Below are 115,343 nucleotides of genomic sequence, written 5' to 3' on the forward strand. Positions count from 1 at the left end.
ATCCACACGCCCGTTACCCACAGGGGCCACATAGCCTGCGACCACGTTTCGATTGTAGTAATCATGGATAAATTTCGACGAATAGGGGGAGTAGACCCGCTCTTTGCTTTGGACCACCAACATCACCTTGTAATGGGGTTTGTACTGAACCAGAAAGGCATCGTCCCCGGTCATTTCGTACCCCAGGGCCATCAGAAACGCCAGAGGATACTCCCCACTATCATCGGACTCATTGGCGAGATCCAGGGACAATACGTAAACCTGATGCTCCAGAGGTATGATCTCTCTCAAGCAATGGTAAGCGTCCCCCAAAAGGTAGTCCCGAAAGTCTTCATACATCAAAGGATCGTCGAAATTTTCAGGTTGATACGTCCAGAACGAATTCGGAAAGATATCGTATGCCATGAACACCTTGTTGCATCTGCGGCCCTCTGGACAGTTCCCGGCTTTGCTCATGTAAAAAAAACCACGATCCAAGTCCCATCCGTTCTGGTGGACGTCTAAAGGCGTTGCCCTCATGCCCATAAAATTCCGAACAATACGATAAATCTTCTCCCGCCACACATCCGTACTTGCATAGAGACCAAAGGCCCCGGCACGCCTGAGCGCCCTCGAAAACACGCGGGGATACCCCACGTAAGTGGTCCCATCGTAATAACTCCCTACAGCCCCTTTGCCGGAGCCCTGATCGTAGAGCGTATACTCCCCGTAATCTTTCCAAGCTTCCATGAACGACTCATCCCCTGTAAGGAAATAGCCAATGGGCACGGAGATGTCATGGGAATGCTCTCTTTCAATGGACTTATAGTTAAATGCCAGCTTCTCTTGATCGGGTGGTATGACTTTATTTACATTGGTAAAAAGTTCAGGACCGTCAGCATAGAAATCAAAATCATCCGAATGCCGTGTTGATCCGAACATTTTATGGTGGTCCATGTTCTGGGCAGCCAGAAACGCCCCACCGTTACCGGTCTGCAGGTAGTGAAGGTACTGACACAAATTCACATCATACTGATTGGAGCCTCCGGACTGCCCCCAGACATAATACCTGCGCATGCTGTCCACATTGGAGATCTCATAGTTTTCAAGCCCTATCTCGGCCAGGAATCTCCGCGTCTCTTCATGGGTCGCGAGTCTCTGTTCGTAATAGACGGCCCCGGTGTCCTTATACTGTTGAAACGCCGCCCGCCCGGTGAGGGGGTATTGTATGGCGTAAAAGGTCTCTCTCGGTAACGGTGTATCCTCCTTTTTCGAAAACTCCAGCACCACCTGCCGTTTGTCATGGGCAAAAAAGGCGAACCCGATATCGTCTTTTGAGTTCCACGGACTGAAGATATCAATGAACAGATCACCGTCATCCTCCATGGTGAACCCCGCCGGCCACATACCGTAAAGATTCCGGATCCCGCAGTTGATCTGTTTTTCACCCGAATACATGGCCGCGAACCCTTCACTGTGGTGGGTCTCATCCCCGAGGGGGTGGATCACCGCCCCTCCATTGGCGACCTTCAGGCCCGTATCGGGAACCAGGCGTTGCCGGAGCTTGGAGGCGCCGCCCAGGTACTGGATATATTTGTGGCTGCTGTAGCCCTGGTACAGGTATGCGGTTTCGTTGATGGGGCCGTGGGATTCCGTCCCCGGGCCGGTGGAAAAAAGATAGCTGGGGGCAGAGACCGTGGTGGGAAGCTCAATGCGAAGGGACTCGAAGAGCTTCACCGAATAGGAGGCCATCTCGGCATTTTTGATGATCAGGTCAAGCCGGACTCGGCCGGTGTTCTTGTAAAAATACATGCGCATGGTGTAGCCGAAAAGCCACGGTCCGCTTTCGGGCTTGAGATGCCCGTCACAGCGGATCACCGCCTTGACGGGGCCGTTTTCTTCGATCACCGCAGTGGATTCGTCATCCAGGGCCGACGAGTAGCGGGTTGCCCCGCTGACGGCCGTAATCCCACCCGTATCCTGCAAAAACGGGGCCCCATCCACAACCACAGAGTCAAACACATTGTAGTTCGTCTTCCTGATCACAAACCGGGCAGTACCCGTATTCACGGTAATACGATCAGAACCGTCCACGGCAAGGGGAGGCCCTGCACTGTTACCGAAACCATTGGTAAGCCAGATGGCCCTGCTCCCGCCTGCCTCAACAGACGCCAGGGTATCCACAAGCAACCACTGAATGGTGTCGTCTGGGTACCTGTGAAGCACTCGGAATTGATAATCAGACACCCCGATAAGCCCCAGTTCGCCGATGGATCGAACACCATCTGACCTGTCCAGAGGGACGCCGAAGGATGCAACGGCCTGGGCTCTTTTTATGCCATCCACGCCTTCCGGAAGGAGCTCATGAACAAGAATTTTAACAGCCGGGTTGATACCGCACACCCCTTGAAAAGGGGCCACTCCGGCGATACAAAGCACCATGAAAAAACAGCACAAGACACGCTTCACCAGGTCACACCGTAACAACGCCATCACCATGCACTCCTAACAAGTTTGATACGAATAAGAAACGTAGGGATGGGGGGGCGCACCAAGTATCACGTTAAATAAAGGAAACCACTCAGCACAATAAAGCCTCCGGCGGCCCTGCTGAACACGCAAAGGCAGAAGTTTTTATTCTAAAAAGCGACCCGCTGGAGGCGACGTCATCATGCCGTCAAAACATGGCTATCCGTTTCAATGGCCACACCGGCAATAGGTGTTCAGATTGAGTATCCTGGCTGCCGCCGAAACGGTAACCCCGTAAAACACAACGGGCTTGCCCCGGTTCAGGAATGTCGGCAGGGAACCGTTGACCAGGGTCGAACCTGTGGCAAAAATCGTATCGCACCAGTCAATGGCCTCTTCCGTCATCTCCGGCGGCTCAATGACGACCCCGGAAAACGCGGTGCCTATATTGCCCTCATCCATGTCCACGGCCCTGACGGCGCCATGAGCGGAAAGCTTTTCAAGGAACCGGGGCTGATGCCCCACAAGGAGCACCTTTTGGCCAGGGACAACGGCTTCTGCCACATGGCTCGCACACTCCAGGGGCTCGGCGTCCCTGCAGTGTACCGTCTTGTCGCAGAGGTTCAGGTACCGGTACACCGCGTTGAGACCCGCGATAAAGCTGGCCCGTCTCCTGTTGGAGTCCAGGGCCATGGTCATCAGGTCGTCCACGGAATAGTCTGCTTCTTCGTAAGCGTCGGCAAAGGCCTGGCCTTTGGCACCGCCGAACTCCGCCTCCACCATCACCTCCCTGCCCTTGATGATGGGGTAGTCTTCGTGCTCGGGGGTTCCGATGGCCTCTTTGGCCGAGAGGGCCTTGCACCTCACCTGGATGCGTTGCCCTGAAAGATGGTTTGCGCTGATTTCCTGTCCCAGGGCATCGCGCAGTTCGTCAAATGGGTTCATGGGTATCTCGTCGTCCTTTTCGATATGTTGTCGGCAATCACCCCGGCCAAAAGCACGGGCAGGCGGAAGGTCTCATCGGTCCCTTGCCCTCACCATCTGCAGGTCTGAGACCTTGGGTATGCGAGCACTCGCACGCGTGAAGCATCCGGGCCAATCGCGAATCAAATATCTACACTACACGACAAGAGATATTCATGTAAACACAAAGGTAACCAATGGGCCTCCCCTGCAAAAAACGATTGCCAGATGCCACACATCACACGAATGCCCCGAAAATGTGTATAAAACGGCTACCCGCATGCATTCGCCACAGAATTTCAAGGTGCCCACATTCCCGCCGAAGGCATTTTGAGGCGAATAGCTACACATAAAAAACAAACAAAGGCACGTCTTTCCCAAATCCACACGTATTGCCTCCGCAAACGCCTTGTGATAACTATCCGTATATAGGAAAACATCCCCATGCATCCACGCCAGCAGAAAGGCATGTCGCGGGGAAGAAAAACACATCGCACCGGACATCATGGTTCTACAGCCCACCCCAACAAAACAAACGGAGGCGTCACCATGGCTGAAAAGGCTCCTGTATTTGATCAGATCAAAAAGGATTATCTCCGTCAGGTGGAGGCCCTTGAAGGGGCCTCGAACGTTGCCGAAACACTGGGCATCACCGCTGGCGATAAAGGGTGGCATATCCCGTTTTTCGACCGGACATACACCGTCACACCCCATGAAATATCCGATGAATCGGGCCTGGAGGCCAATCACATCACATGGGTCCTTCTCAGCAAATACATGCTTCTGTGCCCTGAAAACCCATCCGAGGATGCCTCCTTAGTGACATACAAGGACTTTAAGGATGCCGCCCCCTATGTGGGCGGGTTCAGGAACACGGCGTCGCACCCCATCTCCACCCATTTCGAAGGAGCCGTGGAAACCTTAGAGAAGCAATGCCATGCCCTCGGTGGCCAGCCCTTTGCCACGGATGTCTCATGCGAGCTCGCCTTTCGTTTCCAGGCCCTGCCCCGGGTCCCTGTGGTCCTCCTCTTCAACGATGCCGACGAAGACTTCCCGGCCCAGGCCACCCTGCTGTTTCAACAAAACGCGTCGGCCTACCTGGACATGGAATGCCTTGCCATGGTGGGTTCGACACTGGCGGCCCGGCTCAAGGGCTTTTCCCTGGATTACCTGTAACGTCCTCCCGTTGCCCATTGAGGATGTGCCGTCCCCCTGGACCCCGGTCAGGGGGACGGCGGTCCATACCCAGTAGCCTCCGCAAGGGGCGTCCTGCCCTTGACAAACACCCCGTTTCCCCTGCCCACTTCCCGCCCCTTTTCATCATAAAGGACAGATTCTGCGATAAACTGAGTCTTGCCGATATTGACCACACGGCCTTCGGAGCGTAAAGTACCCTGCACAACGGGCCGCAGCAGATAGGTGGTAAAAGAGCTGGTCAGAACAAAGGTCTCGTTCTCAAGGGAGTTGGCCGCGAAAAATGCGGCGTCGTCCAGCATCTTGAAGTAAACGGAGCCATGGGCGGCACCGGCTGAGTGATGGTGGTGCTCGACAAGCGCCATCTCAATGGTGGCTTTACCTTCTCCGACGGTCATGGTCGGATGGTAAAACGCCTTGTTCAACGGGGCGGATGCATACATACGCTCCAGGGAACGATAGTGGTCGATGGGACTCACGGTACCTCCTTGTCTCATTATTAACCGCAAGGGTCTCTCTGGATGAAAGACGCCGGGACAAATCAAATGATTCTCCATCGGCCATAAGTACTATAAAACGTAAGGATGACTCAATCCTAATTCCACAACACCCTGAATGACAAAGGTTTGCTATAAACCATCCCATACTTGAGGAAGGAAAACCATGAACCCGCTTGACTTTCAGACAACCTACTGGGACAGCGTTGCCTCCGAAAAAACCTTTTCCCACCCCGTCCATGCCGAGACGTTTCGAAAATGGGTGCGCCCGGAGGAAAAAATCCTCGACTACGGCTGCGGCTACGGACGAACCTGCGCTGAGCTGACGAATAACGGGTACCGACATGTCACCGGAGTCGACATCTCACGCCAGATGATCACGCGGGGCCTTGCCGCAAACCCGGCCCTTGACCTGCGCCATAACGACGCCGAGGCCCTGCCCTTTCCCCATCACTCTTTTTCCGCATGCACCCTCCTGGCCGTCTTGACCTGCATTCCCACAGACGCAGGCCAGAGGCAGGTGATAGGGGAAATAGCCCGGGTCCTTCGCCCGGGCGGCGTCCTCTACCTCAGCGATTACCCCCTGCAAAGCGACGAAAGAAACACCGCCAGATACCGGCAACACGAAGCCGAATACGAGAAGTACGGCGTCTTCGGACTTCCCGAAGGAGCCGTGGTCCGGCACCATGAGATGCCCTGGATCCATGAACTGCTCTCCTCCTTTGAGCTCCTTCAGGAACAAACCATTGAGGTTGCCACCATGAACGGGAACAAGGCCACCATCTTCCAGATCATCGCAAAAAAACCGGAACGCCAGGAGACCACCTCAGCAAAGGAACACGCTACGTTATGAGAAACATCCTTGTGTCGGATATTTTCGGAAAAACACCGGCCTTGACAGAGCTCGGCAATGAACTCCCCGGCACCTTCGAAATCGTTGATCCCTACTGCGGCCTTTCCATGGAGTTCAAAGAGGAATCCGCCGCCTACCAGTATTTCACCGAGAATGTCGGCCTGGATCGCTATTGTGAGATCCTCTCAAAAAAAATCGATGAGACACCCGGCCCCGTCACCCTCATCGGATTCAGCGCGGGGGCCTCGGCCGCCTGGCGCCTCTCCGAAACCGTTTCCCCTGAAAAGGTCCGTCGGGTGGTCTGCTTCTACGGATCGCAAATCAGGAATTGGTGTACCACCAGCCCGGTGGTGCCCACGGACCTCGTCTTCGCCAGAAAAGAACTCCGTTTTTCGGTGACGGAGCTTGCCGATGATCTCTCCGGCAAAAAAAACGTCAGGGTTCACCGCTCCACGTATCTCCACGGGTTCATGAACCCTGCCTCCCTCAACTTCAATGAAGCCGCCTACGCCGGCTACATCCACTGGCTCACCGGAGGGCTCGCTGAGACGGCCTATTGCGGGATCTATTGCCCGGACTGCATCCGGTACAACAACCGGTTCGAATCCCATGCGCAGCACCTCAAAGAGGAACTCGAAAAGGCGGCCTTCCACGAGTACGCGGCCGTGGACTCGCCCTTCGGGGCCAACTTTTCTCACTACAACGAGTTCTCCGAGGTCCTTGGCGCCCTGGCGGAATCCGGGTGCAAAAAGCCCTGCCGGGTGGGGGGCGGGTGCTCGGGGATACCCTGTAAAATCATGGAGTGTTGTCTTTCAAGGAAATACGAAGGCTGCTGGGAGTGTGACGAGGTGGACGCCTGCGACAAATTCGACCTGCTGGAACCCCGGTGCGGGGAGATGCCCAAAAACAATATCCGGGCCATCAAACAACACGGCATCCACGACTGGATTGCCTTCAGGGAGCCGTTTTATATCTGGCAACAGACATAAACTCACAAGGAGCTTATCATGCCCACATTGTATGCACTGCTCGCCGCAAGCGCCTCTGCCTACACGGTCACCGGGCTGTTCGGAGACCACACAGGCGTTGTCTCCGTCTTTCTCTCCTTTCTGGTATGGGTTCTGGTCTTTTGCTTGGTCAAACGGTGGTTGAAAGAATTGCGCCCTTAATCAGAGGAGTCGGTCCATGAATAACCAGAGGCAACCACTCAACAGGGAAGAATTGCTTGAGAGATGAAAAGCCCTCAAGGCACGGCTGGAGCGGGAACGACGCCTGGCCCTCATCGCGGATCTCACAGCCAGCCTGAAAAACCTGGAGATACTCTTTACCGTCCACCTCCGCCGCGAATCCGTCGAATGGATCTTCGACCGTTTTCCCGTGGTGTTTTCCGGCATCGACTGGGACAAAGTGCCGGGGAGCACCACCCGCCCCTATGACGAAGACGACGAAAAGAACCGATTGATCGCAGGTATCATCTCAGAACACCTCGCCCCGGAGGATGCGGTCACCGTGATCTTCGGAAACGCCGATACCCCCTGCCTGGGCCTTGAGGCCCGGGCGGTGGCCCGCCACACCGACCTGTTCACCGATGAATGCGAGGACCTGTGGGTTGTCTGTCCGGAAAAGGCGTTCTGTCTGGAGTGCTACCACGAAGGGTATGTGGGGTATAAGGCAGGGGAATAGGAAAGAAAGGTCATAGGTTATAGGGAATGGAGCATAGTTTGGAAGGCCATGGGGGGAAGCGCCTCTTTATGCTTTATGCCGCAGTGATTTGACCCGAGGAACGAGGGTTTAAACGCTGCGGCAATGAGCTTTCAAAGTGGCGCACCTTGCCGCTGGAGGCTTCTCGTGTGGAGCGCCGCACTCCTGCGCGGCTTTTTTGCATGGGCGGAGCGTCTGCCGCACGGGCGTGCGGCGCGCCACCTTTTATTACTATTCAGCTTGCCTCCGGCGAATCGCTTTTTTGAAAAAAAGCTCCGCAAAAAACGTTCCTAATAGGAAAATGTCGAAATTGTTTCGGCCGTTCCTGAAAAAGCTTTTTTAAGACCTGTTTGTCAAACTTTTTAAAAGTTTGACCCCCGGCAGGGCCGCTGGAGGCTTTTTGGCGCTGAATAGTTACCCACCTTTTATCTTTTTAGCCCCATGTGCCGGGAAGCTATTCCCCGGCCAGTCCAAAGGGCCTGATCACACGGTCTAAAAGCCCCTGGACCTTGGAGATGGCCACCCCATAGTTGGTGATGGGCACGCCCCGCCTCCGGCACTCGCGAACGCGCCGGAGCATGGCCGTGCGATTGAGCATGCAGCCCCCGCAGTGGACGGCCAGGGCGTATTTTTCCAGATCTTCGGGGAAATCGTTGCCGGAGTAAAACTCAAAATTGAGGTCCAAACCGGTGTACTGGGTGATCCAGCGGGGGATTTTCACGCGGCCGATGTCATCGGCCACCTCGTGGTGGGAGCAGGCCTCGCCCATGAGGATGGTGTCCCCGTCCGTAAGCTTGTCCAGCATGTCGGCCCCCTCCACCAGGGCCTCAAGGTCGCCCTTGTACCGCGCCATCAGCGTGGAAAACGTGGTAAAGGGGACATCCTCGGGCACGTCCGCGGCCACTTTCAGGACCGCCTGGGAATCGGTGATGACCAAGGCCGGTTTCTTGCCCATGTTGGAAAGAGTCTCTTCCACCTCCCGTTCCTTGACCACAAGCCCCACGGCGTCGGCATCCAGGATATCGCGCAACACCATCACCTGGGGCAGAATCAGGCGGCCCTTAGGGGCCGCCAGGTCGATGGGCACCACACAGACCACCCAGTCCCCTTCGTTGACAAGGTCCCGCACAAGCAGGGGCTCCTCACGAAACTCCCCGGGGGCCATGGCAATGAGGGCCTCCTTGAGCTCCCGCACCCCGTCCCCACCGTTGGCAGAGACGGCCAGCACCCTGATACCCTCCTCGGCGCACCACCGGATATCGGCCCCGGTGTCGTCCCGCAGGTCCCTTTTGTTCAAGGCCACCAGAAAGGTGATTTCCATGCGGCGAAGCTCGGCGATGATCTCTTTTTCATAGTCCGTGATCCCCTCTTCACCGGCCACCACCACGGCCACGTCCGTTCGGAACAGTACTTTCCTGGCCGCCTGGATCCTCAGCTCCCCCAAGGCCCCCTCGTCGTCCAGGCCCGCGGTGTCGTAAAAGGTCACCGGCCCCAGGGGCAACAGCTCATGGTGCCGGGCCACCGGGTCCGTGGTGGTGCCGGGCATCTCCGAAACAATGGCGATCTCCTCCCCGCAGATGGCGTTGATGAGCGATGATTTCCCTGCATTGCGGCGCCCGGTGAGCGTGATCACCAACCGAACCCCCTTGGGTGCTTTCACAGACATCTCTTACTCCTTCATATTAAGACAGAAACGTTTTTCCTGAGCTTTTTTAAGAAAAATCAGCCTCCGGCGGCAAGGTGTGCCACCTTGAAAGCAGGTTGCGGATGCGCTTTGCCCCTCGTTACTCGGGTCAAATCACATCCGCCTTTCAAACAAAATTCGGCATTGATCTTCGTTTGGGCCATGGTCGTATTTACATCATACCCCGCCCCACCTGCCCCTGGAGCGCCGCACTCCTGTGCGGCACGGGTAACGACGGACTAAAAAGCCGCACCGGAGTGCGGCGCTCCGTTTCGGTCGATCTTTTTCAGTTTTTTTGAAAGTCGCAGCCCAAACGATAACCAAGGCCCGAACTTCGTGCAAAAAAACCATTAACACCTGTTTGTTAAATTTTTTAATAGATTAAGCTGAATAATTACCGTTTCAAAGAAATAACATGGGCATCTCCTGCAAAGGCGCCGGCAAAACGTCACACGTCACGCAAATGCCCCGACAGCACCCGCACAACAGCGGTCTCCATGCATTTGCCATAGGGTTTCAAGGTGCCCCCACCTTGCCGCCGGAGGCGTTTTCCCTTGCAAGTCCCCACAGAAAAAACGCTCTATCCCGCCCTTTTTTCAAGAACCTTGGATCCTCCAAGACTTGAGGACGGGGAAAGCCCCATGCTCCGGATGAGTTCCCGGGCGTTTTGCACGGTGTGGGCGGCGGTGCGGGTCTCCTGGTTTTTGCCGGGGTAGATGGCGTAGTTTTTCCGCACGGTGGCCGGGGTGACGGAGAACATCAGCACGTTGGCGCCGGCGTCGATGCCCTGCTTGCGGCCCTCTTCCCGGACGGTTTCCAGGGCGCTGGTGGCCGGGATGTTGGCATGGGGGTTGAGGAGCCGCAGGATGGCCATGGTACGCAGGGCGATCTGGGGATCGCCCGGGTTCTCGGTGCCGAAGGGGGTCTGGGGATGGGGCACAAAGGGACCGGCGGAGATCATGTCCAAAGAGAGGTCGGTGACGGCCAGGATATCGTCCGCCAGGGTCTCCAGGGTCATGCCGGGCAAGCCGGTGATGATGCCGGAGCCTGCTTCGTAGCCCAGGCGTTGAAGGCTGCGGACCCCTGCCAGGCGCTGATGGAAATCACACCCGGGGCGATAGGTGCCGTAGAGGTCTTCATTAAGGGTTTCCATCTTCAGGAGGTAGCGGTCGGCCCCGCACTCCCGCCAGTGGGAAAAGGTCTCGGCACCCCGCTCCCCCAGGGAGAGAGTCACGGCGATGGCATGGCGCGCCTTGATGCTTCGAACGATACGCCCGATAAAGGCCCCATCGTAGTGGGGATCTTCCCCGCCCTGGAGCACCACCGTGGGAAGACCAAGGGCCGCCAGCTCGTCCACGGCGTCCAGGATCTCTGCTTCGGTGAGCCGGTAGCGAAACACCTCGTCGTTGGGCGCCCGAAGCCCGCAGTAGTTGCAGCGGCACCGGCAGAAGCTGGTAAACTCCACGATGCCCCGTAAATAAATCTCGTCCCCGAAGATTTCGTGCCTAACGGCCCTTGCCCCGGCAAAGAGCCCGGCATCGTCCTTTCCTTGCAAGTAGTCAAGAATCTCGTCTCTGGTCATGGTTTCTCTCCTTTGAAGAGGGCTTCATCTGCTGCGTCAAAGCCCAACTTCTGCATGCGCTTGGGGGAGAGCACCGCCGCCACTTGCTCGGTACTCAGCACCCCCTCTTCCACCACGAGATCGGCCACGGAGCGCCCCGTGGCCCGGGCCTTTTCAACCAGCCCGGCCACCCGGTCGTACCCGATAAAGGGGACCAGGGCCGTGAGCAGGGTGTCGCTTGCCTCCACGTGGGCCTTGCAGGCCTCAGCGTTGGGGGTGATCCCGTCCACACAGTAAACCCGAAAGCTTTTTACCGCTCCGTTTAACAGAGTCAGGGACTCCAGGAGCCCGTGGGCCACCAGGGGCATGAGGTGGTTTAAGTCCAGCTGGCCCATGGAGGCTGCGGCCCCGATCATCTGATCGTTGGCCATGGTGCGCAGACCCACCTGGATCACCGCCTCCGGGATCACCGGGTTCACCTTTCCGGCCATGATGGACGAGCCCGCCTGGCGAGGCGGCAGGTTGATTTCCCCCAGGCCGCCGTGGGGCCCGCTGCTCAAAAGCCGCAGGTCCGAAGCGATCTTCACCAGGTTGGTCGCATAGGCCTTCAGGATACCGGAAACCTCCACAAAGGAGTCCAGGTTCTGGGTGGCGTCCACAAGATTCTCCGACCGGGCAATGACCACGCCGGTCTGGGCCTTGAGACGCTCCACAACCTTAAAAATATAGGCCCTCGGAGCGCCCAGCCCCGTGCCCACGGCCGTGCCCCCCAAATTCACCTGCTTGAGCCGCTCCCGGCACTTGAACACACGCCAGCGATCCCGGGCGATGGCCTCGCCAAAGGCGCCGAACTCCATGCCCAGGGTCATGGGGACGGCGTCCATCATCTGGGTGCGGCCCAGCTTGACCACCGAGGCAAAGGCGGTCTCCTTAATCTGAAAGGCCTGCTGCAGATGCCCGGTTTCGGTCTCCAGCTCCTTGAGGAGAAAAAGCGCCGCCACCTTCAGGGCCGTGGGATACACATCGTTGGTGGACTGATGAAGGTTCACGTGGTCCAGGGGCGAGACAAGCCCGCGGTCCCCCCGGTGCGACCCGAGCAGCTCGGCAGCCCGCCCGGCGATCACCTCATTGACGTTCATGTTGGTGGACGTGCCTGCCCCGCCCTGAAAAGGGTCCACCACGATCTGAAGCCCCAAGTCCCCTTGGGCCAACTCATCGCAGGCAGCGCAAATGGCCTCCCCCACGGAGGCGTCCAGGTACTTCAGCGAAACATTGGTTTCGGCACAGGCCCGCTTCACCAGGGCCAGGGCCCGGACAAAGGGCGCAGGAATCCTCTGGCCCGACGAAGGAAAATGGTCCAGGGCACGCCGGGTGTGCGCACCCCAGTAGGCGGAGGCAGGCACCGCCACCTCCCCCAGGCTGTCCGTTTCTATGCGTGTGTCAGGACATGTTGCGTCCATGGCATCTGTCATAAGGTATCCACCGTTGTGTCGTTTTTTCGTCTGCCTTCTGTGCCCTATACAGAGCCACAAGACCCAGATCAAAAAGCCAAAAACATGCCTCCGGCGGCGAGGTGTGCCACCTCGAAAGCATATTGCCATTGCGATTTACCCTTCGTTCCTCAGGGCAAATCGCAATGGCGTTCGCCACCAAAGCGGGTGACTATTCGGGCATTGTCGCAAGATCTGTAAGACGTGGCATGTCCGTTATGTTTAAGGCCGTCGGCCCGTCGATAACTTTCGGCCGCGCCAAACCACTCGGAAGACCTGTTTGTTAAACTTTTTAAAAGTTTAGCCCCCGGCAGGGCCACCGGAGGCACTCGCCGGTTTAAAAGTACAGGTCCCTCTCGCCGTCGGTGACGCGCTTAAGGAGTTTGGAGAACTCTTTGCCGCACTTGCGCTGGGCCATAGTCTCTTCGCTCTTGGCAAGAAGCGCTTCGCCTGCGGCCCGGGTTTCGGGGCTGGCGTAGTCGCTCAAGTACTCACGCAGGGTCAACAGGGCGTTGGGGATGCAGAACTCCTGGATAAAACCCTGCTTGGCAAGGCCCATGAAATGATCGCCGGTGCGCCCTTTGCGGTAGCAGGCCGTGCACCAGGAGGGGGTGAAGCCGTTTTCCGCCATTTCGCGGATCACTTCGTCCAGAGAGCGATTGTCGCCGAGGCAGAACTGCTGGACTTCGGGCCGATCGTATTCGGGGTCGGAGTAGGCACCGGGATAGGTGCGGGATCCGGCGCTCATCTGGGAGACCCCAAGCTCCATGAGCTCGCGCCGCAGCTCCCCGTTTTCACGGGTGCTCATGATGAGACCGGTGTAGGGAACAGCCAGGCGCGTGATGGCCACGATCTTTTTAAAGCGGTGATCGGTGATCACATCGGGAGGGTTGGTGGACATCTCGGAGCCCAGGGCGGGCTCGATGCGGGGAAAGGAGATGGTGTGGGGTCCCACCCCGGTATCGGCCTCAAGCTGCTGGGCGTGGGCGAGAAGGGCCAGGAGCTCGAATCGGTGATCAAAGAGACCGAAGAGCGCCCCCATGCCCACGTCGTCGATGCCGCCTGCCATGGCCCGGTGCATGGCGTGGAGTCGCCAGAGGAAATCGGCCTTTTTGCCTTTGAGGTGAACCTTGGCGTAGGTTTCCCGATGATAAGTCTCCTGGAAACACTGGTAGGTGCCGATGCCGGCGGAGGCCAGGGTTTTAAAGCCGTCCACGGAAAGGGGGGCGCAGTTGATGTTGACGCGACGGATCTCCCCGCTCTTTTCGGACTGGGTGGCGTAGACCGCTTCCACGGTCTCTTTCATCCACTCGGCGCCGAAGCGGGGGTGTTCGCCGTAGACCAGCAGCAGGCGCTTGTGGCCCTGGTCTTCAAGGACCCTCACCTCGTCTTTGATCTCATCCATGGTAAGGGTACGGCGGGTGAGTTCTTTGTTCGTGGCATTGAATCCGCAGTAGCTGCAGCAGTTGCTGCACTCATTTGTGATATACAGAGGCGCAAAGAGCACCATACGGTTCCCGTAGATGCTCTCCTTCACTCTCTTTGCTGTGGCGAAAATTTCGTCGTCGAGGCGGGGGTCTTCGCAGGCGAGGAGGACGGCTGCCTCCTCAAGGCTCAGCCCCTTCATCTCGGCGGCTTTGGCCAGGACCTCCCGGACCCTGTCCGGTGCCGGGTTGTTTGCCGCGTCTATGTGGTTCCAAATCTTTTCCGCATCAATAAAATCCTGGGGGTTCTCGGGGTCGTACGTCATCTCATCCATCCAATGGCATGGCGCATGGCACCACACCGAAAGTCCCGGGCGCCGGCAGAAAGGGTCAGGCGTCAAGGCTTCCCGCAATCTAATATGTTATTACAAAGGCTCCAACAAACCGCATGGCCCATGGGCAAACCGACCAGGTGGCCCCCATGGGGAAAAGCATATTTCATGCCAGGAATCCCGTACAGTTCGGGCATCCCGGATAAAACGTCCCACGCGAAAAAACAAGGTGATATCAAACAGTCCCTCCCCGTAAAAACCCGTCAGCGTCTAAAAAAGCCATTCCACTGAAGGGGTGTGTCGGGGATGTGCGACACCTTACAGATGATCGGGTTCGCATGGGCCTTATACACCGAATCCTGTCCGAACCCAACACCATCCGGAATCTTTGCTGCGCTTTTTTGCCATGCGAACCCGAAACGCCTATCTGGGGCGCTCATCAGAGGGACAACTCGATTCCCTTTTTTTTAAGCGCCCGGATTAAAAGGCCCTTGTCTTTGTACTGGGTATGGAGCAAATGGTGAGAGCGATGGCCGCACGGCCCTTCGCCCAGGAACCCGCCTTTGGCGTAGAGTGTCTTCACCATGGGGTTTTCCTGGGACTTGCGGAGGGCATATTTGCGGGGGTCGGCATCGGCGTCGTACACGGACTGCTGGCGAAGCCCAACCAGGTCCAGGACCGCCGCCACACTTTTTTTCGCCATGCCCGCGCCGACCACGGCGTACCCGCAGGCCAGGCCCGCCGCTTTGATAAAACTGCGCCTGGAGAGATCCCATCTTCCTTTTTTCATTGCCTTGCCTCCTTTACCCCACCTGTCTCATGTTGAACCGCTTGTTGACCCTGGCCATCATCTTCTTGAAAAGGGAGGCCTCCATGATGGAATCGTCCACGGGCTGACCGCCGCCGTTGACGCAGCCCCCGGGGCAGGTCATCACCTCGATGAAGTGCAGGTCGCAGGTTCCGGCCCGCACCTCCTCGCACAGCCTGGCCGCCTCCTGCAGTCCGCTCACCACCCCGACCCGGACGGGACCGAAACCGGGCACGTCCACCGACACCTTGTTGATGCCCTTGCCGGTTCGCACCGCCTTGATGGCCGGGTCCGCAAGGGTCTTGCCGGAGATGGCCTCGTAGGCAAAACGCAGGGCTGCTTCCATGACGCCGCCGCTGGTGCCGAAAAGGGTGGCGGCCCCGGTGGCCATGCCCAGGATGGGGTCGGCCTCTTCGTCGGGAAGGGAGGTAAAGGGGATCCCTGCTTTTTTGATCATGTAGGCCAGCTCCCGGGTGTTGATGGTGGCATCGATGTCCCGATGGCCGCTGGCATTCATCTCCGGACGCATCCCTTCGTATTTTTTTGCGATGCAGGGCATGATGGAGACGGTATAGATCTTTTTGGGGTCTTTGCCGGTCTGCTCTGCCCCATAGGTCTTGGCCAGGGGGCCCAGCATGGCCACGGGGGATTTGCAGGTGGAAAGGTGGGGAATGAGGTCGGGATAAAAGGATTCGCAGAACTTGATCCAGCCCGGGCAGCAGGAGGTGAACTGGGGCAGGGGTTTGTCGCCTTTCCCGCCGTTTTTCACACGTTCCAGAAGTTCGGTGCCCTCCTCCATGATGGTCACGTCGGCGGTCCACTCGTTGTCCCAGATGTAATCGAAGCCCAGGCGCCGCAGCACCGAATGCACCTTCCCCCCCACCCAGGTACCCGTGGGCATGCCGAAGCACTCCCCCAGGGCATACCGCACGGCAGGGGCCGTCATGGAGACCACCACGGTATCGGGGTCTTTCAGCTTTTCAAACACCTCGCTGACATACGAGACGCGCTCGGTCACCGCGCCGTAGGGACAGTGGGTCAGGCACTGGCCGCAGTTCATGCAGGCGGCGGGGTCCACAATGCTGCGGGAGCCGTCCTCGGTTTCCTGGATCGCCCCTGTGGGGCAATGATGGGAGCACTCCCCGCATCCCTGGCACACCGCGGGGTCCACCTCGACAAAATAGAGCGTGTTCGGGTCCTTCGCCCCCGGGGAATAGATGGTGTTGCTGACCCCTTCCATCTTCCGGACCGCCCCCGGCGGATCCACCTGAACGCCGGACAGGTCCATGGCGTGAGTCGCGTTTCTCTTCTTGGCTTCTACAGACATAGTGTGTGCTTCTCCTCCCGTTTCGGTAAAGGACAACCCCCCGTCGAACGACGTGTACCTGATAGGTATGTTGCCTACCCACGACGGACAGAAAATGCAACGGGGATAATCCCACAGAAAAATGCCCCACATCGCGTACTCTGTTAAGTCACCGAAACACCATACGCATTCAGCCCAACACCGTTTTATTCAATTTTTTCTATCATTTCCTTCAATTCCATCAAAAACCCATTTTTTTTTCGCGGAAAAGGCGATTCGCAACATAGCTCATGGCAGCCAACCGCGATTCGAATCGCCCACGAACTCATGTCTCTGAAAACCGTCCTCAGACCCAAAAAAAGGACTTTCAGTGCGAAAAAGAGGCCGCCGTTTCGGGATTTTTCACATGTCAGGTTTCTGTTCCACCTCAGCCCGACCATTTTCATTTCGATTTTTCGTCACACCACGCAACAAGCAAATGAAAGCGAAACAGTGTTTGCCGTCTTGATGACAGAGACAAAAAGCCCTGCCCCGCGTTGGTACCGTTCCTTCGTCGGTAACGTTTGGCAGAATGAGCACTTTTCAAGAAGGCTTTTTAAAGAAACCGTAATACAGCCCCTTGTTTTTTACATAAAAACCACACTTTGCCCGTAGAGAACCCACAGTGCCCCGCCAAACTGGTCTACCACTGCGTCTTACCACGCGCCCTCCTGAGATCCTTGGATATTCGTTCTAAACTTTTCCCGTGATACCGCCGATAATCGGTGTATGGATCGCAAGAAGTCCATAACCGCAGGTTCAGGGCCGCCGTAATTCAACCAGGACACACCGTTCTCAAATGACGAGAAGGCTATTCCGGTGTATTTTCAGAGGAGCCGAGAGATGACCGAAACAGGACAGGCGGTGATTCCCCTCACAGAAATTCCCATCTCGGATCGGGAACAGGCCAAAGCGGATATCCTCGAGAGCTACCTGTTCAGCTCCCAGGTCCACACGCTCCAGACCCTCTCCGTAACCTTCACAGCCGCCATGAAACTGGGCGAAGAGAAAATCAATGCCCTGGCGTTTCTGCAGATCCTGCAGCGATTTCACCTGGAAACCGTCAAGATCAGCGCCCTGATCATCCACGGGGTACTGTCCGAGGAGCCCTTTGACGAATCGGTTTACGTTCCATGGGACGATGAAGGCTTAGGGCGAACGGTGCGGCTGGTCTCCCAGAACAACGACGTCACCCTCACCGTCTCCGGCACCCTGCCCCGGGGCGGCAAAAGCGGCCAGATCACCCGCACCTTTTTCGACAAGGGCTCCAACGCGGGAAAAATTCTCTCGGACGGCAGCATTGACTTTCGCGAAATGCTTCGTTACCCGTCGGCCAAGGCCGGGGACCTCCTGCTGCAGGTCTCCCTGCCCGACACCGCAAAAGACGGCCTCTCCCACGATGGCACTCCCATCCAGGCCCCCCCGGCCAAGGAGTATCCCCTGAAGCTGGGAAAAAACGTGGAACAGGTCTACATCACCACCGAGGAGGGGCTGCCGGGCTACGATGTCAAGGCGACCCGGTCCGGTGTCGTGATCACCCACCTCGGCCCGGACGGCATCTCGGCCATTGACATCACCGACCGCATTGTGGTGGGAAACATCGATTTTTCCGTGGGGAACATCGGCAGCGACGTGGTCTGCCCGGTGAGCATGCAGGCGGAATCGGTCAACGAGGGCTTCCAGGTCAAGGTGGCGGGTTCCGTCACCATCCGCACCATCAACGGCGGTCATGTGGAGTCGGGCAAAAAGGCAACGGTGGATCAAATGATGCCCGACAGCCTCCTCACCTGCGGGGGAGACGTCATCTGCCGAAGCGTCTCCTCGTCGACCATCCACTGCGAACACGGCACCGCGTCCATTCAGCGCGAGGCCATCGACTCCAACATCCATGCCCACCGGGTGGCCATCAACACCTCTGCGGCCCTTTTGCTCAACTCCGGCCTCCACGCCTGCGTCATGGACCTCGAAAATGTGCGCGTCAGCGGCACCAACCACCTGATCCTGGGGCCGGGCCTCTTTGCCAGGCGCGATGAACTGACCCTTGAAAAACGGCGTGTGGGCACGTCCCTTCACGAAATGGAGGAGACCCTCAACAAGACCAAGGCCTCCCTTGTGGGCGAGCTCAAGAGCCTCTCGGCAGAGTTCGGTGAGGACGCCTCTGTCCGACCGGTGTTCAAAAAAATCGTCGCCCTGCTCAAGGCCTATGATTTTACCGATGTCCCCCGCCTCATGGCCTCCTTGAAACGGGGAAACACCTGCCTTGCGGTGAGCGGTGCCCTGCGGACCATCGACCTCATCCAGAGCCTGCTTCAACGGTTCTGGGAACTTGAGGCGCGCGCCCGGGAGCTTGACAAGGACATCACGGAGGTGGAAGGAGCCCTTGAGGCCATCTCCTTCACCATCAACGCCCGCCTTCGGCCCTCTGCCGTCATCGCGATCCACTTGGGCACCAACGATCAAAATCCCCTTACCTTGGAGGCTCCCACGGGCAGTGACCACGACCACCCCGTCAACATCAAGGGGAAATATACCGCGGAAGAGGGCCTGACGACCTCACAGCGCTCCCGGTAACCCGGCCCCCCGCCCCCGATATTGACAGGCCTTTGACGGCCCCGTATCCTGAATCAGATCACTTGGTTCGGAAAATCCGGCACAGACAAGCCCCCCTGCCCTGGCCCCACGTTCCCCCATGGCCCTTTCATCCCGGCCAGGGCTCAACCCGCCCCATCATCAGACAGGTGCCCCATGCCCTTGGATACCATCCTCAAAGAAGAGATCGACGCCATGATCCGCGCCGCCCATACGGCCGGACGCGACATGCTTTACGAGCATGAAGTCTACGGGATTCTCCGCGCCATGGGCATCCAGGTCCCCCGCCATGCCCTCATTACATCCGGGGATGACGTCACCCGGGAGCTCCTCCATGCCATCGGCGGCCCCAAGCTGGTGATGAAAATCGTTTCGGCGGCCGTTACCCACAAAATGAGCGCAGGCGGCGTGCGCATGGTCCACGCCGACCCCGACTTTGTCCGCTACAGCTTCGACCAGATGACCACGGCGTTCCGGGACATGGGCGCTCCGGTGGAGGGGGTGCTCATCTCCGAGCGCGTGGAGTACCAGCCGGAGCTGGGCAACGAAATCCTCCTGGGGTTCCGGGAGAGCGAAACCTTCGGGCCGGTGCTCTCCTTTTCCAAGGGGGGCAGCGATGCCGAATTTTTCGCCAGGCATTTCTCCCCGCCCAACCTGATCCTCGCCCCGGTGGACCGGAACTGGGCAACGGCCCTTTTGGAGTCCTCCCACATCCACGAAAAATTCAGGGCGTGGAACCGTGAGGCGGACGTGGGGCGGATCGTGGACGTGGGAGTGGCCTTTTCCGACCTGGCCGTGGCCTTCTCCTCCTATTTCGATACGGGCACCTCCCATGTCATCACGGAGTTCGAGGTCAATCCCCTGGTCTTCGGCACCGACGGCCGGTTTGTGGCCATCGACGGCTTTGCCCGCTTTAAGCAGCGGGGCTCCCTGCCCGACCTGACCATCGCCCCCGAAGAAACCATGAAACCCTTTTTCGAGCCCGACGGCATCGCCGTGGTGGGGGTTTCGGCTTCGGATCCCGCCAAGGCGGGAAACATCATCGTCGAAAACCTCATCCGCATGGAAAGACGCGACATCTTCTGCGTCAATCCCCGGGGGGGAAGCCTCACCGTCGGGCCCCGAACCCTTCCCATCCATACGGGCCTTGAGGCCATCGACGCCACCGTGGAGCTGGCCATCATCACGGTTCCGGCAGATGCCACCCTGCCTGTCATTGAGGCGTGTGCAAACAAAGGGGTCAAGGCCGCCATCCTCATCCCCGGGGGCTTTGCCGAGGTGGACAAAAACAGGGACCTGGAAAAGGAGATCGCCCGCATTGCTAAAGAGGGCGGCTTCCGCCTCATCGGCCCCAACTGCCTGGGCATCGTCTACGAAGGGTGCCAGGCCCGGAAAGGGCTCAACACCTTCTTCATCCCCGAGGATAAATTTTCCGTCAGCATGGAACGGGAGAACAAGGTGGCCATCCTCAGCCAGAGCGGCGCCCTGGGCATCATTGAAATCGACAACCTGAAAAACGCCATCTCCCCCAAGGTGATCGTCAGCTACGGCAACCAGCTTGATGTGGATCCCTGCGACCTGGTGTCCTATTTTCAGGACGATCCCATGATCAACGTCATGGGCTGCTACATCGAGGGGTTCAAACCCCATGCGGGCCGCAAGTTCTTCGATGCCGTGAGGGCCGGAAGCAAGCCGGTCATCGTTTACAAGGCGGGCCGGACCAAGGAGGGCCGAAAGGCCACGGAGTCCCACACCGCCAGCATCGCAGGGGAGTACGCCGTGGCCAAGGCCGCCATGAAGCAGGCCGGGGCCATCGTGGCCGACACCATGGTGGACCACGGCGATTTCATCAAAACCTTTGCCCTCATGAACGACTTTGTCGTCTCGGGCAACCGGGTGGCCATCATCGCCAACGCCGGATACGAGAAGACCTACGCGGCCGACAACCTGGGCAACCTGGTCCTGGCCGATTTCGATGAGGCCACCCTTGCCGCCCTGCAAGCCATCATCCCCCCCATGGCCGAAGCCTCTCCCCTGCTGGACCTCACCCCCATGGCCGATGACGCCGTTTTTGCCCGGTCCATCGAGACCATGCTCAAATCCCCGGACGTGGACGCCCTCATGGTCTCCATCGTGCCCCAGAGCGCCCTCATCCACACCACCGACAAGGAAATCAGGGACAACCCGGACAACATTGCCGCCCGCATCACGCGGCTGGTCCACGCCTACAAAAAACCCGTGGCTGTCTCTGTCAACGTGGTGAGCCGGGCCGATGCCGTCTACAACGAGCTGGGCCGCACCCTGGACGCCGGCGGGGTCCCCACCTACCTCACCGCCAACCGGGCCATGGTCTGCCTCAACGCCTTTATCAACCACCGCCTGGGACGAGACATGGCCCACCCCTTGAGCCACCGGCTGAAATAAAAAAACAGGCCGTTTCAGTACTCAAAAAGCCTCCGGCGGCCAGGTGGGGGCACCTGGAAACCCTATAGCAAATGCATGGAGGTCGCTGTTATACGAATACTCACAGGGCATTCGCGTGATGTGTGACATGGGGCAACCGCTTAGTCTGGAGAGGCCAATTTCATTCTTCCATAAACACGATGAAGGGCATTTGAAGTTCGGTTGACTTTAACCGGAATAACTCCGGCGCCCTGCCGGGGGTCAAACTTTTGAAAAGTTTGACAAACAGCTATGCGACATGATGCCCTCACAAGGTCTTGAATGAAAGGCGAATGCGATTTTCCCTGAGGAACGAAGGGGAAAACGCTTTTGCAACCCGCTTTCAAGGTGGCACACCTTGCCGCCGGAGGCTTTCTTCCATGCACTTTAACCATAGAAGGCAAACTGAACAGCTCAAAAAAAAACGCCGCGCGAATTACTTCGCACGGCGTCTCTTCATCATACAAAAAAAGCCTCATTCCAATGGAAGCCCTTCCGGGCTCTCATCACAAGGGCCTGAGTTCCACCCGTCGGTTCTGTTTGCGTCCCTCCTCGGTCTCATTGTCCGCCACGGGATTTTCCTCTCCGAAGCCCTGGTATTCCATGCGCCCTTCGGCGACGCCTTTGCTCACAAAATACTCCTGCACGGCCTTGGCCCGCCCTTCAGAAATTCGCTGGTTGGCCGTGTCACTCCCCTGGCTGTCTGTGTAGCCTTCGATGGAAACCCGTACCTCGGGGTTGGTCATCAACACCGCCACCACCTCGTTGAGCAGGGGAAGAAAATCGGACTTGATGCGCGTCTCGCCGGTATCAAAGGTCAACCCCTGAATCACCCAGCACCCGCGGTTGTCCACTACGGCACCCTGGGGCGTGTCCGGACAGCGGTCCATGCTGTCTTCCACCCCGTCACCGTCGGCGTCCAGAATCACGGGGCACCCCAGCTCATCCACGGGCTGTCCCGCAGGGGTGTCCGCACACACATCCATGTCATCGGGGACCCCATCCCCATCGGAATCCAGGATCACCGGGCACCCCAAGGCATCCACGGCCTGCCCCGCAGGGGTGTTCGGACAGGTGTCCACATCATCGGGGACCCCGTCGCCGTCGCTGTCCATGGCGGCCATGGGCTCCTCTTCCGCCATGGCTTTCTCACGCTTTCCGAAGCGCCAGCTGATACCCAGCTGCCAGGCAAGGTTGTTGTAAAAATCATCAAAGGGCATCACGTGGCGAAGTTCGGCTCGTAAATCCAGGTTATCCATCACGGCGTACTTGATACCCGCCCCGTACTCGGCCATGAAGTCGGTCTCGGAATCCCCCACGTCCGGGTCCAGCCGCAGGGCACCGGCCCCGATGAGGACAAAGGGCCTTAAGGCCTCTTCGGGCATGAAATGGTAGAGGCCGTCCAGGGAGTATCGCTGGCCGTCCACATCCACATCGCCAGTTTCCGTTTCAGCGGAGATCCAGGTGAAGCCGCCTTCAAGGGTGCATCGGTTGTTTATGGCATACCCCAGGGCCAGGCCCAGGGTGTACCCGTCATCCAGGTTCTGGTTCCCCTCGAAGATATGCCCCCCCACCATGGGGGAGAGGTCAAAACGATAATCCGGTTCTTCAGCGCTCAGCTGCCCTGCACAGAAGGCCATCACTGCAACCAGGGCCAGGGCTTTCATGCATCGTTTCATACTGCCTCCTTTGTCCTTTGTATCGTGGATTGCCTTGCGAAGCCGTTTTAACGGAATAAAACGTACCATATCAGCCAACCCCGGGAATCTGAGGCCTGCCTATGACAAATGGAAGAGTCACTGTCCGTCCGGGACGGAAAAAATGCGATGAGAGCTGCTTGTGCGGAGGAAATCGTAATGCCGAAACCATAGATGGCCGGTGCCCGAGGGCATTGAAAGAGTGTTGAGACATGATGCTGAAGGCTGTTGTTCCGTTGAGACGCTGACACGTATCTCCATACGGAGCAAGGCGGTAGAGCGCCCCTCAGCCCTTTGGAGGTGGGCCGTGCCTATGCCCGGAGCCCCACCCTTTTGGTTAATGTGGGAAGTATACACCAACGGCACCCGGACATTCAATCAGTAATCATTTAAATTCATTTAAAAAACAACAACTATACAGTCCCAAAAGCAGCCTCCGGCGGCAAGGTGTGCCACCTTTAATACAGGTTGCGAATGCGCTTTTGATTTAGATTGGACTGAATCGGTTTTAAAACCTGTTTATTAAACTTTATAAAAGTTTAGCCCCCGGCAGGGCCGCCGGAGGCATAAGTTTAATAAACCGGGGGGTCAGCCCGGGCGGACCGGAATCAGTTGAGACAGGTGTGCCGCCTGACATGGGCGGCAATGATGGGGTTGACCTTGGGACCATGGGTCAGGGGCGCCATGTGGCCGGCGTCCACGAGGTGGTAATCCACGTCGGGAATCACCCCGGAGAGGGCCCGGGCAATTTCAAAGGAGAGATCCGGGCTACGGCGCCCCGCCATGAGACAGGTCGGGGCCGAAAGCTTGCCGTAACGCCCCATGCGAAGCCCCTTATGGGCGGAGGCAAAATAGTCCAAGGGCATCTTTCTGACGCACCCTGCCAACAGCTCCTGAACCTCTGCGGGAAGCTTATCAAAAAGGCCTTCGCCGCTGAAAAAATCCACGAACATGGAGGCCCCTGTTTTGAGGTTGCCGCGATTGATCTCCTCGATCACCGAGCCCATGAGGGTTTTCTGCTTTTCGTAGAGGCCATCGTCTATTTCGCGAACCACATGGTTGGCCATGGGTTCATACAGGGAGATACTGCGAATGCGCTCCGGCATCTCCAGGGCCAGGTGCATGGCCACGGCCCCGCCGTAGGAATGCCCCACCAGGTGATACGGGGTATCGCCCGGCACATGCTCGGCAAGGGCTCTGCGGATAAGGCTCAACTCATCATCCAGGCTGAAATGCCCCGCCTGTTCATCGGAAACACATGGGGCATCCCCATACCCGTACAGGTCCACCGCCACCACCTGATGGGTCTGCTTCAACTCCTCCATCAGGGAAAACCACTGCACCTTCGAACTCATGGAGCTGTGAAGCAAAACCACAGCCTCCCCTTCGCCTTCGGACAACCACCCCATGCGTATCCCCCTTAATTTGCCGTACAAAAAAAAGCCCTGATGCCGCAATCGGTCATCAGGGCCCATGTTAAAGGCCTCGTCCGGCATGTCAAGGATGTTGGGGTCGCACCGGCTGTCAAGCACCCAAAGGTTGCTCAGATTATCACAATCACGGTCTGAAACGCCGGGGCCGTCCCTTGATGTTTCCCGTTCGGTACGTCCAGTACGCCTCCAGCTGCTCGGGAGTCAGAACACTCTGAATCGACCGGTTTATCCCACCCCCCTTGGCCATGGCCTCGGCACGATATTCCCGGAAGGGTACGCCCTCTGCCGTAAGCATCATCCGGGCCACGGCCTTCTGGGCTGCCACCCGGCGAGCCACCAGGGGCGCAAGGGCATCCTGCTGAGCCGGGGTCAGGGAGAGGGCTGTTGTCAGCTCGGCCATCACCTCATCGGGGCTCTTGTCCGCCCAGGGGAGCCGCCAGCTGTTTCGAAGCAGGTTGAAACGACGGGTCTTCTTTGCCTCATTAAGTAGCAATTGACGCTGTGCGGGCGTCAGGAGGTCGGCGATTCGGTGGTATCTTTGGAGAATAATCGTATTGACCTCGCCCAGGGTGCGATCGTGAAACTCCACCAGTTCCCCACGCAATCCGGCAAGGAGCGGATCGATGGACCGCCTCTGCTGAGGGGTCAGGTCAATGCGGCTCACCATGCGGGTAATGACCATGGACGCAGGGGGACCACCGTGCACAAACCGGCGTATTTTCTGGTGTGTCATCTGCCGCGCCATAAAAAAACCGGCCAGGGCCCCCAGACAGAAGATCAATCCCACCCCCACCATGAGTTTCACTCGTTTCATGACTACCTCGGTCAAAACACGTAAGAGACCAGATGCTCGACGTACACCGACGTGTCCATCAACACCAGATTCAATAAGTCGTCACTACCATGGGACAAAGCCATCATTAGCACGGCAAGTCCGCCCGTCGCAAGGGAGGTCAGGGGAGCAAGTCGCCATACGGCCTCGGAAAAACCGACCCCACGCTCACTCACCGGTCGGCAGCGCTGGCGGGCGACTGCCCTCATCACCCCGGCCTGAAAGGCCTCCGTCTCATCCGGGGCCTGCCACAGCCCTTGAACCGTTTGCCGCTCTTTCAGGGCTCTCACCAGACGGATCTCCCACCGTTCTTTTCTCATTGTTGCTTCCTCCTCCCGGATAAATATCTTTAAAATCTCGTCTCAGGTCATTTTTTCCAGGATTTGTTTCAGCTTCCGGCGACTTCGAAATGCGTTGATTTTCACATTGGCCATGCTCATGTTCAGGAACAAGGCCACCTCACGGGTGGAGTACCCCTCCAGATAGTAAAGCTCCATGACCATGCGCTCCCGGGCCGAAAGGACGCCCAAGGCCAGGGAAAGCACCTCTTCCGCTGTTTTCCGGGTTTCCTCGGCATCAAAGCGGCGGTGAGAATCGGCGGAAAGCACGGCATCCATCCACTCCGTCGAAGGAAGGTCTCCCCCCGGCGCAAGGGAGCTGATCGGGGTCTCTTTGCATCGCATCTCCCTGCGCCAGAAATCATAGCAGGTGCGCACGGCCACCGTGGTCAGCCATGCCCGGAACGAGCGCCCCAGGGTAAAAGACCCGAGGGAGCCGTATGCCCTGACAAAGACATCGTGGGCCACTTCTTCCACATGGTCCGACGGCACATGCCGGCAGACAACGCCCCACACATGCCGGGTGTACTTCACCAGCAACGCTTCATACGCGTTGGCATCCCCCGCCAGCACGCGGCGCACCACCCCGTCGTCGCATATCTCAGTCCTCTCGTCTTTCGAATAATTCTGCATTCGCCCGCTTCAACCCGTTCCGCGCTGCAATCTCACCGGCTCGGCCATCCTCATCCCCACATGCAGCCGTCACCGGACCTCCCCCGCCGTTGTCCGTATCACACCCTATGATTCGCGCAAAACAGGCAAAGCGTTACATAAAATTATCCGCTCATTTTTTTCGTCCCCGGTGTAACCCCCGGCCATCCAAAAGCGACTACATCATTACAAAACATTGTTTTGCCCAAACGCAAAGCAAGGATTGTGCTGGCAGGACGCCAATCCCTGACCCGTGATCAGGCGCTGCACTTCTTCCCCCCAGAAAAGACGCAGCACCTCCCTGATCATCTCCCCCAGGGCCCCCTGCCAACCCAAACGCCCCGCCATGCAAACCGCATGACGGGGCGTTTCAATTAACCGAGTCAGCTTAAAACAGCCTCCGGCAGAGGAACGGCGGTCAAACCTGATAATCCGCAAGTTACGCGTGTGAGCCTGTCCGCACAAACCGTCAGTTTTTATGTCGGGCGAAATCCGAGCCGAAGGCAGGCTTCCGTGTCACGCGATCACAGGCTCCCGCTCCCGCTCTCCCTCGTCCAGGAGTTTGCCGCTGAAAAACATCAGGTAAAGAAACAGCCCGTAACCCGCCGTGGCCACCGCAGCCATCAGGGGGATGGCGTCCCCTAAGGGGACAGCCACGCCCACGAGGAGCCAGTGGCCTGCGATGAGCTGTTTTGAGTTCAGGCGAATGGGAAAATCATACCGTCGGTAGATCACGGCCAGCCCGCTTAAATTCCATCCGTAAAGGGCAGCCACTGCGTGGAGTCGAAGCAACAGATCCCCCCAGCGGAGATACCCGTCGGACATAATCTCAAGGAGAATGTAGGCGATACCCGTGATGGCCGTGTACAAAAGAAACAGCATCCCCGACACGAGAAAGCTCTTCTGCTGCAGCCCCTTCACATAGGTGACAAAAAGGACAAAGATAAGGACCACCGTAAAAAAGAGCACCACGGTCACGGCCACCTGGGGCCAGAGCTTGCCGGCCACGATAAAAAGAAAAAAGGTGATGACCCCCAAGTTCACCGCCCAGAAGGCAAACAGGCTCGCCACCTTCATCAGGGGCTTTTTAAGGTCCGGGATCAGGGAGAACATGACGCTCATGGTGATCAGGGAGACGGGAAAGGAGAACCCAAGGAAAAAGGTGTCGATGCTCAAGGTCTCCAAGGTAAAGAGATGAAGCCAGGCATCATTTAAAATCACCATCACCGAGGTGAGAAGCCCCAGCACCAGACAGAGGAGCGAGGCATGGGCAAACCGTGAGGCCGTGGTGTACCCGCTGACAAAAAAATCCTTCGGAAAGAATGTAAAGGCCTTGCAGCGGACACTCTCGGCGATAACGGCCAGGCCCAGGCCGCAGAGGGCCGCAGGAATAAAGAGCTCCATCCAGGCGAGGACGGCAAAGACAACGGAGAAGACCAGGAAAAAGCGCACCCGCACCGACATGTCCTTCTTGTTCTCGATGTAATACAGGATGGAGGTCCCGCCGGAGGTGAGGTTGAACAGAAAAATATGAAGGCGCTCAAAATTGTGGGTCCCCGGCACCAAAAGATGCAGGTAGCCGAACCCTAGGGCCATCACCATGATGATCATAAACAGCAGTCGGTATCGTTTCCTCACGGTACGTCTCCTATAAAACCTCGGAAAGAGCGTCGGCAAGGGTGGGATGAACAAACCCGTACCCGCTCTGTTCAAGCACGCCGGGCAGGGCTTTCACACCTTCCAGCAACACCTCCCGCCCCATCTCCCCGAAGGCGCAGGTGATGGCCGCCGAAGGAAGGGTGGTGAAGGCACAACGGTTCAAGCTCGATGCTAGTATCCGGGCAAACGCCCGGTTGGTGACGGGATGCGGCGCGGTGAGGTTCACCGGCCCCTCGATGGTCGGGGTGCGCAGGATGTGGTCCACGGCCCCCAGGACATCCTCCATGGAGACCCAGCTCATGTATTGCTCACCGCTGCCGAAGGTGCCCCCCAGCCCGGCCTTGAACACAGGTCGAAGCCGCGCCAGCGCTCCCCCTGCAGGGGTCAGCACCACCCCGATGCGCAGGGTGACCAGCCGACCGCTCGGATGGGTCCAGTTCGCCTCGGCCGCCTCTTCCCACAGCCTGCACACCTCCGACACATAGGACCCGCCGCAGGGTGCGGACTCCGTCACCGTGTCGTCGCCGCGGTTCCCGTAAAACCCCACGGCAGACGCCGACAGGAAAAGCCTCGGGCCACCTTCAAGCCGGGAGACGGCCCGTGCCAGAAGGGAGGTGCCGTCCACACGGCTTCGGATGATTCGTTCACGCTTTTCAGCGGTCCACCGTCCGTTTCCGATATTTTCCCCGGCCAGATGGATCAGGACATCACACCCCTTTAATTTTTCCTCCTCAAGGGTTCCTCCCACCGGGTCCCAGGCGATCTCACACGGGCCTGCGGCCCGTCCCCTCACCAGGGGCATCACCTGATGTCCCTGGCTTTTCAGCCACGGCACCAGGGCCGAGCCGATAATCCCTGCGGCCCCTGAAACGGCAAAAGTCAGGGACGGCTCGCCCGTGGCGGCAAGGCGTGAGGCCATGTCCCGGGCGGTGATGGCATGGCGGTAGCGAAACATCCGCGCAAGTTCCTTGTCCACCAAGGCACCGGCCACGGGGTGGGAGGCCGCGGCAAAGGGAAGGCTGTAACGGATGCTGTCGGTAAGAAGGCATCCCCCCTGGTCCTCGTCAAGCCGGTGGGTGTGCTCAAAAAAAGCAAAGGGCCCCCTGACCATGGTGTCGGTGAACCCCCGGCCTGGGTCACAGGCGGTGTGAACGGAGTGCCAGCGAACCGGCAGGGGACCGGCCTTGAGGGTCAAAGAGGTGGTGGCCCCTTTTTCCAGCCCCCCCTGGCGCCTCAGGTTGTCAAAGGCCACCCAGGGCGGGGTCAGCCGCTGGACAACCCCCTCGCCCCCGTGCCAGCCAAAGGCCTCACGGGCAGAGCAGTTCAGGCGAAGCTGCCGTGTAAATCGTCGATGCATCCCGGCCCCCATGGGTTTGGTGTGTCAGTCTTAAGGCTCTGGACTCAGGGACATGGAGACCCGGCACCATGTCACCGTGTCCACCCAAGTGGAATAGTACAGGATCACGGCTCGCGCAATACGAAAGTCGCAGAGTCCGGCTCCGGCGGCGGGAAGGTAAGTGCCGGAAAGAAAAGGCAGGGGCAAGGGGGCGTCAGGTCTTTCGCTTCGATTTGCCGGCATCAGGGGGTCCGTCCTTCTCCTCCTCCCGCTCCAGGGGAACCTCCACAACGATTTCACACCCCTTTTCAGGGGACGAGTAAATGCGAAAGGCCCCTTTCATGAGACGGGCCCGCTCCTCCATGTTTCGAAGGCCCATGTGGCGACCGCTGGCCGCTCCGCCCTCCACGGCCTGGGGCATGAACCCGCTGCCGTTGTCGCGGATGCGAAGAATCAGGTTGGGATGGGAAAAGACAAGGCGGATGGAAACCTTGTCGGCATAGGCATGTTTGTAGATGTTGGTCAGGGATTCCTGGACAATGCGGAAAAAATTGATTTTCGTGTCGTACTCCAGGAGGGCCTCACGGACCCCGGCCACCCGGAAATCCACCTCCACACCGTATTTATCCGAGTAATCCGCCGCATAGACCTTGATGGTGTGCACCAGCCCGAACTGGGCCAGGGACGGGGGCTGCAGGTCGTAGGCAATGTTCCGCACCGAATCAATGGACCCCTTCAGGACCGACACAAAGGCATGGAGGTCCCCGGGGGCCACCGCCTCTTTGCGGGCCGCCTTCTCCTGCATCATCCGGGCGGTGATCATAAGAGAGCCCAGGTCCTGGGCCACATGGTCATGGAGATCAAAGGCGATGCGGCGGCGCTCATCCTCCAGCCCTTTTTGAACCTGCTTTCGGTAGCGTCGTTCCCTTTCGGCCAGCTCCCGTCTCTTGCCCACGTTGTCGATGCTGAGCCCCACCTGGGTGGCCACCCCGATGAGAAGGCTCAGGTCCCCCTGGGTCAGGGCCCGCTTGCCGTGAAGGTTGGCCGCCACCAAGACCCCTGAGATGCGCCCCTCCATGGAGACAGGCACGACCAGAAGGCTCTCCAGACCCTGGACATCGGGAAAGTCAGGGCCGAACAAGGTGGTCTCGGAAAACCCCTTCACCCCGTTGACCACGATGTTCTCTTTGTTCCACAACACCCGGCTCATGGGCTCCGTCCGGCATATGAGCCCCCCCCTGTCCTTGAAATGATCCACCTGGGACGGGGTGTACCCCACCTGGGACGCCAGCTTCAACCGCTTGCCGTCATAAAAAAAGAAGGCAATGCGATCGTAGTCCAGGTGCCTTGCCATGACATTGATCACCCCCTGGGCTCCGCCCTCCTGGGAGTCTGTCATGGCTGCTTCCTGGCTGATGCTCTTGATGAGAAGGGAGTGCCGGTTGCGGATGTTGTCGTCCTCGGCGAGATCTCCGGCATAGTTTCCCTGGGCCTGAATGATGTTCAGCAATTCCTCTTCCCGCTTGTGGTGGGACACAAACCCCAGGCAGGTGATCATGAGAAAAAGAGAGCAGCTGACCAGCAGGACAAGGGGCGTTGGAAAGATCACCGCCATGGCGATGCCCAGGGGCGCGCCCACCGCAAAGGCACGGTTCCGCATCCGGCGCCACACCACAGAAGGCGCCGCGCTCCAGGTCACCTCAAATCGGCAGGCTTCGCCCCCTTTATGGATGCACTCGGTGTGCTTCACATGGGCAAAGGCGTTTGTAAAAAGAAGCCCGACCGCCTCCAGGATCCCCACACACACATCGCACTGGTAGGATTTGGTCGCAGCTCCGGGGGCCGGACGGCAGACCATCTCCGCCGACTCTTTTCCCGTGAGGTGAGCCGTGGCGTGGACCCCGCGGCTCACCTTGCAGTAGTTCCGCTCAATGGTAGAAAAAAAGGCCGACGGGGAGACCATGCCCAGTATGAACTGCCGGACCACCCACATCTCCTTGGAGCGGATGACATATCGCCCGGCTTCCCTTGCAAACTCAGGGCTGCCGCACATGTCCATGAGGGAAAAATAATACTTGTCGCACTGATCCTGGGTAAACCAGTGGCCGGGATCGTCGATCTCATACTTACGGATTCCGGCAGCCTGGTACACAGGCTCCAGGCTCAACAGTGCATACTTCTCCCGGGCGTAGTTGTCGCAAAACTTAAGCAGGCGGCTGTTGTACAACGCCCCGGAGGATGTATTCTTTTTTTTACACACGTGGGATGCGCCTGTCATCGTCTCTCCAGTGTCCACCCTGAACCGTTGGCATCACCTTCACTGGGGCCCCCGGGTGTGTTTATGAAGCATCCGCGACCATCTGAGGCTCTCGGTTCATTCTGCGGAAGAACAGAACGCATCTCAAATACTGCCAGAAGAGATAGAGGTGAAATTTTTTCCGGAACAGGTACTTCACAAAAAGCGGCTGCAATTCATCGCAACTGGAGACCGACTCCCGGTTGGCACGCAGAAACCTCACATAGGTGCTTCCCATCAAGGCACGGATGCCCTTGCCGTTTTTCTTGGCTTTAAGCATCTGATCGTCAATGCTCGCAACCGGGCAGGCAATATCGAGGATATCGTTGGGGTCCAGGTGGAGCAACGCGTTGTTCTTGCCGTCCCAGTCCACCAGCTTGGCCGTGGGGTTGAAGTGACCGGTGGCACGGCAGAAATCGTAATCATCGGACGGATCCACCTGAATCCACCGGCCTTCAAGGAAAACCGCCCCGAAGATATGCACGGACTCCTCGCTCATGAACTGCCGGAACAACGGCAGCATCACCGGCCCGAAATAACTTTTCCCCTTGACCCGGAGCACACCGTACCCTGCCGGGAGCCCTGCTGCCCGGCACATCGCCACAAACAGGTTCGCCGCGTTGGTACAGGTCCCCTCGCGTTCGTAAAGGGTCTCGGAGGCCCGCTTGTGCCAGTCTCCCACGCGATAAAGAATTTTATCGCGCACCCAGTAAAAAATCGCCACGGCTTTGTCCGTGTCGTTTGAAAGGGTCGCTGTCACAGCTCGTGCCTGCCGGATCACATCGGGATGGTCGTAATCGCAAAACCGGGTCGTCTTGAGATACTCTGCCTGAGGATGAGTCATGTCCGCCTCCGCTTTGGTTGTTGGAATAACGTTGTCAAATCAGACTTCCAGCATCAACTAACAAGGTATTACGAACCAGCGTTATGGGCTGGTGTAAGTGCTTTTTCGGCCGGACCGGAACCTGCAGCGCGCCCCGGAAAAAGGCCCTTACCGGGACGGCTTACGGCGATAATGTTATGGATGACCGCTGTCGGGTCAGCATGGGGACAATGAAAGAGTCAGGAATACCGGCGGTCTTACGAATGAAGCAATGCACGGGAGCATCGCACAGGGAGACTGGAGCAAGCAATTGAATCATCGGGGACGTATCCAAAGCAGGTTAACAGCTTGTTGTAACGCGATATCGCCACACAGACCAAAACCTTGTCATTACGATTTAAGGGGTCTCAATCCCAAACCACTGGCGCACAAATCCGTGACGGAGATGTATTGCGGGGGGGCATCAATTGTAAAGCGTTGAATACTCGACAGGCCGGTACACCCGTTTATATGCTCAAACACTATATCACAAAGCAATCAGAAATCTATATATTTTTACTCATAAAACGAACTGTTTATTCTCACGTGACACAAACAGAGTATTTCAGGGCATCGTATATCGTGATCTCGCGACGTACGAAAGCCAGTGAATCGCAGCTCCGCAGGCCCCGCTGTTTTCTCCGTGGGCAATATCTGGTATACGTACGCCTATGAAAGATGACACATCATATCCAGAAGACGGCTTTTCATCCCTGACCCCGGACGTCCTGCTTGGCGCCGTGGAGCGGGCCGTGGGCGAACGCCTCACCGGGCTCACCTCTCCCCTGCCCAGCTACATCAACCGGGTCTACGAGCTCCTGGCGTTTTCAGGCAAGCGCTATGTGGTCAAATTTTACCGCCCCGGACGCTGGAAAAAAGAGGCCATCGAAGATGAGCATCGCTTCATGATGGACTGCGTGGCAAACGATATCCCGGTGGTACCTCCGTTGCCCCTGGCAGGCGGCAGCAGCCTGGGCGAGGTGAACGGCATCCTCTTTGCCGTCTTTGATAAACGCTCCGGCAGGGAGATGGAGCTCAATACCGATGAGGACTGGCGCAGGGTCGGTACCCTCCTGGGCAGGGTCCACATGACCGGAGCCGCGGGGAACAGCCCCCACCGGGTTCACCTCCACCCGGAAAAATCCCTCAAAGATGACATCCACTGGCTCCTGGCCGGCCAGGATATTCCCACCCACATGACCTCCGAGGTTCAGGCGGTGCTGGAATCGGTCCACAGCGAAGCCTGCCGGGTCTTTGATGCGGTACCTGATGCCGACATCATCCGCCTGCACGGGGACTGCCACCTCAAAAACTTTCTCTCACGGGACCACGAAGGGCTTCTCATCATCGACTTTGACGACATGGCCACAGGCCCCGCCGTCCAGGACATCTGGCTGCTCCTCCCCGACCGGGTGGCCAACTGCAGACGGGAATTCAACCTCCTGCTCGAAGGCTATGAGCAGTTCAGGGATTTCGATGACCGAACCCTCTGGCTGGTTGAGCCCCTGCGCGCCATGCGCATGATCTACTTCCTGGCCTGGTGCAGCCGCCAGAGGCAGGATTACCGCTTCAAGACCCTCTTCCCCGACTGGGGCAGCGAAAACTTCTGGCGCTCGGAAATGAACGATCTCACCCGCCAGCTGGCCCACATGCAGGAAGAAAAACCCAAGGGAAACGGGTAGCAAAGACAACGCAGATAAAACGCGATACCTCCGGCGGCCCTGCCGGGGGCTAAACGTTTGCCTGATCTTATAACGACGGGTTTAATACACAGGTTTTAAAAACAGATTCTGTTTCATCTGAACCAATAGCGAATGCGATTTTCCCTGAGAACGAAGGGGAAAACGCATTCGCTACCTGCTTTCGAGGTGGCACACCTCGCCGCCGGAGGCATTGCTTTTTGTTTTATCCTGAGCCCTCTTGCCCCTGTGGTTCATCCGACTTTAACCATGGAAGGCTCGCTTTCCATCCTACATAAGTGTTCCCACCGCTTTTTCAGCCACTTCCATGAAAAACTGGGGAAAGATACCCACCAGGAGAATGGCGGCCATGAGGGTAATGCCGAGAAGGGAAGCGGGTTTGCCCACCGCAAGGGTGTCACCGGGGCTCTCCGTGGGAGAGTAGGCGGCACGGACCAGCTTCAGGTAATAAAAGGCGGAGATGCCGGCGTTGATGACGGTGATGATAACCAGGGCGTAAAGGGACTCCTGGATGGCGGCGGTAAAGATAAAGAATTTCCCGAAAAAGCCCACCGTGGGGGGAATGCCTGCCATGCCGAAGGCCCCCACGGCAAGGACCAGGGCAAGCATGGGGGACCGCCGGTACAGCCCGGAAAGGGACGTGAAGGTCACATTCTCGCCCTCCTGCCCCACATGGTACACCACATAAAAGCAGGCCAGGTTCATCATCATGTACCCGGCGATGTAATAGATGGCCGTGGCAAACCCCAGGCTGTTCACGCAGAGAAGGGCCACCATGACGTACCCCGCATGGGCAATACTGGAATAGGCCAACAGCCGCTTTACGTCCTCCTGCACCAGGGCCGAAAGGTTGCCCAGCACCATGGAGAAGACGGCAAAAGAAGCTAAAATCCAGTTAAAATCCCCCATCTCAGCCCCGGCTGCAAGGGAAATAAAACGAATAAGAAGGGCCACGGCCCCTGCCTTGGGAATGGTGGCCACAAACCCGGCGGTCTCGTTGGCCGCCCCCTGGTAGACATCCGGCGCCCAAAAATGCATGGGAAACAGGGCCAGCTTGAAGAAAAACCCGGCCAGCATCATCACCAGCCCCACGATGAGCATGGGACTTGACGAAAGCAGGCCCGGGACCACGGCCCCCAGCTCGGCAAGGTAGGTGGTATGGGCGATGCCGAAAACGTAGCTCATGCCGAACAGGGAGATGCCGCTGGCAATGGCCCCGAACAGCACATACTTGATCCCCGCCTCCATCTGCTCCCGGTGCCTGCCGTCTGCTTTCCGAAAAGGAATCACCACGTACAGGGCAAAGGAGGAGACCTCCAGGCTGATAAAAATGGTGATGAGCTCCACGGCGCTGGCAAGAAACACAAGCCCTGCCGCGCTTACCGTCACAAAAAGAAAATACTCAGGCTGCAACTTCTGCTCAATGCCCTTGAGCCCCTCCCCCATGACCAGCACCACAAACAGCCCCACGGTGATGACGATCTTAAAAAGCTGGGAAAAGGCGTCCACCTGATACGCCCCGAAAAACAGGTCCCCCTCCTGGCCCCAGGACGCCACCGCGCACACCACCACCGTGGCTGCCATGGCAAGGGCCGCTCCGTACACCCGCTTAAGGTTCCAGGAAGCAAGGCTCGCCAAAAAAAGCACCAGCGCCATGACCATCAACGCACACTCAGGCAGAAAAATCAGCATGTTCATCCCATCCCCAATTCAGCTTATGCCTCCGGCGGCCCTGCCGGGGGCCAAACTTTTGAAAAGTTTGACAAACAGATTTTGTTCAATTTCACAGAAGCCTTCGCGGAAGCTCTCACCCTGAGAAACGAAGGGGGAGGGCTTTCGCAACCTGGGGTCCAGGGGATCATCCCCTGGCCGCCGGAGGCAGGCTTTTTCGTAAAGCCTACGGCTGCGCCCCGTCCATGCAACGCCCCGGTTCCAGTAAAGAGTGCAAAGTGCCATGGGGGAGCTCACGGCCTTCATCTACCTGCTCGAGCAGATGGGCGAGAGTGGGCTCCATGACGCGGATCAGGGGCTTGGGGTTCAGGCCGATCCAGAAGACAAAAATCAGCAAAAAACCCAGGGTCACAAATTCGCGCAAATTGAGATCCCAAAGGGCATGGCCGGGATCGTCACCTCCGTGGGCATGTCCGTCGGAGTCGGCCCACACCATCTTCTGCACGAGGCGCAGCATATAGGCCGCAGCCAGGATGGCCCCCAAAATGGCGATAATCCCCACGGTGTTGCTCGCGGCAAAGGCCGACACAAGCACAAGAAACTCCCCCACAAAGCTGTTGGTCCCCGGAAAACCGAAGGAGGCCAGGGAAAAAAGAACCAGATAGGTGACGTAGGCGGGCATCAGCATGCCCAGGGCCTTGTTGTCTTCAATCTCCCGGCTGTGGGTGCGTTCGTAGATGATCCCCACAAGGATAAAGAGAGCACCGGTGACGATGCCGTGGTTGATCATCTGGAGCATGGCCCCCCGGAGCCCCCCTGCGGTCAGGAGAAAAATCCCCAGGGTCACAAAGCCCATGTGCCCCACGCTGGAATAGGCGATCAATTTCTTGACGTCGCTCTGCCCCAGGGCCAGGTAGCCCCCGGCCACGATGGAGATAAGCGAAAGGCCGATGAGCCAGGGCACGAAGTACAGGGTGGCGGCAGGCGCCATGGGCAGGCAGAACCGTAAAAAACCGTAGCCCCCCATCTTCAACAGGATGCTGGCCAGAATGACGGACCCTGCCACAGGCGCCTCCACATGGGCCGCCGGAAGCCAGGTGTGAAGGGGAAACATGGGGATCTTGATGGCAAAGGCCAGGGTAAAGGCCAGAAAAATCCACACCTGAAAGCCGAAGGGAAAAACCACCGCCATGAGGTCCGGAATGAAAAAGGTCCCGCACCGGATGTACAGCACCGCAATGGAGACCAGCAGAAAGACGCTGCCCAACAGGGTGTAGAGAAAAAACTTGATGGACGCGTAATCCCGCCTTTCCCCGCCCCAGACCGCGATGAGAAGGTACATGGGCACCAGCATCGCCTCCCAGAAGATGAAAAAGAGGACCAGGTTCAGGCTCACGAAGACCCCGATCATGGAAGCCTCCATGAAAAGGATCACGCAGATGAACTCCTTGTGGCGCTCCGTGATGTACGTCCAGGAACAGAGAACGCATAAAGGCATGATAAGGCTCGTCAACAGCACCAGCAACACACTGATGCCGTCCACCCCCACCACGTAACTCAAATCAAGAAAAGGAAACCAGTGGGACACCTCGGCAAACTGGTACAGGGCCGTGCCGTGCTGAAAGGCCGTGTACAAAGGCAACGAAAGCACCGCCGTGGCCGTGGTCACCACAAGCCCCCACCCCTTCAGCACCTTCTCCCCCTTAAGAAAAAAGGTCACCAGCCCCCCCATGAGCGGCAACAAAACAAGGGTCGATAAAACAGGATAGCCCAACGTGTTTGCAATCAGATAGGTGTCCATACGTCCCCAATGTCAGTTAAACGAGAAAGAAATGAGCCTCCGGCGGGCAGGGGCTGAGCCCCTGCACCCCAGGATCGCAAATGCTTCCGGGCTCGTTCCTCGCCCGACGCATTTGCTGACGGGCTGCGCCCGTAAGAGAGCCCGTCGGTTTAGGTGTAGGCTTTCAGCTTTTGGAATGGCAGGAAACGCCATCGCTTAAAAAAACCACACATCCTCATTTTTTATGATTTACCATCAGCACTTATCTACCAGTAATCATGCCCCTGTACTTGCCACGGGCGAAGCCCGTCAGGGAATGTGATGGGCCTGAGGAACGAAGGCTCAGAGCATTCCCGTACCTGGGGTCCAGGGGATTTATCCCCTGGCCGCCGGAGGCGCTTTTTGCTTTTTGGCCATCAAAGGCCAGCTACACAAAAAAAACCACGGCGGCCAGGATCACGAAGATGGCGGCCACGGCGCTGCCGATGTACTGCTGGACCTGACCGGTCTGGACCTGCCGTAGTTTGTTGCCGCCTTCCACCACCTGCCGTGCGGACCCGTCGATGGTAAAATCGATCCCCTCTTTGTCGAACCAGGAAAAAGCTCGGGCTAAAGCCATGGAAAGGGGGGTGCCCATGGTGCGGTAGACGTTGTCCATCCATTCGTTGAAGGCGTGGACGGGTTTTGACGCCACCCACATAAAGACACGGGCCCCTTTCCGGTAGAACCAGTCGAGGTCCAGGCTCATGTGGTCTTCGGGGGTCAGTTTCCTGACCATGAGGTAGAAGCCGAGCCCCGTGAAGCTTAAAATCTGAAACGTCTCGGAGAGGTGGTAGGCGCTGTAGGGGTGGTACCCCACGCCAAAGGGAAGCATCTGGTAAAGCCAGCGGGTACCCGGCCCGAAGCCCAGAAAGAAGCAAAAGAAGGCGGCGACGGCCATGGCCAGGTTCATGTTCCAGGGGGCCTCGTGCCCTTCCACGCCGGAGTCTTTGCCGAACCAGATATAGTAGGGCAACTTGATGCCCACGGAGAGGAAGGTCCCCACCGAGGCCAGGGTGAGCATCACCAGCAGCACGGGTCGATGGGCCTCCCCCGCCCCTGCGATGATCATGGATTTGCTCACAAAGCCGCTGGTCAGGGGAAAGCCCGAGATGGAAATACCGCCGATGACCGTAAAGACCATGGCCCAGGGCATGTGCTTCCACATGCCCCCCAGCTCGCTGAGCTTGGATTTTCCGGTCATCTCCAGGACGGCCCCCACCCCCATGAAGAGAAGGGCCTTATAGAGAATATGGGCGTAGGCGTGGGCGCAGGCACCGTTGATGCTCATGGCGGTTCCGATGCCGATCCCGCACACCATGTAGCCCACCTGGCTGACGATGTGATACGCGAGAATCCGCCTGGCGTCGTTTTCGATGACGGCGTAGGCGACGCCGTAGAGGGTCATGACGGCCCCCAGGATGGCCAGGGCCTCGAACCCGGGAAAGGCCCGGGCCAGGACATAGACGGCTGTCTTGGTGGTAAAGGCGCACATGAAGACAGCCCCTGCCACGGTGGCCTCGGGATAGGCATCGGGGAGCCAGGCGTGGATGGGCGGAACAGCGGCGTTTAACATGAACCCCACCATGATGAGGTAGTCGGCCAGGGTGGCCCCGTCCCGTGCAATCTGCTCAAAGGCGAGCCCTTCGAGGCCCACGTTTTGGTAGCGCAAGAAAATCCCCGCCAGCAGCACCAGCCCCCCTGCGGTGTGCACCAGCAGGTAGCGAAACCCCGCCTCAACGGATTTTTTCTTTTTGCGGTACCAGACGAGGAAGGTGGAGGCAAAGGCCATGAGCTCCCAGAAAACAAAAAGGGTGAGGTAATCCCCGCAGAGGGTCACCCCGAGGGAGCCCGCCACGTAGAGAAAGGCGGCGGTGTGGTGACCGCTCTCTTTGACGTGCAGGCTGTAAAAACCCCCGATAAGGGCCATGAGGGTAAAGACATTCAAAAAGACAAAGGTCAGCTTGTCCACCCGCCCGAAAACAAGGTCAAACCCCATCCAGTTCACCGTGCCGAAGCTTTCCGGGAGTTGGTAGATCAACACAATGGAAAGGGCAGGCACCCCCACCAGCACCAGCTTCATGAGCACGGGGTGAATTCGCTTGAAAAGAGGCATCAACACCGCCGCCAGAAAGAACCAGGTGGTCGGGTGCATAAACAGCTCATGACTTGTCATAGTAGTCCTCATCCTGCATCAGCCAGAGGTGATAGATCCCCTTGCAGACAACCGCCATGGCAAGGCAGCCCAAAAACCCGAAGGCCGACCAGAACCCGATGACGGTGTCCCCGAAAAAATGGGGGTCGTGGCGGGAAACCGTTACGTCAAAAAGAACGGTAAACCCCAGCCAGAGAAAAAAGAGCCAGGTAAGAAGCCCGGACCGCGCCCTTAGAAATCCTATGATTTTTACCATCACAACCCCGCTGTCGCCTGTGTTAACCCGGTAAAAAATCCCGTATCCAGCACCGAGATAATTTTGAAAAAAAGATCAGGATAGAGCCCGAACAGCACCGAGAAGATGGCGGTGACCGTTAAGGGCACCACCATGAAACGGGCCAGGGGCGTCTTCTCCAGGCTTCCGGTCTTGCCTTCGTCTTCGGGCAGTGGCGCGCCGTAAAAGGCCTTGATCACCACCGGTACGAAGTACCCCGCATTGAGCAGGCTGCTCACCAGGAGCACGGTGAGTAATATCCAGTTGTGGATCTCCATGGTGCCCAGGGCGAGGTACCACTTGCTCACAAACCCGCTCACCGGCGGCACCCCGATCATGGAAAGGGACGCCAGGGCAAAGGCCCCCATGGTCCAGGGCATGCGGTACCCCAGCCCGCCCATCTCACGGATATCGCTCTTGCCGGAGACCACGAAGATGGCCCCGGCGCAGAAGAAGAGCGTGATCTTGGAAAAAGCGTGGTTGGTGATGTGCACGAGGCCCCCCGTCACCCCGGTGGGGGTCAGAAGGGCCACGCCCAGGAGGATATAGGAGAGCTGGCTCACCGTGGAGTAGGCAAGGCGGGCCTTGAGGTTGGTTTTCGTCAGGGCGATGACCGAGGCGCAGAGGATGGTAAAGCTGACAAAATAGGCGGTGAAAAGCCCGAGTCCCGTACTGTGGAGAAGGTTCACACCGTAAACCGAAAGCATGACCCGGGCCGTGGAAAAGACCCCGACCTTGACCACCACCACAGCGTGGAGCAGGGCCGACACCGGGGTGGGGGCCACCATGGCCGAGGGCAGCCAGTTGTGGAAGGGCATGACCCCGGACTTGGCAAACCCGAAGAGAAAGAGAAGAAAACTCGACACCACCAGAACCTTGCCGGTCCCCGCCGGAAAAATCCCGTCCATGATGCCGGACCCGAAATCAAGGGTTCCGGCCGTGAGGTAGACCAGTACCATGCCGGTGAGGAGAAAAGCCTTGGAGGTAAAAAAGAGATAGATGAGGTATTTCTTCCCCCCTTCGTAACCCTCTTCGTCCTGGTGGTGCATTACCAGAGGATAGGTGACCACCGAAACGATCTCGTAAAAGAGGTAGAGAGTAAACAGGTTCCCGGCAAAGGCCGCGCCCATGGCCGCTCCCACGGCCGCCGCATAGCAGACGTAAAACCGGGTCTGGGCATGTTCCTCAAGGCCCCGCATGTACCCCACGCAGTAAAAGGCCGCCAGGATCCAGAGAAAGGACGAGGTGCCCGCAAAAATAAGCCCCAGGCCATCGAGCTTCAAGGTCACCCCCACCCCGGGCAGAATCTGCGCATAGGTATAGGTAAGAACCTCCCCTGCCAGCACCTTCGGCGCCAGGTTCACCACCGAGGCAAAGGTCAGCACCGCCCCCACCACCGACCACGCCTCGCGGAGGTTGGGCCGCCTGCCCGAGATCATCACCAGAAAGGCCGCCACCATGGGAATGACAGCGGTGACTATCAACATACCGGGGGTCGTCTCAATCATCTCAATCAGCCTTGTCGGGTCAATGTTGGGTTCAAAGGTTTAAAAGCGAGCCTCCGGCGGCCAGGGGATGATCCCCTGGACCCCAGGTTGCGAATGCTCCCGACCCTCGTTCCTCGGACCGATCGCATTCGCTGACGGGCTGCGCCCGTGAAAAAAATCGACGATTATGCAACACACTAAAACCGGTGAACGTATGGCCAATCCCAAATATCCTTCATCGTGTTTATAGAAGAATAAAATGGGTCTCTCCTGCAAAGACGGTTGCCACATGCCACATATCTCGCGAATGCCTTAGTATGCATTCGCCATAGGGTTTCAAGGTGTTTTTCGCTACCGTGGCTTCGCCACCCTTGCCGCCGGAGGCAGTGCGGTTAAAGATGCCTCCGGCGGCCCTGCCGGGGGCTAAACGTTTAAAAAGTTTAATAAACAAGTTTTAAAAAACAGATTCGGTTTAATCTGAATCAATAGCGAATGTGATTTTCCCTGAGGAACGAAGGGGAAAGCGCATTCGCAACCTGCTTTCGAGGTGGCACACCTCGCCGCCGGAGGCATCGCTTTTGTTTTTTTATCCCTTTTGACCCTGTGGTTCATCGGACTTTAACCATAGAAAGCATTTTTTTATCAACTACCCCTTCAGGTCGGTCACGTCCCTGGGGTCGCCGGTGGAGAACTTTCTGTAGACCGCCAGGATAAAGCTGATGGCGATGGCGGCTTCGGCGGCGGCGATGCCCATAATAAAAAGGGTAAAGATCTGACCCACGGCGGGGTCCGGAGCCAGGAATTTATTGAAGGCCATGAAGTTGAGGCCCGCGCCGTTCAAGACCAGCTCCGTAGAAATCAGCATGCCGATGAAGGTCTTGTGGCGGATCATGCCGTAGATGCCCATCATCAGGAGAAAGAGGGCCAGAATCAGGTAGGTGTCCAGGGTGGTGTGAAAGCTCATGACCCCACCTCCTCGCGCCCGCCCCGGGCCAGGATGATGGCCCCCACGATGGCCACCAGAAGCACCACGGAGATCATTTCAAAGGCAAGGCACCAGGTGAAAAGCAGGCCCCTGCCCACATGCTCGATGGAAAAGTCTCCCAGCCGTTGTGCTGCCGAGGCCCAGTCTGTGCGCCCGATGACCATCACCATGAGGAAGAAGGCGGCGGCCCCGGAGGCCACAAGGCCCAGAAAGGCGTAGCGACCCATGGGCACCTTTTCAGCCACCTCATTGGGGGTGTAGCCCACCATGATGCCAAAGACCAGCACCACGCAGATGGCTCCCACATAGATGAGCACCTGCATAAGGGTGAGAAAAGGGCTCCCCAGGTAGAGGTACAGACCGGCCACCCCGAGAAGGGAGACGGCCAGGCCCAAGACGGCGTGCATGAGCACCCCGGCCCTTACGGCCAGTATGGCTCCTGCCATGGTCAGCACGACAAAGCCGAAAAAGAGGAGATCCATCAACACATTCATGCCCGCTCCTTTACGCGTTTCAGGAGATCATAGAAGAACTCCTCCCGGGAGAACCCTGCCAGCTCGTACTCGCTGCAAAAATCGATGGCCCGGGGCCTGCAGGACTCCACGCAGAGGCCGCAGAGGCTGCACTTGGTAAAATCCAGGGTAAAAAGGGTCAGCACCTTGCCCTTGACTCCCTCCTGCTTCTCCCCTTCCACGGTGATGCACTGGCAGGGGCAGATCTTCATGCAGGAGAGGCAGACAATGCACCGGTGGGCCCCTGTGCCCTCATCCTTCACCAGGTCGATGTGGCCCCTGATGGCCGGGGTCACGTCGATCTTTTCCCGTGGGTACTGCACCGTCACCACGGGAGAGACCATGGCTTTAAAGGTGACCCCCAGGCCCGACAAAAGGCTCTTGCTTCCGGTTATCAGATCACTGAAGTATCCACTCATAGGCACGCCACAATCAAAGCGGTTAAAAGAAGGTTCCCCAGGGAAAAGGGGATCAGGTATTTCCAGGCGAGGTTCATGAGCTGATCGAACCGCACCCTGGGATAGGTCCACCGGACCCAGACCATGGTGAGCATCAGGAGGAACACCTTCAGGAGAAACCAGAGGGCACCTAAGTACTCTCCGCTGAAGGGGCCGTGCCACCCGCCGAAAAAGAGCACCGTGGCCACGGCGCAGACGATGAACATGTTGCCGTACTCGGCGATCATGAACAGGGAGAACCCGAACCCGCTGTACTCGGTGTGGTATCCGGCGGTGAGTTCACTTTCGGCCTCGGGCAGGTCAAAGGGGGCCCGGTTGGTCTCGGCCGTGGCCGAGATCAGGTAGATGAGGCAGGCCACGGGCTGGACCAGGACAAACCAGACCGTGCCCTGGGCGGCCACGATGCCCTGCATGCTGAAGGTGTTGGTGATGAGCACCACCGAGAGCAGGGAGAGCAGGATGGGAATCTCGTAGGCAATATTCTGGGAAACCGATCGCACCGCACCGAAAAGGGAGTATTTGTTGTTGGAGGCCCAGCCCGCAACGAAGATGGAGAGAACGTTGATGGAGGAGGCCGCCAGCACAAAGATGAGCCCCAGGTTGATGTCCCTGCCCACCAGGCTCTTGGAAAAGGGCAGCACAAGAAAGGGGAGCACCACCGGGGTAAAGGAGAGAAGGGGAGCCACGCGAAAGATGGTGCGGTCGGCGTCCCTGGGAACGATGAGCTGTTTGGCGATGATCTTGACGCCGTCGATGACCATCTGGAGCCATCCCTGGACGCCCACCTCCATGGGTCCCCAGCGCCGCTGGATCCTGGCCGCCACCTTGCGCTCCAGGTAGCCCATGACCAGCGCATTGATAAACACCAGGGAGATGAGCAGCACAAACGCCGTCACCAGTCGCATCACGTCGCCGAAAGAGAATTGCATCGTGTCCATAGTCACCTGTCGATTTCCGGGATCACCAGGTCCAGGCTCCCCATGGCCGTCACCAGGTCCGAGAGGAGCATCCCTTTGCAGAGTTCGGGCAGGGGGCTCAAGTTGCTGTAGGAAGGCACCCTGACCTTGAGGCGATAGGGGGTATCGCTGCCGTCGCCCACGAGATAGTACGAGAGGGAGCCCCGGGCGGCCTCCACCGTGAAATTGCAGGCACCGGCCGGGAGCTTCAGCTTTTTGGTTTTTTCCATGACGGGCCCGTCGGGTAACCCGTTCAGGGCCTGTTCGATGATGCGAAGGCTCTGTTCGACTTCCCGGATCCTGACAATATACCGATCAAACGAGTCGCCGCAGTCTCCGGTGGGAACCTCAAAGTCAAAGCGATCGTAAATGGAGTACGGCTCGCTCTTGCGCACGTCGTAGGCAATGCCCGAACCTCGGAGCACGGGCCCCGTGACACCGTAGCGCAGCGCCATGCTCCGGTCGATGATGCCGATGCCCTTGGTCCGTTTCAAAAAGATGATGTTGTCGGTGACCAGTTTCCGGTACATGGGGAGCCGCGATCGCATGCGGTCAATGAAGGCCCGGGTCCGTCGGATGAAGGTGTCGTCGATGTCCTTGGTCACCCCCCCCCACGCGAAGATAGCAGTAGGTCAGGCGAGAGCCCGTGATCTCTTCCAGGATATCGAGGATCTTCTCGCGGTCGTCGAAGGTGTACAAAATGGGGGTAAAGGCCCCCAGGTCCAGGACGTAAGCCCCGATGCCCACCAGGTGGCTGGCAATGCGGTTGAGCTCTGAGGTAATCACCCGCACGTACTCGGCCCGCTCGGGAACGGCAACCCCGCACATCCGCTCCAGCAGCCCCACATACCCGTGGTTGAAAAGAATCGCCCCCAGGTAATCCATGCGTCCGGTGTTGGGGTAAAAACCGTTGTAGGGGCGCCCTTCGGCCATTTTTTCGTGCATGCGGTGCCCGTACCCCAGAACCGGGTCCAGGGCCATGGCGTATTCGCCGTCCATCTCCAGCACCACACGCAGGACCCCGTGGGTGCTGGGGTGCTGGGGTCCCATGTTGAGCAGGAACCGGTGCTTGGGACCGGCGATCTTTTCGAGCTTGGTTACCATGGCTGCTCCATCTTGGTGTGGCGATTCACGCGGAGGGCTGCCCATGCGCCGTGTGGCGGGCTACCCCCATCCGATGTCGTCTGTGGCTTTTCGCTTTGCTTCAGATTTAAGAAGGGGTTTCAGGTCTTTGTCCTCATCGCAGAGGATCAGGGGCACTAGGTTGTGGTGGCCGGAGAAAACGACACCGAAAAAATCCCGGGTTTCCCGTTCGTGCCAGTCCGCCCCCTGATAGATATCACTGATGGTGTCTACGGCCCCTGATGGGGGCAAAGGGGCCCTGGCGTTGATCCGGCAGGGGCCATCGTAGTGGGCGAACTGATAGATCACCTGAAGGGCGGGAGAGGCGTCCACGGCGGTGACGAAATCAATAAAGAAGCCTTCGTCCAGAAGCCACCCGGCAAAGGCCCGCACCTGGCCTGACTCAAGGGTCACCAGGACATGGAACCCGGTCCCATGGGGATCTGAGGATTCTGCGGAAAATCCCGCCTCCGTCAGTGTCAACACCGCGTCACCTGCCTTCACGCTGCACCTCACAGATCGCGGCGCACCAACGGTGCGTCGCAGATTCAGTCAATGGGATGAATTTTTGTCTCTTTCTTCATTTTCCGCTGGGGCCAGGGGTGCCGTTTTCCGGCGATCTTCTCCTGGAGTTTCAGGATCCCCTCGATGAGGGCCTCGGGTCGGGGGGGGCACCCCGGAATATAGATATCCACGGGAATCAGGGTATCCACCCCTTCAATGACGCTGTAGTTCTCTTCCACCTTGAAGGGGCCGCCGGAGATGGCGCAGTTGCCCATGGCAATGACCCATTTCGGGGCGGGCATCTGCTCATAGAGGGTCATAAGGGCCGGTGCCATCTTCTTGGTCACGGTGCCCGACACGATGAGCAGGTCGCACTGGCGGGCCGATGGCCGAAACACTTCGGCCCCGTAGCGGGCCATGTCCACCCGGGCCATGCCGGTGGCCATCATCTCGATGGCGCAGCAGGCCAGGCCGAAGGTCATGGGCCACAGAGAGTTGGCCTGGCAGACCTGGAGGACCTGTCGGGTCAAGGGGAAATTCAGGAGGCCTCCCCCCGCCACGGTATCGGCACCGGCGGCCGATTCATTCCGCAGGTATTGGGCGTAGCGTTCGATCTCTTTCATGCCTTCCTCTTCTCCCAGGTAAAGACCCCTTTGTTCCAGGCGTAGACCACGGCCAGGCTGAGAATCCCGATGAAGATAAAAAGCTCCACCGCACCGCGCATGCCGGGCACCGAGTTGAACACCGTGGCCACGGGAAAGAGGTAGAGAACATCCACGTCAAAGGCCAGAAAGATCAGGGCGTAGAGGTAATAGGAGATGCCGAAACGGTAGTCCCACATCTGGTTGAAGGGTTCGATGCCGCACTCGTAGGTCTGGTGGGAACGTGCGGTGACGACGGTTACTGGACGGAGCATCCAGGCGATGACAAAGGGAAGGAAGGCGGTAATGAACCCGCCCAGGATGAAAAACATGACATAGATATAGTCCACAGCCAACGTCGATTCCATAAGCGTTTCTCCATACCGTCTCGCGAACTTAGTTACATACCGACACGTAGGTCAACCAACCTCACGTGTCCGAACCTGTCGTTCATCGTCTACTTACGGGGCGAAGCGTTTCTGAAAAAAATCGGGTGGTCCCTTGCATCAAGGGCTAGGCATAGTCGGATAAATCTCTTTAATGCTTAGTCCTGCGACAATAAGATGTCAAGGCATTTCAGGAGATAAAACGTAGAAAAAAAAGAAGGGTTCCAAAGAATGATTCATGAGGAAAATGAAGGGAAAGGGCTTCCGGACCACGCCCCCCAAAGGGATGGCGTGGTTCGGTCCTTACGGGGCCAGAAGGGAAACAACGGCTGAGAAATCTTCAGGCAGGGGGGCTGTCCACGTCATCCTCTGCCCCGTGCCCGGATGGCAAAGGGAGAGGGTATGGGCGTGGAGAAGCTGTCCGGAAAGTCCCCTGATGGCAGACCGTAAAGCCGCAACCTGGGGAAGGCCACGATCCGCCTTTCGACGTGTGTACACCGGGTCTCCCACCACGGGGTGGCCGAGCCACTGGGTGTGCACGCGAATCTGATGGGTCCGGCCTGTTTTCAGGTCCACATCCAGCAGGCTGGCACCGGGGTACCGCTCCAGCACAGCATAATGGGTCTCCGAGGCTCGTCCCGTGGGGCTGTTGACCCCCATGCGCTTGCGATCCCTGGGGTCCCTGCCGATGGGCCGGTCGATGATGCCGCGGTCCTCGGGCACCTCCCCGTACACCAGGGCCCGGTACCGCTTGGTCACCTCTCGCTCCTTGAACTGGCGCGTCAACTCCAGGTGGGTTTTCTGGTTCAAGGCCACCACGAGAAGACCTGTGGTATCCTTGTCCAGGCGGTGGACAATGCCGGGACGGAGCTCGCCGCCGATCCCTTCCATGTGGGGGAAATGATGCAGCAGCGCGTTGACCAGGGTCCCGGATTCGTGGCCGGCGGCAGGGTGCACCACCAGACCTCGCTGCTTGTTGACCACCACCAGGTCCTCGTCGGCGTGGATAACCTCAAGGTCGATGGCTTCGGGTACAACGGTCAGGGGCTTGGTTTCAGGCACCACGACCCGCACGCACTCCCCATGGCGCACCTTGTGCTTGGGCTTGCTTGCCTCACCGTCCACGGTGACAAAACCGTTTTTGATAAACTGGGCGGACTGGCTGCGTGAAAGCACCAGCCCTTTGTCTGCCACAAACAGATCAAGGCGCCGTCCGTGATCTTCGGTGGATACCGTCACGGAACAGGCGCCTTGCTGATCCAAACTTTCGATAATGGTCGTCAATGGATTTTATGTCAGCTCGGGTTGCGGTCCTGCCATCCCTTCATCACTGAACAGGGACTCGATTTCTTTCATCATGGACTTCTCGTCTGTCTGCTTGGCCATGCACAGCTCCTTCAACAGAAGGCTCTGGGCGGTGTCCAGGAGTTTGCGCTCCCCAAAGGAGAGGTCCTTGGTCAGTCTCAAAAGAAAAAGATCCCGGAAGACTTCGGCCACGTCAAAAAGGGAGCCGGTTTTGATCTTTTCCATGTATTCGCGGTAGCGGCGGTTCCAGGCCTGATTATCAAAAGCGCACTCCCGCTTCTGGGTCATCACTTCGTAGACCTTGGGGATCTCATTTTCCTTGATCACACGCCGGAGTCCCACAGACTCCACATTGGCGGTGGGGATCATGATCACCATGCCGTTTTCAAGAACTTTCATAATGTAAAAGGTCATATCCTCTCCACCGATCTCTTTGATTTCGATGGATTCGATACGTCCCACACCGTGTGCCGGATATACCGCGAGGTCACCTACCTGAAACTCCAGATTATCTGTATGTCCCATGTCCTCACCTGTTGCTGCTCAAACGACGGCATCAAGAGCTTAATTCGATGAATTTGAACAAAAGCTGTTGACAGAAGATTCGAATCGTCGTATGCAATCGTCGAGTCAAATAGTAAATTAGGATAAATGTAACTGGTAAATCGTCATCTCAAGAAATATATCACACCACTGCGCCATTATCAATATCAAAGATATCATCTTCCCCAGCAACCCACTAAAATGAAGATGTTTTTCTTTCACCGATAAAGATAAGCGCTTCAACCCGACGCCCTGCCCCGAGGGAGACGGCGTGTTTCTGCGTGGCCTGCCTGTCCCGGGTTCCCTGTGGGATCCCCATTCTTCCAGAAAAAATCAAAAAAATATATGACATGGTGTCCTCACACCGGAGGGGTCCTGTTTTTGCTCGGCACCCATGCCTGCAATCACTCTCCACAGGCGACACCCTTACAACAAAAAGGGCCGCCTCCACCCGGGGGAGACAGCCCTTTGTTTCACAATCCGTACGGAAGGACCCGGCCTCACCTGGACGGCTGGACCCTTCTATAAGACAGCGAGATGCCCGTTAGGCAAACACTTTCTCCAGGTTGGGAACAACCTGCTTTTTACGGCTCAGAACGCCGTCAAGCCACATTTTGCAGTCAGCAGACTGACCATTGAAGGCTTTTTCGATGATGGCGGTGTCGTCGGAAGCAATAAGAAGCTCGGACCCCTCTTTCATGATGTCGGTGAGGAGAAGCAGCACGCTGTGGCGATCGCCTTCGGCCTTGAGTTCGTTGATGTCCTTGAGCAGGTCGGCTTTGATGTCATCAAAAATAGCCAGGTCCACAACCTCAAGCTGGCCCACGCCCACTTTTTTGCCGCCCATGTTGAAATCTTTGTAGTCACGCTTGACCAGATCGCGGATGGGGGTACCGGCAACGGCGGACTTCACGTTAAACATCTCAACACCCAGGGCAACCACATCGTCGACGCCGGCAATGGCAGCAAGGGCCTCAACGGCTTTTTTGTCGGCGGGGGTGCAGGTGGGGGACTTGAAGATGACGGTGTCACTCAGGATGGCACACAGCAGGAGGCCGGCGATATCCTTGGGAACCTCAACGCCGCTTGCATCGAACATCTCTTTTACGATGGTTCCGGTACAGCCCACGGGACGGATCCAGCACTCGAGGGGCTCGCTTGTGGTGACGTCGCCGAGTTTGTGGTGATCCACGATGCCCAGTACTTTGGCGTCGCCCAGGTCATCGGGGCTCTGAGCCAGGTCGGAGTGGTCCACAAGGTAGACAGACTCACCGGCAAAGGAGGTCTTCACTTCAGGGGCAGCCACACCGAATTTTTCGAGAATAAAAGCAGTCTCGGGGTTGAGATCGCCCTGAACGGCGGCCACGGTGTCTTCGCCCAGCTTGCTCTTCAGGTAAGCCAGGGCAATGGGGGAACAAACGGAATCTGAATCAGGAATCTTGTGACCAATTACATAAATACTCATGATTTTTCCTTTCTCTTGTTAAACGTGTATCTTATATAGTTATATAGTCGAACCTTGGGTACACAAGGTTATAAAATCACAGCAAGATACGTCCGGCGACCCACGCCGGACACCGGTTTCGGCAAAGCACACTCGCCCTTTAAAGGCTTCCGCCAAACCGACGCGCCACGGACGAAGCAACCCATCCACGACACCCATCGCACCAAAGCAAAAGGCAAATGCGGCCAAAAGCGCAGCACGGAGATCAAAGCACAATGTAAACAGATGAGAAAAAAAGGAAGTTCCGTGGCAAGGGCCGGGCCCGTGAAACGGAAAAAAGAACGATCAGCCCCGGAATCGATGGACAAAGCGGGAGCTGAGCTGTGGGCGGCACAAGGGCCAACCCGAAAGAAACGGAGACTCCCACGTCCGGGAGCAAGGAGGATGAGGAGGGCAAGACCCGCGAGGCCCGCGTAAATACCCACCATTGGTAGATTTTCCATTCGCCCCTCCATCAGTACTTGGATAAATCGAAAGCAGCCTATTTCACGCAGTTAAACGCATTCATCCCCATCTTTAATCCCCGGGAAAGAATGGTATCCACCGCATCCGCTGACCGATCGATAAACGAATCCAGGGATGCTGCCTCCTCGGCGGAAAACCTGCCGAGAACCCAGTCACTCACCTCGATCCTCGGATCCGGTCTGCCGACGCCCATGCGGATTCGGGCAAACTCCCGATCCTTGAGGGTGTCGATGAGGGATCGGACACCGTTGTGGCCGCCGTGCCCGCCCTTTGCAACAATTTTCATGCGCCCGTAAACCAGGTCGATCTCATCGTAAACGACGAGGATCTCACCGGGTTCGACGTCGAAATAATCGGCCAGCGCCCGAACCGGGCCACCGCTCAAGTTCATAAAGGATTGGGGCTTGGCGAGAATCACCTCCCGTCCTTCATGACGCCCTTTGGCATACAGGGCGTTAAAACGAGATCGGGTTACCGACATGCCGAGACGCTCTGCCAGGCGATCAATAACCCGAAATCCGATGTTGTGTCGTGTGTTCTCGTAGCGGGCACCCGGATTCCCGAGCCCCACCACCAGCCTGACCGAAGATTCACTCATAATGATAACCAGCTACAAACCGAAAGCCTTTCCAGTCAAAGCCGTTGAATGGCTTTCGCCGTTCCGGCCGAGTGAAGGAGCCTTCAGTCCGGGGACGCACGCCCCTCTTGTTGTCAGGCGTTGGGAACAGCCATGGCGACCGCAGCCGCCATGGGCTGGGAAAAAGGCCTAGGCCTCTTCTTCCCCTTCTTCCCCTTCTTCTTCCTCACCCAGAGTCACACCCTTGGGAGGTACAACAGTGACAACGGTGAAGTTGACGTTGTGGGGGATTTCAATACCATCCACCTTGATCTCATCCACGTGAATGGATTTGCCGATCTTCAGATCGGTGACATCCACCTTGATGGAGGTGGGGATGGAAAGGGGCAGACAGAGAACGTCGAGCTGACGACGAATCACCTGAAGGATACCGCCCATTTCAAGGCCGGCGGCTTTGCCGACGGTCTCAACGGGAGCAACGGCCTTGATTTTCTTATCAAGGGCCACCACCTGGAAATCCACGTGACGGAACTCACCGCGGGTGGGGTCGGTCTGCACATCCTTGATGATGGCAACCTTGGGCTCGGCATCGCCCACCTTCAGGTTAACGACAACCTGAATGGTCTCGCTCTGCTTGAAGGCCTCTTCCACGTCGGCAACAAGCACGTCCACAGCCACTGCGTCCATGTTGTCACCGTAAACTACGGCAGGGACCCGGCCCTCGTTGCGGATAACGCGCGCAGCGTTTTTGCCTCTGGTTTCCCTTATATTTGTCTTAAGTTCGAAAAGTTCCAAATCGATCCTCCTGAAGAACCTGCTTAATTTTTCAAATTGGTGTAATTACACAAACAGCGTTGTAACCGAGTCACCCCGATGGCTTCGAATGATGGCCTCACCCACCAGCGGGGCGACGGAGAGGACCTTGATCTTGTCGCATGCCCTCGCCTCTTCACTCAAGGGGATGGTGTCTGTTGCCACAAGACTCTTCAATGCCGATTTCTCAATACGTTCCACGGCGGGTCCGGAGAGAACCGGATGCGTGCAGCATGCGTGAACTTCCTTGGCGCCCATCTCGCTGATGGCGTTGGATGCCTCCGTCAACGTACCGGCAGTATCAACCATATCATCAAGGATAATCGCTGTCTTGCCTTCCACATCGCCGATAACCGCCATGGCCTTGGCCTCATTGGGCCGGTCACGACGCTTGTCCACGATGGCCAGGCCACAGCCCAGACGCTTGGCAAAAGCACGGGCACGCTCCACCCCACCGGCATCGGGAGACACAATCACCAGGTCTTCCCCGGCAAAGTCTTCTCGGATGCGCTCAATGATGATGGGTGCGGCGTAGAGGTTGTCCACGGGGATATTGAAGAATCCCTGGATCTGGCCGGCATGGAGGTCCATGGTGATGATACGGCATGCACCGGAGTGGGTAAGAAGATCGGCAACCAGCTTGGCTGAAATCGGAACCCTAGGCGCCACCTTTTTATCCTGACGCGCATAACCGAAGTAGGGAATGACGGCCGTGATGCGGGAGGCAGATGAACGGCGCATGGCGTCGATCATCAGGAGCAGTTCCATAAGGTTGTCGTTCACGGGAGAGCATGTGGACTGGATGAGATAGACATCCTTTTTCCGTACGTTCTCCTCAATTTCAATCTGGATCTCGCCGTCGCTGAAGCGATTCACCTTCGCGCTTCCAAGGTCCTTAAAAAGGTACTTGGACACCTTCTGGGCAAGCTCTTTATTGGAGTTCCCCGTAAATATGGAAAGATCGTTCATTCCATTCCCGTTTTCCCGGAAACACTGCCGGTATAAATAAATTTGGCAGGGGCGGCAGGATTCGAACCTGCGAATGCTGGAATCAAAATCCAGTGTCTTACCGCTTGACGACGCCCCTGCAATGTATTTTCAAAATGTCAACAACAATTCAGCCAAAAACAACTGCCACCCGGCATATTGTTCCGGCTTTTCCTCCCTCAGGCACATGAGCAGCGTTTCCCCCGCCTGCGCCCCTTGGGGCTCACGGAAAAGACCGAATACCGACGAACCGCTACCGGACATCAGCACGCCATCCGCACCGGCTAACTCCAGTGCCTTTCTGGCGTCCCCGACAGCCGGTGACAGCATCTGCGCAGGGGGTTCCAAGTCGTTATGAAGGTGATGGAGAGGATCGATCACCCCTTCATTCAACAGACGACTTTTAATTTTTTTTTGGCTTTTTGTCAATCCCAATTTGAGATTTTTGTAGACTTCCGCCGTGGATAACCCCGTGCCCGGATAGATAATTAGCAGGTGATACGGCTTGATGGCCGGTAAAACCTCAAAACACTCGCCCACACCCGTGGCCAGAACCGGGGTGCATCGGATAAAAAAAGGGACATCGGCCCCCAGCTTGAGTGCCATGCTCTCCAGGGACGCCTCATCAAAGGGACGTCCGTACAGGGAGTTTAACCCCTTGAGAACCGTTGCCGCGTTCCCGCTCCCGCCGCCAAGACCGGCACCGGGGGGAATACGCTTGTCAATGGCAATGCGGCAGCCCCCCGCAAGGCCCGCGGCCTCAAAAAAAAGGGCGGCGGCGCGCCAGGCGAGATTGGTCTCATCTTCAGGGACCCCGGGGTAGTCACAGGAAAGGGAGATCCCCGTGTCCGCAGGCTCGATCACAATGCGGTCGTACAAACCGACACCGCACATCAACGAGCAGAGATCATGGTACCCGTTTTCACGCCTGCCCGTCACATGCAGAAAAAGGTTCACCTTGGCAGGACTCTTGAGTTCCACTTACGCTCCTTGCTCCTTGAGCTTGACATACATCATCCGCAGATCGTGGAGCATGTTGGACAACAGGTTGATCTCCTCGTCGGTGAGGTTGCCGGCGGTCTTTGCCTCCAGCATCCCCAGGATATCGATGGTCTGCTTGGCCAGGGGCAGATTGATCGCCTTGGCCCCGCCACCGGGTGCGGTGATCATCCCCAGGTGCACCAGCGCCGATGAGTTCAGGGAAAAAATAAAGGTGGAAAAATTGATGCCGGGCAAGGGAGGGGCTTCCTGCCCGCCCTTTGGTCCCGCCGCCTCATTGGTTGCGTTATCCTGCTTTTCCATGGTGCCTTATCCTTGCCGATTGGTAGAAAGCGCTTGCCGCACATGCCCGGCCTTTCCGCCGGCCGGAGCAGTCCGTACGTCAACTGGCCCACTATAAAAAAACAAAGGCCCGACATCAAGGGCGAGTTCTCGCCGCCCTACAGAAGATCCAGGGAATTCAGCAGGGGGCGCGGGTCCACCAGGTGCTTTTTGACCCAGTTTTCGTGGCCGGGGAGCCGGGCAGCCAGGCCGATCAATTCGGAAATATAAAAGACCGGCAGGGGCTCCACCTCTTTGCCCCGAAGCTCCAGATTGACCTGACACAGAGGGCAAAAGGCGATGATGCAGTTGGCCCCGGCCCGCCGGGCATGATCCCGGATCCGGTCCACCATGCCGTCCACCATATCGGGTTTGGTCACGGCCAGGTGGGAGCCGCAGCACTGCTTGCTGTAACTCCAGTCCGGGGTTTCCACATCCAGAACGTTCACCAGCCTCTTGAGCTTTTTTTCGTAGGGCCGGATATCGAATCCGGTGATCCACTCGGGCCGGGTCAGCAGGCAGCCGAAATAGAGGACGCCGCGGAGCCCCTCAAGGGGGTTGACCACGGCCTTTTCAAACACCACGGGCGCATCGGAGAGGATCTCCGGGGTGAACTTCAACCGCACACCGCCCTCGTACTCCCTGCCGCAGGCCTTGGCCAGCTTGGCGTTCATGCTCGCGTCCGTGGCAAGGATTTTCTCCGCGGTCCGCAGGCGCACAAAACAGCTCGGACAGACCACGTACAGGTCGTCGATCCCCTGGCGCTCGGCCAGGAGAATATTCCGGCCCGCAAGGAGGGTGGCATAGTCGGGGTTCACGCTGTGGGCCGGGGAGGCCCCGCAGCAGTTCCAATCCTCCAAGGGTTCCACCCAGGTCCCCATGAGCCGGAACATCTGGAACAGGGAGGTACCGAAATCCCGGGCCGATGACATCAGGGAGCAGCCGGGGTAGTAGTGCACGCGCCGCAGTCTCTTTTCACCTGTGCTCTTTGCGTTACTCATCGCAGGCCTCCCTGATTTTTTTCATGATCTCTTTGTGTTTCACGCTGCTGGGCAAAAGCTCAAGCCGCCCCAGGCGAAACATCTTCATGCCCATGGCTGCGTCCTGGAAGAGGTTCCCCGTGGCAAGCTTGTAGCGGGCCATGAATTCCAGCTCGTAGATGCGGCCCCGCTTGTGGACCTGCTTCAAAAACTCCCGGTGAAAAGCCCAGATGTCTTTTTCCCCCACCTTGACCTCCTCGGTCAGGGCAATCTCGCGCAGGGCATCCATCATGTAGGGGATGTGCACCCGGTTGGGGCACTCGGTCACACAGGCGTAGCACCCGATGCAGAGCCAGATGGCCCGGCTCTCCAAAACCTCTTTTTTCATACCCAGCTGGATCATCCGAAGGATCTGGTTGGGCAGATAATCCATGCCGTGGGCCACCGGGCACCCGCCCGAGCAGCACATGCAGTGGAAGCACCTGGAAAGGTCCTGGCCGCTTTTGGCCGAAACCTCCTCGAAAAACGAATGATCAACCTTCATATCAAGCCACCCGGATATTTCACCGAGACCACGCGCCCCGACAGGACGGCGACATCATCGGTGCGGTTGCAAAAACAGGCGCCCCGGCCTTTTAGACCCCGCATACGCGGCACCCGACGGACCGAACCACACAGAGGAACGGCACACACAGCCTCCGCCCTCAAAACCGAGCCCCTGCCGCTTTTAGCGACAGCGACACCTCGCCTGGAACAAAAGGGGGTGTGTCATTTTCTAACTGTTTCCTCATCCTGTCAAGCCATTGTCCCTTGAGGGGGATACGCAGGGAAACCCCACGACCTGACGCCCATTCGGAAAATGTGCAACAATGGCAGAGGGTAACACCTCGGACAAGGTCCGCGTTTATACCTAATGGGCAAAAGAATGTCAACAAGGGCAGAATGCACCATTTTACAGATGGTAAATTTTGCCGTCTCGTATCTTCAACCTTTTTAATTGATTAACTTGATAAATCAGATTTCTAACAACAGCCAGACGGCCCTTCACGGGAAACAGTCAAGCAAGTCATCCCCCCCACAGGAACGCGGGACGCCACAACAAAGGACGGCCCGTTACCTGAACAGGGTCCTGGCCGAGCCGGAAAGATCAGGTATCGCCGGAGAGCCGCACCACCGCGTCATACACCTCCCCCTTGGGAAGGCCCAGGCGCTTGGCAAGGGACTTGGCAAGGCGGGACGGCGACTCTTCGGAGCCTTCAAGGGCCCGGCGGACCTCTTCATCAAGATCGGCAACCGGAGGCGCGGCGGTCTCTGTGGCACCCCCCACCATCAAGGTACACTCGCCCTTCACCGAGGGGCGTGCGCCAAGGTCACGGGCGATGGTCGAAAGGGTTCCCCGGAGGAACTCTTCATGGCGCTTGGTCAACTCCCGCGCCAGCACCGCCGGACGATCCCCAAGAATAGACTCCAGCTCGCCCAGGAGCCGCTGAATGCGGGAGGGGGATTCGTACAACACAAAGGTATGGGACAGGGGGGCCAGGGCCGTGAGGATATCACGACGTTTGCCCTGTTTTTTCGGAAGAAAGCCCTGATAATGAAAGGCATCCGTGGGAAGGCCTGCGGCGGCAAGCCCAGCCAAAAGGGCAGACGCACCGGGAACGGGCACCACGCGGACCCCTTCACGGGTGGCCGCGGAGACCAGCCGGTACCCGGGATCTGAAATACAGGGCGTCCCCGCATCGGTGACAAGGGCCACGCTCTCACCGGCCAGAATCTTGGCAACGATGCGCGATGCGCGCTCCTCCTCATTGTGCTCGTGGAGGGCCATCATGCGCGTTGTGATCTCGTAAGCGGACAGGAGCTTGCGGGTGTGCCGCGTGTCTTCGGCGGCGATGAGGGACACCTCTTTCAGGACACGAAGCGCCCGAAGGGTAATGTCCTCTAAGTTTCCGATGGGGGTTGAGACAATATAGAGGGCAGGACCGTCGTCCTGTCTATCGGATGGGGATGGGAAAGGCATTTTCAATCACCTGGACGTTGGAGGCTCCGCCACCGGCCATGATGGCCACCACATCAAACCGAGCCGGCCGGCAAAGGGCATCGCGGCTTTTCAGCCAGTAAAGGGCCGCACGGGCCAGGGTGGCCTGCTTTGAACGGGTGACAGCCTCTTCGGGGCGGCCGAACAACAGGGTGGTTCGCGCCTTGACCTCCACAAAGACAAGGGTCTCTCCGTCCTCGGCCACGATATCAATCTCCCCCAAAGGGGTGACGGCATTCATGGCAAGGATTCGATACCCTCGGCGTTTCAGGTGGCGGGCGGCCCGCTTTTCACTGCGCCGCCCAAACCGCATGCGGGCAAAGGACATGATCCCTCCGGGCTGGTTTCCCGGGGCAAAGCCGTCACGCGACGTGTTCGGCCACGCCTCTGAAGGTCTTGCGATGGATGGGGGTGGGGCCGAAGGTGGCAATGGCCTCCTTGTGGGCCTTGGTGGGGTACCCTTTGTGGCCGGCAAGTCCGTATTCGGGATAGAGCTCGGCGTACTCAGCCATCATCCGGTCCCGAACCACCTTGGCCACAATGGAAGCCGAGGCGATGGAGGCAGACCGGGAGTCGCCTTTCACCAGGGGTTCCTGGGCAAGGGGCATGGGCACCTCGAACTTTCCGTCCACAAGGAGGAAATCCGGGGTATCCCCAAGGTCTGTCACCGCCTCACGCATGGCCGCAAGGCTCGCCTGGAGAATATTGATGGTGTCGATGGTTTCGGCATCCACAATCCCGACACCCACAGCCGTTGCCTCGGCACGGATGTAGTCGTAGAGTCTGTCCCGTTTTTTGGGGGTGAGTTTCTTGGAGTCGGTGATCTCACCGACCTCAAACCCGGCGGGCAGGATAACCGCCGCAGCCACCACCGGTCCGGCCAGGGGGCCCCTGCCGGCTTCATCCACCCCCGCCACACGCAAAAAGCCGTTCGAAACGGCTTTTTTTTCATAGGTCCACATGGGTGCAAACCCTTTATCGCAAAATGTCTCCATGGCACGCGGCCCGGATTGAATCAATCCGGACCAGCCACGAATCGGATTAGTGAAGGCGACGCTCTTTGATACGTGCTGCCTTACCTCGCAGGTTGCGGAGGTAGTAGATACGAGCACGACGAACACGGCCGCGGGTCACCACTTCAATGTGGTCGACACTGGGGGAGTGCAGGGGAAAGACCCTCTCCACACCGATGCCGTTGGAGATCTTGCGCACGGTGAAACGTGCATTGACCCCGCCCTTGCTCTTGCTGATTACAACCCCTTCAAATACCTGAATACGGGTTTTTTCACCCTCGACAATTTTCACATGAACCCGAATCGTATCGCCGGCCACAAAGTGAGGTACGTCGAGGCGCATCTGCTCTTTTTCGATTTTGGTAATTATATCCATTATTTACTCCCAAACGTAAAATTGGTCACCGTATAGTCTAACAAATCCGGTAATCAATATCAGACATCCCAAAGGGCGTCAATATCGATAATCAATAAAAACACCGACGCACCCATTCCCGCCGTTACCGCCCTAAGAGGCGATCCAGTATAATCGCCACAGCGGCTCGCACCGGAAGATGGTTGTAATGCGTTCCCCCGTCCACGGGTTCCAGCACATGATCCGCCGACGCTATCACATCATCGGTGACTCCCCATGCTGTTCCGAAGATCAGCACCATGGGCCGGCCTTCCATCAGGCACTCCCGACCCGCCTGCCACGACAGGGCATCGGCGCATCGCCGTGCCGACGTAGCCACCACACAGGGCGTTTGCCCCGACTCATTGCGAATCTCCGCCACCACGTCGTCAAGGGACCCGCGGATCTTGACAAGTTCCAGGGCCTCTTTCCGCGCAGGGTTGAGCTCGCCACCCCGGCCGGTGGTCCAGTGGGCGACGATTTTTTCCGTCAGCACCTTCTGATCTTCCAGGGTGGTCACGATGTAATACCCTTTGACACCGAAGGTCCGTGAGGTCCTCGCGATATCATGGATATCCAGGTTCGTCACCGCCGAGCAGATGGTTTCACCGGTTTTGTTTCGCACCGGATGATGAACCAGAACCACATGAAGGTCCGCCTGTGTTACGTTACCGTCACCCGACAAGCTCTTCAATCCTTCTGCACCATTCGGTTAACACGTGTTTCTCCTCGCGGCTGAACTCCCGCTTTTCAAGCAGGTCCGGCCTTTTGAGAAAAGTACGGATGAGGGAAGTTTCCCTGCGCCACTTCTCAATCTCGGCGTGGTTTCCGGACATCAAAACATCCGGCACCCCCTCGCCTCCAAAGACAGATGGCCTGGTGTAGTGCGCGTGTTCCAGAAGCCCGCCGGAAAAGGAATCCTTTTCGGCCGACTCGTCTCCCCCCAGCACTCCGGGCAAAAGGCGTGTCACCGCATCAACGATCACCATGGCAGCAAGTTCCCCGCCGGTCATCACGTAATCTCCGATGGATACCTCGTCATCCACCATTTCCTGGCAGATCCTCTCATCCACCCCCTCGTAGCGGCCACAAATAAAAATCAGACCGTCAGACGCAGCAAAATATTGCGCCATGGCCTGATCAAAGGGCCGTCCCTGGGGAGTCAGAAGAATCCGCCGTGCGGTGGGAGCTATCTCAGAGGCCGCGCCAATGGCTCGGGAAAGCGGTTCCGGTTTCATAACCATTCCGCATCCGCCGCCATAAGGCTTGTCGTCGGTTACCCTGTGCTTTCCATCGGCATAGTCACGGATGTTCAAGGCCCGGGCATCAATGATTCCACGTTCCACGGCAAGACGAAGCATGCCGCTTTCCAGAAACGGGTTGATCATCTCAGGAAAGATCGTCAGAACTACAAACTTCACAACAACCCCTCCGGAAGATCCACCACCATGGTCCCCTGATCCAGGTCGATCTCCTTCAACACCGACGCAAGGGCCGGCACAAGGATCTCTTTTTTCCCATCCTTAACCACATACACATCGTTGCTTCCCGTCGGGAAAATGGAGTCCACCATCCCAAGGAAAACCCCGTCCACCGTCTCGACCCGAAGCCCGATGATGTCCACCCAGTAATAGGAGCCATCCTCGGGTTCCGGAAGGTCGTCGCGATCCACAAAGAGCTCGCTTCCGACCAACGGTTCCAGGGTGTTGATGTGTCCCACCTCCTTAAAGGTGAGGAGCAGCCCCTTTTTATGGGGAGCTGCACTCTGCACGGTCAGCACGATATCACCACCCGGTGCCGCAGCAGTCAGCTGTGTGCCCTTCTCGAAGGAGTCCATGGACTCCGCCCAGGAATAGACACGCGCCCCGCCTTTCAGCCCGTGGGTGCCGATGATCTTGCCGATGGCTATACGCCTGTTTCCCGAATCGCTCTTACTCGACAATTTCCAGAACAGTCCTCTTCTTCACCTTAGCAGATGCTGCACTGAGAATTGTCCTCATAGCGCGTGCAGTACGTCCCTGTTTACCTATCACTTTTCCCAAATCCTCTTTCGCCACCTTCAACTCGAGAACAGACGTCTGATTGCCTTCCACTTCAGAAACCACAACTTCATCCGGGTTGTCCACAAGGGCCTGGGCAATATAGTTGATCAGCTCTTTCATCTCGCATCTCCTTTCGGGCATATGAGAATTGGGTTCGTGCGTAGATTAGCTGGCAGAAGCCGGCTCGCCTTCCTTTTTCAGGATGTCGCGAACCGTATCGGTCGGAATGGCACCTTCGCCAAGCCAGTAGCCCACGCGGTCTTGTTTTACAGTCACTTTTGCAGGGTCCTTGAGCGGATCGTAGGTTCCGACGATCTCAAGAAACCGGCCGTCTCGTCGTGCTTCAGAATCGGCCACCACAATACGGTAAAAAGGCTTCTTCTTGGCCCCACCCCTTGCTAATCGGATCTTTACTGCCATTGCTTTTTCTTTCTCCTCATCTAAAACGGAAGCATGCCCCGTAAGGATCGCATGCCGCCTTTATTGAATTTTTTCATCATTTTCATCATCTGGGTGTAGTTCTTCAGGAGTTTGTTCACATCCTGCACCGAGGTCCCACTCCCCATGGCGATACGCTTCCGGCGGCTGCCATTGATAATGGCATGTTTGCGCCGCTCTTCCGCCGTCATGGAGTTGATGATGGCCTCGATGCGGATAATCTCCCGATCATCCACTTCCAGGTTCTTCAGCTGTTTATTTCCCGACACCCCGGGAAGCATCTTCAGCATATCACCCAGCGACCCCATTTTGCGAATGGAAACCAGTTGATCCCTGAAATCCTCCAGAGTGAATTGATTCTTACGTAACTTTTTCTCAAGGTCCTGGGCCTTCTTTTCATCCACCATCTCCGCGGCTTTCTCGATCAGGGTGAGGGTATCCCCCATGCCCAGAATACGAGACGCCATCCGGTCGGGATGAAACGGTTCCAGAGCGCTTGATTTTTCACCAGTACCGATAAACTTGATCGGCTTGCCGGTGACGGCCTTGATGGAGAGGGCCGCCCCTCCCCTTGCATCGCCGTCCATCTTGGTCAGGACCACACCACCGAGGTCCAAGGCACCGTCGAAGGACTTGGCTATATTCACGGCATCCTGGCCGGTCATGGCATCGGCCACCAGAAGGATGTCCGAAGGGGCTACCTCGGACTTGATCCGGACCAGCTCGGCCATGAGCTCCTCGTCCACGTGGAGCCGACCCGCCGTATCCAGAATCAGGGTATCGCATCCGTTCTGCTGTGCCGCAGCCCGGGCCGACCGACAGATGTCGACCGGATCCATGCCCACTTCGGAATCAAAGACAGGCACATCCAGCTGGGACGCCAGTTTTTTCAATTGATCGATGGCCGCGGGGCGGTAGACGTCCGCAGGCACCAGGAAGGGTTTTCGTCCCTTTTTGCGGAGATAAAGCGCCAGCTTACCGGCCGTGGTTGTCTTACCGGAACCCTGGAGCCCTGTCAACATCACAGAGACCGGTTTCTCTCCGGCAAGGACCAGATCCTCATGGCTCTCGCCCATGAGGTCGGCCAGGGCGTCGTTGACGATCTTCACAACCTGCTGGCCGGGGGTGAGACTCTCCATCACCTCGTGGCCCAGGGCACGTTCCTTGATCTCGCCAACAAAGGTCTTGGCTACCTTATAATGAACATCCGCCTCAAGGAGGGCCATGCGCACCTCTTTGAGGGCGCCGTCGATGTTCTTCTCCGTGAGTTTACCATGTCCCCTCAGGTCTTTAAGGACCGACGTCAGCTTTTCGGTTAAATTATCGAACATACAACCTTAAATCGTTATCAGAGGCGACAGGGGCGCATGAAAGTCATTGAAATTTTTACCGGATAAGGGTATACCAAGAAAAAGAAACTCCTTATTATACACGATTCCCATGGAAAATATATGAAAAAAAGAGATATTAAAGATTTTTCCCGGCCGGAGCTTGAAGCCTGGCTCAAAGAGCGCAAGATCGCCCCGTACAGAGCTGGTCAAATTTTCAAATGGATTTACATCCGTCAGGCCGACTCCTTTGAGGAGATGACGGATCTTGGCAAAGAATTAAGGGCATTGCTTGTTGAAAACTATACCATACCCCGGCTCGAAAAAGCAAACGTAGAAATTTCCTCTGACGGAACACGAAAGTACCTGTTCCGCCTCGCCGACGGGGAGTACACGGAGTCGGTCCTTATCCCCGGAAAAGACCGGAAAACCCTGTGCATCTCCAGCCAGGTGGGGTGCGCCCAGGGGTGCAAATTCTGCCTCACGGCCCAGGGCGGATTCAAACGCAACCTCACCGCAGGGGAGATCATCGGCCAGGTGCGGGACGTCCTCTCCGACCTCCCCATGCCTGAAGGGGCCGCAGAAACCGAAAAGCCCTTCCAGAACATCGTCTTCATGGGCATGGGAGAACCCCTGGCCAACCTGCCCCGGGTGCTCACCGCCCTGTCCATCCTCACCGACGGAGACTACGGCCTGCGCTTTTCAGCACGCCGCATCACGGTCTCCACCTGCGGCCTGGTGGGACGGCTCCCCGACCTGGGCGCCAACAGCCCGGTGAACCTTGCCGTCTCCCTCAACGCCACGGACAACACCACCCGAAGCGCCCTGATGCCGGTAAACGACACCTACCCCATCGAAACCCTTTTGTCGGCCCTTAGGGAGTACCCCTTGCGCCACCGGGAAAAGATCACCATCGAGTACATCCTCATGAAAGGGATCAACGACACGGACGAAGACGCCGCCCGCCTTATCCGGATGCTCCGCCCCCTGTCGGTGAAGATCAACCTCCTGCCCTTCAACGAGCACGAGGGCAGTGACTTCAAGCGCCCCGACAACGACGCGGTGGACCACTTTCTCCAGCTGCTCCACGACGCCGGATACACAGCCATCGTCCGGCAAAGCAAGGGCCAGGACATCTCGGCGGCCTGCGGACAGCTGAGGGCAAACCAGCTCAATAAAACCTCCGACGCCTGAAAGGCCCCGGATACACTCCGGTGCCCCTTTGGCGGAACACCGTGAACGCTTGCGCGACGCCGCCCTCAAAAGCAAACAGCCCGACGGGAATGATCCCCATCGGGCTGTTTGCTTTGTTCTCATACCGGTGTCAAGGTCAGGGCACCATCAGATAATGCACTCCCGGAAGTCCGCAGGATCCACGGCAGCCACCGAGATCACGCGACGCTTGGAACCCGAACGGACCACCGCCTCGACAACCTCTCCTGCCGGCACCTTGGCATAGCCGGCACACAGGGCCGCGCCAACCTGAACCGTCTCCTCGGAGGCATCAACGTCCACGACGACCGTGGGGCTGCCCTTCCCTTTCAAATCAATAATCAGGTGACGCGCCGGGTCATGGTAGGTGAGAATCCATCGGTTGTCCCCTTTGGTGCGACCGATGATCACCTTCTCCCCACTCGGCAGGCGCAGGTGCCTCCCCTGCTTCAGCAGATGCAGATCGCTCGGCTCATACGCCTTGCCGCTGGCAAAGAGGTCCCTCAGCCGGTCGGAGTATTTCTTGTCCGTCAGGAGACAGCCCCCCGCAGGGGAGGGGTACTCCGTGATACCGTAGGCCTTGGCCAGGGCCATCTGCTCTTTTCGGGAACGCCCCTGGATGCCCAGGAGACGCTCGCGGTCCACCAGCCCTAAGGCCTCCACCTCGGTCTCAGGCAGGATCTTGGCCGACAGGGGCCGAAGCACCTTGCCGTCAAAACCGGAACGTTTCTCCACGTAGCGTAGGGCCTGCTTGTTTTGGGACAGGGGCCGCTGCCCGGCCACTTCCCCGCTGAAAAGAAAGTCGTACCCGCCCTTTTCAAGCTCTTCCCCAGCCAGTCGGAACATCAGGGCATGGCAATCCCTGCAGGGATTCATGTGCTTGCCGTACCCGCACGGAGGGTCCGTCAGCATCTCAAGATAGGTCTCGGTAATCTCTTTCACGATGAGGGGAATCCCCGTCATCTCCGAGGCCGCCCGGGCCTTGTCCGCCGGGAAAAAGGGGGTCTCAAAGCAGATCCACGTCACGTCGATCCCCTGGTCTTTCAACACCAGGCCGGCCAGGATACTGTCCAGCCCACCGGAACAGAGCCCGATGGCCCGTACACTCTTTTTTATATCTGTCATGGAATGAAAATCCTTAGATGGTCAATTCAAGGCGGGATCGGCCCCTGCCGGAATCTGTGACACAGGCGACGCAATGCGCCGGGTAAGAAGAGAGGTATCCTTGGCCCCCACGTTCTTGCCCAGCAGGCCGTTGAGAAACGCCGGGTCTCCCCCGGCCATGAGGGACTCCACATGGGTGGAAAGAATTCCCGCCACCAGCTCTTCGCGGTCCAACCCCTTCACATACTCCCGATCCATCATGGAGGCGCGCTTCTGGTCGGGGGCGACCAGGGCCTCCAGCTGGTTTCCGAGCACTGTCCTCAAGCCCTGATCCCCACTTTCCCTGACCTGACGCACAAGGCCTGCCAGAGCTTGGGGTTCGGGGATGTTGGGAGAGGTCAAAAACCTGCCGAGGTGCTGGGCAAACCGCTCAATGCCCTCAGCGATATGGTGGGGTCGCACCATGTTCTTGCCCATCCAGCCGGCATTGAGCCACTTGCAGGAGACCGCCTTGAGGGTGCCGGAACCCGGCGCATCCTCATAATACACAGTGATGGCAATGGAGGTGTATATGTACGAGTCTACCCAGCCGAGCCCGGCCTTGGTGAGCCCGGTCTTGCCGGAGTAGCAGTAGAGAGTCCCCCCGTCACGCGTGGCCACGGGATACCCCTTTTTCCCCACATCCGAGGGCGCGGTCTGGCGGGAGGCCGTCAAAAGGAACCGCCGCCCGTTCCGGGAAGAGAGCAGGGTCAGCTCATTCTGGTCGTACCCGTAGTACGCCCCGGAATTCCCGTCGGGGGTAATCTCCATCACATACCGGCTTCGCACCGCAATGGGGGTTTCACGCCCCCCTTCCGGTTCAGCCAGGCGGGCATAGGTCCCCTTGCCGGATGGCGTGCTGCCGTTATCGCGGACCAGGCGCACCACCCCCGGTACCACAGCGCTCACGGGAATGTCCGGGTCATACATGTACTGGATAAAACGGTCCATGGATGTGGGAACAGAAAAGGCAACGCCCACACCGGTCCCCCGTCCCTTGCGGGTCTCTTCCCAGACGGTTCCTGCTGCAGGGCTGTTATCAAGAAAGGCGAGGAGGGTATCCAGATACGTGGCTTCCGGCATCCCAGAGGGGGTGCCCACGCTCTCTTCCAAATGATCAAAGGCGGCACAAAGCTCTTTCTCCGACGGAGAGTCCGCCGCGCCTGCCCCCCCGAAAACACACAGGAGAAGGGCAAGACAAATCAACAATACTTTTTGTGTCATAAACCATTCCGGGCCCTTGGGGATCCCGGCTCTGTCGGTCTGTTGCGGTTGTGGCCGCAGATTTTTGCAAAAACACCGTGAAGGGACCTTTTCTTCTGTTCCCCCACAGGCCCCGTCAAAACAAAGGGCCCTCTTTTTTGGAAAAAACGCGACCATGGGTCAAGTTCATCTATTTACCCTAATTTCGACGATTTTGCAAACAGGGGCCACTTGCCCCCGGCACACCCCGATCCCCGGTAAGGTGCCCTGGCACACAAAAAAAACGGCCCCCCGAAGGGAGCCGTCTTCACACCGTCAAAAGGCCATGCTGCCCTTATTTGCTGCCGAAGCTCTCTTCGGAGATTCCGATAACCGCATCGTCCATGTCCTCAATGGCGGCAAGGCGCCCTAAGGTCACGGCAAGGGTGTTGTTGATGTAGTAAGCGCAGGTCTTGATCTGGCCCTCGTAGAAGGGAAGGTCCTTCTTCTTGGGCTTGCCGGCCAGGGCTTTTTCCGCAGTGACGGCACGCCAGAGGAGAAGCCAGCCGAATGTCAGGTCACCGGTGGCGGTGAGCAGGGGATGGGACTGGGCAAAGGCACTCTGCACCTTCTCTCCCATGGCGGCGTTGGCAAGGGACACCACCACCTCGTTGAAGCGGGTGTAAACCGCCTCAAGTTTTACAGCCAGAGGAGAAAGGGCCTCCGACTCTTTTGCCTGGTCAATGGTCTTTTTGATGCGGGCCAGAAAACCCATGAAGGGCTTGCCCTTGCTCATACCCACCTTGCGACCCAGAAGGTCCATGGACTGAATACCGTTGGTGCCTTCGTAAATCTGAAAAATCCGGCTGTCCCTCAAAAGCTGCTCCACCGGAAAATCCCTGCAGTAGCCGTAACCGCCGTACACCTGAACCCCATGGCTGCACACCTCATTGGCCTTGTCGGTGACGTACCCCTTGATGATGGGGGTAAGGATCTCCAGAAGCTGGCTGTACTCCAGGCGGGTCTCTTCGTCTTCGGCCAGTTTCACCATGTCGTGGCAGATACCGGAGAAGTAGATGAGGCTTCGCATGCCCTCCACGTTGGCCTTCATCTCCAGGAGCTGACGTCGCACGTCCGGGTGCTGGATAATGGGAACACTGCCCTCCTTGGGCTTGACCATGTTGGCCCCCTGGACCCGCTCACGGGCATAGGCCAGGGCGTGCATGTAACTGGCCGTGGCCACGCCGAAGCCCTGAAGGCCCACCAGCTGGCGCGCATCATTCATCATGATGAACATGTTGCGCATGCCCTTGTTCTCTTCGCCCAGGAGCTCGCCGATGCAGTTGCCGCTTCCCCCCAGGGTCAACGAACAGGTGGCGCTGCCGTTGATGCCCATCTTGTGCTCAATGCCGGTACAGACCACGTCGTTGAACTCCCCTATGGAGCCGTCCTCGTTGACCCGGTACTTGGGCACGAGAAAGAGACTGATGCCCCGGGTCCCTTCCGGAGCCCCTTCGATGCGGGCCAGGACCGGGTGCACGATGTTGGGCGTCATGTTGTGCTCGCCGCCTGAGATGAAGATCTTGCTGCCGGTGATGGAGTACGTGCCGTCGGGGTTTTTCCTGGCCGTGGTCTCAAGGGCCCCCACATCGGACCCCGCACACGCCTCGGTGAGGAGCATGGTACCGGCCCACTCCCCGGAGTAGAGCTTCTTGAGGTAGGTTTTTTTCTGCGCGTCGTTGCCGATCTCCTCCACCATCTTGGCCGCCCCGTGGGTCAGGCCGTGGTACAGCATAAAGGCCACGTTGGCGCCGATAAAATACTCATTGGCTGCAAGGGCAACGGTTTTCGGCATACCCTGCCCCCCCCACTCCGGGGTGTCGGCCATGGCAAGCCACTCCCCTTCGATGAAGAGCTCCCAGGGACGAGAGTAACACTCCGGCAAGGTCACGGTGCCCCCGTCAAAGACGCACCCGGCGTCCCCGGGCTCCTGGGTGGGCATGATCTCCTTGATGGCAAGGGAGCGCGCCTCGGAGACTATCATGTCGATGGTCTTCTTGTTGAATTCGGCAAAGGTCTCGTTCTCAGTCAGCCGGGTCACCTCCATCTGCTCATGGAGGACAAAGTCTACATCCCGTCGATCGGCAATGGGTTGGGCCATGAAACATCTCCTTTCATTATAGAATCATCTGTCCGTGTTTATCCTGTGGGTAAAAACCGGGCGCCCCCCTTTTTAACCCCAGGGAGGGTGGATCAAGCGAAATCCGTGCCCTGTGCCACCCCGCATACGGCTTGGCAGCACGACACACCCATACCTCGAACAACGTCGATAGGCAAAGGATTCCGCTTCTTTCACGAAAGGCACATCGATACGCGACTGTAAACATTGTACCGAAAGAAATGAGATAGTAATAAATGTAACAGGGGATGTCAAGCTGAGGGGAGATCCGCCCCATCAAAACAGCGATCCCGCCCGAATCCGCAGATTCACGTTTCATGGCAAGGCGCCCGCGCCACCTAGTGAAACCATCGGGTCCTCCCTGACGGTGGCTCCCGGTCAAAATCATGACATGCCGCACATGTACCTTGTATGAGACCGACCCTCTGCGCTATGCTGTGCAAAATGCCTCAACCCAAGGCGACACCCAGGCCCTTTTTCCTTCAACCCGCATGGAAAAGCACCCATGCCCTGACCCAGAGGGACCGACATGTACATCAAGTGCTGGGGCTCCCGCGGCTCGATCCCTGTCTCCGGACCGGGCTACCTGACCTACGGCGGCGAGACAACCTGTATTGAGATACGAAGCGAATCCAACGACCTTGTGATCATCGACGCCGGAACGGGAATCCGTAACCTGGGCAACCTCATGGCGCAGGAGGGATGCCCCTCGTGCCACCTTCTCTTTACCCATGTCCACTGGGACCACCTCATGGGCCTCACCGCCTTTGCCCCCCTGTTCACCAACGCGTGCCGGATCACCATACCGAGGCTCCCCTTCGGGGGAAGCTACATCGAAGAGTCCTTAGACACCCTGTTCTCACCGCCGCGATTTCCCGTTCCCTACAGAGACATCAAAAAACACATCCGCTTTGCCGATTTTCCCCTGGACAACTTCACCATCGGCGGCCTCACATTTGACACCATCCCCATCAGCCACCCCAACGGAGGCCTCGGCTACCGCATCCGGGAAGGCAATCGCCAGTTTGTCCTCCTCACCGACAACGAGCTGGGCCTGCAGCACGAAGGGGGGGCTTCCTTTGAGGATTTCGCGGCCTTTGTCCAGGGCAGCGACCTGCTCCTGCACGACGCCGAATACACCGACCAAGAGTACGAGACCCGAAAGGGCTGGGGGCACTCCGCCTGGCCCGACACCCTGCGCCTGGCCCTTGCAGCGGACGTCAAGCGCCTCGGCCTGATCCACCACAACGCCGAACACACCGACGACGCCATTGACGACATCGTCAACGCCTGCCGGGAAGAGATCCTCCAGGCAGAATCCCCCCTGGACTGCTTTGCCGTGGGGTCCGACACTGTCATGTCCGTGTAAGGGCCAGCGCGAAAAAGACCAAAACTTCAAGAGCATGCCCCCGGCAGGGCCGCCGGAGGCGCATTCCTTTCATCTCATGGGACATGGAAACCCATCGGCTTGTGTCTGTTTTCATCTTGCGACGGTCCAGGCCCGGTCCGAAAGGAGAAAAAAGTGGAAACCAACATGATAAAAGCGGCCCAGGCCATCACGCAAAGCCGCCTCACCGTGGCCCTCACCGGTGCGGGTATTTCCGTTGAAAGCGGGATCCCCCCTTTCAGGGGACCGGGAAGCCTCTGGGAAAAGATCGACCCGACTGAATTTGCCCACATCGATGCCTTCATGAAAAACCCGGCTCGGGTGTGGGAGGTGCTCATGGGCGCCATGAAAGAGATCCTGGACACCGCCCGGCCCAACAAGGGGCATTTGGCCCTTGCCGAACTCGAACGCCGGGGCCTGCTCTCCGCCGTCATCACTCAGAACGTCGACTCCCTTCACCAAAAGGCCGGAAGTGAGGATGTCATTGAGTTCCACGGCACCTTTGCCACCCTCGTCTGCATGGAGTGCGGCTCGGCAACACCCAGCGCCGACATCCGCCTCAACGCCCTGCCCCCCCGATGCCCCTGCGGCGGCATCTACCGGCCGGACTGCGTCTTTTTCGGAGAAGCCATCCCCATGGACGCCCTGGAACGCTCCCGGGAGTTCGCCTCCCAGTGCGAGGTGATGCTCGTGGTGGGTACCTCGGCCATGGTCCAGCCCGCCGCCATGATGCCGGTCCTGGCCAAACAAAACGGGGCCACCGTCATCGAGATCAACCCCACGCCCACACCCCTCACCACCGGCACCAGCGACATCTTCCTCAAAGGCAACGCAGGCCCCATCCTCACCCGCCTCACCGAGGCCATCCCCATCCCCGCAAGAGGATAGCGGGTCTTAAAAAGCCACTTTTCAGTGGTAACTATTCAGCTTGCGAAAAAGCCTTCTATGGTTAAAGTGGGTGGAAAAAGCTTGCCTCCGGCGGCGAGGTGAGCCACCTCGAAAGCAGGTTGCGAATGCGCTTTCCCCTTCGTTCCTCAGGGAAAATCACATTCGCCTATGGTTCAAATTAAACTGAATCTGTTTTTTTTAAGCCTGTTTATCAAACTTTTCAAAAGTTTGCCCCCCGGCAGGGCCGCCGGAGGCGAACTGAATCGTAATAAAAAAGGCCGCCCATGATTGCTCATCATGGGCGGCCCCTTGTTTTTTTCATGATCGTTTTCCGGCCCTTCCCGGGCCGTCAGTTCACTTTCACCACCAGGACGGCCATGCCCTCCAGGGCCCGCACCAGTTTGATACTGGCGTCTCCCAGGACGAACTCCTCGGCCTTGCTCATGCGCTTGCGCCCGATCACCACCAGGGAAGGGTTGACCCGGCGGGCCTGATCGATGATGCCGTCGGCAATGGTGTCATAAGGTTCGGTGACCATCAAAAGGGTGATGTTCTGCGGGGGCACCCCCTTCTCCACGAACCGGTCCCTGGCCTGCTCCAGCACCTCCATGTAGCGGGCCGGCTGTTTTTTCATGTACTTCTGCCCCATGAGCGCCTCCCCGCCCGACTGCTTGCGGAACACATGGAGCAGGGTCACCTGCACACTCTCGGGGCACCAGGCCATGGCCAGAACATACTCCAGCACCGCCTTGGAGCTCATGGAATCACTCAGAGCAATCAACATGGAATCCATGCCCACCTCCGGTTGGTCTCATCCATTAGAAAACAGAATAAAGGCAGCGAGTAACGTCTTCGATCAGCTCGTCCGTGCTTTCGTAGTACACCTCACACCCCCGGGAAAAATGGAGCAGGATGTTGTTCAGGGACTTGGGGATGTACGGGTAAACCTTGCGCAGGTTCATCACCCGGTTCCCATCTAAAATCGACAGGTCCGTGGCCACCAGGGAGTCAAAGAGGTCGCCGTAGGTACGGGTGTCGTACTTGATCATGTGAAGGGTATGAAACCCTTTTCCGATGGCGTAAAGCAGGATATTTCCCATGCCGAAAATATCCAGCCCGAAGGGGTTCTCCGTGGCCTGGTAGTCGTAGTCGAAGTCGATCCAGGTGTAATTGCCCGACTCGTTGTCGATGATGATGTGGTCGTTTCTCACATCCCCGTGCCGGAACCCGTTCACATGAAGGTACCGCAAGGCCTCGAAGGCCTTGACCAGCCCCTTGAGGATCCCCGGGAGCACCTCTTCAAAGTAGGTCTGGTGGGGCATGTGCAGCCCCTCGATGTAAAAATAAAAATTTTTTCCCCGCACGACCTCAATGATCCGGACGCTGTTGTCCCGGTTGTCGTTGTACTCCACCCCCTGCATGAAGTAGGGGTGGTCCTTCACCAACTCCAGGATCTTTCCCTCCTTCACCGGGTCCCGGAAACACCGGATCTTCACCCCCCCCAGGGAGGTGACAAAGGTCTCGAAAAAAACCAGCTTCATCACCTTCCGCTCGCCGGTGGCCTCATCCACCACCCACTTCACCCACATCTTCGGGTCTTCCACGCCGAAGCGCCCTTCCCGGGCGTTTCCCGTGACCCGGTACTCCCTGCCACCCACCGCCACGCGGTCTCCGATGTCAATGGACATGAAATCGGAGGTATCGGTTACCAGCCGCCCGGCCACCTTACAGCCCTTTGAGCTTTCGAAGGGGAAGGCTGCCCATGGCCACCTTCACTTCGTTTAAAAAATTCTGAAGCCCGTTGTTTTCGATCACCAGCCCATACTGCTCGGCCAGGACCGCCACACTCATGATATCGTCGTCGTGGAGGATCCAGTGCTCGGAGTTGTAGAGCTTTAGCAGCCCCAGGATGTTGTCGCTGCGCTTGATGGGCACCGACAGCATGGAGACGATGCCCTCTTTCTTTACGGCCTCCCTGTTCGTCACCCTCGAATCGTTGGCAAAGTCTTCGAAATAGACCCAGCGGCCCTGGGTAAACTCCCGGAACATATCGGAGAACTCAGGCACCACGCGATTGTACTCCTCACTGAGCCCATGGCTGCAGACATTGAAGAGCTGCTTTTCCCGGTCATCAAAAAGAAGGATACTGGCCGCTTTGATCTCAAAGGAGATGCAGATGCTCTCCACCAGGTGGTGGCCCAGCATGGTGACGTCTTCATAACGGGAAATGGCATGGCTGATGGCCCGAAACTGCGGCAGACCGATCTTCCTTTCCGGTTCAAAGGTCATGGAACCTCCTTAAAACGACGCCCACAAAAGGGGAGCCCATTCACTAAGGATGCGAGGTGCGGAACAAAATCAGAAAATGGATGATATAACGGGTCTGTTGCGGTTGTCCGGTAGGGAATGGAAAGATGCAGGAAGGAGGGCACCGGACCCAGAAAGAGAAAAAAGCGTTTCCGAAAAACGGTCAATCCGGCGCCAAGGGACGCTCAGGTGACGCAAAGGGGAACGTGAGTAAAATGCTACTCCAGAATCCGCCGGGGAGTCAACACCCTTTTCAGCGGACAGCCCGTCCCCCTGCCCCCTTTTGGGAGGCAGTGTGCCTCCCAGGGGGACCTAATCGGCCTGGGTCAGGAAAAGGTGGATAAAACGGGCATCTGCCTGGGCGGGGTCCAGGTGGGCGTATTCATCGGCAACCTCCCCAAAGAGGCGCTCCAGCCCTTCGGCCAGCCGCTCGCTGATCTCCACCCGGCTCAGCCCCGTCTCATCTGCAAGCCAGGCAAGGCAGTGGGCCTTGGCCTCGTCCGAGATGTGCCGCGTCTCCCCTTCGCCGGCCCAGATCCCGGCCAAAAGGCGCTTCACCTGAGCAAGGGTCAGGAGCCCCTGGTGGCCCGCGTCTCCCAGCCATGCCGGCGCCCACAGGGTAAGCAGCAGGCTCTTGAGGGTAAAGTTGGGGCCCTTGAAGGGCTCGGGGTCCGGGTCCAGCAGGCTGAGCACGGCGTCGATGCCCATGACATCGGCCATCACCGTTTCCGTTGCCTCGATATCGGCCAGGCTCTCGAATTCCCGGTAAAGGGACCCGCTCTTGTAGTTGTCAAAATAAAGGGGCCGGTTGAGGAGCAGGCCCCCTGCAACCCCCATCCACGCCTCGCCCAGAAGGGAGAGGGGCAAGCCGCGCCCTAAGAGCCAGCTCTCTTTGCGCCAGCGGTCGGCCTTGAACTTGAGGCCCATGGCCAGGCCGTATCCCACCCGGAAAATCTCTTCAAGACCCGCCTCGGTGAGCCACGCCCCAAGCCCCTTGTCCTCCTCGGCATCCCGGTTCAAGGCTTCAAGGCCAAGGGAAATATACCCGCAGACCTTCTTCACAACCGAAGAGAGCTCGGCGCGCTCCCGCACCGGTTTCTGGTCGGCGGCAATGACCCGGTTGCACAACACGGCAAATTCCATCTGAAGGGCAGAAAGAAGCGCCCCGTCGTCCAGCCCCGCCAGGGCGTCGGAAAAAAGGGAGCCTTCCAGGACCACCCCGGTGTGGGCATGGGGAACCACGGTGGCCGCGTCCAGGGGCGGCGTCTTGCGGAGCCCCTTGTGCAGGTCGTCCGGCCCCAGGGGAGCATAGACCCCCAAGGCTTCGTCAAAGGGCAGGAACCCTTTCTCGGAAAGCCGGACGTTGCGCAGGCGATAGCTCTCCTCCTCCACCTCGGCGGAAAGAACGCTCATGGCCTCCAGCATCACGCTCTGGAACCGGGGGTTGTCTCCTTTGGAGAGGGTCTGGAGAAGGGAAAACACCACGTCGTTGCGATCGTCCGGGTGGATATAGGGAACGCCCTCCTCCACCGGCTCGTCCGCAACCTCACGGTGCTTGATGTAAAACCAGTCGTCAAAGGTGAACCAGCCGGGCCCGAACTCGGACGGATCCTCGTTTTTCTCCCGGACCCTCACCTCGATATGGCGGGCCAGGTAGTCTTCGAAAAAGGCGGTGTGTTCCACCAGCATCCAGTTGACACACCGCCTGGGATCGGCCTTGAGGAGCAGGTCGAACCACCGGGTCAGGCCGTCCACATCCAGAAGGTCCCGCTGCCACACCTCCACATCGACAAAGTACTCCCACTGCTCGGAGGAGGCCACGGCCAGAACGGGCAGCGCGTCCTCCACCCCAATGTCGTTGACAAGGAAGTAGAGGTCCTGATGGGGAAACGACTGCACCAGGGCCGCAGGGGTCGGGTCGCTGATAATGGCGTCCAGCGCCTTCTCCGGCTCCATGCCCATGATTTTCAGGCGGCGCTCATAACGCGCCGCGTCTGCAGGAGAGAGGCTCCCGTTCAATTCCATTTTCTCTTCAAGATTCATCTGTTTTCCTCATATGGCATGGACCGACCTGCTCGCACAGCGCCAGGTCTGTAAGGGATCGATAAAAAATACTCCCGGAGATGCGTCACATCCCAGGGGCCGGGAGAGCCCCGAAGCACACCCGCCCTCATCTGTGGGCCACCTAAAGTAATGCCGGTCTCCCGCTCTGTCAAAAAACCGGTGTCCCTTACCAGGGGCTACGGCCTCCAAAGACGGGAAATGACATACCCGATGACAAGGGCCAGGGAGACCAGAAGCCCCGCCTGAACGAACTTGAGGAACATAAGGCTCCCCATGCCGAAGCAGAAGGCATACACCCCAATGGCCCCCATCCCCCAGAGCAGGCAGGCCCGCCCGAAGTTGGGGCGCCACGCAATGTCGGGGTATTTTCTGTAAATAGGGCCCCAGAAGGCGGGAAAGGGCTTCACCCGCTCGCAAAAGGCCACAAGGTGCGCCTCGTCATCCGGCTCCGTCATGAAGCAGACCACCACCCAGCTGACGGTGCAGATCCCCACCACGATCAGAAACCGGTACTCCCACCGGATATGGGGAATGGCATCCCAATACCCAAGGGCCTTGCCAAACTTGGGGGACAGCAAGGTGCTGGTGAGCCCCGATGCGGTAAGGGCTGTGATCTCCGCCCAGGCGTTGACCCGCCACCAGAACCATCGGATCACGATGACGATGCCGTACCCGGCTGTGATCATGGACATATAATACCAGGCATCGGCCACGGAATCGAGGTTATAGGCCACCAGCACCGCCACAAGGAGCATCAGCACCGTACTCACCTGGGAGGCACGCACATAGTGTTTCTCGGAGGCCCCCTTGACCATGAACCGGCGGTAGATGTCGTTGACCATGTACGAGGCGCCGTAGTTGATGTGGGTGTCCACCGTGGACATGAAGGCCGCCATGAGAGAGGCCATCATCAGCCCCAGCACCCCGGAAGGTAGCAGGGTGGTCAGCAGCATGGCATAGCCCGTCTCAGGGCTTGCGGCATCGGGAAAGGCGATGAGGGACACCATGGCGGCAAAAATCATGGGCCAGTAGTTGAACCCGAAGGCCAGCACCGCAAAAAAAAGGGTGGCCTTGGAGGCATCCTGCTCGCTTTTTGAGGCGATGATCCGCTGGGTGATGGCAGGGGGCGGGTTGCCCCACCACTTCAGGGTCATGAACACCACAAAGGTGACAAAAAACGGGGTCCCCACCTCCGGGAGGAAGGAGAGGCGAAGCCCGGCGTCTGCGGCGCCGTATTTTTCCGTGAACCCGGCCACCACCTGGTCGATGCCGCCGATGTACCGCCAGGCATAAAAGGCCAGGAGAAAGGAGCCCACGCTCCCGATAACAAACTGGATAAAGTCGGTGGCGGCAATCCCCCAGAGCCCGCTCATGGCCGTGTAGATCAAGGTGAAGAGCAGAAGCACGAAGAGCAAAAGATCCCGGTTGGCCCCCGGGACCACCACCTCGGAGAGGGTCCACACCGCCTTTAAAATCCATCCCAGGGTAATGGCGTTGGCAAACACCCCGAAGTAGAGCCCTTTAAAGGCCCTGAGCACCGCAGCCTGGGGCCCGGAGTACCGCAGCTCGATGAGCTCTGCCGTGGTGATGATGCGCGAGCGTCGCAACATGGCCGAAAAGAGAAAGGCGCCCAGGGTCCCTGCGCCGCCCAGGACGAAGGACCAGGCAAACCACACCCCCGGGATGCCGTTTTCGGCCACCAGGCCGGTGATGCCCAAAGGGGTGTCGATGGCAAAGGCCGAGGCCACCATGGAGACCCCGGCCAGCCACCAGGGAAAAGAACGGCCCGAGACAAAATAATCATCCACGCTCTTAAGGGCCCGACGTGAAAAATAGAGGCCCAGAGCCACGCTGAAAAACAGATAGCCCCCGACAATCGCCCAATCCAGCTGGGTCATAACACCTCCGTATGCAGTTGATAACAGTTCAGTCCCCACCCATATCAGACTTGGGGTAACGTGGCACGTGATTCCGGCAACGCGGGCTCGCACATGCTGAAGGGGTCACCCGGCAGGGCTGCAGCCCCCACAAAAAAACGGCCCCACCCGGAACATGTCCGAGCGGGGCCGTCGTCATCTTAAACTCACACAAAAAAGAAAACCCTAGGCGGCGGTTTTCTCCTTGAGCGCTTCGGGGCTCACAACGGAACCGAAGCTCTCTTTGAGGGACTCAAGCCCTTTTTTCTGCTCCTTCAGAACCTCGAAGAAACGGGCGGGGATGTCCTCTTCCTTGCCGTAGGCTTCGTTCTGCAGGTCGATACGGGCCATGATGTTGTCCACGTAAAGGGAGAACTGCTTGGTGTAGAGGTCCATGGGGTAGGGCTTGTCCAGAATATCGGCGAACAATGCCTTCAGGTCCTCGTACTCGGGGATGATGCCGATGGGGGTCTCGATGCCGCCCACCTCGCCGTTGAAACGGCGCTCAAGCCATGAGAGCCAGACCTTTACGTCCCGCTTCTCGCCCAGGAGCTTGGTGGACTCGCCGCCACGCGCCTTGTGGGTCAAAAAGTAGTTGAGACCGGCCATGAGGGGCCGCTTGCCGTCTGCGATGCGCTCGTTGGCCCAGAAGGTAAACTGCGCATCCATGTACTCGCCCAGGGCGCCGGGGATGAAAGGAGCGTTGGCCCAGGGGGCACGTTTCACACCCGTGGCTCCCACTTCGGTGGCGGTGGCGGCGGAGACGATGCAGGCGCCGATGGCCACACCGTGGTCGGAGTTCTTGGCAACCCATACGGGAGGCATGGTGTCGGCATCGCGACCGGAATAGGTGATGACGCTGGTCTCAACGCCGTTGGGGTCTTCGGAAGAGGGAGAGTAGTTGGCCAGGGAGCTGGCCACCAGGGTGGCACGGGAGTTGGGATGGGAGACAGGAACGGGCTTGCCCTTCTCATCCACCATGCCTGCTTTCCACTCGCCCTGGAAGTTGCGGCCGCTGACAGGTGCCTCTTCGCCGTTGCCGGTCCACTGGGGCTTGCCGTTTTCGTCGATGAGGACGTTGGACCAGATCACCTCGGTGCCCTCTTCGCGGAGCAGGGGCATCAGGCCGGGATCCCCTTCCTGGTTCACGTCTTCCACGATGCCGAAGATTCCGCTTTCCGGGTTGATGCTGCGGACGGTGCCGTCTTCGGCAATCCACATCTGGGCCAGGTCGTCCCCCACAAAGTGGTGACCGGCCATGGCCGTGGTGGTCTTGCCGCAACCGCTGGGGGCGGCACCCGCAAACCAGGTGGTCCGCTTGCCGGGGCCTTCGATGCCCGTGATGAACATGTGCTCGGAGAGCTCATTGCCACGGTTCTTTACCGCCTTGTCCACGGAGAAACGGTGGTTGCCCTTCTTCATCAGAAGGGTGTTGCCCGCGTAGGTGCAGTTGATGGAGTAGGTGGTCTGGTCGTTGCGGTCCATGTAAACACGGGCGTTGGGGAGGTCTTCGGAGCGGTTCAGGCCCTGGGAGTGGAGGTTGGTGTAGAAGTACCCCAGGCGATCCACCTCGTTGTCGAAATCGTTGAAACGGTTTCGATAGAGCATCTCCGCGCTGTGGGCCACATAAAAGGAGCTGGTGATCTGAAGGGAGGGGTTGGAGCCCAAAGCCCCCACGGGACCACGCATGTAAAGACCGACGATCATGGTCATGCCCTTCATGATCCCGCCCATCTTCGCCTTGACGTCGGCAAGGCCCTCGGTGCGATCGATGCGGTTGGCAAGGGAGCTTACCTTTTCATCCGGCTCGGCCAGGTAGAAGGTGCGGTCGGTGATGCGGCCCTGCTCCTCCTTGAGCTCGAAATGGATGGTGTGGTTCGGCATGGGGAGAGATTCCTCTTCCCCGTTGGCCAGGGCGCCCTCGCGCACAGCCTGTCCGTCCGCCTCGGATCCGGTGTTGATGAAAATGCTGTCCGGCGTGCAGAGTTTCGCAGCGTTGGCGATGGTCTTCACCACCTCCTCGGTGCGAATCTGTTTAAGTTTCGCCAGGGTCTCAGCGTCCATGCGAGCCTCGAGAAAGGCCACGGCCTCCTCAAGCGTCTCGATCCCCCCAATCATCTCTTTTGTCTGTGCCATGTTCATCCTGATCCTGAAAGTGTGATGACAACTCGAAGCCTCTTCGTCGCCGGGCAATACTTCACACCCGACCTTCTCATGCGCCCTTGTGCCGCAACCCCATGCGGATAATAAAGGCCTGAGAGGCTATCTTCGAGTCCTCATACGTTGGAATGTGAATACATCTTTAAAATGTGCGCGTTCTGTATTTTCTTCACCGGGGGCGGCAAACAACAACAGGTCACAAGGCCCCGAAACACCCCCCGGGCGAATCCGTGGCACCCGCCTTGTCCCTTATTCCGCATGCGCGAAAAAAGGAAAAAACGGCCCACCCTTCACCCGCGGGTTCAACGTTGTCCGGGCCATGTGTGCATCAGGGCCTGATCATCACCCCTTGCACTCAAACCGCTCCTGCATCGGCGTGTGCATGTCGATCCAGGTCAGCACCTTGTCAAATTCGTCTGCCACCTCTTTCAAAGCCCGGCCCCTGTGGCTGATCTCCCCTTTCTCTTCCATGGTCAGCTCCGCAAAGGTTTTCCCTTTGTCGGGGCAGTAGAAGAGCGGGTCGTAGCCAAAGCCGCCCTCACCGGAAGGCGCCTGGGCAATCACCCCGTCGCAGCGGCCTTCGTAGGTCAGAGCCTGCCCTGTGGGCATGGCGATGGAGAGAACACACTGAAACGCCGCCCTGCGATCCTCAACACCAGCCATCTGTTCCAGAAGCTTGGCGTTATTGGCTGCGTCATCGGCATCCTCTCCGGCATATCGGGCCGAATAGACCCCGGGCTCACCATTCAGGGCCTCCACCACCAGCCCCGAATCATCGGCAATGGCGGGGAAACCCAGAACACGAGCCGTAAAACTCGCCTTCTTATAGGCGTTGTCATCAAACGTGTCACCGTCCTCAACCACCTCGGCAATGGGCCCGAAGTCATCAAGGTTTTTAAGCGTTACCGGAAATCCTGAAAGCAGGGCCCGGATCTCTTCGGTCTTTCCTTTGTTCCGTGTGGCCAAAACAAGTATGACGGACTTATCCATGGAGCGTACCACCCTTCCCAGGCAACGGCGCTGGCCTTAAAACGGCGACACCGTTGCGTAAATATATGTTGACGGGCATCGCAAGCATCTGTTCCTTTAGAAAAAACAACGCCAAACGGCCCGATCTTAAACAATTTACACTTTCTATTAATGTATAAACCAAGGGCTTGTAAAGGCTTTTGGGGCATGAGATGCCAAGGTTTTCCAAGCCGAACATTTCCGCACTTTTTTACCTCTCCAAACGAACATCTTGTTCATTTTCGAACCGCCTTTTCAGCCCATCTGCACCGAAAAGAACACCGCCCAAATAGAGGGTGCCTCCATACTACAAAAAAAACATGCCAAAAAGCCCTCTTTTTATTGCGGCGGGTGATATTCAGGCCGCTCCATTCACCCGATTTACCCGGATCCGATCCCCCGAGCCCTTGACATTCGGGGCTATCACGTCTAAAAAAATGAAGATTTAACTTTAACGAGAACGTCAACACCCATCCATAAGGAATTTTGCCATGCACAAGCTTCTCACAGACAACCCGGGCCAGAAGATGCTCATGCTGGGCAACGAGGCCATTGCACGGGGCGCCATCGAAGCCGGCGTCGCGTTTACCGCCTCTTATCCCGGGACGCCATCGTCAGAGATTTCCCTCAACTTTTTTCAGATGTCGAAAGAGAGCGATCTCTATTTCGAGTACAGCATCAACGAAAAAGTCTCCGTGGAAGTGTCTGCGGCAGCGGCGAACTGCGGCGTTCGAAGCATGTGCGTGATGAAACATGTGGGGATGAACGTGGCGGCCGACGCGCTGTTGACCCTTGCCTACATCGGCGTCACCGGCGGCATGGTGATCTTAACCGCCGACGACCCCTTCATGTTCTCCAGCCAGAACGAGCAGGACAACCGCTACTACGGCAAGCTCGCCGGACTCCCCGTGCTGGAGCCCTCCTCCGTTGCCGAAGCCAAAGAGATGACCAAGCAGGCCTTTGAGCTCTCCGAAGCCCTGGGCGAGCCGGTGATCCTGCGTACCACCACCCGCATCAACCACTCCACCGGCGTGGTGGAACTGGGCGACATCACGGAGCGCAAGACCAAAGGGGACTTCATCAAGGACCCCATGCGTTGCGTCACCGTACCGGCCGTCTCCCGCGGTCTCCATGTCAAGCTCCTGGCCAACCTGGCCAAAGCCGAAGAGATCGCCTGCACCTCTCCGATGAACCGGGTGGACGGCGAAGGGACTTTAGGCATCATCGTCAACGGCGTCAGCTACAGCTACGTCAAAGACGGCCTCAAGGACCTGGGCGCCACAGACAAGGTAAAGGTCCTCCGGCTGGGCTTTTCCAACCCCCTTCCCAAGGAACTGGTCCTGGGCTTTATTAAAGGATGCGAAAAGGTCCTTGTGGTGGAAGAGGGCGAGCCCTTCATGGAAGAGGCGGTTAAAGCCGTGGCCCAGGAGAACGGCCTCACCCTGCCCATCTGCGGCAAAGGGGAGCACCTCTTCTCCCGCCTCTACGAGTTCGACCCCAAAATGGTCCGCAACATCATGGCCTCCTGCTTTGAGCTGGCCCCGGTCCCCAGCCAGAGCGTGGATACCTCCAACGTGCCTGAAATCCCCAACCGTCCGCCCAACCTCTGCGCCGGCTGTTCGCACCGGGCCACCTTCTACGCGGTGAAGCAGGCCACCCAGGGCATGGACGTCATATTCCCCTCGGATATCGGCTGCTACACCCTGGGCTTTATGCCTCCCCTCTCCACCGGGGACTTCGTGCTCTGCATGGGCGCCTCCACCAGCACCTCGGCTGGCTTTTCCACGGTAACGGACAAGAAGGTCATCTCCTTTGTCGGAGACTCCACCTTCTTCCACTCCGGCATCATGGGCCTGATGAACGCGGTGTTCAACAACCACAACTTCACCCTGGTGATCCTGGACAACCGCATCACCGGCATGACGGGCCACCAGCCCAACCCCGGCGTGGACATGGACGAGATGGGTTTTGAAGGATACAACTCCATCGACATCGAAGGGCTCGTGAAAGCCGCAGGCGTCAAGCACGTCTCCGTGGTCCGTCCCTACAACCTCAAGAAGAGCATCGCGGCCATCAAGGAAGCCGTTGAGTTTGAAGGGGTCTCGGTGGTCATCGCCAAGGAGAAGTGCACCCTCTACGCCAAGAGCCTCAAGCAGCTCACCGGCAAGAAATTCCAGGTAAACCCGGACAAGTGCAAAAACCACAGGGACTGCATCGACACCATCGCCTGTCCCGCCTTCACCACCGAAGGGGGACGGGTCCGGATCAACGAGGAGATGTGTGCCGGCTGCGCAATCTGTGCCCAGATCTGCCCCGAGAACGCCATCCTGCCCGTGAAAAAGTAGACACGGCGGCTCCATGAACGACACCGGCTCCGCCCGTTTCTCGACACAGGCCGGAGCCTTCGTCATAACCTTTTTTTAAACACAAGGTGACACCCATATGGATACCAAAAGACTGATCATCGTGGCGGTGGGCGGCCAGGGCAACCTCCTGGCATCCCGGGTTCTGGGCGAAGCGGCTCTGCTCCAGGGCATCCCCGTGCACATGAGCGAGATTCACGGCATGGCCCAAAGGGGCGGTGTGGTGGAATCCTCCATCGTCTTCGGCGATGCCGAAAGCACCATCATCTCAGACGGCGAAGCCGACGTCTTCGTCAGCTTCGAACCCTCCGAGGCCCTGCGCGCCCTGGGCCGATGCAAAAAAGAGACGGTGACCATCACCAACCTGTCTCCCCTGCCCCCCTTCACCGTGGCCATCGGCAAAGGGGTCTACCCGGAGATCGACAACGTCACCGAGCTTCTGGCCGAAAAGACCAAGCGCCTCATCGCCTTTGACGCCGTGAAGCTGGCCGAAGAGGCCGGAAACGTCCTCTCCGTAAACATGGTGCTCCTGGGCGCCCTCATCGAGACAGGCGTCCTGCCCGTCAATGCCGAGGCCATCCGTGAGGCCATCTCCACAAAGACCAAAAAAGCCTTTGTGGACGTGAACCTGAAAGCCTTTGAGCTCGGCTTTGCCGAGGCGGCAAAGCACTAAAGGCCCTGCGAATAACTCCGGCGCCAGCGAGTAACTCCGGCGCCGGAGCATTCCTTCCCGGCCCCCCCCCCAGAGAAAAAAAATCTCCGGCCATCGATTTCACGGCCAATGTGTGTCACCTTAATAGACATACGATACAGGCAGCACAGCAACCGCCACGTCATCCCAGGGTCTCAAACCACGAAACACCCCGGATCCATCACCCCGGAGGAGGCTCCGTCCATGATTCAAAAACGGATCACCACGTTCCTGCTGGGCATCCTTCTTGTGGTCGCCATCGGCACCTTCGGCTACTTCCTTATCTTTCACGGCCAGGAACGGTGGATCGACTGCCTGTACATGACGGTCATCTCCATCACCAGCGTGGGGTACGGAGAGATCCTGGATGTCTCCAGCAGCATTGCGGCCCAGATATTCACCATGGGCCTCATCACCTTCGGCATGGGGTTTATCCTCTATGCCATCAGCTCCATCACCGCCTTTCTCATCGAAGGAGAACTTTCCGGTGTCCGAAGGAGAAGACGCATGAACCGAGAGATCAATCGCCTCACCGGCCACATCATCCTGGTGGGGGGAGGAGAGACGCGGCGCGCCCTGGCCCATGAGCTGATCACCTGCGGGGAGCAGGTGGTGGTCATCGAGCAGGAGGGCGAAGCCCCTGCACCAAATTCTTCGGCGCATCCCTTCCTGTACATCGAAGGGGACCCCACCGATGACGTGAACCTCGAAAAGGCCGGCATCGGACGGGCCAAAGGGGTGGTCATCGCCCTGCCCCAGGACAAGGACAGCCTCTACGTCACCATGACGGCCCGCATGATGAACAAAAACCTGCGCATCGTCGCCCAGGTGAGCGACCCGAAAATCGCCCCCAAATTCACCATGGCAGGGGCCGACAGCATCGTCTCCCCCAACACCATCGGGGCCCTGCGCATGGCCTCGGAAATGGTCCGCCCGACCGCCGTGGACTTCCTCGACCAGATGCTCCGAAGCGAGCAGGGCCCCTTACGGATCCACGAGCTGCCCATCACCCCGGACTCCCCCATGGACGGCAGGCGTTTGTCCGAAACCGACCTGCGAAGGGAACACGACCTCCTGGTCCTGGGACTCAAAGACAAAGAGGCCATCCTCTTCAACCCCGATGCCGATACCCTCTTGACCTCGGGCATGACCCTGGTGGTCATGGGCAACATCGACGAAATCAAGCGCCTCCAGGCCAGGGTGAGCTGAGATGACGCGGCCATGGTTCGTCCTCCTGGTCGCTGCGCTCCTGTGCGCCCGGTGCGTCCCACCCGTCACGCACACCGCCCCCCTTGCGCCAACGGACACTGTGGAGATCCTTGAACCCCTCGAAGGGGCGATCTACCCCCGGGACATGGCCCCGCCCCTTTTTGAATGGAGGGGACCCGATCAAAACGAAACACCCTGGCTCCTGGAGATCCGCCTTCCCAAAGGCCCTCCACTCCGCCGGGAGGTACCAGCCTCCACCTGGCAGCCCGACCCGGGCCTGTGGGAACACATCAAACAAAAAGCCACCGGCGCCCCCGTAACCCTTTGCATCTCACGGACAGGCGGTCCATCCCACCCCGGCATTGCCCCTTCAACGCGGCGCTTTTTTATCTCCGACCATGCGGTGGAGGCCTCGATTCTCTACCGCCAGCTGCCCCTGCCCTACCAGATCTCCCAAAACTATCTCCGACGCATTACCTGGAAGCTGGGGGCAGTGGCCGACGGTTCCCCGCCCAAGACCGTCATGACCAACCAACCGGTCTGCAGCGGCTGCCACCAGACCAGCGCCGACGGACGCCTCCTTGCCATGGAGATGAATATCAAAGGAGACGGCGGTGCCCACTGGGTCAAGCCGGTTGCCAGCACCATGGAGGTCACCGAAACCGACACCATGAGCTGGAGCGACTACCCCACCCCCCCGTTCCTCCCGGACACCCGGGGCAGCTTTGCCAAGCTCTCCCCCACCGGACGGTTCATGGTGAGCCCGGTCAACGAGATCAGCTTCATGGTCCTCACCGGCGATGCGGCCTACTCCCAGCTCTTTTTCCCGACCTTCGGTTTTCTGGGGATCTACCACCGGCAGACAAAAACCTTTGCCCCCCTGAAAGGCGCCCAGGACTGGGACTATGCCCACACCGACCCCAGCTGGTACCCCGACGAATCCGCCCTGCTCTTTGCCCGGGCTGAAACAAAAAACGCCTACCACCCGGATTTAGGCAACATCCGCACCCTGACCTCAGCCCAGGGCATCCAGGCCCTCAACCAAACATTTCCCGTCCGGTTCGATATCTGCCGCCTGCCCTTTGAAGGCGGCAAAGGCGGCACGGCCACCCCCCTTCCGGGGGCCAGCCACAACGGCATGAGCAACTACTTTGCCCGGGTCTCACCCGACGGCAACTGGGTGGTCTTCACCCAGAGCCGAAGCGGGCTCATGCTCCAGCCGGACAGCACCCTTTATATCGTTCCGGCCGCCGGGGGAACGGCCCGGAAACTAACCTGCAACCGCCCCGGCATGAACTCCTGGCACGCCTGGTCCCCCAACGGCAGGTGGCTCGTCTTTGCATCCAAAAGCCGCACCATGACAACGGAGCTGTTTTTAACCCACATCGATGAGAACGGCACGGACTCACCGGCCATCCGGCTCCACCGCTTCAGCCACCCGACCATGGCCGCCAATATCCCCGAGTTCGTGCCGTTCAAACCGGAGGCCATCGATACCATAAGGTTGAAATAGCCTGCCATGGTTAAAGTGCGTGGAAAAGCCTGCCTCCGGCGGGTCGCTTTTTTGAAAAAAAGCTCCGCAAAAAACGCTCCTAATGCACCCGCACTTCGTCTTGCTCGCCTTAAAGGGCGAGCAAGACGAAGTGCGGGTGCGAAAAAGTCGACATTATTTCGGCGGAGCCTGCAAAGGTTTACTTAAGACCTGTTTGTCAAACTTTTTAAAAGTTTGGCCCCCGGCAGGGCCGCCGGAGGCATTTTTCCTTTTTTCACACCAGGGAGGGACCATGGGAAAACAGTGGATGGTGTTACTCTTGTGCTTCGGGCTATTTCTCATCGGCTGCGGCGTGCAGCAGGCCAGGGTATTCAACGACAAATACGGGCCGGAGCAGGTGGTCTCCCGGGTGGATGGGATGCCGGAGGAAGGGGTCACTTATTATGAAGACATCCAGCCCATTCTGGAAAAGCGGTGCAGCGCCTGCCACAGTTGCTACGATGCGCCGTGCCAGCTGAAGCTCACCTCCTTTGAAGGGCTGGACCGGGGCGCCACCTCGCTCATGGTGTACAACGCCTCCCGCATCACGGCCGACGAGCCCACCCGGCTGTTCGTCGACGCAGACACCACCGTCGGATGGCGGGAAAAGGGCTTCCACCCGGTGCTCAACGAGTGCACCCAGGAGCCTGCCGTCAACCGGGAGAACTCCGTCCTGGCAAGGATGCTGGCCTTAAAGAAGAAGAACCCCCAGCCCGAAGAGGAACTCCTGCCCCAGTCCTTTGACCTCTCCTTGGCCAAGGCCAACAACTGCGAACCCAGCGAATCCTTCGACAGCTTTGAGAAGCGCTACCCCCTGTGGGGCATGCCCTACGCCCTGCCCGGCCTCACCAAAGAGGAGCATGACGCCGTCTTGAAGTGGATCACCGACGGAGGGCTCAGCAAGGGGCATAAAAAAACCTCGCCGGAAGCAACCGAAATTGTCCGCCGCTGGGAGCTCTTTTTCAACGGCACCTCCCCAAGGGAGCAGCTGGTGAGCCGGTACATCTACGAACACCTCTTCATCGCCCATCTCCACTTCGAAGGGCTTCCCCACCGGGAATTCTACCGCCTGGTGCGCTCCGTCACCCCGCCCGGAGAGCCCGTGGAGGAGATCCCCAGCGTCCGGCCCTACGACGACCCGGGCATCAGCCCCTTTTATTACCGGTTGAAGCAGACCCCCGCCGTGGTGGTGAAGGACCACACGGTCTACCACCTGTCCGATGCGAAAATGGCGCGCTACAACGATCTTTTTTTTAAACCCGCCTACACGGTCCCAAGCCTGCCCTCCTACGCCCCGGACACAGCCGCCAATCCCCTGAAAGCCTTTGCCCGGATCCCGGCACGGTCCCGATACCGATTCCTCCTGGACGACGCCCACTTCTTTGTGAACGGATTTATCAAAGGGCCGGTCTGCAGGGGCCAGGTGGCGCTGAACGTCATCAACGATCACTTCTTTGTGGCCTTTTTCGACCCGGACAGGGACATGATCAGCAACGACTCCGACTTCCTCGCGGAGATGAGCCCCCTTCTGGCCCTGCCCGGGGAGCGGGAGAATACCCTCAACATCCCCAGCATCTGGTTCACCTACTCCCGCAACCAGAAAAAATACCTCAAGGCCAAAGACGACTATATCGACCGCCTCCACCCCGACCACATCGGCAACGACATCACCCACATCTGGGACGGGGACGGCGGCATCAACGACAACGCCCTGCTCACCGTGTTCCGCCACTTCGACAGCGCCACGGTCCTCAAGGGCCTGGTGGGCCAGGTCCCCAAAACCGCCTGGGTAGTGGATTTTCCCCTGCTGGAACGGATCCACTACCTGCTCGTGGCGGGCTTTGATGTCTACGGCAACGTAGGGCACCAGGCCGTCACCCGCCTCTACATGGACTTTCTCCGCATGGAAGGCGAAAACAACTTTTTAAGCTTCATGCCCAGCGACCTGCGCAAGGAAATGCGCGACGGCTGGTACCAGGGCACCAGCGCCGAGTTCAAGAACCACGTCGAAAACCCCTTGCTGGGCCTCTCCCGCGAAACAGGCATCACCTACCGAACCCTGACACCGAAAAACGAATTTTTTGAGCAGGTGCTGGCCCGTGTGGGGCCTGTCACCCCGCAACACGACCCTATCAACCGCTGCCTCACCAAGACCTGCAGCTCTGATGGAGACACCCCGGAGAGACAGGCCGTAGAAAAAGCCCTGCGCCGCATCACCGGCATCCAAGGGAAAAAGACCGAGGTGTTCCCGGATGTCTCCTTTCTCCGCGTGGTCACCCCACCGGACCATGACGACCTGGCCTACACCATCATCAAAAACAAAGCCCTGAGCAACAATTCCTTCATGTTCGGCGAAGAGAGACGCCGCCGCCCCGAAGACGACACCTTAAGCATCGTCCGCGGCCACGTGGGGAGCTACCCCAACGCCTTTGTACGCATCGGCGTGGACGAGGTGGACACCCTGGCGGACCGCTACCTCAAGGTGAAAGACGAGGTCACCTACTACCTCATGGCCCGGCGCCACGTGGTCCGCCGCACCAGCCCCGACTTCTGGGACGAATACGACTGGCACTGCCAAACCTTTTTAAACGCCCACCCCGTCGAAGGGGGCACCTTCGACCTCTACCGGTACATCCGCATCGCCGAAAAAGAGGACGGGACCCTGGTGGAGTGGTAAAAAAAGCCTTCTATGGTTAAAACCGGTCCAAAAGCCCTGCCTCCGGCGGCGAGGTGAGCCACCTCGAAAGCAGGTTGCGAATGCGTTTTCCCCCTCGTTCCTCGGGGAAAATCACATTCGCCTTTGATTCTGAAAGGAGTCACTCAGCGTGGCCCTAGCTGAAAAAATCCAGGCCGAAGGCGGCCTTGACTTTTCGGGCGGTCTCCTCGGTTTCTGCCCGCGCTTTCTCCGTGCCGGTGCGCAGAATCGCCATAAGCCCGGCCGGATCCGAGAGGAACCGGGCCCTGCGCGTGCGGATGGGGGCCAAAAGCCCCTGCAGGCACTCTGTCAGGAGGCATTTCAGCTTGCTGTCGGCCAGGCCGCCGCGTTGGTAGTCCTCTTTGAGCCTGGTCACAAGGGCTTCATCCGGGCAAAAGGCGTCAAGGTAGGTGAAGACCACGTTGCCCTCCACGGACCCGGGATCTTCGATGCGCAGATGGTTGGGGTCGGTGTACATCTTCTTCACGGCGCGCTCGATCTCGGCGTCGTCGCTGCCCAGGGTGATGGCATTGCCCAGGGACTTGGACATCTTCGCCTTGCCGTCCACTCCAGGCAGCCGGGACACCTTGCTGAGAAGAGGCCGGCACTCAACCAGCACCTCGCTTCCCGCAACCTGATTGACCTTGCGGACAACCTCATTTGTTAATTCAATCATGGGGAGCTGATCATCCCCGACGGGTACCAGGTCCGCCCGAAACGCCGTGATGTCTGCGGCCTGGCTGATGGGGTACGAAAGAAAACCCGCAGGGATGGACGCACCGAACTGCTTGCCGGCAATTTCCGCTTTCACGGTTGGGTTTCGCTGGAGACGGGAGACCGTCACGAGGTTGGCGTAGTACATGGTGAGCTCGGCCAGGGCAGGCAGCCCCGACTGAAGGCAGATCACGGTGCGCTCGGGGTCAATGCCCACGGCCAGGTAATCGGCCAGCACGTTGAGGATGTTGCCGGAGACCTTGGCAGGGGTGTGCCCGTTGTCCGTCAGGCCCTGCATGTCCGCGATGAGAATGGTCTGGGAAGAGGTGTCCTGCAGCGCGACGCGCTGCGTGAGGGAGCCGACATAATGGCCGAGATGAAGGGATCCGGTGGGGCGATCGCCCGTGAGGATTTTCTGAGACATGTGTGTTCTCCTTAGGTACGTTTAAAACCCACCGAAGGAGACGATTACACGCTTGTGTCTATTCACCCGTCGCCCTTCGGCGGCAAATGAATACAAAACAAGTCCATGTGCCGCTCCGTCAGGAGCGCCACCAGAACATGCGCGTCGTCACTGTCTGTGTCTCTGTGTTTTTCATATACGCGATCTACCACCCCTTCCGCAAAAGAACAACATAAAGCAAGCGGTCCGTTCTAAAAAGCGTGCCTCCGGCGGCGAGGTGAGCCACCTCGAAAGCATACTGCCCTTGCGCTTTGTCCCTCGTTCCTCGGGCCAAAACGCAAGGGCCTTCGGCTCGGGCTTCGCCCGACATGAACGCTGGTGGTTTATGCGAGCTACGATACAAGCGTTGAAGTCAGAGGATACGCGGCTTATCAGATTTAACAGGGATACCTCCGCAGCAAAAGGTGGGGCACCTTGAAACCCTATGGAGATTCGCTTGACTTTGACCGGAAGAACTCCGGCGGTAAGGGCTCCTCAGGAAAAATCACACTCGCCTTTCCTTCAGAGCTCATGAGGAGGCCTTCCACGGGCGAAGCCCGTAAGCAAATGTGGAGGGGCTTTAGCTCCGGAGCATTTGGAACCTGTGCTTACGCCCCGCCGTCGTTGTCAAACGAGGGTTTGCAGAGGATCTCACGGATTTTCATCTTGAAGAAATCGGCGGTGTTCACGGCGCGCAGGACCACGGCGGTATCGGCGCCTTTGCCGGAGCCACCCACGCAGATAACGTTCTCGCCGGTGCGGATGAGACCGGCGTCGGCGGCCATGAGGCTCACCTCAACGGCCACTTTGAGGCCGGCTCCGAAGAGCTTCAAGGTTTCTGCAATGACCTCGTCCACCTGGTAGGTGTTGAACCGCAGGCGCACGGCGCGCCCCATGCCGAAAAAGGTGTGGCCGCAGGTGAGGACCTTTACGCCGGAGGCTTCGAGCTGCGTCCGGGTGTCCGGGGCCAGCTCCTGGACATTGGGCCCTTTAAGGCCCGTGAAGTGGGTGACGGCAACCACATCAAACCCGTCAAGGATCTCTGCGGCCCGCTCCGCCGTGTACCCTCGGGTCGTGGCCAGAACGCAGGTTTTGATGCCCAGGGCCTCGCCTTTTTCTTTCACGCACCGCAAGACATCATCGGTGTTTGTTTTTCCGGGTTCTTTAAAAAGAATCATATTGCATCTTCCCGATTACGGCCCTTGCGGGTTGAGGTACCCCTGAGCCAGTCTGCGTAGAGGGCTTCCTGTTCGTCCAGGATATCACGAAGGACATCCATGGTGGTCAACGGGTTCATGAGGACGCTTCGCAGCACCACGACCTTGCCTTCGGGAAATCCGGGAAAGACGGTCTCCAGTTCAAGGACGGTGCGGGAAACAAAGCTGTTGCCCGCCTCCCTCTGTTCCTGCTGAAGGGCTCGGTTGACCTCGTTGAAATGTTCGTTGAGTTCAAGGATCCGCTCGGGGGAGGCCTGGGCCATCTCCTCCTGGAACGGGGCGGGACAGACGCGATAGGTGAGGATGTTGAGCTCCGGTCGGGTCACCAGCTGGAAGATGCCCCGACGCTCAATCTCTTCGGCAAAGCTTCGGGCCAGTTCGATGCCGTGGTCGATGAGCATGCCGTATCCCCGGCTGCCCATGATCTTAAAGGCGCTGTCCAAAATCAGGCAGTTTGCCTCCCGGGAACCGGAGAGGGTCTTGCTGCCCAGGTCCACGCTTCCTTTGCGAATGATGTAGTTGGCGTGATAAGCCACGGCGTCCAGGCTGGTGGGATCTTTGAAAAAGACCATGCCCGTACTCATGGGCATGTAAAACTGCTTGTGGCCGTCGATGGTGACGGAGTCGACCTGTTCGATGCCCTTTAAAAGGTGGGCGTAGGTCTCGCTCATGAGGGTGGGGCCACCCCAGGCCGCGTCGGCATGGAGGTAAATGCCCTCTTTCCGGCACAGGGCGCTGATCTCGGGGATGGGGTCCACGTTGCCGGTCTCGGTGGTGCCGGCAACGGTCACCACGGCGGCCACCCGGGTTCGTCCTTCCTTTTTAAAGCCCTCGATCATCTCGGCCAGGCGATCCACCCGCATGCGGTTGGTTCTGTCCACCGGAACAGGGATGATGTTGCCGTTGCCGATGCCCAGGATCCCCCCGCATTTGCGCAGGGAGTAGTGGCACCTTCGGGAGACAAGGATCACGCATCGGTCGATGTTGTGGGCGGCATAGGCGGCGGGCAGGCCCTCGACTTCGACGCCCTCAAAGGCCCCCACAGGCCCCAGCGCCCTGTTTCGGGCCACCCAGAGGGCGGTGAGGTTGGCCGTGGTGCCCCCTTCGGTGAAGGAGCCCAGGGAGGTGTGGGTGTTCTGGACATGCTCCCGGTAAAAAGCCTCATCCTTTTGATAGATGATGCGATGCACCTTGGCCACCACCTGCTTCTCCACCACGGAGAGCATTTTGGAGGTCTCCAGTTTGACCACGTTCTGGTTCAGGGCGGCCACGATGGCTTTGAGATGCACCATAAAATAGGGAATGGCTGCCGTCATGTGCCCCACAAAATAGGGCGAGGCCACGTTCACGGCGTGGGGCGCGATCTCTTCGAAGACTCCGCTGACCACATCGGCCAGGCGTTTTTCCGGCAGGCTGTTCATCACCGTGTCGGTGCACCGGTCGGAAATCTCCTTTAAGCTGACAGCCTCGGTGATCCCCACGTTCTGAATCAGAAAATCGTGGAGTTCAAACAGGATCTGCCGCATATGGTGAACCAGAACATCCCGTGTTTTTTCATCTTCCGGGCAGGTAAACACCCGAATCAGGTTGACCCACTCCTGCTTCATCCCGTCGCTTTTTTCTGCACTGACCTGCTCTTCCATGCCCCTTCTCAAACCCCCTGTATCCAGACCCAACCATCCATCATGATGGCATATATCCCGTTTACGGAAAAATAACAACGACGACCGAAAAAAAAGGGGGTTCCACCCCCTTTTCGCCCGAAAAAACCCGGAAAAACCACCTGGACCCGTGTCCCCGTTCCCCCGATGCGGTCCCGGCACCGGGGAGGCTAAAAGCAGGGCATGGCCGTGTATCGACTAAAATATGTGAATACAGGGGCAATCCGATGCCTCTTTCTTGACAACCTTTTCATTATAGCCTAAATTTTGCTGGCTCACAGCGGCATCCCCCCCGCCCAGTTTCCCCGCCACCGCAAACGGCCCGGGACACTCGGCATCCGGGCAAGGATTCCGCCCACCCCGTCAGGTGATCATTGCCGCCGACGGATGCACCTTAGAGACACAAGGGGCACGGCATCTGTGCCATGCAAAGGGACCTTTTTTTCACCATGACGGAAAACGGAAAAGGACAAACCGGGGTATTTCTTGCTGCGGGCGCCGCCACGCTGGTCATCGTGGTCCTGTTTTCCCTGTGGTCGGGCCCCGATGCCGCACCCCGGGAGACTGACCGCACCACCGTTCCGGCCAGACACTCAAGCCGCATCGAAGAGGAGAGTTTTTTCCTCTACTTTGCAGAGCGGGACGGCCGGTTCCTCACCTCCGAGGAACGCACCGTTTCTACAGCAAAGGACCCCTGGCAGCTGAGCCAGAAGATCATGGCCGCCCTCATCGACGGCCCTGACCGAGGCAGCGCCCGGACCCTGCCGGCGGAGACCCGCCTGCGGGCCCTGTACATCACCGAACCCAAGGTGGCGGTGGTGGACTTTTCCCGGGAAATCCGGGGGGAACCCCGCGGAGCTGCCTCCGAGCTGCTCACCGTCTATTCGGTGGTCAACTCCCTTTCGGTGAACATCCCGGAGATCGATGCCGTACGGATTCTCATTGAGGGCCAGCGGGCAGAGACCCTCTCCGGGCACATCGACATCTCCGAACCCCTCACCCCCGACATGCTCCTGGTGAGATAGCAAAACCGGCTAAGGGGATGCACCGAAAACCCGACACACGACACGTAACAGCCCCACGACCCGTTCCGGAGACCCGGCTGTGACACCATAAATTAAGGCATAAATTGACGGACCCCGGGTAGCCCCCGTTCCGCTTACAAAAAAAGATCGAAAAAAAAGTCGACATCACAGGTGCCCTGGAACATTCGACCGGGGCGAGCTGGTGATCGATCGCATCGATGGTGAACCCCACCACCCCTTGCCTGACTTTTTTCGAGGCCATCAGGAAAAACACGCAGACATGAAAAAGACCAAAATCGAACAGATACGAAACATCGGCATCATGGCCCACATCGATGCGGGAAAAACCACCGTGACCGAGCGCGTTCTCTATTATACCGGACGGTCCCACAAGATCGGCGAAGTCCACGACGGCGAAGCCACCATGGACTGGATGACCGACGAGCAGGAACGCGGCATCACCATCACCTCGGCGGTTACCACCTGCCAGTGGAAAAACAAGCAGATCCAGATCATCGACACCCCCGGCCACGTGGACTTCACCATTGAGGTGGAGCGCTCCCTGCGCGTTCTGGACGGTGCCATCGGCGTCTTCTGCGCCGTGGGCGGGGTTCAGCCCCAGTCCGAGACAGTCTGGCGCCAGGCCGACAAATACAATGTCCCCCGCATCGCCTTCATCAACAAGCTGGACCGCATCGGTGCCGACTTTAACGGTGCGGTGACCGCCATCCAGGAGAAACTGGGCGCCAACCCCGTGATCATTCAGCTCCCCGTAGGGGCCGAAGAGTCCTTCCAGGGCGTCATCGACCTCATCGGCATGCAGATGATCGCCTGGAACGACGACTCCCTGGGTGCGGAGTTCGAAACCGGCCCCATCCCCGAGGCCATGGTCGACGATGCCGAAGCCGCCCGGGATGCCATGATCGAGGCCCTCTCGGACGTAGACGAAGAGATCATGGAGGCCTACCTGGCCGAAGAGACCGTCACCAATGATCAGATCAAGGCAGCCCTGCGCAAAGGGACCATCGATCTGTCCATCGTCCCCGTCCTCTGCGGCACGGCCCTCCGGAACAAAGGCATCCAGCCCCTGCTCGACGCCATCTGCGACTACCTGCCCAGCCCCGTGGACATCCCGTCCGCCCACGGCATCAACCCCACCACCGGTGAGACTGTCACCTTTGAGCAGAAGGTCAAAGAGCCCCTCTCCGCACTGGTTTTCAAGGTTTCCATGATCGAGGGACGTAAGCTCTCCTTTGCCCGGATCTACAGCGGCAAGCTCATCGCCGGCAGCGAGGTCTACAACCCCCTCTTGAAAAAGAAAGAGAAGCTCTCCCGTATCCTCCAGATGCACGCCAACAGAAAAGAGCGCGTCACCGAGGCCGGCCCGGGAAGCATCGTGGGCATCGTGGGCCTCAAGGACACCTCCACCGGGGACACCCTCTGCAACGCCGACAACCAGGTCATCCTGGAACGTATCGACACCTACGAGCCGGTTATCTCCATCGCCGTGGAGCCCAAGACCCACGCCGACCAGGACAAACTGGACACGGTCCTGGCCAAGTTCACCACCGAGGACCCGACCCTTAAGGTCCGCACCGACGAGGACACCGGCCAGACCATCCTCTCCGGCATGGGCGAGCTGCACCTGGAGATCATCATCAGCCGCATGCAGCGTGAGTTCAACACCGACGTCAACGTGGGCAAACCCCAGGTGGTCTACCGCGAAAGCATCACCAACGAATCCTCTGCCACGGCAACCTTCGACCGTGAGATGGCGGGCCAGAACCACTACGGCCAGGTCTCCCTCACCCTCAAGCCCCTCTCCCTGGGCGAAGGCAACCGGTTTGTCAGCACCCTCACCGAAGAGGAGCTGCAACCCCAGTTCAGTGCCGCCATCGAAAAAGGCGTCATGGACGCCCTGGACAGCGGGACCCTTCTGGGCTACCCCGTGGTGGACGTGGAAGCCACGGTCACAGGGGTCGACACGCGGGAAGGACACGCCACCGAGCTGGCCTTCTCCGTCAGCGCCTCCATGGCCATGCGAGAGGCCCTGTCAAACGGAGCCCCCTTCCTCCTGGAGCCGGTGATGGCCGTTGAGGTCTTTGTCCCCGACGACTTCATGGGCGAAGTCATCGGCGACCTCAACTCCCGTGGCGGCAAGATCGAGGCCATCAACCCCAACGCGGGCATCCAGGAGATCAACGCGGCCGTGGCTCTGTCCCGGATGTTCGGCTACTCCACCGCCCTTCGCTCCGCCACACAGGGCCGGGGTAACTTCACCATGAAGTTCTCCCACTTCGACCGCGCCGTGGACAAATAACGGGTCGCCACACGGCACCCACCCGCATAAAATAAAAAGGGCCGCTTCCCCATGGGAAAGCGGCCCTTTTGCTTTTGGTTCCATTCAGCTCAGAAAAGCTGGTTACGAATGCGCTTCGCCCCTCGTTCCTCGGGTCAAAGCACATCCGTATGTGGCTCATCGTACAATTGAGTTATGCCGTTAAAACCTGTTTGTCAAACGTTTCAAAAACTTGCCCCCGGCAGTGCCGCCGGAGGCTTGTTTCAGCTGAATCGTTACTTCGCTTTTAACCTTTCGCCTTTTCTCCTTCTTCATCAGGCACCGGCTCCTCGGCCTTCTCTTTCTTCTTCTTTTTCTTGCCCGTAATCGACACAAGGGCCTTTTCCACTTCCTTGCGGGAGACGTCGTCAGGCGCCATCTCCTTTGCGCGCTTCAGCTGGAACACGGCGTTGCGAAGATCCCCTGAAGCCCGATAGGAGAGGCCGAGGTGGTAGGCGGACTCATAGGCTTTGCCCAGTTTGGCATAGGCATTGCCCAGGTCGTAATGGGCCCGGGCCCCGGGACCGTAATCCCTTGCCAGGGGCAGGAGGCGGTCCACCGCCCCGTCGTGGTCCCCCTCTTCAATAAGGAGGCGCCCCATCCAGAGGTTGCTTTCAAAATCATCGGGATCCATGCTCAGGGCGCCCTCCAGCAGGCGGCGGGACTCCGCAAGCTTGCCCTGATGAAAATAGATCCAACCCAGCCCCTTGAGGGCATCCTTGTCAAAGGCTCGTTTTTCAAGGACCCGCCGCATGTGAGCGGCTGCCTTGTCGTATTTCCCCATGCGATCCATGAGAAGGGCCAGGCCGTATTCGGTGTACAAGGGGGCATCTCCCCGTTCCATGGCGTTGAGAAACCGTTCTTCCGCCTGGTCCACCGGGGTGTACAGAGCCGTGAGCCGCGCCTTGATCTTCAGAAACTCCGACTGGTCGATGACCTTCCTTCGGGCGTCGAGTTCCTCTTTATGAGCCTCGATCCAGTTGCCGATATAGACAAGCCGGTCCTCCAGGGCGGGGTGGGTGGTGAGGTAGGTGGGGATCTCGGAGGGCCCGAACCACTGCTTGGAGCGGATGGTCTTAAGGGCCGTCAGCATCTCTTCGCCCCCGTAACCGGCCTCCATCATATACGTCATGCCCACCTGGTCGGCCTGCATTTCGTCCTCACGGCTGTAGGCAAGGGCAGCGCTCTGGGAGCCCGCCAGGGACCCCAGGGTCAGGGCTCCGGCGGCCTCGGAATTCCCCCCGGCCACCCCCACGAGGATACCGGCTGCCACACCGGCCAGGGTTCCCAGGCCGATCTTCTTGGAGCGCTCGATGCGATCGGAAATATGCCGGCTGTAGACATGGGAGATTTCGTGGGCCACGATGCCCGCCAGGGACTCTTCCGAGGGGAGGCCCTGGATCAGCCCGCTGTGAAAGAACACGTGCCCCCCGGGCCCTGCAAAGGCATTGTACACGTCGCTTTGCACCACATAAAAATGGTACTTGAAGTGCTGCTCCGGAAAAGCCGAGAGAATGCGGTTCCCCAAGGTGTTGATGTAGTCGTTGACCACGGGATCATCCACAATAGGATACTGGGCACGTATCATCCGGATAAATTCTCCGGCCACTTCGCTCTCCTCGCGAATGGTGATGGCCGAGGCCACCTGACCGCAGAGAAACACACACATTATCGCCATGGAGACAGCCCGTATAAACGGTCGTCTTCGTTTTTTCATGCACACCTCACATTGCGCTCGTTCCATGCCGGCCGGAAGGCCCCGTCGGGGCCAGTCATCCGCGGCAGGTTTCCTTTAAAATGTCATACCTTGCGCCATGCGCCCTGTCTGTGATGCAGTGCACACCGGCGATCCTTCGACCCCGGCCCACACCACAGCCAGCTTACTTTAGCACACCCCCCACCGCCCCACAACCGGCCCCCGGGGCCACACGGCAAGACCCCGCAGGTCAGCCGCGCCCACCCCACAAGGAACTAACACCCCAATTATACAAGCAATACCTGCGCAACCGTTTTTTGCTCATTTTCTTTGCAAAACCCCTTTTTTATGCTAATCTCCTCGACCATGGCACAGATTATCTGCATAGCAAACCAGAAAGGCGGCGTGGGTAAAACCACCACATCCATCAACCTGGCGACGGCCTTGGCCAAGATCGGGAAACGCACTCTCCTTGTGGACTGCGACCCCCAGGCCAATGCCACCACCGGCATCGGAATCGACAAAACAGCCCTCCGGCAAAACCTTTACCACGGGCTCATCGGTGACGTCGACGCCATGGAACTGGTTCACACCACGGCCGTGGAAGGACTTTCCGTTATTCCGGCCCGGGTGGAGCTCATCGGCTTCGAGGTGGAGATGATGGCCCATGACGGCCGGGAGCTGGTGATGCGCGAGCTTTTGGACGAGGTGAAAGAGGCCTTTGATTACATCGTCATCGACTGCCCCCCCTCCTTGAGCCTGCTCACCCTCAACGCCATGGCGTCTGCCGACTCCATTCTGGTGCCCCTGCAGAGTGAATTTTATGCCCTGGAAGGGCTCACACAGCTCATCGACACGGTGAAACGCATCAAGGCCAGCTTGAATCCGCGCCTTCGCATCAGCGGGATCCTTCTCACCATGTTCGACCGCCGCACCAACCTCTCCTTTCAGGTGGCGGAGGAAGCTGAGAAACACTTCAACGACCTGGTCTTCACCACACGTATCCCGCGGAGCGTCCGGCTCTCCGAAGCGCCGAGTTACGGCGAACCCATCTTTCTGTACGACCCCTCCTCCGTGGGAGCCAAGAGTTACATGGCCCTGGCCAAAGAGGTGGTCGAGCGGTGATGACACCGTAAGCACCGACGCTTCCCGAGACGCCTTGACGTGATGTGTGTGGCACCATGAACCGTCACGAAAGCGCCCTTCCACCGCCGGCCCATGGCCGGACCCGTCGGACGGAACGCCCCGTCCACCATTTCAGACACATGGCACCCGATTGCGGCAAGGCCCCATGCCGGACCTTGCCCGCCTTTTTGACCGGGGCCTTGAGCAGGCCCTGCTGCACAACGCCGCAGCAGGACCCATAACCTTCACCAAGAGAGACGGTGACCAAAAAGCCATGACCACAACCGCCAAATCACGAAAAAAAAAGGGCCTGGGCCGGGGACTCTCCGCCCTGATCCCGGAAAGCAGCCTGCAACTTGACGCGTCCACGGAATCGTCCCAGGAATTTTTTCGCTGCGACATCCACCGCATCAGCCCCAACCGGTACCAGCCCCGGCACACCTTTTCCGATGAAGAGCTCTCAGAGCTTGCCGACTCCATCCGGGAGCAAGGCATCATCCAGCCCCTGGTGGTCCGTGCCGCGGAATCCGGTGCCTATGAACTGGTGGCCGGAGAGAGGCGCCTGCGCGCCGCAAGGCTTGCAGAGCTTGAAACAGTGCCCGTGGTGGTCCGCGAAGTCTCCGATGCCAAGCTCCTGGAGCTGGCCATCGTGGAGAACATCCAACGCGAAAACTTAAACCCCATCGAAGAGGCCGACGCCTATCACCGCCTCATGGAGCTCTTCTCCCTCACCCAGGAAGAGATGGCCGCCAAGGTGGGCAAAAGCCGCCCGGCTGTTGCCAACTTCCTTCGCCTTCGCCAGCTCCCCCCGGAGATCAAGGCCTGCATCCGGGACGGCCGCCTCAGCATGGGCCACGCCCGGGCCCTTCTGGGCACGGACAACCCCCTCACCCAGAAAGAGGCCTTTCGCACCGTCCTTGAAAAAGCCCTCTCCGTCAGGCAAACCGAGGAGCTGGTACGCCGTCTCAAGGCCGACAGCAAAACCCATGAAAAAGAGCCCGAGGTCCCTTCCGCGTACCAACTTCAGCTCGACACCATTGCCGAGCGCCTGAGCCACCGGTTCGGCAACCGGGTCCAGATCAGCAAGCGGGGAAAAAAGGGACGACTTGAAATCGAATTTTACGGAGATGAGGATTTCAACCGACTCCTCACCCTTCTGGAACCTGCATAAATGAAAATTATCATCGCCCGCACCGCCGGTTTTTGCATGGGCGTCCGCAGGGCCGTGGAAACGGCCCTGGACGCGTCCAACGGCCAGGACGGCCCCATCTGCACCTACGGCCCCCTGATCCACAACCCCCAGGTCCTGGACCTGTTAAAGGGCAAGGGAGTCCCGGCCATCTCCGATATCCCCGAGACAGGGGAAGGCACCGTGGTGATCCGCGCCCACGGGGTCCCGCCCGAGTCCAAAGAGGCCCTGAAAGACGCGGGGTTTTCCGTCATTGACTCCACCTGTCCCCGGGTGATCAAGGTCCAGCGCATCATCCACCGCTACGCCAAAAAAGGCCACCACGCCATCATCATCGGCGACCGGGACCACCCCGAAGTCATCGGGCTCAACGGCTACGCCTACGGCCTGGGCCATGTGGTGGAGACCCTTGAGGAAGCCAAGGCCCTTCCCGATTTTGAAAACGCCATCCTCGTGGCCCAGACCACCCAGAGCGTCCACTTTTACAACGAGGTCAAAGCCTGGGTCGGACGGACCCATCCCCACTACCTCACCTTCGACACCATCTGCGACTCCACGGAAAAGAGGCAGGCAGACATCCTGGCCATCGCCCAAAACGTTGACGCCGTGGTGGTGGTGGGCGGAAAAAGCAGCGGCAACACCCAGCGCCTGGCCGAGCTGGCCCGTGAATCAGGGAAACTCACCTTTCATATCGAGGACACCGACGAGCTGGACATCGACCAGCTCAAAAACTTGAAATCCGTTGCCATCACGGCCGGTGCCTCCACCCCCAACTGGATCATCAACAAGGTCTACCGGTTCATCGAAAGCGGCACGGCCAGCGAAAAGGCCTTCTTCGGCATCCCGGTGTCCGCCCTTAAAATGGCCCTGCTGCGCAGCAACGCCTACCTGGCCCTGGGCGCGGCCTTTCTCTCCTACGCCTGCTCCATGCTCCAGGGCATCGACGGCTGGCTGGTCTCTGCGGCCGTTGCCATGCTCTACGTCCTGTCCATGCACATTTTCAACCACCTCACGGCCATCTCCTCGGACCGGTACAACGACCCGGAGCGGGCCGATTTTTACGACCGGAACAAGTGGCCCCTGGCGGGATTTGCCTTCACCGGCGGCGGCGTGGGCCTGCTGCTGGCCTACAGCCAGGGCCTCTTTGCCTTTCTCGTGCTGCTTACCATGAGCCTGGCCGGGCTCTCCTACAACGCCCCGGTGATCCCCAAACGTTTTTTTGAGGGCCGATACCGGTGCCTGCGGGACATCCCCGGCTCAAAAACCATCCTCATCACCCTGGCATGGGGCACGGTCACCGCCCTGCTCCCGGCCCTCACCAGCGCAAACGGCTTTGCCCTCTCCACACTTCCGGCCCTGGTCCTGGCCTGCGGCATGGTCTTTGCCAGGACGGTCTTCTTCGATATCCTCGACATGCAGGGGGACCGCATCGTGGGCCAGGAGACCTTTCCCATCATCCTGGGCGACAAAAAGACCATACGGCTCCTAAAAAACCTTCTCGTCACCCTGGCCGTGATGCTGCCGGTCACCAGCGCCTTCGGTATCTTCTCAAGCCTGGGCCTCATCCTCTGGGTCTGTCCCGTGCTGATGTTCGTCCTGCTCATCGCCTATCAGAATCACTTGGTCCTGGCAGGGGTGCAGCTTGAGCTCCTCATCGAAAGCCACCTCGTCCTGGCAGGGATCCTGGCCCTCACCTGGAGCCTCTGCATCCGGTAAACACGTGACTCAGGCGCCCCCAAACAAAAACGGGCCACCACCGATTCCGACGAATCGCTGGTGGCCCGTTTTGGTTTGCCCGACAGCCCTCATGCGATGAGGCGCACATACAGGTCGCACAAAAAGCAAATCCACAAGTTTCAAAAAAAATGCCGCTATGATTTGACCCGGGGAACAAGGGTTAAATCACAGCGGCAATGCGCTTTCAAGGTGGCTCACCTTGCCGCCGAAGGCATCGCTTTTTCTATGTTTACATTTGCCCCGGTCCTTACCTCTGCCAGACCACGCTGAGTTGATAGCCTTCTCGGAACTCGGGCGTTTCCCAGGCGATGCCCGCCACCGCCTCGCCGTTGTGGCAGATGCCGCGATTTAGAATCTCCACCTTTTTAAGGCTCTCGTGAAAGCCCTTGGCGATGTATTTAAGGTACGCCTCCTTGAGGGTCCAGCGCCGGTACCATTCGGCATCCGAGGCCCCGTCAAGCTCTGCGATCTCCCGGGGGGTAAAGGCCACCCGGGCCACGTGGGGCATCCGTCCTGCCTCCACCTGTTCCAGGTCCACGGCCACGCGGCAGCCTTTTCGGGTGGAGACCACGGCCACGGCATGGTCTCCTGAGTGACTGATGGAGATGGGGGTGGCCTTGTTCCCGGCAAGAAAAGGGGCCCCTTCGGGCTCGGTATCCACGGTCACGCCCCGGGGCGACACACCAAGGACCTCGGCCACGGCCTGCTTCACGGCCAGGCGGCCGCACAGCCACTCCGCCTGTTTTTTCAACACGCGAAAGCCTGACGCACGCTCGGTCTCCGCTGCCGTGAACAGCGCCTCAAGGCCTGGCACCGCCATGAGATCCACGCCGGGAAGCCCCCGCTTGCCCGCGGGAAATTCGGGTAGAAAGCCCCCCATAAAGGCGGCAATGTCCACATCGGCAAGCACCATGCCTCCGTTAAGCCGGGAGATGCTCACCATCTGTTCAAGGGAAATGTTCACGTCTCATGACTCCTGTGGTTGCGGTTCGTGCCAGGGGATAAGAGCCGCCCATCGGCGGTCTGTCACCGGGCAGGGCATGGTGCCATGTTTCCCTGTGGTTGTCAAAACCCCGGCCCGGCAAGGCACCGATTCGGAAAAACGGGCCAAAAGGCGAACAAAAATAGGAAATCGGGCCACACCGCCATTCCCTCCATGGTAACATTGACTTCCATATCGCCGTCATACCCGACATATCGCGATGCCACAGCCCGAATCCGCGACACCACAGCCCCGCGCCCTGCCGCCGAATTTTCTTCATGCAAACGAGACCTTATACCTACCACGCAAACAGGCCGGCAATCGGACACAGGCGTCAGGCGGGCCCATTATCGCCGACAATTACCCATTCCGGCCATTGACAAGTATTTGACACCCAAAGAACAATATTCTATAATTCCGCGACTTGAGTGATCAGGAGACATTTCGATCACCGGCAAGCCGCCTCCAGGACATCCCGCCCACGGGTCTCAAAAAGGGGTATCCCCACGGCCGTCTGTTCCGAGCGTTTTCAATACCCCCACAATGCTCGTCCCCCAGTGACGACCGACATTGTGATATCAAATGGTTTTACAGGGAGACGACACCATGATTCGAATAAACGAGCACTACACCAAACTCAAAGCGTCCTACCTCTTCTCGGATATCGCCAAGCGCGTCTCCGCCTTTCAGGAGGCACACCCTGAAAAGGATGTCATCAAACTCGGCATCGGGGATGTAACCCGCGCCCTTCCCACCGCCTGTGTGGAGGCCTTTCACAAGGCCGTGGACGACATGGCCACCGAAGCCGGTTTCCATGGTTACGGCCCGGAGCAGGGGTACGCCTTCCTCCGCGACGCCATCGCCGAAAACGATTTCAAGAGCCGGGGTGCCGACATCTCCCCCGATGAAATCTTTGTAAGCGACGGGGCCAAGTGCGACACCGGCAACATCCAGGAGATCTTCTCAGGGGACGCAACCATTGCCATCCCCGACCCCGTCTACCCGGTGTACCTGGACACCAACGTCATGGCCGGCCGCACCGGCGCCAACAACGACGGCCGCTACGAAGGGGTGGTCTACCTCGACTGCAGGGAAGAAAACGGCTTTATCCCCGCCCTCCCCGAAAAGCCCGTGGACCTCATCTACCTCTGCTTCCCCAACAACCCCACCGGCACCACCATCACCAAAGAGCAGCTCAAGGCCTGGGTGGATTACGCAAAGGAAAACCGCGCCATCATCCTTTATGATGCCGCCTACGAAGCCTTTGTCACCGACGAGAGCCTTCCCCGCTCCATTTATGAAGTGGAAGGTGCCAAAGAGGTGGCCATTGAATTCCGCAGCTTCTCCAAGACCGCAGGGTTCACCGGCACCCGGTGTGCCTTTACCGTGGTTCCCAAAGAGCTCAAGGCCTGGGACGCCGACGGAAACGCCCATTCAGTCCACGCCCTCTGGAACCGCCGCCACTGCACCAAGTTCAACGGGGTCTCCTACCCCGTCCAGAAGGCAGCGGCCGCCGTCTATTCCGAAGAAGGCAAGGCCCAGGTCAAGGGGCTGGTGGACTACTACCTGAACAACGCTGCCATCATCCGCAAAGAGATGGCCGCCCTGGGTTACGAGCTGGTGGGGGGTGACAACTCCCCGTACATCTGGATCAACGGAAAATGCGACTCCTGGGAATTTTTCGACCTGCTTCTCACCAAGGCGGGAGTCGTCTGCACCCCGGGGGCCGGTTTCGGCTCCTGCGGAAACGGTTTTATCCGCATCAGTGCCTTCAACAGCCTGGAAAATGTAGAAAAGGCCATGGCTCGAATTCGAGAGGCATTGAACTAATGCTCACGCCCCCGCGCCGCCAGCGGTGCGGGGGCCCACACAGGAGTCTCCTATGAATAGATGGCTTTTCCTGAGTATGGTTGTGCTCTTCACCGTTGCAATCGGTTGCAGCCAGCCCTCCGACAAGGAAACCACCGACACCAGGAAAAAAATCACCTTTGTCACCATCGGCACGGGTGACATCACCGGGGTCTACTACCCCACCGGTGGCGCCATCGCCAAAATCGTCAATAAAAAGCGGGAAGCGTACGGTATCCGAACCACCGTGGAGGCCACCATCGGCTCCGTATACAACGTCAACGCCATCATGACCGGTGACTTAGAGTTCGGCATTGTCCAGTCCGACCGACAATACCAGGCCATCAACGGCATGAAAGAGTGGGACGGGGATCCCCAGGCCGACCTGCGGGCCGTCTTCTCCATCCATCCGGAGTCCGTCACCCTCCTTGCCGCCGTGGACGCCGATATCAAAACCATCTCCGACCTCAAGGGAAAGCGGGTCAACATCGGCAACCCCGGCTCCGGCCAGAGGGGCAACGCCATCGACGCCCTGGAGGCCGCCGGCATCAACTGGCAGACCGACATCAAGGCCAAATCCGTGGAAGCAGCCAAAGCCCCCGGCCTCCTCCTGGACAAGGAGATCGACGCCTTCTTCTACACCGTTGGCCACCCCAGCAGCGCCTTCAAAGAGGCCACCTCAGGCCATCGCCCCACCCGATTTGTCGCCATCACCGAGACCGGCGAACTCATCCGAAAGTTTCCCTATTACGCCAAGTCCTACATTCCGGCCGGCCTCTACCCCGGCGCGGCCAACGAAGAGGACAACCCCACCTTCGGCGTAAAGGCCACCTTCTGCACCTCGGCCAAGATGCCCGATGAGGTGGTGTACGCCATCACCAAAGAGGTGTTCGAAAACTTCGAGGAGTTCAAGAGACTGCATCCGGCCTATCAGGTGATCACCAAAAAAAGCATGCTCGAAGGCCTCTCCGCCCCCTTGCACCCCGGTGCCGTCCGCTACTACAAAGAAGCGGGCCTGATGTAAGGACCAAGGCCTTTACCCCAGGGGTACCATGCCCCAGCAGCAGCTTCCGGGGCCAACGTTGACGGAAATGGCGGCTCCGGCCTCCACCATGTGGATGGTGTGGACCTCCTTTTCAAGGACGTTGGCCAGCTGGTTCCGGAGATAAAAGGCACTCGCCCCCGCGTCGCAATGACACACCCACACCTCCCAGGCCCCTTGCCCCTTCAGGCGATCGGCACAGGCGACCATCTCATCTAAGGTCCGGGTCATGCCCCGGACCTTTCGGACCAGGGCCAGGCGCCCCCCTTTCATCTCCAGAATGGGCTTGATATCGAGCATCCTGCCGAAAGCAGCAGACAGGGCCCCCAGTTTCCCGCCCTTCCGAAGCCATGCAAGGTCTTCCACGGTCACCTGATTCACCCCGACTGAAAAAGAGGCATCCAGCGCTTCCTTCATGCCCTCGATACGTCCGTGCTTTTTCAGGTACCGCACGGCCATGAGGGTATACATGGCCTGGCCGATGCTCACCGAACCGGTGTCAAACACCGTCACACGCTCGGCATCGGCCGGATCCAGAAGGGCAAGGGCGTTACCGGCGCATTCGTGGCAATTTGAAAGGTGGGCGGAGAGATGAAAGGAGAGCACCCGGTCATAACGGGCCAGAAGGGAGTCGTAGAGATCAGCGTACGCTGCCGGAGCCGCGGCACGGGTAACCACCTCGGCCCCCTGCTTCATGCGGCTCACCAGCTGGGCGGAGGTGATGGAGACGCCGTCCAGATAATCCACCCCGTCCACGACAACGTGCACAGGCACGCACCGTATCCCCAGTTTTTCGGTCACGCCCGCGGGAAAATCCGCAGTGGAATCTGTCACAATGGCTATTCTCTGTCCCATGGGTCTCCTGCGTCCGTCTCTTGGGGGGGTAAGGAACCAAAACATAGGAAGTGACACAAAAAAATCAGATGGCCATTCAGTTCAAAACAGCCCTCTATGGTTAAAGTGCATGGAAAAGCCTGCCTCCGGCGGCGAGGTGAGCCACCTCGAAAGCAGGTTGCGAATGCGCTTTCCCCTTCGTTCCTCAGGGAAAATCACATTCGCCTGTGGTTCAGATTAAACTGAATCTGTTTTTTCAAACCTGTTTATCAAACTTTTCAAAAGTTTGACCCCCGGCAGGGCCGCCGGAGGCATCTTTAACTTGGCTGCCTCCATGCATTCGCCATAGGGTTTCAAGGTGCCCCCACCTTGGCCGCGGTCTTTTCTTTCCGGCTGTAACAGATCAGCGTCCCCGACGGGTCAATCCCGGGGCGCATGATCAGCACGCCCTTTCCCTCGCCATTGAGCCGGGCCAGGGGAATGTCCCCATCCCCAAGCTCATCCGCCTCCTTCTCCGTTAACCAGGCATGGCCCTTTTCCATGCGCCTCACCGCTTCGGTAATAAAAAACCCGTCGGAAAAGGCCACATGGGCCACGTTGTCGTTGCCGGTAAGAAGAGTCTCCTCGGCCCTGCGGGCCACCCCGCGATACACCCGCCCCGGAGCCATATGGGAAGCCGCCCGCAGGGCCACCAGCTCGTTCAGGGCGTTGTTCCGCGTCAGGGCCACCAGCCGGTCATACCCTTCCCGTGACGCCTCTTCATAGACGTCCGCGCTGAGCATATCGGCACACACGGTCTGGAACCCCTGATCCGTGGCCAGGGAGCAGGCATCCCGACGGGTCTCCAGAAAGGCCACGGGCACATGCCTGGACAACAACCGCGCAAACTCCCGGCTCATGGGGTTGGAGCCCACCAGGAGGATCCCGGTCTGCGCATGGGGCACCCGGACCTTCAACAGGGAGGCCAGGGGCCGGCACAGCACAGTGGCCACCACACCGGAAAAAAAGATGATGGCCATGGTCTGGTTGAGGATCACCTTCATCTCGTAAGGAAACCCGGGCAGCAGAAAGGCTGCATAGGAGGCCGTGGCCACCGCCACAATCCCCCGGGGGCCGATAACCCCCATGTACCATCGTTCCCGAAGGGTCACATCCGAGCCGGCCATGGCCAGGTGGACTGCCAGGGGCCGGACCACGGCCCCCAGGATAAAGGCCACGGCCAGCATGGTGGGCCAGAGGTGAATCAGCTCCATGGGGTTTACAAAGGCGGAGAGGAGCACAAACAGGGTGCTGATAAACAGGCTGGCGATCTGCTCCTTGAAATGCCGGATCCCCACCACGGCATCCCCGCACTTCAGGGAGAGGTACATACCGGCGACGACCACGGCCAGGGGGCCCGAGGATTCCACGATGCGCCCGGAAATGTAAAAAAGGGCCACGGCCCCACCAAAGGAGGCGATACCCGACAGGGCCGGGTCTTTCAGTTTCTCCAGCCATGCCACAATGTGTTTCAACAGCACGCCGCCCGCAAGGCCCACAAGGCTCCCCACAAAGGTCCCCAGAAGAAGGTGGGCAAAGACCCCGGCAGTGATCACCCCTCCCTTGGAGACCAGGATCAGCTCCAGGGCCAGGGCACTCACCATCACACCGATGACATCCCCCCAGAGGGACTCCCAGTTCAGAAGGATCTCCAGGCGCTGGTTCAGGGCCACGCTTTTTAAGATGGATCCGATGACCGTAGGGCCCGTCACCACGATAAGGGCGCCGAAAAAACCCGCAAAAAGCCAGGGCATGCCGGTGAGATAATGGCTGAGAAGGGCTGCGGCCCCTCCGGTAATGGGGATGGTGATGAACAGAAGGCGCCTGATGGCCTTTTTCTCCATGCGAAAGCCCTGGATGGAAAGGGAGAGCCCACCTTCAAAAAGAATGATGGCCACGGCTATCTCCACCATGGGGGCGATGCCCCCGCCGATGGCCTCCTCCGTCCGGATGAGGTTGAAACCGGCCGGGCCGAACACAAACCCGCAGACCAGGTAGAATACAATGGCCGGGATTTTATACGCCCTCGATATGATATAGGAAAACACCCCCAGGGCGATGGAAAGAGAAATGGTCTGAAGCGCATCGTGGGACATAACCACCCCTGACGTTACCGTGTGTGTATTTCTGATGAGATTGCGTAAGACAGGCGGGCAAGGCCGTACCGGGCCCTTGCGCCCGACCACCGAAGACACCGCCCATGGGACATGGACGGACAGGTTCGTAAACAATAGTCACTAAAAATATCATACGCCGCTTGGCGAATCCATCTCTTTTCTAGCCCAGCAGCCCCGCAAGCCGCTCCCGGATCAGGGCTTCGGCATCGGCCACGATGCGGCTCACAAGCTCCTCCACCGTGGGAATATCGTGGATAAGACCCGCCACCATTCCGGCTGTCCAGACCCCGGCGTCCAGGTCCCCGGTTTCATACACCATGGCCCCGCGCTTCCCGCTCACAAGGGGGGCCAGCTCTTCGATGGTGGCGTCTCCCCGCTTCTCCAGGGCCACCACCTCCTCGGCCACCTTGTTTTTATAAATGCGGGCGGTGTTGTTGAAGGTCCTCAGGATCAGGGCAGTCTGGCGCTCGTCGGCATCCACCAGGGCCTGCTTCACGTTCTCGTGGATCGCCGCCTCCCGGGTGGCCAGAAACCGGGTGCCCATGTTCACGGCGTCAGCCCCCAGGGCCAGGGCCGCGGCCAGGCCACGCCCGTCCCCGTACCCACCTGAGGCGATGATGGGGATGGAAAGGGCATCGGCGGCCAGGGGCAAGAGCACCAGGGCCGGAATGTCGTCTTCCCCGGGGTGACCGGCACACTCAAATCCGTCCACGCTCACCGCCGCACACCCCAGCTTTTCGGCTTTCAGGGCATGACGCACCGAGGTACACTTGTGAATCACCTTGATGCCGGCGTCTTTGAACAGGGGCATGAAGGGCTCAGGGCTGCGACCGGCCGTCTCCACGATGGTGATGCCCGCATCCACCATCACCTGCACATAGTCCTCATAGGAGACCGGCTTCAAGGTAGGCAGCAGGGTCAGGTTCACCCCGAAGGGTTTGGCCGTAAGGCTCCTGACAACGGAGATCTCTTCGGCCAGGGCCCCTGGGGTCCCATGGGTCAGGGCAGTGATGATCCCCAGCCCCCCGGCCTCGGATACGGCGGCCGCCAGACCTGCCCTCCCCACCCACTGCATTCCCCCTTCAATGACGGGGTGCTCGATTCCCAACAGATCCGTTATCCGTGTCTTCATAAAGGCCTCCTGTTCATCCTTGGATTCGAAACAACTATAAAACGAATATGGCCCACATGGCCTCCGGCGGCCCTGACGGGAGACAACCTTCTGAAAAGGTTACCAAACTATTTTTTACATTGAACGGTAAACGGGGAAGCGATTTGCCCCGATAACACGGAGAAAAGGGAAGGTTCCATCATCAATCCTTCGTTTCTTTTCAACTGTATACATAGTAAGATCTCAGGATCTGATGTCAATCATACCGCAAAGGTGATCCCGGGCACAGACATGATGCAGACCTTGTGATAGGGTCTCACGGCACCCTGAAGAGACTTTTTTATCATTTTTGTCCCGGAACAAGGCCATGCGTTGGGCCGTTCCGGCCATGATTTCGGCGGCCTCCCCTTGTGTCGGGGTGCGCGCCGGCGCCGACCTTAAAGTGCGTCCCCGAGGGGACCGACGCCCCATACATGTTGCCCGTGTCCCTGCCCCGTGCCGCCTTGACACCGCAGAGAGCGTCAACTAATCTATGGAATGCGACTGTTTAACACCACCCGCCATGACCCGGCGGATACCGACGATGCGCCTCCCCCCCGGCCCCATAGAGGGCACGGCAGCAAAGAAGGCACTGCGCGACGTCACGGAGGACCCATGATCAAAAAAACAGTGATGACCACCCTCGTCTTATTCCTGCTCCTGGTGCAGACGGCCGGAGCCGTGGGTACGGACACCGTGGAAGCCCTGCTTAAAGGAAAGCTTGATTTTATCTTCTTTACCCTGAAGCGAAACGATATTCCCATCGATGAGAAAAAAGCCCTCATCGTGGAAAATGTCTCCCCCATTTTCGACTTTTCCCTTATGGGCAAACTCACCCTTGGCAAAAAGAACTGGTCCGGCCTCACCAAAGATCAACGGAAAACCTTCATCCACACCTTCACCGAGGTGATGAAAAGCTCCTATTCGGACAAGCTCTCTTTGTATACCGATGAAGAGATCAAAATCCTCCCCGTGGAGAAGGCAAACTCCAAAAAAGTGATCATCCCCACGGAGCTCATCTCCAAAGAGAACCGGTACGCCATGAATTACAAATTCTACAAGTCCAAAAAGGGATGGAAAATATACGATATCGAGCTTCAGGGGGTCAGCATCGTCAAGACCTACCAGAGCCAGTTCAACCAGGTCCTCAACGAGGGGGGCTTTGACGAACTGATCACCAAACTCAACCACATCAAGGTCTGATGACCCGACACGCGCCCAAGGGCCCAGTCCCTTGGGCGCGCCGTTGCCGGGCAACGCCCTTCCCCACAGACAGACTTCCTGAAAAGGCCCGATTCCCATGGAGCGATTCAACCACCTCATCGAACGTGCGTACAGAAACACCCTCTTGAAATTCCCCGTCCTCACCCTGGTGCTGCTCTCAGCCCTCACCCTCTTCTTCGCCTATGAGATGAAAGATTTCCGTCTGGACGCCTCGGCCGAAACCCTGGTCCTGGACAACGATGAAGACTTGAACTATTTCCGCCAGCTCAGCGAGCGTTTCGGGCAGCAGGACTACCTGATCATCGCCTACAAACCCAAGGGGGACCTCTTCTCCGCCCCGGTTTACGAGGATCTGCAAGCCCTTAAAGCCGAGCTCTCCGAGGTGGGCCTGGTGGAATCGGTCCTCACCCTCCTGGACGTGCCCCTGCTGGAGAGCCCTCCCCTGCCCGTCAAAGAGTTGGCCGCCAACATACGGACCCTCACCTCCCCGGAAACCGACCAGGCCATGGCCCGGGAGGAGATCCTTCAGAGCCCCGTCTACAGGGACCTCCTCGTCAGCCCCGAAGGCACCATCACCTCCGTCATCATCAACCTCAAATACGACCACACCTACATGGAGCTGCTGGGCAAACGCGACGCCCTGAAAAACCTCTCCCGGGAGCGGGCCCTCACCCCGGATGAAAAAAACGCCCTGAAAAAGGCCGAGGCCACCTTCTGGCAGTACCGGGAAGAGGCCAGAAGCCTGCGGCACGACGACATCGCCGCCGTCCGTGCCATCATGGATACACACAGGGACAAGGCAGACCTCTTCCTCGGCGGGGTCTCCATGATCGCCGACGACCTCATCACCTTCATCAAAAACGACATCCTCCTCTTCGGCGGCGGCATGGCCCTTTTTCTCGTGGTCACCCTGGGCCTCATCTTCGGCCAGGTCCGGTGGATCATCCTGCCCATGCTCTGCTGCTTTGTTTCGGTGATCCATATGTCGGGCATCCTGGGATTCATGGGGTGGGAGGTGACCGTCATCTCCTCAAACTTCATCTCCCTGCAGCTCATCATCACCATGGCCATCGCCATCCACCTCATCGTGCGCCACCGGGAGCTCCACAAAGCCAACCCCCAGTGGAGCCAGAAGGACCTCACGGCCCGGGCCGCAGCCCTTATGGCCACCCCCTGCCTTTTTGCCACCCTCACCACCATTGCCGGTTTCAGCTCCCTCATCTCAAGCGACATCCTGCCCGTCATCACCTTCGGATGGATGATGAGCGCCGGCATCGTGGTCTCCCTGTGCGTCACCTTCATCCTCCTGCCCACCCTGCTGGTGCTGATGCCCAAGGGCCAGCCCCCCAAGCGCCTGACCCTGCGGTTTCCCCTGCCCGAAATCCTCGGCACCTTTACGGAAAAGCACGGCAAGGGGATCCTCGTGGCCTCGGCCCTGGCCCTGCTCTTCTGCCTCACCGGCATGATGCGCCTGGAGGTGGAGAACAGCTTCATCGACTACTTCAAAAAATCCACGGAAATCTATCAGGGCATGAAGCTCATCGACGACCACCTGGGCGGTACCACGCCCCTTGATGTGGTCATCACCTTTGACCAGCCCGAGCAGGCCCCGGCAGAAGACGTGGATGCCCCGGACGATGAGGAAGCCAACGGAGACTTTGCCGAGTTCGAAGAGTTCGAAGAGATTGAAACCGGGGACAAGTACTGGTTCACCCAGGACAAAGTCGCCCTGGTGGACAAGGTGCACACCTATCTGGACGCCTTGCCCGAGACCGGTAAGATCCTCTCTCTGGCCTCTTTGACCCGCATCGCCCAGAAGCTCAACGACGGCAAACCCCTGGACAACTTCGCCCTGGCCCTTCTCTACAGCGAGATCCCCGATCAGTACCGGGAGCTCCTCTTGAAACCCTACGTCTCCGTGGAGCACAACGAAGCCCACCTCTCCATCCGCATCAAAGACTCCGCACCGGACCTGCGGCGCGATGCCTTTCTTAAAGAGGTGAAAAAAGGCCTCATCGACGAGGTGGGGCTCAAACCCGACAACGTGAAACTCAACGGCATGCTGGTGCTCTACAACAACATGCTCCAAAGCCTCTTCTCCTCCCAGATCCTCACCCTGGGCATCGTGCTGGTGGCCCTGGCCGGGATGTTTCTCCTGCTCTTCCGCTCTCCTGTCATCGCCCTTATCGCCCTGCTCCCCAACGTTCTGTCCATCGGCGTGGTCCTGGGCCTCATGGGCTGGATCGGCATCCCCCTGGACATGATGACCATCACCATCGCCGCCATCAGCGTGGGCATCGCCGTGGACGACACCATCCACTACATCCACCGGTTCAAGTCCGAACTGGAAAAAGACGGGGATTACATGGCCACCCTGCACCGCTGCCACGGCTCCATCGGCCACGCCATGTACTTCACCTCCATTACCATCATCTCGGGCTTCTCCATCCTGGTCCTCTCCAACTTCATCCCGAGCATCCTCTTCGGGCTGCTCACCGGACTGGCCATGGCCATTGCCCTGATCTCATCCCTGACCCTCCTGCCCAAACTGATCCTCGTCCTCAAGCCCTTCGGCCGGGGGACCACCCCAGGGGAGGCCATGTAAAACCCTTACAAAAAAGATGCCTCCGGCGGCAAGGTGTGCCACCTTGAAAGCAGGTTGCGAATGCGCTTTCCCCTTCGTTCCTCAGGGAAAATCACATTCGCTATTGATTCAGATTAAACTGAGTCTGTCTTTAAAACCTGTTTATCAAACCTGTCGTTATAAGATCAGGCAAAAGTTTGGCTCCCGGCAGGGCCGCCGGAGGCATCTTTAACGTGGCTGCCGCCGGTGGCAAGGTGGGGGCACCTTGAAACCCTATGGCGAATGCATGGAGGCTACCATTCTGCAAGCGTTTTCGGAGCATTCGCGTGATGTGTGACATGTGGCAAACGTTTTTGCAGGAGAGGCCCATTTCATTCTTCTGGAAACACGATGAAGGGCATTTGGAGTTCCCTTGATCTTAACCGGAATAACCCCGGTGGCAAGGGTAGCAAAAAAACGCGAAAGCGAATTGCCCGTGTGCTTGCCCCGCCACCTCGTTGAAGCCCCCTGCTTTGATAAAAAAAAGCGCCCGGCAAAGGGGCCCAAAAGGTCCCTTTGCACCGGAAACATCCCCCCTGCGGCCTGAACCGGGTTATTTTCGAATATATTTTATGTAATAAAACCGCTTTTTTTTGGGCCAATCCCCGCTCCATCAACCCCCTGAAGTAACATCCCAAGCCCACGCATCATTTGGTTGTTCACGGCAATAGCCAATAATTCAAGGCTATCCGGTGATATATTCCCTCCTTTTCAAGCCGGGCGCCGTCTGGTACCTACACCTGTCGTTCAATTTTTCTTATGCTCAGCAAAAAAAATACTTATTAAAAAACAGCCACTCACTTATCATGAAACCATAGAGGATGCACTTGACACACACCGGGTTAAAAAGCCCGGCCAAGCCTGTCCCCGATCACCCAACACAACCGGTTATACCGATCCACCACCCATGAGGTGCCGCCATGCTGAAACAACTCCCCCTTGCACTCATCGTCCTTGTCTCCCTCACCTGCCCCACGGCCGACGCCGAAGCAACACAGATCCTCCGCATCGGCATGAGCGCCCCCCCGGAATCGGATCAGGGGATCTTCGCCCGCCGGTTCAAAACCATCGTGGAAAGCCTGTCCCGGGGCGAAATCCGCGTCTCTGTTTTTGCAGACAGCGCCTTCGGAAACGATCCGGACCTCCTGGACCACCTCCGATCCGGCAGCCTGGCCGCCGTTACCGTCTCCACGGGAAACGCGGTGGCCTCCGTGGAAGAGCTCGGCACCCTGGCCCTGCCCGGCCTGGTGGAGACCCATGAAGAGGCGGTCAAGGCCACCACAGGCAGCACCGGCAGCTACTGGAACGAGCTGTGCATGAAAAAAGGAAATGCCCGAATCCTTGGCTGGTCCTATTCCGGACCCCGCACTGTCTACGCCCCCGGCCCCCTGCCCCGCACCCCCGACCGGCTCCGGGACTTCGTGGTCTCGGCCACCTTCACCGAATGGGAGGCAGGCACCGCCACGACACGGGATTCCCTGGCCGCGTCTGCACACAAGGACGCCGTGCCCCTCTACCGCTATTACCGCATGCATCCCTTTGTCATCGGCGGA

General features: G+C 58.6%; 96 protein-coding genes and 1 tRNA gene (1 of these 97 cut by a window edge). 26 read left to right on the forward strand and 71 right to left on the reverse strand.

Going from position 1 to position 115,343, the window contains the following annotated elements:
• Both BLQ12_RS27475 and BLQ12_RS14420 read right to left on the reverse strand, forming a co-directional pair.
• On the reverse strand, positions 1–2,472 hold a 2,472-nt coding region (locus BLQ12_RS27475; protein WP_175469810.1), incomplete at its 3' end, for an exo-rhamnogalacturonan lyase family protein.
• Between the two features lie 204 nt (positions 2,473–2,676).
• Positions 2,677–3,393, reverse strand: a complete 717-nt coding sequence (locus tag BLQ12_RS14420) for a Rossmann-like domain-containing protein (protein ID WP_092211369.1) — start codon at positions 3,391–3,393, stop codon at positions 2,677–2,679.
• A 567-nt stretch (positions 3,394–3,960) separates the two neighbouring features.
• Between BLQ12_RS14420 and BLQ12_RS14425 the strand changes: the two genes are divergently transcribed.
• Positions 3,961–4,587, forward strand: a complete 627-nt coding sequence (locus BLQ12_RS14425; RefSeq protein WP_175469812.1) for a DUF3786 domain-containing protein — start codon at positions 3,961–3,963, stop codon at positions 4,585–4,587.
• A gap of 47 nt (positions 4,588–4,634) precedes the next feature.
• On the opposite strand, the gene BLQ12_RS14430 is transcribed toward BLQ12_RS14425, so the two are convergent.
• Positions 4,635–5,084, reverse strand: a complete 450-nt coding sequence (locus BLQ12_RS14430; protein ID WP_092211371.1) for a PaaI family thioesterase — start codon at positions 5,082–5,084, stop codon at positions 4,635–4,637.
• Between the two features lie 184 nt (positions 5,085–5,268).
• On the opposite strand from BLQ12_RS14430, the gene BLQ12_RS14435 reads away from it, so the two are divergent.
• From BLQ12_RS14435 to BLQ12_RS14445, 4 genes are all read left to right on the forward strand, one after another.
• Positions 5,269–5,955 (forward strand): class I SAM-dependent methyltransferase, encoded by a 687-nt coding sequence (locus BLQ12_RS14435; RefSeq protein WP_092211372.1) that lies wholly within the window; start codon positions 5,269–5,271, stop codon positions 5,953–5,955.
• Positions 5,952–6,944 carry a DUF3795 domain-containing protein gene (locus BLQ12_RS14440; RefSeq protein WP_092211373.1) on the forward strand — a complete coding sequence of 331 codons (993 nt, stop codon included), beginning with the start codon at positions 5,952–5,954 and terminating at the stop codon, positions 6,942–6,944. Before BLQ12_RS14435 ends, BLQ12_RS14440 begins: the two co-directional genes overlap by 4 nt.
• 18 nt (positions 6,945–6,962) lie before the next feature.
• The gene (locus tag BLQ12_RS27480; RefSeq protein WP_175469816.1) at positions 6,963–7,124 is read left to right on the forward strand and encodes a hypothetical protein; all 162 of its coding nucleotides are present in this window, start codon (positions 6,963–6,965) and stop codon (positions 7,122–7,124) included.
• Positions 7,125–7,332: 208 nt separating this feature from the next.
• The gene (locus BLQ12_RS14445) at positions 7,333–7,638 is read left to right on the forward strand and encodes a hypothetical protein (protein ID WP_092211374.1); all 306 of its coding nucleotides are present in this window, start codon (positions 7,333–7,335) and stop codon (positions 7,636–7,638) included.
• 472 nt (positions 7,639–8,110) lie between these two features.
• Here the strand turns inward: BLQ12_RS14445 and hydF are convergent, their stop codons facing one another.
• The 6 genes from hydF to BLQ12_RS14475 form a co-directional block, all read right to left on the reverse strand.
• Positions 8,111–9,322: a [FeFe] hydrogenase H-cluster maturation GTPase HydF gene (hydF, locus tag BLQ12_RS14450; RefSeq protein ID WP_092211375.1), complete on the reverse strand. Its 1,212-nt coding sequence runs from the start codon at positions 9,320–9,322 to the stop codon at positions 8,111–8,113.
• Between the two features lie 598 nt (positions 9,323–9,920).
• The gene (hydE, locus tag BLQ12_RS14455; protein ID WP_092211376.1) at positions 9,921–10,922 is read right to left on the reverse strand and encodes a [FeFe] hydrogenase H-cluster radical SAM maturase HydE; all 1,002 of its coding nucleotides are present in this window, start codon (positions 10,920–10,922) and stop codon (positions 9,921–9,923) included.
• Positions 10,919–12,373, reverse strand: a complete 1,455-nt coding sequence (locus tag BLQ12_RS14460) for an aspartate ammonia-lyase (protein ID WP_217640318.1) — start codon at positions 12,371–12,373, stop codon at positions 10,919–10,921. The genes hydE and BLQ12_RS14460 overlap by 4 nt, the downstream gene beginning before the upstream one ends.
• A 355-nt stretch (positions 12,374–12,728) precedes the next feature.
• A complete protein-coding gene (gene hydG, locus BLQ12_RS14465) occupies positions 12,729–14,141 on the reverse strand; it encodes a [FeFe] hydrogenase H-cluster radical SAM maturase HydG (protein ID WP_092211377.1) in 1,413 nt (470 codons plus the stop codon).
• A gap of 445 nt (positions 14,142–14,586) precedes the next feature.
• Positions 14,587–14,937 (reverse strand): iron hydrogenase small subunit, encoded by a 351-nt coding sequence (locus BLQ12_RS14470; protein ID WP_092211378.1) that lies wholly within the window; start codon positions 14,935–14,937, stop codon positions 14,587–14,589.
• Between the two features lie 13 nt (positions 14,938–14,950).
• Complete coding sequence (locus BLQ12_RS14475; RefSeq protein ID WP_217640320.1) at positions 14,951–16,282, reverse strand: [FeFe] hydrogenase, group A; 1,332 nt, start codon at positions 16,280–16,282, stop codon at positions 14,951–14,953.
• A gap of 861 nt (positions 16,283–17,143) precedes the next feature.
• Between BLQ12_RS14475 and BLQ12_RS14485 the strand changes: the two genes are divergently transcribed.
• Both BLQ12_RS14485 and BLQ12_RS14490 read left to right on the forward strand, forming a co-directional pair.
• The gene (locus tag BLQ12_RS14485) at positions 17,144–18,871 is read left to right on the forward strand and encodes a flagellar assembly protein A (RefSeq protein ID WP_092211380.1); all 1,728 of its coding nucleotides are present in this window, start codon (positions 17,144–17,146) and stop codon (positions 18,869–18,871) included.
• A gap of 174 nt (positions 18,872–19,045) precedes the next feature.
• On the forward strand, positions 19,046–21,313 hold the full coding sequence (locus BLQ12_RS14490; protein WP_092211381.1) for an acetate--CoA ligase family protein: 2,268 nt from the start codon (positions 19,046–19,048) through the stop codon (positions 21,311–21,313).
• A gap of 524 nt (positions 21,314–21,837) precedes the next feature.
• Here BLQ12_RS14490 and BLQ12_RS14495 read toward each other — a convergent pair.
• The 9 genes from BLQ12_RS14495 to BLQ12_RS14535 all read right to left on the reverse strand — a co-directional run bounded on the left by BLQ12_RS14495 (position 21,838) and on the right by BLQ12_RS14535 (position 32,417).
• Positions 21,838–23,010, reverse strand: a complete 1,173-nt coding sequence (locus BLQ12_RS14495; RefSeq protein WP_175469818.1) for an OmpA family protein — start codon at positions 23,008–23,010, stop codon at positions 21,838–21,840.
• 626 nt (positions 23,011–23,636) lie between these two features.
• Positions 23,637–24,437 carry an alpha/beta fold hydrolase gene (locus tag BLQ12_RS14500; protein WP_175469820.1) on the reverse strand — a complete coding sequence of 267 codons (801 nt, stop codon included), beginning with the start codon at positions 24,435–24,437 and terminating at the stop codon, positions 23,637–23,639.
• A gap of 148 nt (positions 24,438–24,585) precedes the next feature.
• Complete coding sequence (locus BLQ12_RS14505; RefSeq protein WP_092211384.1) at positions 24,586–25,275, reverse strand: hypothetical protein; 690 nt, start codon at positions 25,273–25,275, stop codon at positions 24,586–24,588.
• An 11-nt stretch (positions 25,276–25,286) separates the two neighbouring features.
• Positions 25,287–25,613, reverse strand: coding sequence for a hypothetical protein (locus tag BLQ12_RS14510; protein ID WP_092211385.1), 327 nt, complete (start codon positions 25,611–25,613; stop codon positions 25,287–25,289).
• 42 nt (positions 25,614–25,655) lie between these two features.
• The gene (locus tag BLQ12_RS14515) at positions 25,656–26,264 is read right to left on the reverse strand and encodes an RNA polymerase sigma factor (RefSeq protein WP_092211386.1); all 609 of its coding nucleotides are present in this window, start codon (positions 26,262–26,264) and stop codon (positions 25,656–25,658) included.
• A gap of 534 nt (positions 26,265–26,798) precedes the next feature.
• Positions 26,799–27,920, reverse strand: a complete 1,122-nt coding sequence (locus BLQ12_RS14520; RefSeq protein WP_139163988.1) for a hypothetical protein — start codon at positions 27,918–27,920, stop codon at positions 26,799–26,801.
• A gap of 10 nt (positions 27,921–27,930) precedes the next feature.
• Positions 27,931–29,298: a TIGR01777 family oxidoreductase gene (locus BLQ12_RS14525; RefSeq protein ID WP_175469822.1), complete on the reverse strand. Its 1,368-nt coding sequence runs from the start codon at positions 29,296–29,298 to the stop codon at positions 27,931–27,933.
• Positions 29,299–29,491: 193 nt separating this feature from the next.
• Positions 29,492–31,555 (reverse strand): ATP-binding protein, encoded by a 2,064-nt coding sequence (locus BLQ12_RS14530; protein WP_092211389.1) that lies wholly within the window; start codon positions 31,553–31,555, stop codon positions 29,492–29,494.
• A 61-nt stretch (positions 31,556–31,616) separates the two neighbouring features.
• Positions 31,617–32,417: a transglutaminase-like domain-containing protein gene (locus BLQ12_RS14535; protein ID WP_092211390.1), complete on the reverse strand. Its 801-nt coding sequence runs from the start codon at positions 32,415–32,417 to the stop codon at positions 31,617–31,619.
• Positions 32,418–33,106: 689 nt separating this feature from the next.
• Between BLQ12_RS14535 and BLQ12_RS14540 the strand changes: the two genes are divergently transcribed.
• Positions 33,107–34,117, forward strand: coding sequence for a serine/threonine protein kinase (locus BLQ12_RS14540; RefSeq protein WP_092211391.1), 1,011 nt, complete (start codon positions 33,107–33,109; stop codon positions 34,115–34,117).
• Positions 34,118–34,405: 288 nt separating this feature from the next.
• Here BLQ12_RS14540 and BLQ12_RS14545 read toward each other — a convergent pair whose 3' ends face one another.
• From BLQ12_RS14545 to ffh, 35 genes are all read right to left on the reverse strand, one after another.
• A complete protein-coding gene (locus tag BLQ12_RS14545; protein ID WP_175469824.1) occupies positions 34,406–35,827 on the reverse strand; it encodes an NADH-quinone oxidoreductase subunit N in 1,422 nt (473 codons plus the stop codon).
• A 205-nt stretch (positions 35,828–36,032) separates the two neighbouring features.
• Complete coding sequence (locus tag BLQ12_RS14550) at positions 36,033–37,607, reverse strand: complex I subunit 4 family protein (RefSeq protein WP_092211393.1); 1,575 nt, start codon at positions 37,605–37,607, stop codon at positions 36,033–36,035.
• 406 nt (positions 37,608–38,013) lie between these two features.
• Positions 38,014–39,801, reverse strand: a complete 1,788-nt coding sequence (locus BLQ12_RS14555) for a Na(+)/H(+) antiporter subunit D (protein ID WP_092211394.1) — start codon at positions 39,799–39,801, stop codon at positions 38,014–38,016.
• Entirely contained in the window at positions 39,788–40,036 is a 249-nt protein-coding gene (locus tag BLQ12_RS14560) for a hypothetical protein (RefSeq protein WP_092211395.1), read from the reverse strand. Before BLQ12_RS14560 ends, BLQ12_RS14555 begins: the two co-directional genes overlap by 14 nt.
• A complete protein-coding gene (locus tag BLQ12_RS14565; RefSeq protein ID WP_092211396.1) occupies positions 40,036–41,562 on the reverse strand; it encodes a monovalent cation/H+ antiporter subunit D family protein in 1,527 nt (508 codons plus the stop codon). The genes BLQ12_RS14560 and BLQ12_RS14565 overlap by 1 nt, the downstream gene beginning before the upstream one ends.
• 625 nt (positions 41,563–42,187) lie before the next feature.
• Positions 42,188–42,505 (reverse strand): NADH-quinone oxidoreductase subunit NuoK, encoded by a 318-nt coding sequence (gene nuoK, locus BLQ12_RS14570; protein WP_092211397.1) that lies wholly within the window; start codon positions 42,503–42,505, stop codon positions 42,188–42,190.
• On the reverse strand, positions 42,502–43,020 hold the full coding sequence (locus BLQ12_RS14575; protein WP_092211398.1) for an NADH-quinone oxidoreductase subunit J family protein: 519 nt from the start codon (positions 43,018–43,020) through the stop codon (positions 42,502–42,504). Before BLQ12_RS14575 ends, nuoK begins: the two co-directional genes overlap by 4 nt.
• Positions 43,017–43,457: a NuoI/complex I 23 kDa subunit family protein gene (locus BLQ12_RS14580; protein ID WP_092211399.1), complete on the reverse strand. Its 441-nt coding sequence runs from the start codon at positions 43,455–43,457 to the stop codon at positions 43,017–43,019. The genes BLQ12_RS14575 and BLQ12_RS14580 overlap by 4 nt, the downstream gene beginning before the upstream one ends.
• Positions 43,454–44,434, reverse strand: coding sequence for an NADH-quinone oxidoreductase subunit NuoH (gene nuoH / locus BLQ12_RS14585; protein ID WP_092211400.1), 981 nt, complete (start codon positions 44,432–44,434; stop codon positions 43,454–43,456). Before nuoH ends, BLQ12_RS14580 begins: the two co-directional genes overlap by 4 nt.
• A 2-nt stretch (positions 44,435–44,436) precedes the next feature.
• Positions 44,437–45,057: an NADH-quinone oxidoreductase subunit D-related protein gene (locus BLQ12_RS28035; RefSeq protein WP_254782057.1), complete on the reverse strand. Its 621-nt coding sequence runs from the start codon at positions 45,055–45,057 to the stop codon at positions 44,437–44,439.
• A complete protein-coding gene (locus BLQ12_RS28040; RefSeq protein WP_254782058.1) occupies positions 45,005–45,556 on the reverse strand; it encodes an NADH-quinone oxidoreductase subunit D-related protein in 552 nt (183 codons plus the stop codon). Before BLQ12_RS28040 ends, BLQ12_RS28035 begins: the two co-directional genes overlap by 53 nt.
• A gap of 60 nt (positions 45,557–45,616) precedes the next feature.
• Positions 45,617–46,060 carry an NADH-quinone oxidoreductase subunit C gene (locus tag BLQ12_RS14595; RefSeq protein ID WP_092211401.1) on the reverse strand — a complete coding sequence of 148 codons (444 nt, stop codon included), beginning with the start codon at positions 46,058–46,060 and terminating at the stop codon, positions 45,617–45,619.
• A 62-nt stretch (positions 46,061–46,122) separates the two neighbouring features.
• Positions 46,123–46,701, reverse strand: a complete 579-nt coding sequence (locus tag BLQ12_RS14600) for an NADH-quinone oxidoreductase subunit B (RefSeq protein WP_092211402.1) — start codon at positions 46,699–46,701, stop codon at positions 46,123–46,125.
• Positions 46,698–47,087, reverse strand: a complete 390-nt coding sequence (locus BLQ12_RS14605; protein WP_092211403.1) for an NADH-quinone oxidoreductase subunit A — start codon at positions 47,085–47,087, stop codon at positions 46,698–46,700. Before BLQ12_RS14605 ends, BLQ12_RS14600 begins: the two co-directional genes overlap by 4 nt.
• A gap of 321 nt (positions 47,088–47,408) precedes the next feature.
• Positions 47,409–48,344 carry an RluA family pseudouridine synthase gene (locus BLQ12_RS14610; RefSeq protein ID WP_217640321.1) on the reverse strand — a complete coding sequence of 312 codons (936 nt, stop codon included), beginning with the start codon at positions 48,342–48,344 and terminating at the stop codon, positions 47,409–47,411.
• Between the two features lie 51 nt (positions 48,345–48,395).
• Positions 48,396–48,935, reverse strand: a complete 540-nt coding sequence (locus tag BLQ12_RS14615; protein ID WP_092211404.1) for a CarD family transcriptional regulator — start codon at positions 48,933–48,935, stop codon at positions 48,396–48,398.
• A 562-nt stretch (positions 48,936–49,497) separates the two neighbouring features.
• On the reverse strand, positions 49,498–50,418 hold the full coding sequence (locus BLQ12_RS14620) for a manganese-dependent inorganic pyrophosphatase (RefSeq protein WP_092211405.1): 921 nt from the start codon (positions 50,416–50,418) through the stop codon (positions 49,498–49,500).
• Between the two features lie 520 nt (positions 50,419–50,938).
• Entirely contained in the window at positions 50,939–51,520 is a 582-nt protein-coding gene (gene pth, locus BLQ12_RS14630) for an aminoacyl-tRNA hydrolase (protein WP_092211407.1), read from the reverse strand.
• Between the two features lie 168 nt (positions 51,521–51,688).
• Positions 51,689–52,294 carry a 50S ribosomal protein L25 gene (locus tag BLQ12_RS14635; protein WP_175469826.1) on the reverse strand — a complete coding sequence of 202 codons (606 nt, stop codon included), beginning with the start codon at positions 52,292–52,294 and terminating at the stop codon, positions 51,689–51,691.
• A 45-nt stretch (positions 52,295–52,339) separates the two neighbouring features.
• Complete coding sequence (locus BLQ12_RS14640; RefSeq protein WP_092211409.1) at positions 52,340–53,281, reverse strand: ribose-phosphate diphosphokinase; 942 nt, start codon at positions 53,279–53,281, stop codon at positions 52,340–52,342.
• Between the two features lie 43 nt (positions 53,282–53,324).
• Positions 53,325–53,399: transfer RNA gene (locus tag BLQ12_RS14645), tRNA-Gln, on the reverse strand.
• A gap of 11 nt (positions 53,400–53,410) precedes the next feature.
• Positions 53,411–54,280: a 4-(cytidine 5'-diphospho)-2-C-methyl-D-erythritol kinase gene (gene ispE / locus BLQ12_RS14650; RefSeq protein ID WP_092211410.1), complete on the reverse strand. Its 870-nt coding sequence runs from the start codon at positions 54,278–54,280 to the stop codon at positions 53,411–53,413.
• Positions 54,281–54,601 carry a DUF1844 domain-containing protein gene (locus BLQ12_RS14655; RefSeq protein ID WP_092211411.1) on the reverse strand — a complete coding sequence of 107 codons (321 nt, stop codon included), beginning with the start codon at positions 54,599–54,601 and terminating at the stop codon, positions 54,281–54,283.
• A 137-nt stretch (positions 54,602–54,738) separates the two neighbouring features.
• The gene (locus BLQ12_RS14660; RefSeq protein WP_092211412.1) at positions 54,739–55,620 is read right to left on the reverse strand and encodes a heterodisulfide reductase-related iron-sulfur binding cluster; all 882 of its coding nucleotides are present in this window, start codon (positions 55,618–55,620) and stop codon (positions 54,739–54,741) included.
• Positions 55,613–56,143, reverse strand: coding sequence for a 4Fe-4S dicluster domain-containing protein (locus BLQ12_RS14665; protein ID WP_092211413.1), 531 nt, complete (start codon positions 56,141–56,143; stop codon positions 55,613–55,615). Before BLQ12_RS14665 ends, BLQ12_RS14660 begins: the two co-directional genes overlap by 8 nt.
• A gap of 603 nt (positions 56,144–56,746) precedes the next feature.
• Entirely contained in the window at positions 56,747–57,619 is an 873-nt protein-coding gene (gene rsmI / locus BLQ12_RS14670; protein ID WP_092211414.1) for a 16S rRNA (cytidine(1402)-2'-O)-methyltransferase, read from the reverse strand.
• A complete protein-coding gene (locus tag BLQ12_RS14675) occupies positions 57,594–57,965 on the reverse strand; it encodes a YraN family protein (RefSeq protein WP_092211415.1) in 372 nt (123 codons plus the stop codon). The genes rsmI and BLQ12_RS14675 overlap by 26 nt, the downstream gene beginning before the upstream one ends.
• A 34-nt stretch (positions 57,966–57,999) precedes the next feature.
• Positions 58,000–58,599: a ribonuclease HII gene (gene rnhB / locus BLQ12_RS14680; RefSeq protein ID WP_092211416.1), complete on the reverse strand. Its 600-nt coding sequence runs from the start codon at positions 58,597–58,599 to the stop codon at positions 58,000–58,002.
• A 79-nt stretch (positions 58,600–58,678) separates the two neighbouring features.
• On the reverse strand, positions 58,679–59,026 hold the full coding sequence (rplS, locus tag BLQ12_RS14685) for a 50S ribosomal protein L19 (RefSeq protein ID WP_092211417.1): 348 nt from the start codon (positions 59,024–59,026) through the stop codon (positions 58,679–58,681).
• Positions 59,027–59,150: 124 nt separating this feature from the next.
• Complete coding sequence (locus BLQ12_RS14690) at positions 59,151–59,729, reverse strand: RNA methyltransferase (protein WP_226860118.1); 579 nt, start codon at positions 59,727–59,729, stop codon at positions 59,151–59,153.
• Entirely contained in the window at positions 59,719–60,465 is a 747-nt protein-coding gene (gene trmD, locus BLQ12_RS14695; protein ID WP_092211418.1) for a tRNA (guanosine(37)-N1)-methyltransferase TrmD, read from the reverse strand. The genes BLQ12_RS14690 and trmD overlap by 11 nt, the downstream gene beginning before the upstream one ends.
• The gene (rimM, locus tag BLQ12_RS14700) at positions 60,462–60,986 is read right to left on the reverse strand and encodes a ribosome maturation factor RimM (RefSeq protein WP_175469827.1); all 525 of its coding nucleotides are present in this window, start codon (positions 60,984–60,986) and stop codon (positions 60,462–60,464) included. The genes trmD and rimM overlap by 4 nt, the downstream gene beginning before the upstream one ends.
• A complete protein-coding gene (locus BLQ12_RS14705) occupies positions 60,976–61,206 on the reverse strand; it encodes a KH domain-containing protein (RefSeq protein WP_092211420.1) in 231 nt (76 codons plus the stop codon). Before BLQ12_RS14705 ends, rimM begins: the two co-directional genes overlap by 11 nt.
• 45 nt (positions 61,207–61,251) lie before the next feature.
• Complete coding sequence (gene rpsP, locus BLQ12_RS14710; RefSeq protein ID WP_092211421.1) at positions 61,252–61,506, reverse strand: 30S ribosomal protein S16; 255 nt, start codon at positions 61,504–61,506, stop codon at positions 61,252–61,254.
• A 20-nt stretch (positions 61,507–61,526) separates the two neighbouring features.
• The gene (gene ffh, locus BLQ12_RS14715; RefSeq protein ID WP_092211422.1) at positions 61,527–62,855 is read right to left on the reverse strand and encodes a signal recognition particle protein; all 1,329 of its coding nucleotides are present in this window, start codon (positions 62,853–62,855) and stop codon (positions 61,527–61,529) included.
• A gap of 120 nt (positions 62,856–62,975) precedes the next feature.
• Here ffh and rlmN point away from each other — a divergent pair, with 120 nt between their 5' ends.
• Positions 62,976–64,046: a dual-specificity RNA methyltransferase RlmN gene (gene rlmN, locus BLQ12_RS14720; protein WP_092211423.1), complete on the forward strand. Its 1,071-nt coding sequence runs from the start codon at positions 62,976–62,978 to the stop codon at positions 64,044–64,046.
• A 147-nt stretch (positions 64,047–64,193) separates the two neighbouring features.
• Here rlmN and BLQ12_RS14725 read toward each other — a convergent pair whose 3' ends face one another.
• The 3 genes from BLQ12_RS14725 to BLQ12_RS14735 form a co-directional block, all read right to left on the reverse strand.
• Positions 64,194–65,189 (reverse strand): tRNA 4-thiouridine(8) synthase ThiI, encoded by a 996-nt coding sequence (locus BLQ12_RS14725; protein WP_092211424.1) that lies wholly within the window; start codon positions 65,187–65,189, stop codon positions 64,194–64,196.
• Between the two features lie 21 nt (positions 65,190–65,210).
• Positions 65,211–66,431 (reverse strand): hypothetical protein, encoded by a 1,221-nt coding sequence (locus BLQ12_RS14730; RefSeq protein ID WP_092211425.1) that lies wholly within the window; start codon positions 66,429–66,431, stop codon positions 65,211–65,213.
• A gap of 313 nt (positions 66,432–66,744) precedes the next feature.
• The gene (locus BLQ12_RS14735; protein ID WP_092211426.1) at positions 66,745–68,550 is read right to left on the reverse strand and encodes an acyl-CoA dehydrogenase; all 1,806 of its coding nucleotides are present in this window, start codon (positions 68,548–68,550) and stop codon (positions 66,745–66,747) included.
• A gap of 547 nt (positions 68,551–69,097) precedes the next feature.
• On the opposite strand from BLQ12_RS14735, the gene BLQ12_RS14740 reads away from it, so the two are divergent.
• Positions 69,098–69,937, forward strand: a complete 840-nt coding sequence (locus tag BLQ12_RS14740; RefSeq protein ID WP_092211427.1) for an MBL fold metallo-hydrolase — start codon at positions 69,098–69,100, stop codon at positions 69,935–69,937.
• Positions 69,938–70,090: 153 nt separating this feature from the next.
• Positions 70,091–70,843: an SIR2 family NAD-dependent protein deacylase gene (locus BLQ12_RS14745; protein ID WP_092211428.1), complete on the forward strand. Its 753-nt coding sequence runs from the start codon at positions 70,091–70,093 to the stop codon at positions 70,841–70,843.
• A 349-nt stretch (positions 70,844–71,192) separates the two neighbouring features.
• Here BLQ12_RS14745 and BLQ12_RS14750 read toward each other — a convergent pair whose 3' ends face one another.
• The 7 genes from BLQ12_RS14750 to BLQ12_RS14780 all read right to left on the reverse strand — a co-directional run bounded on the left by BLQ12_RS14750 (position 71,193) and on the right by BLQ12_RS14780 (position 80,280).
• Positions 71,193–71,636: a universal stress protein gene (locus BLQ12_RS14750; RefSeq protein WP_092211429.1), complete on the reverse strand. Its 444-nt coding sequence runs from the start codon at positions 71,634–71,636 to the stop codon at positions 71,193–71,195.
• Between the two features lie 25 nt (positions 71,637–71,661).
• Positions 71,662–72,531 carry a serine/threonine-protein kinase gene (locus tag BLQ12_RS14755; RefSeq protein ID WP_139163989.1) on the reverse strand — a complete coding sequence of 290 codons (870 nt, stop codon included), beginning with the start codon at positions 72,529–72,531 and terminating at the stop codon, positions 71,662–71,664.
• A gap of 37 nt (positions 72,532–72,568) precedes the next feature.
• Positions 72,569–73,132, reverse strand: coding sequence for a GAF domain-containing protein (locus tag BLQ12_RS14760; protein ID WP_092211431.1), 564 nt, complete (start codon positions 73,130–73,132; stop codon positions 72,569–72,571).
• Between the two features lie 330 nt (positions 73,133–73,462).
• Complete coding sequence (locus BLQ12_RS14765) at positions 73,463–75,193, reverse strand: DUF6178 family protein (RefSeq protein ID WP_092211432.1); 1,731 nt, start codon at positions 75,191–75,193, stop codon at positions 73,463–73,465.
• Between the two features lie 197 nt (positions 75,194–75,390).
• On the reverse strand, positions 75,391–77,112 hold the full coding sequence (locus BLQ12_RS14770) for a sodium:solute symporter family protein (RefSeq protein ID WP_092211433.1): 1,722 nt from the start codon (positions 77,110–77,112) through the stop codon (positions 75,391–75,393).
• A 204-nt stretch (positions 77,113–77,316) separates the two neighbouring features.
• On the reverse strand, positions 77,317–79,266 hold the full coding sequence (locus tag BLQ12_RS14775; RefSeq protein ID WP_226860117.1) for a phosphoenolpyruvate carboxykinase (GTP): 1,950 nt from the start codon (positions 79,264–79,266) through the stop codon (positions 77,317–77,319).
• A gap of 366 nt (positions 79,267–79,632) precedes the next feature.
• Positions 79,633–80,280 (reverse strand): XTP/dITP diphosphatase, encoded by a 648-nt coding sequence (locus tag BLQ12_RS14780; RefSeq protein WP_092211435.1) that lies wholly within the window; start codon positions 80,278–80,280, stop codon positions 79,633–79,635.
• 509 nt (positions 80,281–80,789) lie between these two features.
• On the opposite strand from BLQ12_RS14780, the gene iorA reads away from it, so the two are divergent.
• From iorA to BLQ12_RS14805, 5 genes are all read left to right on the forward strand, one after another.
• A complete protein-coding gene (gene iorA / locus BLQ12_RS14785; protein WP_092211436.1) occupies positions 80,790–82,643 on the forward strand; it encodes an indolepyruvate ferredoxin oxidoreductase subunit alpha in 1,854 nt (617 codons plus the stop codon).
• A 97-nt stretch (positions 82,644–82,740) separates the two neighbouring features.
• Entirely contained in the window at positions 82,741–83,334 is a 594-nt protein-coding gene (locus BLQ12_RS14790; RefSeq protein ID WP_092211437.1) for an indolepyruvate oxidoreductase subunit beta, read from the forward strand.
• Positions 83,335–83,556: 222 nt separating this feature from the next.
• Positions 83,557–84,561, forward strand: coding sequence for a potassium channel family protein (locus BLQ12_RS14795; RefSeq protein WP_092211438.1), 1,005 nt, complete (start codon positions 83,557–83,559; stop codon positions 84,559–84,561).
• Between the two features lies 1 nt (position 84,562).
• The gene (locus tag BLQ12_RS14800; protein WP_092211439.1) at positions 84,563–86,074 is read left to right on the forward strand and encodes a TolB family protein; all 1,512 of its coding nucleotides are present in this window, start codon (positions 84,563–84,565) and stop codon (positions 86,072–86,074) included.
• Between the two features lie 271 nt (positions 86,075–86,345).
• Complete coding sequence (locus tag BLQ12_RS14805; protein ID WP_217640322.1) at positions 86,346–88,769, forward strand: fatty acid cis/trans isomerase; 2,424 nt, start codon at positions 86,346–86,348, stop codon at positions 88,767–88,769.
• A 154-nt stretch (positions 88,770–88,923) separates the two neighbouring features.
• Here the strand turns inward: BLQ12_RS14805 and trpS are convergent, their stop codons facing one another.
• From trpS to BLQ12_RS14820, 3 genes are all read right to left on the reverse strand, one after another.
• Positions 88,924–89,925, reverse strand: coding sequence for a tryptophan--tRNA ligase (gene trpS / locus BLQ12_RS14810; protein ID WP_092211440.1), 1,002 nt, complete (start codon positions 89,923–89,925; stop codon positions 88,924–88,926).
• A 626-nt stretch (positions 89,926–90,551) separates the two neighbouring features.
• Positions 90,552–91,121: a pyruvate kinase alpha/beta domain-containing protein gene (locus tag BLQ12_RS14815; RefSeq protein WP_092211441.1), complete on the reverse strand. Its 570-nt coding sequence runs from the start codon at positions 91,119–91,121 to the stop codon at positions 90,552–90,554.
• Positions 91,118–92,803, reverse strand: a complete 1,686-nt coding sequence (locus BLQ12_RS14820; RefSeq protein ID WP_092211442.1) for an aminotransferase class V-fold PLP-dependent enzyme — start codon at positions 92,801–92,803, stop codon at positions 91,118–91,120. The genes BLQ12_RS14815 and BLQ12_RS14820 overlap by 4 nt, the downstream gene beginning before the upstream one ends.
• Positions 92,804–93,270: 467 nt before the next feature.
• Between BLQ12_RS14820 and BLQ12_RS14825 the strand changes: the two genes are divergently transcribed.
• Both BLQ12_RS14825 and fusA read left to right on the forward strand, forming a co-directional pair.
• Positions 93,271–93,846, forward strand: coding sequence for a GerMN domain-containing protein (locus BLQ12_RS14825; RefSeq protein WP_175469829.1), 576 nt, complete (start codon positions 93,271–93,273; stop codon positions 93,844–93,846).
• A gap of 280 nt (positions 93,847–94,126) precedes the next feature.
• A complete protein-coding gene (gene fusA, locus BLQ12_RS14830) occupies positions 94,127–96,166 on the forward strand; it encodes an elongation factor G (RefSeq protein ID WP_092211475.1) in 2,040 nt (679 codons plus the stop codon).
• A gap of 265 nt (positions 96,167–96,431) precedes the next feature.
• Here fusA and BLQ12_RS14835 read toward each other — a convergent pair whose 3' ends face one another.
• Positions 96,432–97,862: a M48 family metallopeptidase gene (locus BLQ12_RS14835; RefSeq protein ID WP_175469831.1), complete on the reverse strand. Its 1,431-nt coding sequence runs from the start codon at positions 97,860–97,862 to the stop codon at positions 96,432–96,434.
• Positions 97,863–98,246: 384 nt separating this feature from the next.
• On the opposite strand from BLQ12_RS14835, the gene BLQ12_RS14840 reads away from it, so the two are divergent.
• From BLQ12_RS14840 to ispH, 3 genes are all read left to right on the forward strand, one after another.
• Positions 98,247–99,005 carry a ParA family protein gene (locus tag BLQ12_RS14840; protein ID WP_092211476.1) on the forward strand — a complete coding sequence of 253 codons (759 nt, stop codon included), beginning with the start codon at positions 98,247–98,249 and terminating at the stop codon, positions 99,003–99,005.
• A gap of 166 nt (positions 99,006–99,171) precedes the next feature.
• The gene (locus BLQ12_RS14845; protein WP_254782059.1) at positions 99,172–100,176 is read left to right on the forward strand and encodes a ParB/RepB/Spo0J family partition protein; all 1,005 of its coding nucleotides are present in this window, start codon (positions 99,172–99,174) and stop codon (positions 100,174–100,176) included.
• On the forward strand, positions 100,177–101,910 hold the full coding sequence (gene ispH / locus BLQ12_RS14850) for a 4-hydroxy-3-methylbut-2-enyl diphosphate reductase (RefSeq protein WP_092211445.1): 1,734 nt from the start codon (positions 100,177–100,179) through the stop codon (positions 101,908–101,910).
• Positions 101,911–102,178: 268 nt separating this feature from the next.
• Here the strand turns inward: ispH and BLQ12_RS14855 are convergent, their stop codons facing one another.
• A complete protein-coding gene (locus tag BLQ12_RS14855; protein ID WP_092211446.1) occupies positions 102,179–102,895 on the reverse strand; it encodes a 4'-phosphopantetheinyl transferase family protein in 717 nt (238 codons plus the stop codon).
• 624 nt (positions 102,896–103,519) lie between these two features.
• Here BLQ12_RS14855 and BLQ12_RS14860 point away from each other — a divergent pair.
• Together BLQ12_RS14860 and BLQ12_RS14865 are read left to right on the forward strand one after the other, a co-directional pair.
• Positions 103,520–104,743, forward strand: a complete 1,224-nt coding sequence (locus tag BLQ12_RS14860; protein WP_092211447.1) for an LL-diaminopimelate aminotransferase — start codon at positions 103,520–103,522, stop codon at positions 104,741–104,743.
• 52 nt (positions 104,744–104,795) lie between these two features.
• Positions 104,796–105,785: a TAXI family TRAP transporter solute-binding subunit gene (locus BLQ12_RS14865; RefSeq protein ID WP_092211448.1), complete on the forward strand. Its 990-nt coding sequence runs from the start codon at positions 104,796–104,798 to the stop codon at positions 105,783–105,785.
• A 12-nt stretch (positions 105,786–105,797) separates the two neighbouring features.
• Here BLQ12_RS14865 and BLQ12_RS14870 read toward each other — a convergent pair whose 3' ends face one another.
• From BLQ12_RS14870 to BLQ12_RS14880, 3 genes are all read right to left on the reverse strand, one after another.
• On the reverse strand, positions 105,798–106,658 hold the full coding sequence (locus BLQ12_RS14870; RefSeq protein ID WP_175469833.1) for a DegV family protein: 861 nt from the start codon (positions 106,656–106,658) through the stop codon (positions 105,798–105,800).
• A 332-nt stretch (positions 106,659–106,990) separates the two neighbouring features.
• Positions 106,991–108,772 carry a cation:proton antiporter gene (locus BLQ12_RS14875; RefSeq protein WP_092211450.1) on the reverse strand — a complete coding sequence of 594 codons (1,782 nt, stop codon included), beginning with the start codon at positions 108,770–108,772 and terminating at the stop codon, positions 106,991–106,993.
• 181 nt (positions 108,773–108,953) lie between these two features.
• A complete protein-coding gene (locus tag BLQ12_RS14880; RefSeq protein ID WP_092211451.1) occupies positions 108,954–109,925 on the reverse strand; it encodes an NAD(P)H-dependent flavin oxidoreductase in 972 nt (323 codons plus the stop codon).
• A gap of 633 nt (positions 109,926–110,558) precedes the next feature.
• Here BLQ12_RS14880 and BLQ12_RS14885 point away from each other — a divergent pair.
• The 3 genes from BLQ12_RS14885 to BLQ12_RS14895 form a co-directional block, all read left to right on the forward strand.
• Complete coding sequence (locus tag BLQ12_RS14885; RefSeq protein ID WP_175469835.1) at positions 110,559–111,146, forward strand: MlaC/ttg2D family ABC transporter substrate-binding protein; 588 nt, start codon at positions 110,559–110,561, stop codon at positions 111,144–111,146.
• Positions 111,147–111,243: 97 nt separating this feature from the next.
• On the forward strand, positions 111,244–113,772 hold the full coding sequence (locus tag BLQ12_RS14890; protein ID WP_092211453.1) for an efflux RND transporter permease subunit: 2,529 nt from the start codon (positions 111,244–111,246) through the stop codon (positions 113,770–113,772).
• 938 nt (positions 113,773–114,710) lie between these two features.
• On the forward strand, positions 114,711–115,343 hold the 5' portion of the coding sequence (locus BLQ12_RS14895) for a type 2 periplasmic-binding domain-containing protein (RefSeq protein WP_092211454.1). The gene runs 237 nt beyond the window's last position; the window shows 633 of its 870 coding nt (coding positions 1–633); the start codon lies at positions 114,711–114,713; its stop codon lies off the right edge, out of view.

It is taken from the genome of Desulfoluna spongiiphila, assembly GCF_900101345.1.
Taxonomy (GTDB): Bacteria; Desulfobacterota; Desulfobacteria; order Desulfobacterales; family Desulfolunaceae; genus Desulfoluna; species Desulfoluna spongiiphila.

What these genes read in the sequence shown, in the direction of transcription:
- BLQ12_RS14420 (WP_092211369.1), bottom strand. Translation starts at nt 3,393, where the DNA reads ATGAACCCATTTGACGAACTGCGCGATGCCCTGGGACAGGAAATCAGC.
- BLQ12_RS14425 (WP_175469812.1), top strand. Translation starts at nt 3,961, where the DNA reads ATGGCTGAAAAGGCTCCTGTATTTGATCAGATCAAAAAGGATTATCTC.
- BLQ12_RS14435 (WP_092211372.1), top strand. Translation starts at nt 5,269, where the DNA reads ATGAACCCGCTTGACTTTCAGACAACCTACTGGGACAGCGTTGCCTCC.
- BLQ12_RS14440 (WP_092211373.1), top strand. Translation starts at nt 5,952, where the DNA reads ATGAGAAACATCCTTGTGTCGGATATTTTCGGAAAAACACCGGCCTTG.
- BLQ12_RS27480 (WP_175469816.1), top strand. Translation starts at nt 6,963, where the DNA reads ATGCCCACATTGTATGCACTGCTCGCCGCAAGCGCCTCTGCCTACACG.
- hydF (WP_092211375.1), bottom strand. Translation starts at nt 9,322, where the DNA reads ATGTCTGTGAAAGCACCCAAGGGGGTTCGGTTGGTGATCACGCTCACC.
- hydE (WP_092211376.1), bottom strand. Translation starts at nt 10,922, where the DNA reads ATGACCAGAGACGAGATTCTTGACTACTTGCAAGGAAAGGACGATGCC.
- BLQ12_RS14460 (WP_217640318.1), bottom strand. Translation starts at nt 12,373, where the DNA reads ATGACAGATGCCATGGACGCAACATGTCCTGACACACGCATAGAAACG.
- hydG (WP_092211377.1), bottom strand. Translation starts at nt 14,141, where the DNA reads ATGACGTACGACCCCGAGAACCCCCAGGATTTTATTGATGCGGAAAAG.
- BLQ12_RS14470 (WP_092211378.1), bottom strand. Translation starts at nt 14,937, where the DNA reads ATGAAAAAAGGAAGATGGGATCTCTCCAGGCGCAGTTTTATCAAAGCG.
- BLQ12_RS14475 (WP_217640320.1), bottom strand. Translation starts at nt 16,282, where the DNA reads ATGTCTGTAGAAGCCAAGAAGAGAAACGCGACTCACGCCATGGACCTG.
- BLQ12_RS14485 (WP_092211380.1), top strand. Translation starts at nt 17,144, where the DNA reads ATGACCGAAACAGGACAGGCGGTGATTCCCCTCACAGAAATTCCCATC.
- BLQ12_RS14490 (WP_092211381.1), top strand. Translation starts at nt 19,046, where the DNA reads ATGCCCTTGGATACCATCCTCAAAGAAGAGATCGACGCCATGATCCGC.
- BLQ12_RS14495 (WP_175469818.1), bottom strand. Translation starts at nt 23,010, where the DNA reads ATGAAACGATGCATGAAAGCCCTGGCCCTGGTTGCAGTGATGGCCTTC.
- BLQ12_RS14500 (WP_175469820.1), bottom strand. Translation starts at nt 24,437, where the DNA reads ATGGGGTGGTTGTCCGAAGGCGAAGGGGAGGCTGTGGTTTTGCTTCAC.
- BLQ12_RS14505 (WP_092211384.1), bottom strand. Translation starts at nt 25,275, where the DNA reads ATGAAACGAGTGAAACTCATGGTGGGGGTGGGATTGATCTTCTGTCTG.
- BLQ12_RS14510 (WP_092211385.1), bottom strand. Translation starts at nt 25,613, where the DNA reads ATGAGAAAAGAACGGTGGGAGATCCGTCTGGTGAGAGCCCTGAAAGAG.
- BLQ12_RS14515 (WP_092211386.1), bottom strand. Translation starts at nt 26,264, where the DNA reads ATGCAGAATTATTCGAAAGACGAGAGGACTGAGATATGCGACGACGGG.
- BLQ12_RS14525 (WP_175469822.1), bottom strand. Translation starts at nt 29,298, where the DNA reads ATGCATCGACGATTTACACGGCAGCTTCGCCTGAACTGCTCTGCCCGT.
- BLQ12_RS14530 (WP_092211389.1), bottom strand. Translation starts at nt 31,555, where the DNA reads ATGACAGGCGCATCCCACGTGTGTAAAAAAAAGAATACATCCTCCGGG.
- BLQ12_RS14535 (WP_092211390.1), bottom strand. Translation starts at nt 32,417, where the DNA reads ATGACTCATCCTCAGGCAGAGTATCTCAAGACGACCCGGTTTTGCGAT.
- BLQ12_RS14540 (WP_092211391.1), top strand. Translation starts at nt 33,107, where the DNA reads ATGAAAGATGACACATCATATCCAGAAGACGGCTTTTCATCCCTGACC.
- BLQ12_RS14545 (WP_175469824.1), bottom strand. Translation starts at nt 35,827, where the DNA reads ATGCTGATTTTTCTGCCTGAGTGTGCGTTGATGGTCATGGCGCTGGTG.
- BLQ12_RS14550 (WP_092211393.1), bottom strand. Translation starts at nt 37,607, where the DNA reads ATGGACACCTATCTGATTGCAAACACGTTGGGCTATCCTGTTTTATCG.
- BLQ12_RS14555 (WP_092211394.1), bottom strand. Translation starts at nt 39,801, where the DNA reads ATGACAAGTCATGAGCTGTTTATGCACCCGACCACCTGGTTCTTTCTG.
- BLQ12_RS14560 (WP_092211395.1), bottom strand. Translation starts at nt 40,036, where the DNA reads ATGGTAAAAATCATAGGATTTCTAAGGGCGCGGTCCGGGCTTCTTACC.
- BLQ12_RS14565 (WP_092211396.1), bottom strand. Translation starts at nt 41,562, where the DNA reads ATGATTGAGACGACCCCCGGTATGTTGATAGTCACCGCTGTCATTCCC.
- nuoK (WP_092211397.1), bottom strand. Translation starts at nt 42,505, where the DNA reads ATGAGCTTTCACACCACCCTGGACACCTACCTGATTCTGGCCCTCTTT.
- BLQ12_RS14575 (WP_092211398.1), bottom strand. Translation starts at nt 43,020, where the DNA reads ATGAATGTGTTGATGGATCTCCTCTTTTTCGGCTTTGTCGTGCTGACC.
- BLQ12_RS14580 (WP_092211399.1), bottom strand. Translation starts at nt 43,457, where the DNA reads ATGAGTGGATACTTCAGTGATCTGATAACCGGAAGCAAGAGCCTTTTG.
- nuoH (WP_092211400.1), bottom strand. Translation starts at nt 44,434, where the DNA reads ATGGACACGATGCAATTCTCTTTCGGCGACGTGATGCGACTGGTGACG.
- BLQ12_RS28040 (WP_254782058.1), bottom strand. Translation starts at nt 45,556, where the DNA reads ATGGTAACCAAGCTCGAAAAGATCGCCGGTCCCAAGCACCGGTTCCTG.
- BLQ12_RS14600 (WP_092211402.1), bottom strand. Translation starts at nt 46,701, where the DNA reads ATGAAAGAGATCGAACGCTACGCCCAATACCTGCGGAATGAATCGGCC.
- BLQ12_RS14605 (WP_092211403.1), bottom strand. Translation starts at nt 47,087, where the DNA reads ATGGAATCGACGTTGGCTGTGGACTATATCTATGTCATGTTTTTCATC.
- BLQ12_RS14615 (WP_092211404.1), bottom strand. Translation starts at nt 48,935, where the DNA reads ATGGGACATACAGATAATCTGGAGTTTCAGGTAGGTGACCTCGCGGTA.
- BLQ12_RS14620 (WP_092211405.1), bottom strand. Translation starts at nt 50,418, where the DNA reads ATGAGTATTTATGTAATTGGTCACAAGATTCCTGATTCAGATTCCGTT.
- pth (WP_092211407.1), bottom strand. Translation starts at nt 51,520, where the DNA reads ATGAGTGAATCTTCGGTCAGGCTGGTGGTGGGGCTCGGGAATCCGGGT.
- BLQ12_RS14640 (WP_092211409.1), bottom strand. Translation starts at nt 53,281, where the DNA reads ATGAACGATCTTTCCATATTTACGGGGAACTCCAATAAAGAGCTTGCC.
- BLQ12_RS14655 (WP_092211411.1), bottom strand. Translation starts at nt 54,601, where the DNA reads ATGGAAAAGCAGGATAACGCAACCAATGAGGCGGCGGGACCAAAGGGC.
- BLQ12_RS14660 (WP_092211412.1), bottom strand. Translation starts at nt 55,620, where the DNA reads ATGAGTAACGCAAAGAGCACAGGTGAAAAGAGACTGCGGCGCGTGCAC.
- BLQ12_RS14665 (WP_092211413.1), bottom strand. Translation starts at nt 56,143, where the DNA reads ATGAAGGTTGATCATTCGTTTTTCGAGGAGGTTTCGGCCAAAAGCGGC.
- rsmI (WP_092211414.1), bottom strand. Translation starts at nt 57,619, where the DNA reads ATGCCTTTCCCATCCCCATCCGATAGACAGGACGACGGTCCTGCCCTC.
- BLQ12_RS14675 (WP_092211415.1), bottom strand. Translation starts at nt 57,965, where the DNA reads ATGTCCTTTGCCCGCATGCGGTTTGGGCGGCGCAGTGAAAAGCGGGCC.
- rnhB (WP_092211416.1), bottom strand. Translation starts at nt 58,599, where the DNA reads ATGTGGACCTATGAAAAAAAAGCCGTTTCGAACGGCTTTTTGCGTGTG.
- rplS (WP_092211417.1), bottom strand. Translation starts at nt 59,026, where the DNA reads ATGGATATAATTACCAAAATCGAAAAAGAGCAGATGCGCCTCGACGTA.
- BLQ12_RS14705 (WP_092211420.1), bottom strand. Translation starts at nt 61,206, where the DNA reads ATGAAAGAGCTGATCAACTATATTGCCCAGGCCCTTGTGGACAACCCG.
- rpsP (WP_092211421.1), bottom strand. Translation starts at nt 61,506, where the DNA reads ATGGCAGTAAAGATCCGATTAGCAAGGGGTGGGGCCAAGAAGAAGCCT.
- ffh (WP_092211422.1), bottom strand. Translation starts at nt 62,855, where the DNA reads ATGTTCGATAATTTAACCGAAAAGCTGACGTCGGTCCTTAAAGACCTG.
- rlmN (WP_092211423.1), top strand. Translation starts at nt 62,976, where the DNA reads ATGAAAAAAAGAGATATTAAAGATTTTTCCCGGCCGGAGCTTGAAGCC.
- BLQ12_RS14725 (WP_092211424.1), bottom strand. Translation starts at nt 65,189, where the DNA reads ATGACAGATATAAAAAAGAGTGTACGGGCCATCGGGCTCTGTTCCGGT.
- BLQ12_RS14730 (WP_092211425.1), bottom strand. Translation starts at nt 66,431, where the DNA reads ATGACACAAAAAGTATTGTTGATTTGTCTTGCCCTTCTCCTGTGTGTT.
- BLQ12_RS14735 (WP_092211426.1), bottom strand. Translation starts at nt 68,550, where the DNA reads ATGGCCCAACCCATTGCCGATCGACGGGATGTAGACTTTGTCCTCCAT.
- BLQ12_RS14740 (WP_092211427.1), top strand. Translation starts at nt 69,098, where the DNA reads ATGTACATCAAGTGCTGGGGCTCCCGCGGCTCGATCCCTGTCTCCGGA.
- BLQ12_RS14750 (WP_092211429.1), bottom strand. Translation starts at nt 71,636, where the DNA reads ATGGATTCCATGTTGATTGCTCTGAGTGATTCCATGAGCTCCAAGGCG.
- BLQ12_RS14755 (WP_139163989.1), bottom strand. Translation starts at nt 72,531, where the DNA reads ATGTCCATTGACATCGGAGACCGCGTGGCGGTGGGTGGCAGGGAGTAC.
- BLQ12_RS14760 (WP_092211431.1), bottom strand. Translation starts at nt 73,132, where the DNA reads ATGACCTTTGAACCGGAAAGGAAGATCGGTCTGCCGCAGTTTCGGGCC.
- BLQ12_RS14765 (WP_092211432.1), bottom strand. Translation starts at nt 75,193, where the DNA reads ATGAATCTTGAAGAGAAAATGGAATTGAACGGGAGCCTCTCTCCTGCA.
- BLQ12_RS14770 (WP_092211433.1), bottom strand. Translation starts at nt 77,112, where the DNA reads ATGACCCAGCTGGATTGGGCGATTGTCGGGGGCTATCTGTTTTTCAGC.
- BLQ12_RS14775 (WP_226860117.1), bottom strand. Translation starts at nt 79,266, where the DNA reads ATGGCACAGACAAAAGAGATGATTGGGGGGATCGAGACGCTTGAGGAG.
- BLQ12_RS14780 (WP_092211435.1), bottom strand. Translation starts at nt 80,280, where the DNA reads ATGGATAAGTCCGTCATACTTGTTTTGGCCACACGGAACAAAGGAAAG.
- iorA (WP_092211436.1), top strand. Translation starts at nt 80,790, where the DNA reads ATGCACAAGCTTCTCACAGACAACCCGGGCCAGAAGATGCTCATGCTG.
- BLQ12_RS14790 (WP_092211437.1), top strand. Translation starts at nt 82,741, where the DNA reads ATGGATACCAAAAGACTGATCATCGTGGCGGTGGGCGGCCAGGGCAAC.
- BLQ12_RS14795 (WP_092211438.1), top strand. Translation starts at nt 83,557, where the DNA reads ATGATTCAAAAACGGATCACCACGTTCCTGCTGGGCATCCTTCTTGTG.
- BLQ12_RS14800 (WP_092211439.1), top strand. Translation starts at nt 84,563, where the DNA reads ATGACGCGGCCATGGTTCGTCCTCCTGGTCGCTGCGCTCCTGTGCGCC.
- BLQ12_RS14805 (WP_217640322.1), top strand. Translation starts at nt 86,346, where the DNA reads ATGGGAAAACAGTGGATGGTGTTACTCTTGTGCTTCGGGCTATTTCTC.
- trpS (WP_092211440.1), bottom strand. Translation starts at nt 89,925, where the DNA reads ATGTCTCAGAAAATCCTCACGGGCGATCGCCCCACCGGATCCCTTCAT.
- BLQ12_RS14815 (WP_092211441.1), bottom strand. Translation starts at nt 91,121, where the DNA reads ATGATTCTTTTTAAAGAACCCGGAAAAACAAACACCGATGATGTCTTG.
- BLQ12_RS14820 (WP_092211442.1), bottom strand. Translation starts at nt 92,803, where the DNA reads ATGGAAGAGCAGGTCAGTGCAGAAAAAAGCGACGGGATGAAGCAGGAG.
- BLQ12_RS14825 (WP_175469829.1), top strand. Translation starts at nt 93,271, where the DNA reads ATGACGGAAAACGGAAAAGGACAAACCGGGGTATTTCTTGCTGCGGGC.
- fusA (WP_092211475.1), top strand. Translation starts at nt 94,127, where the DNA reads ATGAAAAAGACCAAAATCGAACAGATACGAAACATCGGCATCATGGCC.
- BLQ12_RS14835 (WP_175469831.1), bottom strand. Translation starts at nt 97,862, where the DNA reads ATGGCGATAATGTGTGTGTTTCTCTGCGGTCAGGTGGCCTCGGCCATC.
- BLQ12_RS14840 (WP_092211476.1), top strand. Translation starts at nt 98,247, where the DNA reads ATGGCACAGATTATCTGCATAGCAAACCAGAAAGGCGGCGTGGGTAAA.
- BLQ12_RS14845 (WP_254782059.1), top strand. Translation starts at nt 99,172, where the DNA reads ATGCCGGACCTTGCCCGCCTTTTTGACCGGGGCCTTGAGCAGGCCCTG.
- ispH (WP_092211445.1), top strand. Translation starts at nt 100,177, where the DNA reads ATGAAAATTATCATCGCCCGCACCGCCGGTTTTTGCATGGGCGTCCGC.
- BLQ12_RS14860 (WP_092211447.1), top strand. Translation starts at nt 103,520, where the DNA reads ATGATTCGAATAAACGAGCACTACACCAAACTCAAAGCGTCCTACCTC.
- BLQ12_RS14865 (WP_092211448.1), top strand. Translation starts at nt 104,796, where the DNA reads ATGAATAGATGGCTTTTCCTGAGTATGGTTGTGCTCTTCACCGTTGCA.
- BLQ12_RS14870 (WP_175469833.1), bottom strand. Translation starts at nt 106,658, where the DNA reads ATGGGACAGAGAATAGCCATTGTGACAGATTCCACTGCGGATTTTCCC.
- BLQ12_RS14875 (WP_092211450.1), bottom strand. Translation starts at nt 108,772, where the DNA reads ATGTCCCACGATGCGCTTCAGACCATTTCTCTTTCCATCGCCCTGGGG.
- BLQ12_RS14880 (WP_092211451.1), bottom strand. Translation starts at nt 109,925, where the DNA reads ATGAAGACACGGATAACGGATCTGTTGGGAATCGAGCACCCCGTCATT.
- BLQ12_RS14885 (WP_175469835.1), top strand. Translation starts at nt 110,559, where the DNA reads ATGATCAAAAAAACAGTGATGACCACCCTCGTCTTATTCCTGCTCCTG.
- BLQ12_RS14890 (WP_092211453.1), top strand. Translation starts at nt 111,244, where the DNA reads ATGGAGCGATTCAACCACCTCATCGAACGTGCGTACAGAAACACCCTC.